The 112,193-nt window shown below is 40.8% G+C and carries 123 protein-coding genes, 7 pseudogenes and 1 other annotated feature (2 of these 131 running past the window's edge); of the genes and pseudogenes, 78 read left to right on the top strand and 52 right to left on the bottom strand.

Going from position 1 to position 112,193, the window contains the following annotated elements:
• Positions 1–681 carry the 5' portion of a zinc dependent phospholipase C family protein gene (locus MUN89_RS16685; RefSeq protein ID WP_244713886.1) on the bottom strand. Its footprint begins 243 nt before the window's first position, so 681 of the gene's 924 nt are visible here — the first part of the coding sequence; the start codon lies at positions 679–681; the stop codon falls past the left edge of the window.
• A gap of 346 nt (positions 682–1,027) precedes the next feature.
• Here MUN89_RS16685 and fumC point away from each other — a divergent pair, with 346 nt between their 5' ends.
• The 3 genes from fumC (at position 1,028) to MUN89_RS16670 (ending at position 3,056) form a co-directional block, all read left to right on the top strand.
• Positions 1,028–2,419 carry a class II fumarate hydratase gene (gene fumC, locus MUN89_RS16680; RefSeq protein ID WP_244708893.1) on the top strand — a complete coding sequence of 464 codons (1,392 nt, stop codon included), beginning with the start codon at positions 1,028–1,030 and terminating at the stop codon, positions 2,417–2,419.
• A 130-nt stretch (positions 2,420–2,549) separates the two neighbouring features.
• Complete coding sequence (locus MUN89_RS16675) at positions 2,550–2,753, top strand: alpha/beta-type small acid-soluble spore protein (RefSeq protein ID WP_244708892.1); 204 nt, start codon at positions 2,550–2,552, stop codon at positions 2,751–2,753.
• A gap of 102 nt (positions 2,754–2,855) precedes the next feature.
• The gene (locus MUN89_RS16670; protein ID WP_244708891.1) at positions 2,856–3,056 is read left to right on the top strand and encodes a hypothetical protein; all 201 of its coding nucleotides are present in this window, start codon (positions 2,856–2,858) and stop codon (positions 3,054–3,056) included.
• 54 nt (positions 3,057–3,110) lie between these two features.
• On the opposite strand, the gene MUN89_RS16665 is transcribed toward MUN89_RS16670, so the two are convergent.
• Positions 3,111–4,208, bottom strand: coding sequence for an ABC transporter ATP-binding protein (locus tag MUN89_RS16665; protein WP_244708890.1), 1,098 nt, complete (start codon positions 4,206–4,208; stop codon positions 3,111–3,113).
• 123 nt (positions 4,209–4,331) lie between these two features.
• Positions 4,332–5,228: a PucR family transcriptional regulator gene (locus MUN89_RS16660; protein WP_244708889.1), complete on the bottom strand. Its 897-nt coding sequence runs from the start codon at positions 5,226–5,228 to the stop codon at positions 4,332–4,334.
• Positions 5,229–5,350: 122 nt separating this feature from the next.
• On the opposite strand from MUN89_RS16660, the gene MUN89_RS16655 reads away from it, so the two are divergent.
• Entirely contained in the window at positions 5,351–5,632 is a 282-nt protein-coding gene (locus MUN89_RS16655; RefSeq protein WP_244708888.1) for a metal-sensitive transcriptional regulator, read from the top strand.
• 35 nt (positions 5,633–5,667) lie between these two features.
• On the opposite strand, the gene MUN89_RS16650 is transcribed toward MUN89_RS16655, so the two are convergent.
• The 3 genes from MUN89_RS16650 to MUN89_RS16640 all read right to left on the bottom strand — a co-directional run bounded on the left by MUN89_RS16650 (position 5,668) and on the right by MUN89_RS16640 (position 8,116).
• Positions 5,668–7,146, bottom strand: coding sequence for an MDR family MFS transporter (locus tag MUN89_RS16650; protein WP_305852425.1), 1,479 nt, complete (start codon positions 7,144–7,146; stop codon positions 5,668–5,670).
• 18 nt (positions 7,147–7,164) lie between these two features.
• Positions 7,165–7,788: a TetR/AcrR family transcriptional regulator gene (locus tag MUN89_RS16645; RefSeq protein WP_244708887.1), complete on the bottom strand. Its 624-nt coding sequence runs from the start codon at positions 7,786–7,788 to the stop codon at positions 7,165–7,167.
• 160 nt (positions 7,789–7,948) lie between these two features.
• Complete coding sequence (locus MUN89_RS16640) at positions 7,949–8,116, bottom strand: hypothetical protein (protein WP_244708886.1); 168 nt, start codon at positions 8,114–8,116, stop codon at positions 7,949–7,951.
• Between the two features lie 278 nt (positions 8,117–8,394).
• Here MUN89_RS16640 and MUN89_RS16635 point away from each other — a divergent pair, with 278 nt between their 5' ends.
• The 4 genes and pseudogenes from MUN89_RS16635 (at position 8,395) to MUN89_RS16620 (ending at position 11,341) form a co-directional block, all read left to right on the top strand.
• Positions 8,395–8,643: a hypothetical protein gene (locus tag MUN89_RS16635; protein ID WP_244708885.1), complete on the top strand. Its 249-nt coding sequence runs from the start codon at positions 8,395–8,397 to the stop codon at positions 8,641–8,643.
• 146 nt (positions 8,644–8,789) lie between these two features.
• A pseudogene (locus MUN89_RS16630) lies at positions 8,790–9,922 on the top strand (DUF445 domain-containing protein).
• Between the two features lie 89 nt (positions 9,923–10,011).
• Positions 10,012–10,368 carry a YlbF/YmcA family competence regulator gene (locus MUN89_RS16625; protein ID WP_244708884.1) on the top strand — a complete coding sequence of 119 codons (357 nt, stop codon included), beginning with the start codon at positions 10,012–10,014 and terminating at the stop codon, positions 10,366–10,368.
• A 202-nt stretch (positions 10,369–10,570) separates the two neighbouring features.
• A complete protein-coding gene (locus MUN89_RS16620) occupies positions 10,571–11,341 on the top strand; it encodes an enoyl-CoA hydratase (protein WP_244708883.1) in 771 nt (256 codons plus the stop codon).
• A 31-nt stretch (positions 11,342–11,372) separates the two neighbouring features.
• On the opposite strand, the gene MUN89_RS16615 is transcribed toward MUN89_RS16620, so the two are convergent.
• Complete coding sequence (locus MUN89_RS16615; protein WP_244708882.1) at positions 11,373–11,558, bottom strand: YhzD family protein; 186 nt, start codon at positions 11,556–11,558, stop codon at positions 11,373–11,375.
• Positions 11,559–11,700: 142 nt separating this feature from the next.
• On the opposite strand from MUN89_RS16615, the gene MUN89_RS16610 reads away from it, so the two are divergent.
• From MUN89_RS16610 to MUN89_RS16570, 9 genes are all read left to right on the top strand, one after another.
• Positions 11,701–12,600: an ABC transporter ATP-binding protein gene (locus MUN89_RS16610; RefSeq protein WP_244708881.1), complete on the top strand. Its 900-nt coding sequence runs from the start codon at positions 11,701–11,703 to the stop codon at positions 12,598–12,600.
• Complete coding sequence (locus MUN89_RS16605; protein WP_244708880.1) at positions 12,593–13,843, top strand: ABC transporter permease; 1,251 nt, start codon at positions 12,593–12,595, stop codon at positions 13,841–13,843. Before MUN89_RS16610 ends, MUN89_RS16605 begins: the two co-directional genes overlap by 8 nt.
• A 79-nt stretch (positions 13,844–13,922) precedes the next feature.
• Positions 13,923–15,182 carry a metallophosphoesterase family protein gene (locus tag MUN89_RS16600; RefSeq protein WP_244708879.1) on the top strand — a complete coding sequence of 420 codons (1,260 nt, stop codon included), beginning with the start codon at positions 13,923–13,925 and terminating at the stop codon, positions 15,180–15,182.
• Positions 15,172–15,624, top strand: a complete 453-nt coding sequence (locus MUN89_RS16595; protein WP_244708878.1) for an ATP-binding protein — start codon at positions 15,172–15,174, stop codon at positions 15,622–15,624. The genes MUN89_RS16600 and MUN89_RS16595 overlap by 11 nt, the downstream gene beginning before the upstream one ends.
• Positions 15,606–18,104 carry an ATP-binding protein gene (locus MUN89_RS16590; protein WP_244708877.1) on the top strand — a complete coding sequence of 833 codons (2,499 nt, stop codon included), beginning with the start codon at positions 15,606–15,608 and terminating at the stop codon, positions 18,102–18,104. The genes MUN89_RS16595 and MUN89_RS16590 overlap by 19 nt, the downstream gene beginning before the upstream one ends.
• Positions 18,105–18,175: 71 nt before the next feature.
• Positions 18,176–18,754 carry a GbsR/MarR family transcriptional regulator gene (locus tag MUN89_RS16585; protein WP_396266039.1) on the top strand — a complete coding sequence of 193 codons (579 nt, stop codon included), beginning with the start codon at positions 18,176–18,178 and terminating at the stop codon, positions 18,752–18,754.
• Positions 18,755–18,858: 104 nt separating this feature from the next.
• On the top strand, positions 18,859–19,803 hold the full coding sequence (yhaM, locus tag MUN89_RS16580) for a 3'-5' exoribonuclease YhaM (RefSeq protein WP_244708875.1): 945 nt from the start codon (positions 18,859–18,861) through the stop codon (positions 19,801–19,803).
• 27 nt (positions 19,804–19,830) lie between these two features.
• Positions 19,831–21,105: an MDR family MFS transporter gene (locus MUN89_RS16575; RefSeq protein ID WP_244708874.1), complete on the top strand. Its 1,275-nt coding sequence runs from the start codon at positions 19,831–19,833 to the stop codon at positions 21,103–21,105.
• Between the two features lie 52 nt (positions 21,106–21,157).
• Positions 21,158–21,355 carry a sporulation YhaL family protein gene (locus MUN89_RS16570; RefSeq protein WP_244708873.1) on the top strand — a complete coding sequence of 66 codons (198 nt, stop codon included), beginning with the start codon at positions 21,158–21,160 and terminating at the stop codon, positions 21,353–21,355.
• A gap of 43 nt (positions 21,356–21,398) precedes the next feature.
• Here the strand turns inward: MUN89_RS16570 and MUN89_RS16565 are convergent, their stop codons facing one another.
• Positions 21,399–22,361 (bottom strand): peptidylprolyl isomerase, encoded by a 963-nt coding sequence (locus tag MUN89_RS16565; RefSeq protein ID WP_244708872.1) that lies wholly within the window; start codon positions 22,359–22,361, stop codon positions 21,399–21,401.
• Positions 22,362–22,553: 192 nt separating this feature from the next.
• On the opposite strand from MUN89_RS16565, the gene MUN89_RS16560 reads away from it, so the two are divergent.
• The gene (locus tag MUN89_RS16560; RefSeq protein WP_244713881.1) at positions 22,554–22,637 is read left to right on the top strand and encodes a YjcZ family sporulation protein; all 84 of its coding nucleotides are present in this window, start codon (positions 22,554–22,556) and stop codon (positions 22,635–22,637) included.
• Positions 22,638–22,681: 44 nt separating this feature from the next.
• On the opposite strand, the gene MUN89_RS16555 is transcribed toward MUN89_RS16560, so the two are convergent.
• A complete protein-coding gene (locus MUN89_RS16555; RefSeq protein ID WP_244708871.1) occupies positions 22,682–22,864 on the bottom strand; it encodes a hypothetical protein in 183 nt (60 codons plus the stop codon).
• A gap of 284 nt (positions 22,865–23,148) precedes the next feature.
• Positions 23,149–23,697, bottom strand: a complete 549-nt coding sequence (locus MUN89_RS16550) for a DUF3267 domain-containing protein (protein WP_244708870.1) — start codon at positions 23,695–23,697, stop codon at positions 23,149–23,151.
• A 220-nt stretch (positions 23,698–23,917) separates the two neighbouring features.
• Between MUN89_RS16550 and MUN89_RS16545 the strand changes: the two genes are divergently transcribed.
• On the top strand, positions 23,918–24,250 hold the full coding sequence (locus MUN89_RS16545) for a DUF1878 family protein (RefSeq protein WP_244708869.1): 333 nt from the start codon (positions 23,918–23,920) through the stop codon (positions 24,248–24,250).
• 43 nt (positions 24,251–24,293) lie between these two features.
• On the opposite strand, the gene MUN89_RS16540 is transcribed toward MUN89_RS16545, so the two are convergent.
• Complete coding sequence (locus MUN89_RS16540) at positions 24,294–24,866, bottom strand: HTH-type transcriptional regulator Hpr (RefSeq protein ID WP_244708868.1); 573 nt, start codon at positions 24,864–24,866, stop codon at positions 24,294–24,296.
• Positions 24,867–25,079: 213 nt separating this feature from the next.
• Entirely contained in the window at positions 25,080–25,583 is a 504-nt protein-coding gene (locus MUN89_RS16535) for a GbsR/MarR family transcriptional regulator (protein WP_244708867.1), read from the bottom strand.
• Positions 25,584–25,870: 287 nt separating this feature from the next.
• Between MUN89_RS16535 and MUN89_RS16530 the strand changes: the two are divergent.
• A pseudogene (locus tag MUN89_RS16530) lies at positions 25,871–27,072 on the top strand (quaternary amine ABC transporter ATP-binding protein).
• Positions 27,056–27,907, top strand: coding sequence for an ABC transporter permease (locus tag MUN89_RS16525; RefSeq protein WP_244708866.1), 852 nt, complete (start codon positions 27,056–27,058; stop codon positions 27,905–27,907). Before MUN89_RS16530 ends, MUN89_RS16525 begins: the two are co-directional and overlap by 17 nt.
• Before the next feature lie 225 nt (positions 27,908–28,132).
• On the opposite strand, the gene MUN89_RS16520 is transcribed toward MUN89_RS16525, so the two are convergent.
• The 3 genes from MUN89_RS16520 to MUN89_RS16510 form a co-directional block, all read right to left on the bottom strand.
• Entirely contained in the window at positions 28,133–28,546 is a 414-nt protein-coding gene (locus MUN89_RS16520) for a YtxH domain-containing protein (protein WP_244708865.1), read from the bottom strand.
• A 152-nt stretch (positions 28,547–28,698) separates the two neighbouring features.
• Positions 28,699–29,235 carry a tryptophan transporter gene (locus MUN89_RS16515; protein WP_244708864.1) on the bottom strand — a complete coding sequence of 179 codons (537 nt, stop codon included), beginning with the start codon at positions 29,233–29,235 and terminating at the stop codon, positions 28,699–28,701.
• 113 nt (positions 29,236–29,348) lie between these two features.
• The gene (locus MUN89_RS16510; protein WP_244708863.1) at positions 29,349–29,786 is read right to left on the bottom strand and encodes an HIT family protein; all 438 of its coding nucleotides are present in this window, start codon (positions 29,784–29,786) and stop codon (positions 29,349–29,351) included.
• 150 nt (positions 29,787–29,936) lie between these two features.
• On the opposite strand from MUN89_RS16510, the gene MUN89_RS16505 reads away from it, so the two are divergent.
• The 3 genes from MUN89_RS16505 to MUN89_RS16495 are packed head-to-tail and all read left to right on the top strand — an operon-like array spanning position 29,937 to position 32,642.
• Entirely contained in the window at positions 29,937–30,677 is a 741-nt protein-coding gene (locus MUN89_RS16505; RefSeq protein ID WP_244708862.1) for an ABC transporter ATP-binding protein, read from the top strand.
• The gene (locus MUN89_RS16500) at positions 30,674–31,885 is read left to right on the top strand and encodes an ABC transporter permease (RefSeq protein ID WP_244708861.1); all 1,212 of its coding nucleotides are present in this window, start codon (positions 30,674–30,676) and stop codon (positions 31,883–31,885) included. The genes MUN89_RS16505 and MUN89_RS16500 overlap by 4 nt, the downstream gene beginning before the upstream one ends.
• A gap of 34 nt (positions 31,886–31,919) precedes the next feature.
• Positions 31,920–32,642, top strand: coding sequence for an EcsC family protein (locus MUN89_RS16495; protein ID WP_244708860.1), 723 nt, complete (start codon positions 31,920–31,922; stop codon positions 32,640–32,642).
• Here MUN89_RS16495 and MUN89_RS16490 read toward each other — a convergent pair.
• Positions 32,627–33,799, bottom strand: a complete 1,173-nt coding sequence (locus MUN89_RS16490; RefSeq protein WP_244708859.1) for a M20 metallopeptidase family protein — start codon at positions 33,797–33,799, stop codon at positions 32,627–32,629. The two genes, MUN89_RS16495 and MUN89_RS16490, sit on opposite strands and share 16 nt — an antisense overlap.
• 126 nt (positions 33,800–33,925) lie before the next feature.
• Entirely contained in the window at positions 33,926–34,363 is a 438-nt protein-coding gene (locus tag MUN89_RS16485) for a ferritin-like domain-containing protein (protein WP_244708858.1), read from the bottom strand.
• Between the two features lie 259 nt (positions 34,364–34,622).
• Between MUN89_RS16485 and MUN89_RS16480 the strand changes: the two genes are divergently transcribed.
• Positions 34,623–35,051, top strand: coding sequence for a disulfide oxidoreductase (locus tag MUN89_RS16480; RefSeq protein ID WP_244708857.1), 429 nt, complete (start codon positions 34,623–34,625; stop codon positions 35,049–35,051).
• A 174-nt stretch (positions 35,052–35,225) separates the two neighbouring features.
• On the opposite strand, the gene MUN89_RS16475 is transcribed toward MUN89_RS16480, so the two are convergent.
• On the bottom strand, positions 35,226–35,732 hold the full coding sequence (locus MUN89_RS16475) for an antibiotic biosynthesis monooxygenase family protein (RefSeq protein ID WP_244708856.1): 507 nt from the start codon (positions 35,730–35,732) through the stop codon (positions 35,226–35,228).
• A 75-nt stretch (positions 35,733–35,807) separates the two neighbouring features.
• On the opposite strand from MUN89_RS16475, the gene MUN89_RS16470 reads away from it, so the two are divergent.
• From MUN89_RS16470 to MUN89_RS16450, 5 genes are all read left to right on the top strand, one after another.
• Positions 35,808–38,015, top strand: coding sequence for a transglycosylase domain-containing protein (locus MUN89_RS16470; protein WP_244708855.1), 2,208 nt, complete (start codon positions 35,808–35,810; stop codon positions 38,013–38,015).
• Positions 38,016–38,124: 109 nt separating this feature from the next.
• Positions 38,125–39,162: a uroporphyrinogen decarboxylase gene (hemE, locus tag MUN89_RS16465; protein ID WP_244708854.1), complete on the top strand. Its 1,038-nt coding sequence runs from the start codon at positions 38,125–38,127 to the stop codon at positions 39,160–39,162.
• A gap of 10 nt (positions 39,163–39,172) precedes the next feature.
• Positions 39,173–40,105, top strand: a complete 933-nt coding sequence (gene hemH, locus MUN89_RS16460; protein WP_244708853.1) for a ferrochelatase — start codon at positions 39,173–39,175, stop codon at positions 40,103–40,105.
• Positions 40,106–41,509 (top strand): protoporphyrinogen oxidase, encoded by a 1,404-nt coding sequence (hemY, locus tag MUN89_RS16455; RefSeq protein WP_244708852.1) that lies wholly within the window; start codon positions 40,106–40,108, stop codon positions 41,507–41,509.
• A gap of 227 nt (positions 41,510–41,736) precedes the next feature.
• Positions 41,737–42,750, top strand: a complete 1,014-nt coding sequence (locus MUN89_RS16450; protein WP_244708851.1) for a LacI family DNA-binding transcriptional regulator — start codon at positions 41,737–41,739, stop codon at positions 42,748–42,750.
• 146 nt (positions 42,751–42,896) lie between these two features.
• Here MUN89_RS16450 and yhfH read toward each other — a convergent pair whose 3' ends face one another.
• Complete coding sequence (gene yhfH / locus MUN89_RS16445) at positions 42,897–43,025, bottom strand: protein YhfH (protein ID WP_244708850.1); 129 nt, start codon at positions 43,023–43,025, stop codon at positions 42,897–42,899.
• 118 nt (positions 43,026–43,143) lie between these two features.
• Here yhfH and MUN89_RS16440 point away from each other — a divergent pair, with 118 nt between their 5' ends.
• The 3 genes from MUN89_RS16440 (at position 43,144) to MUN89_RS16430 (ending at position 46,644) form a co-directional block, all read left to right on the top strand.
• Positions 43,144–43,884, top strand: a complete 741-nt coding sequence (locus MUN89_RS16440; RefSeq protein ID WP_244708849.1) for an MBL fold metallo-hydrolase — start codon at positions 43,144–43,146, stop codon at positions 43,882–43,884.
• 65 nt (positions 43,885–43,949) lie between these two features.
• Entirely contained in the window at positions 43,950–44,948 is a 999-nt protein-coding gene (locus MUN89_RS16435) for a lipoate--protein ligase (RefSeq protein ID WP_244708848.1), read from the top strand.
• 154 nt (positions 44,949–45,102) lie between these two features.
• Positions 45,103–46,644: a fatty acid--CoA ligase family protein gene (locus tag MUN89_RS16430; RefSeq protein WP_244708847.1), complete on the top strand. Its 1,542-nt coding sequence runs from the start codon at positions 45,103–45,105 to the stop codon at positions 46,642–46,644.
• A gap of 371 nt (positions 46,645–47,015) precedes the next feature.
• On the opposite strand, the gene MUN89_RS16425 is transcribed toward MUN89_RS16430, so the two are convergent.
• Positions 47,016–47,477, bottom strand: a complete 462-nt coding sequence (locus tag MUN89_RS16425; protein ID WP_244708846.1) for a DUF3939 domain-containing protein — start codon at positions 47,475–47,477, stop codon at positions 47,016–47,018.
• A 44-nt stretch (positions 47,478–47,521) separates the two neighbouring features.
• On the opposite strand from MUN89_RS16425, the gene MUN89_RS21845 reads away from it, so the two are divergent.
• Positions 47,522–47,650, top strand: coding sequence for a hypothetical protein (locus MUN89_RS21845; protein WP_256463996.1), 129 nt, complete (start codon positions 47,522–47,524; stop codon positions 47,648–47,650).
• 133 nt (positions 47,651–47,783) lie between these two features.
• Positions 47,784–48,314 carry a competence protein ComK gene (locus MUN89_RS16420; protein WP_244708845.1) on the top strand — a complete coding sequence of 177 codons (531 nt, stop codon included), beginning with the start codon at positions 47,784–47,786 and terminating at the stop codon, positions 48,312–48,314.
• On the opposite strand, the gene MUN89_RS16415 is transcribed toward MUN89_RS16420, so the two are convergent.
• A complete protein-coding gene (locus MUN89_RS16415) occupies positions 48,244–48,651 on the bottom strand; it encodes a YhjD family protein (protein ID WP_244708844.1) in 408 nt (135 codons plus the stop codon). The two genes, MUN89_RS16420 and MUN89_RS16415, sit on opposite strands and share 71 nt — an antisense overlap.
• Positions 48,652–48,862: 211 nt before the next feature.
• Between MUN89_RS16415 and MUN89_RS16410 the strand changes: the two genes are divergently transcribed.
• From MUN89_RS16410 to MUN89_RS16390, 5 genes are all read left to right on the top strand, one after another.
• Complete coding sequence (locus MUN89_RS16410; RefSeq protein WP_244708843.1) at positions 48,863–49,510, top strand: TVP38/TMEM64 family protein; 648 nt, start codon at positions 48,863–48,865, stop codon at positions 49,508–49,510.
• A 54-nt stretch (positions 49,511–49,564) separates the two neighbouring features.
• Positions 49,565–50,110 carry a signal peptidase I gene (lepB, locus tag MUN89_RS16405; RefSeq protein WP_244708842.1) on the top strand — a complete coding sequence of 182 codons (546 nt, stop codon included), beginning with the start codon at positions 49,565–49,567 and terminating at the stop codon, positions 50,108–50,110.
• A 91-nt stretch (positions 50,111–50,201) separates the two neighbouring features.
• Positions 50,202–53,702: a helicase-exonuclease AddAB subunit AddB gene (gene addB, locus MUN89_RS16400; RefSeq protein ID WP_244708841.1), complete on the top strand. Its 3,501-nt coding sequence runs from the start codon at positions 50,202–50,204 to the stop codon at positions 53,700–53,702.
• Positions 53,702–57,424, top strand: a complete 3,723-nt coding sequence (addA, locus tag MUN89_RS16395) for a helicase-exonuclease AddAB subunit AddA (RefSeq protein ID WP_244708840.1) — start codon at positions 53,702–53,704, stop codon at positions 57,422–57,424. The genes addB and addA overlap by 1 nt, the downstream gene beginning before the upstream one ends.
• Positions 57,408–57,689, top strand: a complete 282-nt coding sequence (locus tag MUN89_RS16390; protein WP_244708839.1) for an HNH endonuclease — start codon at positions 57,408–57,410, stop codon at positions 57,687–57,689. Before addA ends, MUN89_RS16390 begins: the two co-directional genes overlap by 17 nt.
• A 41-nt stretch (positions 57,690–57,730) precedes the next feature.
• Here the strand turns inward: MUN89_RS16390 and MUN89_RS16385 are convergent, their stop codons facing one another.
• The 6 genes and pseudogenes from MUN89_RS16385 to MUN89_RS16360 all read right to left on the bottom strand — a co-directional run bounded on the left by MUN89_RS16385 (position 57,731) and on the right by MUN89_RS16360 (position 59,617).
• Complete coding sequence (locus MUN89_RS16385; RefSeq protein ID WP_244708838.1) at positions 57,731–57,949, bottom strand: spore germination protein; 219 nt, start codon at positions 57,947–57,949, stop codon at positions 57,731–57,733.
• Positions 57,950–57,993: 44 nt separating this feature from the next.
• Positions 57,994–58,370, bottom strand: a pseudogene (locus tag MUN89_RS16380) (spore germination protein GerPE).
• Positions 58,363–58,569, bottom strand: a complete 207-nt coding sequence (locus MUN89_RS16375; protein WP_244708837.1) for a spore gernimation protein GerPD — start codon at positions 58,567–58,569, stop codon at positions 58,363–58,365. Before MUN89_RS16375 ends, MUN89_RS16380 begins: the two are co-directional and overlap by 8 nt.
• Positions 58,569–59,105: a spore germination protein GerPC gene (gene gerPC, locus MUN89_RS16370; protein WP_244708836.1), complete on the bottom strand. Its 537-nt coding sequence runs from the start codon at positions 59,103–59,105 to the stop codon at positions 58,569–58,571. The genes MUN89_RS16375 and gerPC overlap by 1 nt, the downstream gene beginning before the upstream one ends.
• Before the next feature lie 52 nt (positions 59,106–59,157).
• The gene (locus MUN89_RS16365) at positions 59,158–59,385 is read right to left on the bottom strand and encodes a spore germination protein GerPB (RefSeq protein ID WP_244708835.1); all 228 of its coding nucleotides are present in this window, start codon (positions 59,383–59,385) and stop codon (positions 59,158–59,160) included.
• Between the two features lie 13 nt (positions 59,386–59,398).
• Positions 59,399–59,617, bottom strand: a complete 219-nt coding sequence (locus MUN89_RS16360) for a spore germination protein (protein ID WP_244708834.1) — start codon at positions 59,615–59,617, stop codon at positions 59,399–59,401.
• Between the two features lie 85 nt (positions 59,618–59,702).
• Between MUN89_RS16360 and MUN89_RS16355 the strand changes: the two genes are divergently transcribed.
• Genes MUN89_RS16355 through MUN89_RS16345 form a run of 3 tightly spaced genes read left to right on the top strand, consistent with a single transcriptional unit; the run spans position 59,703 to position 62,619 of the window.
• Positions 59,703–60,893 carry a DUF418 domain-containing protein gene (locus MUN89_RS16355; RefSeq protein WP_244708833.1) on the top strand — a complete coding sequence of 397 codons (1,191 nt, stop codon included), beginning with the start codon at positions 59,703–59,705 and terminating at the stop codon, positions 60,891–60,893.
• A 17-nt stretch (positions 60,894–60,910) separates the two neighbouring features.
• A complete protein-coding gene (locus MUN89_RS16350) occupies positions 60,911–62,110 on the top strand; it encodes a DUF2157 domain-containing protein (protein WP_244708832.1) in 1,200 nt (399 codons plus the stop codon).
• Positions 62,107–62,619, top strand: coding sequence for a GDYXXLXY domain-containing protein (locus MUN89_RS16345; protein WP_244708831.1), 513 nt, complete (start codon positions 62,107–62,109; stop codon positions 62,617–62,619). Before MUN89_RS16350 ends, MUN89_RS16345 begins: the two co-directional genes overlap by 4 nt.
• A 26-nt stretch (positions 62,620–62,645) precedes the next feature.
• Here the strand turns inward: MUN89_RS16345 and MUN89_RS16340 are convergent.
• Positions 62,646–63,837, bottom strand: a pseudogene (locus tag MUN89_RS16340) (ornithine--oxo-acid transaminase).
• Positions 63,838–63,994: 157 nt separating this feature from the next.
• On the opposite strand from MUN89_RS16340, the gene MUN89_RS16330 reads away from it, so the two are divergent.
• Positions 63,995–64,354 (top strand): YisL family protein, encoded by a 360-nt coding sequence (locus tag MUN89_RS16330; protein ID WP_244708829.1) that lies wholly within the window; start codon positions 63,995–63,997, stop codon positions 64,352–64,354.
• Here the strand turns inward: MUN89_RS16330 and MUN89_RS21840 are convergent.
• Entirely contained in the window at positions 64,351–64,476 is a 126-nt protein-coding gene (locus MUN89_RS21840; RefSeq protein WP_256463995.1) for a hypothetical protein, read from the bottom strand. The two genes, MUN89_RS16330 and MUN89_RS21840, sit on opposite strands and share 4 nt — an antisense overlap.
• A gap of 198 nt (positions 64,477–64,674) precedes the next feature.
• On the opposite strand from MUN89_RS21840, the gene asnB reads away from it, so the two are divergent.
• On the top strand, positions 64,675–66,519 hold the full coding sequence (gene asnB, locus MUN89_RS16325; RefSeq protein ID WP_244708828.1) for an asparagine synthase (glutamine-hydrolyzing): 1,845 nt from the start codon (positions 64,675–64,677) through the stop codon (positions 66,517–66,519).
• Between the two features lie 128 nt (positions 66,520–66,647).
• The gene (locus tag MUN89_RS16320; RefSeq protein WP_244708827.1) at positions 66,648–68,138 is read left to right on the top strand and encodes an alpha-amylase family glycosyl hydrolase; all 1,491 of its coding nucleotides are present in this window, start codon (positions 66,648–66,650) and stop codon (positions 68,136–68,138) included.
• Between the two features lie 26 nt (positions 68,139–68,164).
• On the opposite strand, the gene MUN89_RS16315 is transcribed toward MUN89_RS16320, so the two are convergent.
• The 3 genes from MUN89_RS16315 to MUN89_RS16305 all read right to left on the bottom strand — a co-directional run bounded on the left by MUN89_RS16315 (position 68,165) and on the right by MUN89_RS16305 (position 70,918).
• Positions 68,165–69,025, bottom strand: coding sequence for an SDR family oxidoreductase (locus tag MUN89_RS16315; protein WP_244708826.1), 861 nt, complete (start codon positions 69,023–69,025; stop codon positions 68,165–68,167).
• A 62-nt stretch (positions 69,026–69,087) separates the two neighbouring features.
• The gene (locus tag MUN89_RS16310; RefSeq protein WP_244708825.1) at positions 69,088–69,972 is read right to left on the bottom strand and encodes a DUF4349 domain-containing protein; all 885 of its coding nucleotides are present in this window, start codon (positions 69,970–69,972) and stop codon (positions 69,088–69,090) included.
• Positions 69,973–70,057: 85 nt separating this feature from the next.
• Positions 70,058–70,918, bottom strand: a complete 861-nt coding sequence (locus MUN89_RS16305) for a DegV family protein (RefSeq protein ID WP_244708824.1) — start codon at positions 70,916–70,918, stop codon at positions 70,058–70,060.
• Positions 70,919–71,102: 184 nt separating this feature from the next.
• Between MUN89_RS16305 and MUN89_RS16300 the strand changes: the two are divergent.
• The 3 genes and pseudogenes from MUN89_RS16300 (at position 71,103) to MUN89_RS16290 (ending at position 72,855) form a co-directional block, all read left to right on the top strand.
• Positions 71,103–71,950 (top strand): annotated as a pseudogene (locus MUN89_RS16300) (YitT family protein).
• Positions 71,951–72,067: 117 nt separating this feature from the next.
• Positions 72,068–72,721, top strand: a complete 654-nt coding sequence (locus MUN89_RS16295) for a BsuPI-related putative proteinase inhibitor (protein WP_244708823.1) — start codon at positions 72,068–72,070, stop codon at positions 72,719–72,721.
• Positions 72,703–72,855, top strand: coding sequence for a hypothetical protein (locus MUN89_RS16290; RefSeq protein ID WP_244708822.1), 153 nt, complete (start codon positions 72,703–72,705; stop codon positions 72,853–72,855). Before MUN89_RS16295 ends, MUN89_RS16290 begins: the two co-directional genes overlap by 19 nt.
• 39 nt (positions 72,856–72,894) lie before the next feature.
• Here MUN89_RS16290 and MUN89_RS16285 read toward each other — a convergent pair whose 3' ends face one another.
• The gene (locus tag MUN89_RS16285) at positions 72,895–73,158 is read right to left on the bottom strand and encodes a NifU N-terminal domain-containing protein (RefSeq protein WP_244708821.1); all 264 of its coding nucleotides are present in this window, start codon (positions 73,156–73,158) and stop codon (positions 72,895–72,897) included.
• Between the two features lie 129 nt (positions 73,159–73,287).
• Between MUN89_RS16285 and MUN89_RS16280 the strand changes: the two genes are divergently transcribed.
• The 3 genes from MUN89_RS16280 (at position 73,288) to MUN89_RS16270 (ending at position 74,764) form a co-directional block, all read left to right on the top strand.
• On the top strand, positions 73,288–74,115 hold the full coding sequence (locus MUN89_RS16280) for a DUF2785 domain-containing protein (RefSeq protein WP_244708820.1): 828 nt from the start codon (positions 73,288–73,290) through the stop codon (positions 74,113–74,115).
• A gap of 14 nt (positions 74,116–74,129) precedes the next feature.
• Complete coding sequence (locus MUN89_RS16275) at positions 74,130–74,552, top strand: hypothetical protein (RefSeq protein ID WP_244708819.1); 423 nt, start codon at positions 74,130–74,132, stop codon at positions 74,550–74,552.
• A 62-nt stretch (positions 74,553–74,614) separates the two neighbouring features.
• Positions 74,615–74,764, top strand: coding sequence for a hypothetical protein (locus tag MUN89_RS16270; RefSeq protein ID WP_244708818.1), 150 nt, complete (start codon positions 74,615–74,617; stop codon positions 74,762–74,764).
• A gap of 165 nt (positions 74,765–74,929) precedes the next feature.
• Here MUN89_RS16270 and phnE (MUN89_RS16265) read toward each other — a convergent pair whose 3' ends face one another.
• The 4 genes from phnE (MUN89_RS16265) to MUN89_RS16250 all read right to left on the bottom strand — a co-directional run bounded on the left by phnE (MUN89_RS16265) (position 74,930) and on the right by MUN89_RS16250 (position 78,377).
• Positions 74,930–75,757, bottom strand: a complete 828-nt coding sequence (phnE, locus tag MUN89_RS16265) for a phosphonate ABC transporter, permease protein PhnE (RefSeq protein ID WP_244708817.1) — start codon at positions 75,755–75,757, stop codon at positions 74,930–74,932.
• On the bottom strand, positions 75,754–76,581 hold the full coding sequence (phnE, locus tag MUN89_RS16260; protein ID WP_244708816.1) for a phosphonate ABC transporter, permease protein PhnE: 828 nt from the start codon (positions 76,579–76,581) through the stop codon (positions 75,754–75,756). Before phnE (MUN89_RS16260) ends, phnE (MUN89_RS16265) begins: the two co-directional genes overlap by 4 nt.
• Positions 76,553–77,353 (bottom strand): phosphonate ABC transporter ATP-binding protein, encoded by an 801-nt coding sequence (gene phnC / locus MUN89_RS16255; RefSeq protein ID WP_244708815.1) that lies wholly within the window; start codon positions 77,351–77,353, stop codon positions 76,553–76,555. Before phnC ends, phnE (MUN89_RS16260) begins: the two co-directional genes overlap by 29 nt.
• A gap of 100 nt (positions 77,354–77,453) precedes the next feature.
• Positions 77,454–78,377: a phosphate/phosphite/phosphonate ABC transporter substrate-binding protein gene (locus MUN89_RS16250; RefSeq protein WP_244708814.1), complete on the bottom strand. Its 924-nt coding sequence runs from the start codon at positions 78,375–78,377 to the stop codon at positions 77,454–77,456.
• 170 nt (positions 78,378–78,547) lie between these two features.
• Between MUN89_RS16250 and MUN89_RS16245 the strand changes: the two genes are divergently transcribed.
• A complete protein-coding gene (locus tag MUN89_RS16245; RefSeq protein WP_244708813.1) occupies positions 78,548–79,381 on the top strand; it encodes an HAD family hydrolase in 834 nt (277 codons plus the stop codon).
• A gap of 170 nt (positions 79,382–79,551) precedes the next feature.
• On the opposite strand, the gene MUN89_RS16240 is transcribed toward MUN89_RS16245, so the two are convergent.
• From MUN89_RS16240 to MUN89_RS16230, 3 genes and pseudogenes are all read right to left on the bottom strand, one after another.
• A complete protein-coding gene (locus tag MUN89_RS16240; RefSeq protein WP_244708812.1) occupies positions 79,552–79,758 on the bottom strand; it encodes a DUF3813 domain-containing protein in 207 nt (68 codons plus the stop codon).
• 2 nt (positions 79,759–79,760) lie between these two features.
• Positions 79,761–79,907 carry a hypothetical protein gene (locus MUN89_RS16235; protein ID WP_244708811.1) on the bottom strand — a complete coding sequence of 49 codons (147 nt, stop codon included), beginning with the start codon at positions 79,905–79,907 and terminating at the stop codon, positions 79,761–79,763.
• Between the two features lie 97 nt (positions 79,908–80,004).
• Positions 80,005–80,828 (bottom strand): annotated as a pseudogene (locus tag MUN89_RS16230) (Cof-type HAD-IIB family hydrolase).
• Positions 80,829–81,009: 181 nt separating this feature from the next.
• On the opposite strand from MUN89_RS16230, the gene MUN89_RS16225 reads away from it, so the two are divergent.
• The 5 genes from MUN89_RS16225 (at position 81,010) to moaD (ending at position 83,446) form a co-directional block, all read left to right on the top strand.
• A complete protein-coding gene (locus MUN89_RS16225; RefSeq protein ID WP_244713878.1) occupies positions 81,010–81,774 on the top strand; it encodes an alpha/beta fold hydrolase in 765 nt (254 codons plus the stop codon).
• 73 nt (positions 81,775–81,847) lie between these two features.
• Positions 81,848–82,159 (top strand): metal-sulfur cluster assembly factor, encoded by a 312-nt coding sequence (locus tag MUN89_RS16220; RefSeq protein WP_244708810.1) that lies wholly within the window; start codon positions 81,848–81,850, stop codon positions 82,157–82,159.
• 62 nt (positions 82,160–82,221) lie between these two features.
• Entirely contained in the window at positions 82,222–82,752 is a 531-nt protein-coding gene (gene mobB / locus MUN89_RS16215; RefSeq protein ID WP_244708809.1) for a molybdopterin-guanine dinucleotide biosynthesis protein B, read from the top strand.
• 26 nt (positions 82,753–82,778) lie between these two features.
• A complete protein-coding gene (locus MUN89_RS16210) occupies positions 82,779–83,216 on the top strand; it encodes a molybdenum cofactor biosynthesis protein MoaE (protein ID WP_244713875.1) in 438 nt (145 codons plus the stop codon).
• Positions 83,213–83,446: a molybdopterin converting factor subunit 1 gene (moaD, locus tag MUN89_RS16205; protein WP_244708808.1), complete on the top strand. Its 234-nt coding sequence runs from the start codon at positions 83,213–83,215 to the stop codon at positions 83,444–83,446. Before MUN89_RS16210 ends, moaD begins: the two co-directional genes overlap by 4 nt.
• A gap of 68 nt (positions 83,447–83,514) precedes the next feature.
• Here the strand turns inward: moaD and MUN89_RS16200 are convergent, their stop codons facing one another.
• Both MUN89_RS16200 and MUN89_RS16195 read right to left on the bottom strand, forming a co-directional pair.
• The gene (locus MUN89_RS16200) at positions 83,515–84,321 is read right to left on the bottom strand and encodes an undecaprenyl-diphosphate phosphatase (RefSeq protein WP_244708807.1); all 807 of its coding nucleotides are present in this window, start codon (positions 84,319–84,321) and stop codon (positions 83,515–83,517) included.
• Positions 84,322–84,544: 223 nt separating this feature from the next.
• The gene (locus MUN89_RS16195; protein WP_244708806.1) at positions 84,545–84,718 is read right to left on the bottom strand and encodes a YjzD family protein; all 174 of its coding nucleotides are present in this window, start codon (positions 84,716–84,718) and stop codon (positions 84,545–84,547) included.
• A gap of 138 nt (positions 84,719–84,856) precedes the next feature.
• Here MUN89_RS16195 and MUN89_RS16190 point away from each other — a divergent pair, with 138 nt between their 5' ends.
• Complete coding sequence (locus MUN89_RS16190) at positions 84,857–85,402, top strand: hypothetical protein (protein ID WP_244708805.1); 546 nt, start codon at positions 84,857–84,859, stop codon at positions 85,400–85,402.
• Positions 85,403–85,465: 63 nt separating this feature from the next.
• A complete protein-coding gene (locus tag MUN89_RS16185; protein ID WP_244708804.1) occupies positions 85,466–86,425 on the top strand; it encodes a BMP family ABC transporter substrate-binding protein in 960 nt (319 codons plus the stop codon).
• Positions 86,426–86,463: 38 nt separating this feature from the next.
• Here MUN89_RS16185 and MUN89_RS16180 read toward each other — a convergent pair whose 3' ends face one another.
• On the bottom strand, positions 86,464–86,649 hold the full coding sequence (locus MUN89_RS16180) for a hypothetical protein (protein ID WP_244708803.1): 186 nt from the start codon (positions 86,647–86,649) through the stop codon (positions 86,464–86,466).
• A gap of 174 nt (positions 86,650–86,823) precedes the next feature.
• On the opposite strand from MUN89_RS16180, the gene MUN89_RS16175 reads away from it, so the two are divergent.
• The gene (locus MUN89_RS16175; protein WP_244708802.1) at positions 86,824–87,792 is read left to right on the top strand and encodes a beta-ketoacyl-ACP synthase III; all 969 of its coding nucleotides are present in this window, start codon (positions 86,824–86,826) and stop codon (positions 87,790–87,792) included.
• Entirely contained in the window at positions 87,774–89,015 is a 1,242-nt protein-coding gene (gene fabF / locus MUN89_RS16170; protein WP_244708801.1) for a beta-ketoacyl-ACP synthase II, read from the top strand. The genes MUN89_RS16175 and fabF overlap by 19 nt, the downstream gene beginning before the upstream one ends.
• A 38-nt stretch (positions 89,016–89,053) precedes the next feature.
• Here the strand turns inward: fabF and MUN89_RS16165 are convergent, their stop codons facing one another.
• The gene (locus tag MUN89_RS16165; protein ID WP_244708800.1) at positions 89,054–90,073 is read right to left on the bottom strand and encodes an LCP family protein; all 1,020 of its coding nucleotides are present in this window, start codon (positions 90,071–90,073) and stop codon (positions 89,054–89,056) included.
• Between the two features lie 161 nt (positions 90,074–90,234).
• Between MUN89_RS16165 and MUN89_RS16160 the strand changes: the two genes are divergently transcribed.
• Entirely contained in the window at positions 90,235–90,435 is a 201-nt protein-coding gene (locus MUN89_RS16160) for a YuzI family membrane protein (protein WP_244708799.1), read from the top strand.
• Positions 90,436–90,527: 92 nt separating this feature from the next.
• On the top strand, positions 90,528–91,292 hold the full coding sequence (locus tag MUN89_RS16155; protein WP_244708798.1) for a YjbA family protein: 765 nt from the start codon (positions 90,528–90,530) through the stop codon (positions 91,290–91,292).
• A gap of 25 nt (positions 91,293–91,317) precedes the next feature.
• Here MUN89_RS16155 and trpS read toward each other — a convergent pair whose 3' ends face one another.
• Both trpS and MUN89_RS16145 read right to left on the bottom strand, forming a co-directional pair.
• Entirely contained in the window at positions 91,318–92,310 is a 993-nt protein-coding gene (trpS, locus tag MUN89_RS16150; protein WP_244708797.1) for a tryptophan--tRNA ligase, read from the bottom strand.
• A gap of 50 nt (positions 92,311–92,360) precedes the next feature.
• Positions 92,361–92,558, bottom strand: a binding site (T-box leader).
• Positions 92,559–92,610: 52 nt separating this feature from the next.
• Positions 92,611–92,982 (bottom strand): DUF3899 domain-containing protein, encoded by a 372-nt coding sequence (locus tag MUN89_RS16145; RefSeq protein ID WP_244708796.1) that lies wholly within the window; start codon positions 92,980–92,982, stop codon positions 92,611–92,613.
• 405 nt (positions 92,983–93,387) lie between these two features.
• On the opposite strand from MUN89_RS16145, the gene MUN89_RS16140 reads away from it, so the two are divergent.
• From MUN89_RS16140 to spxA, 8 genes and pseudogenes are all read left to right on the top strand, one after another.
• Positions 93,388–95,067 carry a peptide ABC transporter substrate-binding protein gene (locus tag MUN89_RS16140; protein ID WP_244708795.1) on the top strand — a complete coding sequence of 560 codons (1,680 nt, stop codon included), beginning with the start codon at positions 93,388–93,390 and terminating at the stop codon, positions 95,065–95,067.
• A 175-nt stretch (positions 95,068–95,242) separates the two neighbouring features.
• A complete protein-coding gene (gene opp3b / locus MUN89_RS16135) occupies positions 95,243–96,169 on the top strand; it encodes an oligopeptide ABC transporter permease (protein WP_244708794.1) in 927 nt (308 codons plus the stop codon).
• A 6-nt stretch (positions 96,170–96,175) separates the two neighbouring features.
• Positions 96,176–97,305: pseudogene (opp3C, locus tag MUN89_RS22115) on the top strand (oligopeptide ABC transporter permease).
• 16 nt (positions 97,306–97,321) lie between these two features.
• On the top strand, positions 97,322–98,380 hold the full coding sequence (locus tag MUN89_RS16120) for an ABC transporter ATP-binding protein (RefSeq protein WP_244708792.1): 1,059 nt from the start codon (positions 97,322–97,324) through the stop codon (positions 98,378–98,380).
• A complete protein-coding gene (locus tag MUN89_RS16115) occupies positions 98,377–99,315 on the top strand; it encodes an ABC transporter ATP-binding protein (RefSeq protein WP_244708791.1) in 939 nt (312 codons plus the stop codon). The genes MUN89_RS16120 and MUN89_RS16115 overlap by 4 nt, the downstream gene beginning before the upstream one ends.
• A gap of 164 nt (positions 99,316–99,479) precedes the next feature.
• Positions 99,480–100,691: a putative glycoside hydrolase gene (locus MUN89_RS16110; RefSeq protein WP_244708790.1), complete on the top strand. Its 1,212-nt coding sequence runs from the start codon at positions 99,480–99,482 to the stop codon at positions 100,689–100,691.
• Positions 100,692–100,850: 159 nt separating this feature from the next.
• Complete coding sequence (locus tag MUN89_RS16105; RefSeq protein WP_244708789.1) at positions 100,851–101,438, top strand: GNAT family N-acetyltransferase; 588 nt, start codon at positions 100,851–100,853, stop codon at positions 101,436–101,438.
• Positions 101,439–101,737: 299 nt separating this feature from the next.
• Positions 101,738–102,133: a transcriptional regulator SpxA gene (gene spxA, locus MUN89_RS16100; RefSeq protein ID WP_244708788.1), complete on the top strand. Its 396-nt coding sequence runs from the start codon at positions 101,738–101,740 to the stop codon at positions 102,131–102,133.
• A gap of 45 nt (positions 102,134–102,178) precedes the next feature.
• Here spxA and MUN89_RS16095 read toward each other — a convergent pair whose 3' ends face one another.
• Positions 102,179–102,850, bottom strand: a complete 672-nt coding sequence (locus MUN89_RS16095; RefSeq protein WP_244708787.1) for a TerC family protein — start codon at positions 102,848–102,850, stop codon at positions 102,179–102,181.
• Between the two features lie 295 nt (positions 102,851–103,145).
• Between MUN89_RS16095 and mecA the strand changes: the two genes are divergently transcribed.
• From mecA to pepF, 3 genes are all read left to right on the top strand, one after another.
• On the top strand, positions 103,146–103,853 hold the full coding sequence (gene mecA / locus MUN89_RS16090) for an adaptor protein MecA (protein ID WP_244708786.1): 708 nt from the start codon (positions 103,146–103,148) through the stop codon (positions 103,851–103,853).
• 90 nt (positions 103,854–103,943) lie between these two features.
• Entirely contained in the window at positions 103,944–105,086 is a 1,143-nt protein-coding gene (locus MUN89_RS16085; RefSeq protein ID WP_244708785.1) for a competence protein CoiA, read from the top strand.
• A gap of 70 nt (positions 105,087–105,156) precedes the next feature.
• Complete coding sequence (gene pepF, locus MUN89_RS16080) at positions 105,157–106,965, top strand: oligoendopeptidase F (protein ID WP_244708784.1); 1,809 nt, start codon at positions 105,157–105,159, stop codon at positions 106,963–106,965.
• A gap of 68 nt (positions 106,966–107,033) precedes the next feature.
• Here pepF and MUN89_RS16075 read toward each other — a convergent pair whose 3' ends face one another.
• From MUN89_RS16075 to MUN89_RS16060, 4 genes are all read right to left on the bottom strand, one after another.
• A complete protein-coding gene (locus tag MUN89_RS16075; RefSeq protein ID WP_244708783.1) occupies positions 107,034–107,213 on the bottom strand; it encodes a hypothetical protein in 180 nt (59 codons plus the stop codon).
• A gap of 88 nt (positions 107,214–107,301) precedes the next feature.
• Positions 107,302–108,189 carry a ClpXP adapter SpxH family protein gene (locus MUN89_RS16070; RefSeq protein ID WP_305852424.1) on the bottom strand — a complete coding sequence of 296 codons (888 nt, stop codon included), beginning with the start codon at positions 108,187–108,189 and terminating at the stop codon, positions 107,302–107,304.
• Positions 108,186–108,587 (bottom strand): globin domain-containing protein, encoded by a 402-nt coding sequence (locus MUN89_RS16065; protein WP_244708782.1) that lies wholly within the window; start codon positions 108,585–108,587, stop codon positions 108,186–108,188. Before MUN89_RS16065 ends, MUN89_RS16070 begins: the two co-directional genes overlap by 4 nt.
• Before the next feature lie 54 nt (positions 108,588–108,641).
• The gene (locus MUN89_RS16060) at positions 108,642–109,223 is read right to left on the bottom strand and encodes a CYTH domain-containing protein (protein WP_244708781.1); all 582 of its coding nucleotides are present in this window, start codon (positions 109,221–109,223) and stop codon (positions 108,642–108,644) included.
• A gap of 155 nt (positions 109,224–109,378) precedes the next feature.
• On the opposite strand from MUN89_RS16060, the gene MUN89_RS16055 reads away from it, so the two are divergent.
• Genes MUN89_RS16055 through MUN89_RS16045 form a run of 3 tightly spaced genes read left to right on the top strand, consistent with a single transcriptional unit; the run spans position 109,379 to position 111,726 of the window.
• The gene (locus MUN89_RS16055; protein ID WP_244708780.1) at positions 109,379–110,017 is read left to right on the top strand and encodes a GTP diphosphokinase; all 639 of its coding nucleotides are present in this window, start codon (positions 109,379–109,381) and stop codon (positions 110,015–110,017) included.
• An 18-nt stretch (positions 110,018–110,035) separates the two neighbouring features.
• Entirely contained in the window at positions 110,036–110,842 is an 807-nt protein-coding gene (locus MUN89_RS16050; RefSeq protein ID WP_244708779.1) for an NAD kinase, read from the top strand.
• Positions 110,839–111,726 (top strand): RluA family pseudouridine synthase, encoded by an 888-nt coding sequence (locus MUN89_RS16045; RefSeq protein ID WP_244708778.1) that lies wholly within the window; start codon positions 110,839–110,841, stop codon positions 111,724–111,726. The genes MUN89_RS16050 and MUN89_RS16045 overlap by 4 nt, the downstream gene beginning before the upstream one ends.
• Positions 111,727–111,737: 11 nt before the next feature.
• Here MUN89_RS16045 and prpE read toward each other — a convergent pair whose 3' ends face one another.
• A protein-coding gene (gene prpE, locus MUN89_RS16040) for a bis(5'-nucleosyl)-tetraphosphatase PrpE (protein WP_244708777.1) crosses the window boundary here: on the bottom strand, positions 111,738–112,193 show its 3' portion. Its footprint extends 279 nt past the window's final position; only the last 456 of its 735 coding nucleotides appear in the window; its start codon lies beyond the right edge, outside the window; the stop codon is at positions 111,738–111,740.

The following is a 112,193-nucleotide window of genomic DNA, read 5'->3' as shown; positions in this document are numbered from 1 at the left end:
ATTTAAATAATCTTTCCTATCCTTTAAAGGCTGATGAGAATAAGAAGAGACAAAGGATCCTAGAAGCCGGTTCTTCCAGCCAACAGGGTCAAATAATATACGTTGGGCAAGCCTCATGTCCTGATAGGATTTTTTTATGTAATCACCATTCAACCGGCTGTCTAATCCTGGAAAATGGGATAGAATTAAGCTTCGAAGCATGGATAAAATAGAATGACTGCTATCCTGAAGGGAAAGTTTTTGATACACAGGGTTTTTCCATGACTTCAATCCGCGCAGTCGTTCTAACATACAAGTATCGATGATGACTTCTAATTCCTGGTGCTTGTTCCCTTCATAGCCGGAATGGTAATGAATATAAGGGTGCGTATTTCGGTCAAGCATATGATGGCTGATATAACCTAAAATAAAGGCCTGCTGCTGGTTTTTAGCGTTTTTCCCGTTTTCAATCATATCCAGAAGAAAAGGACCGCACTTTTCCGTATGCAGCTTCATCCCGATTTCACTTACCCCTTGATCAGCTTTAAAAGGCCAGAAATTATGATAAAAAAACGGATCAGGTCCTTGAGCTCCGAAGTTTAAAGCTCCGCTGCTCGTTTCTACTAAATGATTCTCCTTTAGTTCTCTGCATAAATCTTCTGCAAATAAACAATGAGTCCATACATTAGGCAAGTTAAACACCTCGATTTTCTGTGGTATGTTGTCCATTTTCCCTTTAAGCTTACCTCAATAAAAAAGAGCCCTCAACAGGCTCTTTTATTCCACACATATACCCAACTGGAAAGTTTAAGCAAGAAACCCTACAAATTCGTACATCTATCCCTCCTTGAATGATGACGTATGTAGTATTGTTTCTGCCTCCTTTCTTAATGTTATCTATTAGTATACACCATTATCCGAATAGTGTAAATAATCTGATAATAATTTATCGAAATTTGCCTAAAATAAGAGAAGGGGTTAATGCTAGTTGCAGAAAAACTTGGTACAATGAAACAGTAATGAATGATTTTAAAGGGAGGATCTTTTCATGGAGTACCGTATCGAAAAAGACACACTCGGGGAAATAAAAGTACCTAAAGACAAATATTGGGCTGCACAAACACAACGAAGTAAAGAAAACTTCCCAATTGGAAATGAAAAAATGCCGGCAGAGATCGTTGAAGGCTTTGCCATATTGAAAAAAAGTGCCGCACAGGCTAATTACGAATTAGGACTGCTTGAAAAAGAAAAAGCAGATGCGATTGGATATGCTGCAGATCAAATTTTATCCGGCGAATTAGAAGAGCACTTCCCGTTAGTGGTTTGGCAGACAGGTAGCGGAACTCAGTCAAACATGAATGTAAATGAAGTGATTGCTTATGTCGGAAATGAGTGGCTGAAGCAGCAAAACAGCGAGCTGAGCCTGCATCCGAATGACGATGTCAATAAATCACAAAGTTCAAATGATACTTATCCTACAGCACTTCACGTTGCTTCTGTCCGGAAGCTTGAAGATGTGCTCATGCCTTCTTTAACTCAGTTGAAAGATACGCTTAAAGAAAAAATGGAAGCGTTTCAGGATATTGTTAAAATTGGACGGACGCATTTGCAGGATGCCACTCCATTGACACTAGGACAGGAAATCAGCGGCTGGCACCGCATGCTTGAAAAAACCGAAAGCATGCTGCTCGACAGTTTACGCTATGTTAAGGAGCTTGCCATCGGAGGAACAGCTGTTGGGACCGGACTTAATGCTCATATTGACTTTTCAGAACAAGTGGTGGCTAACATCAATAAAGAGACCGGGAAGAATTTTATTTCCGCACCGAATAAATTCCATGCCTTGACTTCTCATGACGAGCTCGTTCATGCTCATGGTGCACTGAAAGCTCTTGCTGCAGACGTGATGAAGATTGCTAACGATGTGCGCTGGCTTGCAAGTGGACCGCGCTGCGGAATTGGTGAAATTACTATTCCTGCAAATGAACCTGGTAGTTCAATTATGCCGGGTAAAGTAAATCCCACTCAAAGTGAAGCTGTAACCATGGTTTCAGCCCAAGTGATGGGAAATGATGCTACGATTGGTTTTGCCGCCAGCCAGGGAAACTTTGAACTCAACGTATTCAAGCCTGTGATTGCTTACAACTTTTTACAGTCAGCCCAGCTGCTTGCGGACAGCATGGTTTCTTTTGATGAACGCTGTGTCAGAGGATTGGAACCAAATCATGAACAAATCGAAAAATATTTACGAGATTCCTTAATGCTGGTGACAGCCTTAAATCCTCATATCGGTTATGAAAATGCAGCAAAAATTGCCAAAACGGCTTTCGAAAAAGATCAAACTCTTAAAGAAACTGCCGTAGAACTTGGAATTTTAACGGAAGCACAGTTTGAAGAATTTGTAGATCCTAAACAAATGACAAAGCCTACATCCAAATAAACAGAGGATTCATAAAAGTTTTCCAGCCATGTTGTTGACCCTGAAAATTACCGTTAATTACCAAGAAAAATGTGTGATAAAAATAGTAGACACGGATCATACTACTATTACACACAGGAGGTGAGACAACATGGCAAACCAAAGATCAAACGAGTTAGTTGTACCTGGTGTTCAACAAGCTCTAGACCAAATGAAATACGAAATCGCTCAAGAATTCGGAGTACAACTTGGTGCTGACACTACTTCCCGTGCTAACGGTTCTGTAGGTGGAGAAATCACTAAACGTCTTGTACAAATGGCTGAACAACAGTTCGGTGGTCAACAACAAAAATAAATATGAGTGACAAAGGAGAAAGGGTGCGCCCTTTCTCCTTCTTTTTATGAGAGTAGGGTTCCAGACATGAGGGAATGCAGCTTATGTAATGGCTGGGGAGAATTGAATAGAGAATGTCCAGGTTGTGAAGGAGAGATGGGAGATCAAGGGAGAGTGGTTGATTTGCTTGATGAATATAGTCCTTATCTTGACCAGAACTGGACAGATCTAGTGGATGGAGATCCTGACTCTTCCCTAAATGGAAAATGCTTGCACCTTTTCGTTTGTCAGGACTGCAAATTAGCTATGATTATTAAAGAGTAGTATTTAAGAACACAATAAAGGCCGCTTTCACCGGGAAGCGGCCTTAAACAATAATTAGCGGATACGGTGTTCCTCGTCTTTATCAAAAAAGTGGACTTTATTCATGTCAATCGCGAGGTCTATTTCTTCGCCGCCCTGTACGTCAGAACGGGAGTCAACGCGAGCGATAAATTCCTGTTCTCCGATTCTTGAATACAGATAGGATTCAGATCCCATTAGCTCCGCTACTTCGATATGAGCACGGATTTTTTTATCTTGGTTAGCATCGATAAATACAGGCTCATCATGCATGTCTTCCGGGCGTACGCCAAGAATGATTTCCTTACCGACATATCCTTGGTCACGCAGGGGTTTCATTTTTCCTTCTGGGACAGCAATCTCAACGCCGTCAACATTGATCGTCTCTTCTCCAAGCGTTCCGTGAAGGAAGTTCATAGCAGGAGAACCAATGAAGCCGCCTACAAAGATATTCTCAGGCTTATCATAGACCTCTTTAGGAGCACCGACCTGCTGGATAATGCCATCTTTCATGACGACAAGTCGTGTTGCCATTGTCATCGCTTCCGTCTGGTCGTGGGTTACATAGATCGTTGTAGTTTGCAGACGCTGGTGCAGCTTTTGGATTTCTGCACGCATTTGGACACGAAGCTTCGCATCAAGGTTTGAAAGCGGCTCATCCATTAAGAATACTTTTGCGTCACGTACAATTGCCCGGCCGAGTGCCACACGCTGCCTTTGACCGCCTGATAACGCTTTTGGCTTACGATCTAACAGAGCTTCAAGTCCAAGAATTTTGGCTGCATTTTGGACACGGCTTTCAATTTCCTGCTTATTCATTTTTCTCAATTTAAGTCCAAATGCCATATTGTCATATACATTCATATGCGGATATAAAGCATAGTTTTGGAATACCATGGCAATATCACGATCTTTAGGAGCTACATCATTCATTCGGCGTTCATCGATAATAAAGTCGCCATTCGTAATTTCCTCTAAGCCTGCGATCATTCTAAGCGTAGTAGATTTTCCACAGCCCGATGGACCGACAAATACGACAAACTCCTTATCATCGATATGTAGATTAAAATCATCTACGGCTTTAACCTTCTTGTCATACACTTTTTCAATATTATTTAATTGCAGCTGTGCCATCTGAAATTCCTCCCTGGATTTTTGAAATCGCTTTCTTTAACTTGTGTTTAAGTGTACTGGAGTTATCATTCAAGGTAAATGGACAAAGTGCACAAAGATCGAGATTGATCTTTGTGCACCGTGTTATTCTTCAAGTCTCATCAGTGCTAAATAAGTAGTAAGCGCTCCTTTGAATTGTTTTACGTCGACTCCTGTTTTCTCAATAAATTTGTCTACACGATACTGCAGACTGTTTCGATGCATAAAGAGCTGTTTTGCAGCCAAAGTAGTGTTTGAGCCTGATTCAAGATATACTTTAATGGTATGCAAAAGTTCCTTATCTCCCTTAACATGTTTAAACAAGGCACGAATTACATTCGAGCAGTCCTCTTCTGGCAAATAGTTAATAAATAAGTATGGAATGATCTCCTGAAAAGTAACCACGGTACCTAAATGGTATTTTCGTGCTCTTTCAAAACAGTTCTGAGACCACTTGTAAATAGCAGGAGCTTCTTCAATATTTTCAGAAATTTCACTGATATAAAAAGAAATTTTGGTATAAAAGTCACTCATAATAACATCGACGATATCGTGAACAGCTATGAGTTCACTTTCTTCTTCAAACTCTTCAATGATACATCCACTCTGCTCAGCAGTCCATAAAATAGGCATAGAGTATGGGAAAAAAGATTGCAATGCTTCTCGTATCGTTTCCCGCTGGATCGTGGCATCCTCAAGATTAAAAAATATAAATCGGTACTGAGAGGGAGGAGAAAAAGACACTGAAATCTCATTTCCGGATAGTATATCATTCCAGGCTTCTTCCCTGGGATTCTTTTCAGTCGCTGCCGGGTAAAAAGGGGTGAGAAAGGATTGCAGCAAGCTGGCTTCCCGTTTTGTGACGTCTGATTTTAAGATACCGACAATCTCAGTTTCATCTGGTGTGAAGTACCAGTGGTAATCAGGATTATAATCTTCAGACCCCGGTAAAGAGGTAATTAGAGAAGGGTAGAGCTCTTTTAATTGGTTAATGATGGACAAGGTACATCTTCCTTTTTATAAGGATTTCTACTATTATAGTATTACATACTATAGTTATAAAAAACATGCAATGAGTGTACTATAGAGCAGCGTATTATTTGTATAAGTAAGGAGGAATAGGGATGGACGATCTAAAACACAAGCACTACTACGGCCAGGAAACAAAAAATCGGTTAAAAAGAATCGAAGGACAGGTTCGTGGAGTTTTAAAAATGATGGAAGAAGATAAAGACTGTAAAGATGTGATCACCCAGTTAACTGCGGCCAGGACAGCTATGGACCGGGCGGTGGGTTATATTGTAGCCAAAAATCTGGAAACCTGTATCAAAGAGGCTCAAGAAGATGGTGGTTCTGCTGAGGAGCTTATTAATGAAGCCGTACAAATGATCGTGAAAAGTCGTTGATTGAAAAAGCCGGGATTTTATCCCCGGCTTTATTGTTAATCATCAAGGTTTGGTGCGGTTTTTTTAAGGAAAAAGGATAACAGAATTCCTGCCATGGCAATTCCGGTGGCAACCATAAAGGAAACGTTGATCCCGTGAATCATAGCGTCCGACATTATGTGCTGTTTCATTTGTGCAGATGATTCTCCCGCATATTCGGCCATATCAGGATCAAAGTTCTGGGAAGAGTTCGTCATGACAGTGACAAGTAGCGCAGTCCCAATTGACCCGGCGACAGTCCGCATTGTGTTATTCATTGCAGTACCATGAGGGATTAAGCTTTTCGGCAGCTGGTTAAGCCCAGCTGTAGACACAGGCATCATTACCATAGAAATCCCCATCATCCGGATGGCATAGACGATCAGAATAAACGTGAAGCTTGTAGTCGCTGTTAAATTGGTGAACTGATAAGTCGTAACAGCAACGATCGTTAATCCAATCATGGCCAGCCAGCGAGCACCAAACTTGTCAAAGATCCGCCCGGTAATCGGCGACATTACTCCCATAACGATAGCTCCGGGAAGGAGTAAAAGTCCAGATTCTAAAGCAGTAAATCCTCTCATGTTTTGCATGTAGATAGGAATTAAGAGTTCTGCACCCAGCATCGCCATCATCACAATCATGCTCGTAGTAGAAGCGATGGCAAATATGCCATGCTTGAATACCCTGAACTCCAGAATCGGTTTTTCAATGGTAAATTGTCTCCAAATGAAGGAAAATAAAGCAATCCCTCCAACAATTAAGGAAAGATAGACATGCATGCTGTCCCATCCATCATTTCCTGCACTGCTCAAACCATAGAGCAGACCTCCAAAACCTAAAGTAGACAGAATAATGGATAGAATATCGATCGTTGGATTCGTCTGCTTTGTCACATTTTTTAAAGCGAACATTCCAAACACTATAGAGATGACCGCGATAGGCAGAATAACCATAAATGGTGATCTCCAAGAATAATGCTCAACAAGGTAACCGGATAGAGTCGGGCCGATCGCAGGTCCAAAGGCAATAACCAGCCCTGCAATTCCCATGACAGTTCCGCGCTTTTCAACAGGGAAAATCATCAAAAACACGGTCTGCATCAACGGCATCATGATTCCCGCACCACTAGCCTGGACGAGACGTCCAATTAGCAGAACAGAGAAACTCGGTGCAATGACTGCAATGACTGTTCCGGCAGTAAAAAGTCCCATAGCAATGAAGAAGAGTTTTCTTGTCGTGAATTTACCTATTAAGAAGGCTGTGACTGGAATCATAACTCCATTGATTAACATAAACCCTGTCATTAACCATTGGGCTGTGTTGGCTGTGACATTCAGTTCCTGCATGATACTAGGTAAAGCTGTATTTAAAAGCGTTTGATTGAGTACAGCTACAAATGCACTGACAAGCAGTACGGATACAATTAATTTTTTATTGATTTCCTGTGGTTCATCTTTTGCACCAGCATTCACTGGCGGATTTGCGGTTTGCATATGAGTCTCACTCCAATTCTAAAGGGTGGGTTCTTTGTATAGTCCTCTTTTTACTAATTCAAGTTCGGTAGTGAAATTGTTAATCGTTTGTTCTTGATTTAAATTTTTAACAAACTGCTGAATAATATTACGAATCATTATGGCAGTGAGGATCTGCCAAATATGATAAATCTCACTTTCGTCTTGAATATTCAATAAATCTCGATCAATCAATGAGCTGATTTCTTTAAAATAACGGTTAAATTCCTCATTGTTCTCATTGTGTGTTAAAGCATTTTCGATTTTGTGATTCATATATAGAAAAGCATTTCGGAAAAATTTTCGGTTTCCTTCTTTGTTCAGATTTTCTAAAGCTAAACGAAACATAGCCATAAACGTATCAAAAATATTGCCATTCGTTTCTTTCAGTTTTTCCTTAAATTTTTCTCTTGTTTCGTTTGAATTTTCATCTAATAAATAAAAAAAGATGTCTTCTTTATCATTGAAATATTGATAAAAGCTGCCTCTTGGGATATTCGCATCTTTTATAATATTTGAAATGGAAGCTTCATAAAGAGAAACACGCGAAAATTCTTTTTTGGCCGCTTTAATAAGCGTTTGCTGCTTTTCTTTTGGTAAATTAAAAAAGGTATTGTTTGGCATTTGCACTCCTCCTTAACAAGAAAATGACACGATGTCATTTATAGCTGCCTTACAAATAGTAAATGACACAATGTCATTTGTCAAGCGACACTGTGTCATTTTTTATGTAAAATTATTCCCAGACACCAGCCCAAAATAACAGCTGAATGTCTGGAGGAGGTTAAGAACGGTCTTCTTGTTCTGGAATGGGGTGGGTTTCCCCTATTTGCTCCCGTCCATAAACGGAGCGGGTCATTCCAGCGGCCATCCCTTCATTGATCATCCGGTCGACGTCTAATTCATATTTATCTTTACCTTCATCGGCACGTCGTTTTTTATTTTTATCCACGGTAGATTCACCTCCTTGTTTTATTTTCTCCTGAGAGGAAGAGATCACAATCGTTAATAATTGGTGCAGTTAGCATAGTTGTCCTCCAACGGACATACTTTACAGTTAGGGGGGTTGAAAATGAAAGGAAATAAAAATTTTGTTGAATTGTTACAGCAGGCAATAGAGGATGAGTGGAATGCCCATGAGTTTTATAAAAGGCTTGGGGCGATACGAGTAATTTGTTCTTTAGAGATTATATTAAACACGCTGAAGAGAATGATGCTAAGCACTACCAAATGTTTCAACAGCTTCTTTATCAGCTCACCGGTCAGTTCTATCATTTTGAACCTGCCACAGTTAACTATTCAACTTTTGAAAATGGAGTAAAAAAAGCACAGAAAGATGAGTTTGAAGCCTTTGAAATGTACAGAGATATGCTTTTTATGATTCCAAATTACATGGCTTATCAGCCCTTATTTATTGCAATGACGGATGAAATAGAGCATGCTTCCAGGTTTGGAACAATCCTGGGGATGCTTAAATAAATCGACTATGCTTTTTCATAGAAAAACGAGATCGAGCTTCATTACTAAGGAGCTGGGTCTTTTCTTATGTACCTTGATAATTGGCACGTATAATAAATTCCATTATACTGGGGGAAGCATAAAGTAAGAAGAGAGGTAGCAAGCTTATGAGCCCAGTATTTTTAATTATTCTTATGGTACTAATTGGCGCGCTTATTGGAGGCGTCACAAACTCGTTAGCAATAAAAATGCTCTTTAGACCTTATAAAACGATCTATATAGGAAAATATCGGCTGCCTTTTACTCCAGGGCTGATCCCTAAACGGCAGAAAGAATTAGCAAAGCAGCTAGGGAGAATGGTCGTGGAACACTTGCTGACTGCGGAAGGTTTGAGAAGGAAGCTTGAACATCCTGAATTTCAAAAGAATTTAACAGAATGGGCTCAGTCTGAAGTGGAAGTACTGTTGAAAAACTCCTCTTCTGTGGAGAAGTGCTTCGAACCTTACATGTAGAGATATCCATTCCAAAAGCAGAAAAAGAAATCAGTCATTGGATCGAACTTCGTTACGAGGAGTTAATGGGAACTTATCGTAATAAGTCATTGAATGAAATCCTGCCTGAGCGATGGATTAATAAAACAGAAAAAGGGACAGACCAGCTTGCAGATTATATTCAATTAAGAATTAAGGAATTTTTACAAAGCTATGAAGGCAGAAAGAAAGTAACCGAATTAGTCGAAAATTATCTGATGAATCAGGGGCTGTTAGGAAATATGATTTCTTCCTTCATGGGATCAGATAGTCTGACTGAACGAATGTACCCAGCTATTCTTAGATATGTTTCTGCTAATGAAACGAAGGAATGGCTTCGGTCTATGCTTCACAAAGAACGTCAACAATTAATGGATCAACCTATTGAGACGTTTGAAGCTAAGATTGGCAAATCGACTATTGCCCATACTTTAGGACGCACAGTATCCAAAGTACTGCCGCTTGAAGAGTGGTTGTCCCGTTCAGTGGAGGAATGGACAAAGCCAATAAGGTCCAAACTGTTGTTTGAGCTGATTCCTTTAGTGATTGACTATCTTACTAAGGTGTTAGCAGAAAGAATGGAAAGATTAATGAATTCAATGCACCTTGCTGAGATTGTTCAGGAAGAAGTAGAGTCCTTTCAAGTTGAACGATTAGAAGATATGGTGCTGGGCATTTCCAGACGCGAGTTTAAAATGATTACGTATTTAGGCGCTTTGTTAGGCGGGGTTATCGGATTCCTGCAAGGAATTATTGTTTTGTTCGTTTAATCATAAGCTATTCCTATACAGGAATGGATACGTTTGTTATAGTGAAGTAGGAGTTTGAGTTCGAACAAATTTAGGAGGTTTCTTAATTTATGGCAAATATTTATGATAATGCATACGATCTGGAAAAAGCGATTCGCGACAGCGATGAATTCCAAAATCTTAAGCAGGCTTACGAAGCTGTAATGAGTGACGAAGCTGCCAAAAAAATGTTTGATGACTTCCGTCAGACACAGATGACCCTTCAGCAAAAGCAAATGCAAGGGGAAGAAATTTCTGAAGATGAAGTAGAACAAGCGCGTAAAGTTGTTGAACTTGTTCAGCAGCATCCGCAGATTTCCAAATTAATGGAAGAAGAACAGCGCCTTAACACGGTGATCAATGATGTAAGCCGGATTATTACTAAGCCTCTTGAAGAGCTTTACGGTAACCCTGAAGAACAACAATAATTTAAATAATAGGGCTGACAGGACTATGTTCGCCTATTTAAAAGCTTGCAGAGTGAGAACCATTTAGCTCTGTAAGCTTTTTTTATTTGGCTTCCACTTTTCGCTGAAGAATTACTTGAAATTGTCGAATATTGCAGGAATTTACCATTTCGATCAAGAAATGAATGATATGTGATTCTTCAATGAGAAGGGGTAAATGACAATGAAGCATTTTAATGTTGAAGAAAAAGAAAACGTTGTATATTTGCAGTTAGCCCGTGGGGAAAAAATGAATGCCTTACATGTTGAAATGCTCGAAGAATTTGCAGCGGCCATCAAAGAAATAAAAGAGATGGAAGCCCAGGTTCTTGTATTATCGGGAAAAGGGGAGGGCTTCTGTGCTGGCGGAGATGTAGCCATGATGGAACAGGCAGCTGATCCAGAAACCTATGACAAAGTAATGGATGCCATTGAAACGATTGTAACGAATATATATACGATGCCAAAAATCGTCATTTCCGCTGTGCACGGTCCAGTCGTTGGCTTAGGTTTAAGTATTGCCCTCTCAGCCGATTACATCATGGCTGATCCTGATTCAATGATATCAATGAACTTTATAGGTGTAGGACTTATTCCTGATGGTGGCGGCCATTTCTGGCTGCAGCAGCGTCTGGGTTCCCACCGTGCTAAACAGTTTGCCTGGGATGGTCAGGAGTTAAGAGCAAAGCAAGCATATGATCACCAGCTGGTAGATATAGTAGTGAATGGAGATCTTCATGAGGAAGCAGAGGCTCTTGCTTTGAATTGGAGCCGTCGCCCGTTGAAGGCAATGATTGCGACAAAACAAATTTATCACCAGCATGGACTTGACCAGCTTCTGCAATATTTGTCTAACGAGCGGCAAGCCCAATGGAAGCTGAGAGGAACCGAGGATCATCAGGAGGGAGTAAAGGCATTTCTTGAAAAAAGGAAACCGAATTTCAAAGGAAATTAGAAAGTCGCGCCAGCCGCGCGACTTTTCTTTTTTATCGGTGGAATAAGACCAAATGGCCTTCCGGAGCTGCACAGCGGTGAGTGTGCTCTTCGAAACCATGTTCCTGGAGTTTTACCTGGCCGATTTTTTTTGCTTCTTCATCATTGGCAGCTTCAAATGTTTCGTCAAGCACATTTGTGCCGTTTTTTTCAAATACAGTTAGAAAGTATTTCTTCATTATTAGAGCCTCCCTGAACAATCGTTCATTTATCATATTTTGTCGTTTGCCGAGAAAAATCCTGCTTCTACTATAAATTCTTTTAAAAAATTGAAACATAGGAATAGATGAAGCCGTAATAAAAATGAAGGGAGATGAAAGCATGACACTTAGACTTGAGAGTGTAACAAAACGTTTTGGTTCATTTACTGCAGTGGATCAATTGTCTTTAGAAATTCCTGAAAAACAGATTTTTGGCTTTCTTGGTGCAAATGGAGCCGGAAAGACTACCACCTTTAGAATGATTCTCGGCTTGCTCGATCAAACCGAAGGGTCTATTTCTTGGAATGGAGACAGCATCGGGTACGATCAAAGCCATTTAGTGGGTTATCTTCCTGAAGAACGAGGGCTGTACCCTAAAATGAAAGTTAGAGACCAACTCGTTTATTTAGCTAAATTGCGAGGGATGGATAAAGCCGGAGCTTTAAAAGAATTAGACAGCTGGCTGGATCGGTTCAAAGTACCTGATTATAAACTTAAAAAGGTAGAAGAGCTTTCCAAAGGTAACCAACAGAAAATCCAATTTATTTCAGCAGTTCTACATAAACCTAAGCTGTTGATTCTGGATGAACCTTTCTCAGGGCTTGATCCAGTAAATGTAGAAATGTTAAAAAGAGCGGTTGTTGAGTTGAAAGAAGCTGGAACTTCTATTGTTTTTTCTTCCCACCGTATGGAACATGTAGAGGAGCTTTGCGAAAACTTGTGTATTCTTCACCATGGGAAACCTGTCGTACATGGAGATTTAAAAGAGATTAAGCGTTCTTTTGGGCGCAAGAATATCCGTGTGAAGGCGGATTTTAAGGTAAGATACCTGGAGCAGCTCCCTGGTGTCATTCATTACAAACAACTTACCGAAGGATGCGAAATTCAGGTTGAAAGTGAAGCTGCTTCCCAAAAGGTATTTGACGAGTTACAAGGGAAAGGTTTTGTAAGAACCTTTGATTTAGAGGAACCTTCGTTGAATGACATTTTTATTGAGAAAGTGGGGGCTTCTTATGAATAAATTCTGGATTATGCTGACGCAAACTTACATGAACAGAATAAAATCCAAGTCCTTCGTTATTACGACACTCGTTTCAATCGTACTTATTTTTGGATTATCCAATATTCAATCGATCATTGAATCGTTCAATAATGACAAAACTAAAGAAGTAGCTGTGCTGTCAGACAATGAGGAGTGGACTGCAGCCCTGCAGCAGAGTTTGAAAAACAATGGCAAGATTACATCAACGGCTTACAGTGGGACGTTAGATGAAGCGAAAAAGGAAGTTGAAGATGAGAATTTCGCAGCGGCTGTAGAGATAAGCGAATCGGACCAGGGACTTCCACAAGCGTCCTTCTACTCCAATCAAATCGCTTCTACCGAAGTAAGTGAACCCGTAAAACAGGCGCTTCAGCAGGTAAAGGTAAATATGGTAACGAAGCAGGCAGATATTGATCCAGCTGTTTTACAGCAGATTTCTGCTCCGGTTACCTTTGATTTAGTCGCCCTGGAAAAAAGCGCGAAAACAGCTGAGGAGCTGACCCAAACGCGCGGCCTGGTGTATATTATGCTGTTTGTGATGTATTTTTCGGTACTTATGTATGGAAATATGATCTCAACGGAAGTGGCTACAGAAAAATCAAGCCGTGTCATGGAAATATTAATTTCCAGTGTATCTCCCGTTTCACAAATGTTTGCAAAGATTTTCGGAATCGCGCTATTGGGACTTACTCAATTTTGTATTTTCATTTTAGCTGGTTTTCTTGGAATCAAACAGGGAGTAAACAGCGGAAACCAATCTTTTTTAGATACAGTTGGAGTTACGAATGCTGATCCAGTAACGATCGTATATGCTGTTTTATTCTTTGTTCTCGGTTACTTACTGTATGCCACGCTTGCGGCTATGTTGGGTTCTTTAGTCAGCAGGCTGGAAGATGCCCAGCAGATTGTAGCACCGATGATGATGCTGGTCGTTGCTTCATTTATTTTAGCGGTATTCGGCTTAAACATGCCTGATGCTGCTTTTATCACGGCGACCTCCTATTTTCCTTTCTTTACCCCATTAATTATGTTTTTAAGGGTAGGGATGCTGGATATTCCTTTATGGGAAGTTCTGTTATCCATTTCGATCATGGTCGCCTCCATTATTCTCCTTGGAATCATTGGGGCACGCGTGTATCGAGGGGGAGTCCTGCTTTATGGAAAGTCCTCGTCGTTAAAAGACTTTAAACGAGCCATGCAATTATCGAAAAAAGAAAATTAAATCCTATTTATTTGAAGAGAGCGAACGTGCATTCGCTCTCTTTTTTTGGTAAAATTACCTTTAAGAAAGGAGCATGCGTATGGGGCGTGATCTACGGTTTATTCACAGTGCAGATTTGCATTTGGATAGTCCTTTTATTCATACAAGTCATCTGCCTGAGCAGATTGTCGAACAGTTGAGAAAGAGTACCTTTGAGGCATTTGACCGCCTGATTGAGGCAGCCATTTACGAGAAAGTTGATTTCATTCTTATCGTAGGAGACCTGTTTAATGAAGCATCACGCAGTTTAAAAGCACAAATTCATCTTCGCAACGGTTTTCGAAAGTTAGAAAAAGAAAGCATTCAAGTTTTTGTTTCACATGGTAACCACGACTTTATGAATGGAACGAAGTACCCCATAGATTATCCGGAGAATGTTGTTGTTTTTAAAGATGAATCAGTACAAAGCGTTCCTTTTTACAAAAACGGCAGACACGCTGCAAATATTCTTGGTTTCAGTTATGTCCAGCAAAGAGTTACCGATAATAAAGTTCATGAGTTTAAGAGAACTGCAGACGAAGTCATACATATAGCGATGCTGCATGGGAGTTTATTTTCTCATGCTGGAGAACATGAAGTTTACGCGCCTTTTCTAATGGAAGAGTTGTTCCGGCAATTCATGGATTATTGGGCGCTTGGTCATATCCATGCCCGCCATTTTCTTTCCTCAGATCCTCCAGTCCTATACCCTGGAAATATTCAAGGACGCTCAAGAAAAGAAGAAGGGGTGAAAGGAGCTTACCTTGTCGACTTCAGCCATAATGGATGGGAATTTACATTCCTCCCTCTGCAGTCGATCCTGTTTGAAGAAACGATTATCGACTGCAGAGGTCTGGAAAAGCCCCAGGACCTTGAAACTCTATTTCTTCATACGAAAGAAGAATTGCAATCTTTGCATTCTAAAGTACTGGCAACATTGTATTTAAAAGGAGATTCGGGAAATTTAGAGCGCTGGAAAACAGAAGGGCTTATCGATTCCTGGGTAGAAGAAGCTAATCGAGAGGAAGAATTGGAAAATTCCTGGGTTTATTTTATGAATGTAAAAGTGATCGATCTGCCAAGCTATGATGAAGAGAAGCTTCGGAAGAGCCGTCATATCAGCGGTGAGTTTTTAAGAGGGATTGAAGAGTTGACGGATACTGAATGGGAAGAATGGCTCGCTTCTTTGTATAAGCATAAGCAATTCTATCCTTATCTCTATCCACTTACGGAGGAAGATAAAGCAGAATTAATTGAAGAGGTAAAACAGTCTACGTTAAGCCGGTTGCTTAAGACTGGAGGGTCTGACGATGAGAGTTAAGGAAGCAACGGTATATGGTTTTGGAAAATGGCGTGATTTTTCCATTTCATTCGATCCCCAGTTCAACGTCATTTCGGGCAGGAATGAAGCTGGTAAATCTACACTCCAACAATTTTTCTTATTTATTCTATTTGGTCTTCCTCCTAAAAAGAGAGAGTTCTATCAGCCAAAAACGGGAGGACCGATGGGAGGCAGGCTCATCGTCTCAGCTGTTGTAGATGAACGAGTGATTATTGAACGAGTTCACGATAAGCGAAATGGAGAAGCGCTTTGCATACTCTCCAATGGTGAAGAACGGGGAGAGGAATTTTTAAGCAGACTCCTGAGTGGTTTGACACGAAGTGCATTTGAATCGATCTATACATTTAATTCTGAGGATTTACTCAAGCTGCGCAGCATGACTGGAGAGCAATTGGGGATGTATTGCTTGATATCGGTTTGACAGGATCACAGCAGATTTACGAAACGGAGACATGGCTTGCAAAAGAGCGTGATGAGTTTTTTAAGCCGAAAGGACGAAATCCTCAAATCAATCGACAGCTTCAAAAAGTAAAAGAAGCTGAAAAACAATGGAAGCAGGCGGAGGCAGAACAAGCCGGCTATCAAACCCTCTTGGAAAAGCAGGAAAATGTAAAAGCGCAGATTGAATCTGTTACTAAAGAAGTGAATGATCTGACTTTTGCCCGTCACCGTACTTCTCAACTATTGAAGGTCCTGCCAATTATATATGAATACTATGAGTTACGTAGACAGAGAAATGATACCGAAATACCTTCCTTTCCTGAACAAGGAAAAGAAAGATACGCACAGTTAAAGCAGCTGCTCCTTCCCTTAGAAAGTGAAGAGCAGCTGCTTAAGAAACAAATCAAGGAAAAGACCACTGCCATAGCCCAGGTCAAAGAAAAACTTCAAACCTATACTCATTTGGCTGAAGCGAAACAAATAAGCAATGATCTTTCTTCCTATGAGGAGGCAGTTGAGAAAGTTGAGCAACTGACCCTGTCGAATGGGAAATTGCAGGAAGAGATGCGTGAGAAATTACAAGGGATTGAACATGGTTTAACTCTGAATGAGCTGAAAGACTATCATTTTCCTTTTTATTTAGAGGAGACGTGGAGAGAAATTAAACATTCAGAAGCGGCCATTGGACTGGAAGAGGAAAGGTTGACAGAGGAGGAAAAAGATCAAAAGAACCATCAGCAGGAACTGCAAACCAGGTTAAATGAAATTGAAACAAACCTGCTTGATCAACAACAAATCTCAGAATATAACGCAGCTTTACAGAACGCTTATGAGGTTCAGAGGAGCAGCGCAGCTGACGCTGATTTGGCACGCTGGAAACAACTGATCAGTACACGGAGGCAATACGTATATTTATGGTGGACTGCAGCTGTACTCTTTTTAATAGGTGGAAGCTCAGCTAGTGTGGTTTATGGCAGCCTGCTATTTTTTATTATCGGTGTATCCTTATCTTTTATTTGCATGTATGCAGGGATTGTGATGAGGCGTTCTGTTTATGAGCTGAATAATTGGGTGGAAGAAAGAAAACCATCCTCCGTCAATTCGGGCGGGAAAGAATCATTGGCTGCCATGAAGGAAAAGTTAAAGGAGCATGAAAGACTGGAACCTGAATGGCTTTTTTTGCAGGACCGCTGGAATGAAGAACGTCAAAAGGGAATGCGCTTAAAAGAACGAAGAGAGCAGCTTCTGCAAAGGAAAAGAAAGCAGCTTGCTCGAATACATGAACAGGAGGAACGCTATCCTTTTCTAGTCGGAATGGATATTAATTATTGGGAAAAGCTTTATCACATCTTAGTAAAGTTAAAGGCAGAAGAGAAGGACTGTGAAGAAATTTCCAAAGAGATCAATGCGCTGCAAAATTTTATTAATAAAATTGAAGAGGACGCGTTAACGTTTCAATCCCTTAACAAGTGGGAAAGAAATGGCCAAAGCGTTTTCCAGTTGTTAACAGATATTTCAGAATGGGTTCAGTCCTGCGAAAGGCTTGAAGAGCAATTCCACACACTTGTTCAGGAAGAATTGCAGGATAAGGAAGCTTTGAAAAAGGTAAAAGAAAAAAGTATTCCTTTAGTAAAGAAACGTCAGGAATTATTTGCCCGGGCTATGGCAGACAATGAAGAAGCGTTTTATCAACAATCCCGTCTTTATGAGCAGGAGAGGTCGAATGCAGAAAGAGAAAACGATTTAAAAGGCCGCCTTGATCAATTGTTAACCATGGAGGAGCAGCGGGAGATTGACTGGGAGAACCTCCCTAAAGAATCCACTCTCAAGTTTCAGGTGGAAGAGCGGGAAGATAAGTTAAACCAATTGGAACAGAAAAGAATGGAATTACATGAGTCTCTTGCTGAAGTTAAACATTCCTTATCTTATTTGGAAAACTCTGATAAGCATTCAGAGTATAGACACGCCTTTCAAGTAGAAAAAAACTATTTAAATCAATTATCTAAGCAATGGGCAGTTTATGAAACGGCATTAAACATGTTAGTTAAATCTAAAAAAGTATACCAAAATAAATATCTGCCCCAGGTCATTACCATTGCTTCCTCTTATTTTCAAACGCTGACCTCAGGGAAATACATGAATATTCATCTAAATAAGAACGAGAAGCATTTAGTGGCAGAAGATACTAACGGCCGTTTTTTTATCGTATCTGAGCTGTCGAGAGGAACAAATGATCAGCTTTATATATCACTTAGACTGGCTGTTGGCGAAGTTTTAGCTGACACCACAGGACTTCCTTTTATTATGGACGATGCATTTGTTCATTTTGATGAAACGAGATTAACGAACATGCTTCAGGTGCTTAACCGCTTTCAGGAAAAACACCAGGTCATTTTATTTTCTTTTAGAGAGGACCTTTCTAACTATGTCCGTGGATCGGCTCTGCAAACGTTGAAATAATGTTTGTTAAGAAGGTCGCATCTTCGTTATTTTAATGATAAAATATCTTAAGATTCTACATGATATAGCAAATGGAGGGTTATCCATTGCCTAAAGAGCTCAATCCAGATTGGACTAGGTACGAAGATACAATTGAACAGTTTATTCAAGTTATAGCTAAGAATATGAATCTTTACGGAGTAACCCCTTCAATTGGGCGCCTTTACGGTGTGCTCTATTTTTCAGATGAGCCCATGACACTGGATGATATGCGGGAAGCGTTGGAAATGAGCAAGACAAGCATGTCGACAGGTGTACGTGCATTATCTGAAATGAAGATGGTTGAGCCTTCCTTCAAAAAAGGAGTGCGTAAAGATTTATATAAATCAGAAGAAGATTGGTATAAATCATTTACTTCATTATTTGGAAGCAAATGGAGGCACCATACCGAGACGAATATTGAGGAAGCCGATGAAGCTATTCAGGAACTTGTTCAAATTCAGGAAAGAACATCGGACCAGACTTTGAAGGATAGAATAGATCAGGATGTAGAGCGGCTTCGTTACGCTCAAAATTATTACCGCTGGCTGATGAAATTTATTCATGTCGTCGAATCTGGTGAAATTTTCAGGTATGTACCGAAAATTGATCAAAATGAAGAAGAGAAATGAAAGAGCATGAGAATGGCTGTTCCTGGCCCTTTACGATAGGCATCTGTGTGTTTATTATAAAGAATTCCAGGGGCAGCTTTTTTTTGAACAAGGAGGGAGCATTAATGAAAGCAGGAATTGGACATTATCAAGTAGGGGAAGCTTTCGATCACTATTTACTCATAAAAAATGCTAACAAAGGAGTTGCGAGTAACGGACGGCCGTTTTTATCGTTAATGCTGAAAGATAGAACAGGAGAAATTGACGCAAAATTGTGGGAAGCAAGTGCTGAAGATGAAGAATTGTTTCATCAAGGAGAGATCGTAAAAGTCTCAGGGGAAGTCGGCCAGTTCCGCGGTAAACCTCAATTGAAAATCCACAGCATTCGTCCCGCCCAATCCACGGATGGTATAAAAGCAGCGGATTTTATTGAGAAGGCTCCGCTTGATAAAGAAAGTATGATGGACCGGATCACGGAAGCTGTATTTGAAATGAAAAATCCGAATCTACAAAGAATTACACGGCATTTAGTTAAGAAGCATCAGGAGGAATTAATCCATTATCCTGCTGCAGTTCGCAATCACCATAACTATATTTCGGGACTTTTACATCACATCGTTTCTATGTTGAATTTAGCTAAAAGCGTAGCTGAATTGTATCCAGAAGTGGATAAAGATTTGCTGTATGCAGGCATTATTCTGCATGACTTGGGAAAGACTAGAGAACTTTCCAATCATACATCCCCATCCTATACCGTGGAAGGGAAACTGCTTGGTCATATATCCATAATGAGTGAAGAAATTAAAGCGGCTGCAGAAGAGCTTCAAATAGAGGGGGAAGAAGTAACGATTCTTCAGCACATGATATTGAGTCATCATGGCCGACAGGAATGGGGCAGTCCCAAACCTCCACTTGTTCGGGAAGCGGAACTTCTTCACTATATAGACATGATGGACGCAAGGATGAATATGTTAAATCGGGCACTTGCGAAAACAAATCCAGGAGAATTCACTGAAAAAATGTATTCATTGGAACAAAGGGCGTTTTATAAGCCTGCTTTTAGTAAATAAGATGCTGACTGATCAGGAGAAATAGAGATGAAATGGAAAGAATGGAACCGAAATTTAAAGATACGATTATACGGAGAGGGGATAATGAACCTGTTATTCTGGTCGTTTTTCCCTTTTATGACCATTTACTTTGAGAAATCCTTCGGTAAAGATTCTGCAGGCGGCTTGTTATTCCTCTCGCAGTTTTTTTCAGTAGTAGCCAGTTTGTTTGGCGGGTTTTGTGCCGATCGTTTCGGAAGAAAAAAAATGATGGTCTATGCTGCCTTAGGGGAAAGCTTATCCTTTGGTCTGTTTGCTATTGTTAATTCTCCTTGGCTCAGCTCCCCAATGTTAACGTTTGCTGCCTTTAGTCTGCTGGGAGTGTTCGGGGCGTTGTATTGGCCGGCTTCTCATGCGATGGTAGCGGATGTAGTAGAGGAAAAACACCGCTCTAATGTATTCGCTGTGTTTTATACAGCTTTAAACATCGCGGTTGTTGTTGGGCCGATCATAGGGAGTTATATTTTTTATACCTATCGATTTGAAATGCTTGTAACGGGGATGTTTTTGACTCTCATGCTTTCCTGGGTTCTTTCTTCCCAATTAAATGAAACTTTAACAAGGAGGGAAAAAGAATTCAAAAAAGGAAGCTGGAAACAAATGATTTGGAAAGAGATCAGTGATTATCATCTGATCGTTAAAGACCGCAATTTTATGTTGTTTATCATTGCGGGGGTTCTGGTCGCCCAGACATTTATGCAGCTCGATATATTGATCGCCGTCTATACGAGTGAAGTGATACATGAACAAACCGTACTAAGTATAGGAGAATGGAGCTGGAAGGTTTCTGGAGAGAAAGCTTTTGGAATCATTCTAGCAGAAAATGGGCTGCTTGTTGCCCTGTTTACGGTCAGTATTACGAAGTGGATGAATCGTTTTAGGGAAAAGAAAGTTTTTATTCTTTCCTGCTGTGCTTATACGGTATCCATTGTGTTGTATGGGTGGTCGGAAAATCTTTGGTTATTCATAGTGGCAATGGGCGGTTTTACTTTAGCGGAATTAATGGTAGCAGGGATACAGGAAAGTTTTATTTCAAAACTAGCTCCTGCCGATATGCGCGGGCGCTACTTTTCTGCCGCTTCTCTACGCTTTACGTTAGGAAGACTGCTTGCTCCGTTAAGTCTCATCATTTCTAATTATACGAGCTATCAATTAACCTTCCTGATTCTCGGGTTCTTAGCACTTGTAAGTGCTTTCGTTTATGGAAGAATGACGGTTGAAGAGGGGCAAATAAAAGAAGCTGAAGTGGAAGAATATTCATAAATTCTCTTCTATTCTCATACGATAGAGCAAATGGGACAGGGAGGCGCAAACCATGATGTTCGGTATTCCAATTTGGGTATTCTTTTGTATCATCTTCATTTTTATTAGCGGGTATATGGCCTTTCGAGCATTTAGAGCTGAGCATAAAATGGAACAGCATTACATTGAAAGAGAAGGACAAGTGTATTTGAAAAGAATGGAAGAGGAAAAGGAAAAACGTGAAAAGCAGCGAGCCACATTAAACTCATAAAAAATCCAAGTGAATCAGTTCACCTGGATTTTTTTAATGCTGATTATTTATCTGAGTCGCTGGAAGAATCAGAACCGCTGTCCGAATCTGAACTGGAACCACTATCAGACTCAGAATCGCTTCCTGTAGAAGCAGATGTAGATTCAGGTTCTTTAAAAAGATCCTTAAACTGATCATCTTTTACTTTAATATCAGCGTCTTTCATTAATTTGTCTATTTTAGACTGCAGCTGCTGCTGGTTAACTTTTTGGCTGATCAACGTCCGCTTGATTTCTGACTTTGCCTCATCATAAGGTTTTACATCTTCATTTTTACGCTTGTCCGTAACTTTAATAATATGGTATCCAAACTGAGTTTTAACAGGCTCGCTGACCTCACCTTTGTCGAGTTTATAGGCGGCATTTTCAAATTCTGGAGCCATCTTGCCAGGTCCGAAATATCCTAACTGTCCGCCTTTTTTGGCAGAGCCGGTATCTGTGGAGTATTCTTTAGCTAATTTAGTAAAGTCTCCTCCATTTTTAAGCTTTTTCTCTACTTCTTTCGCTGTTTTTTCATCGGATACCAGGATATGGCTGGCTTGAATCTCAGTTTTCATTTTTTCGTAATAATCTTTCATTTCTTTTTCACTTATGTCCACGTCTTCCCCTGCTGCTTTTTCTTGAAGCAGGCTCAGGCGAATAGTCTTTTTAAATTCATCTTCACTTGAGAAACCGCTCTGCTGTAAAACCATTTGGAACTGATCCCCATATTGCTTTTTCAAGGATTCCAGTTCTTTATTCACCGCTTTATCGGAAACATCATATTTATCAGAAAGGACTTCCATCATGACCATTTTCTGAAGGATTTCCTCGCCATACTTGTCTTTTAATTCTTCATAAAATTCATCTTTTGTAACATTTCCATCTTTCGTTTCAACCACTACTTTTGAATCATCGCCGCTGGAAGAACAGGCGGATAAACTAAATACACTTGCTGCCAGTGCAGCACTAATCAACACTTTCTTCATTTGATGTACACTCCTAAACAATTCATTTATTGACGTAGAGGTTTTAAATACAGCCCATGAGTTAATATAACATATTTTACCTCGACTATTCCACACAGATTAATAAAAATAATTCAAGGAAGGGCACCTGCCTATCCGACTTTGAGTTTCGTGCATAAGATACTTTATGAATGCAGCGAGGGGGGTGAGAAAGTGAGTTACGGATACGGTGGCGGTTTTGCTTTGATCGTTGTTCTCTTTATTTTGCTCATCATTGTGGGAGCTGCATGGTTGTAAAATAAGTTAAAAACAGGCCAGGGCTAAGTTCCCCAGGCCTGTTTTTATAATGAATTCAGCACTTCCACATAGGACGAAATGAGGAGTATGGTGATTAGGACATTAATCGTCCTAAATACGCGAGTTTGTTTTTCTGTGGACATCTTCGTTTTCAAACATAAGGAATGAGTGAGAGAGTTAAACACAAACAATACAAATAGCGCGTATATGATAAATCCATAAGCCACATGAAGAACCTCCTTTATTCCCTATGGAACTACTCTATCAAAATTTATGAAGATTGAACAGAATAAACTACAAAGAACGAAAGAAAACCAGACGGCACAAAAAGGAAAGGAAGACAAGCCCTAAAGTTTTTCATGCACCGATTCAGGGTCAGTAAAAGACCTAAGCCCAATTGCATACAACTTTGGATTACTAAATAAACCATGATAAATAAAAAGACCGTCGAAATTTCGACGGTCTTCTATATTTATGGCTGTGACCTCATGAATTTATTAATTGCAGAAAGTTATGCTTTACGCTGCTGGATCAGAATATCATACCCGTCATTGGCATTTTCAATGACACAGCGGCGAGGAGCTCTAATAAATTGGTTCAAATAAAGGAAGTCAGTAAAGGAAAATCCGATGTTCACTGCTGCAAATAACACAAAATAAGCATAATGATTTGGAAATACACAGCTCATGAATAATGCTGGGACGGTCAGCAGAAAAGTAGGTGCCATCGCCATGACAATCGAGGTGTGTTTTGACATCTTTGATTTGCATTGATAAGTGAAAGTCGGAACCATTTGACCTCTAACTCTAAACCTGACCTTCAGCCGTTTATAAAAGAGAACTAATGGTAAAATATGCATTAACCGATGCATAGTTGGCAAAAAAAGCAGGATGATTAATATTGGCAATACTCCATGATCTTTCATCGTATGCGTTCCATGAATCATGGAAAATGGAATATATAGCAAGAGAAAGGACAATAGTCCAGTTAGAAAAGACATTAGATATACACGGTTCAGACCGAATTCTTTATTGATGTTAATTGTCTTCCAGCAGTTCATCGAAGAATCCCCCTTTACGCCAAAAAATACTGTGATTTATGCATGATTATCGTTATGATATTAGTACTGAGTTATCGATAGTAATTGTCTTGCACAAGAGGAATAATAGTATGTTTTTGTAGAAAAAGCAATAGGTTTTCCATAAAAATTTTTTTGGAGATTAAAAGCAAGTTTTATTAGGGGGACAAGACCTGTCACATCAGCAATTGGAGAGGATAGAGTGGAGAGAAAAATATCTTGTGAAACATGTCAGTTTCACGTTCAATTATTATTGAAAACAGGAGAATTGAAAGGGTATTCGTTTACAAAGATGATTATTGAACAAAATCTAGACAGACAGGAATATGAGGATACGCTCCTTTTATTGGACGAGCTTAATGCTATCTATGAAGAAGACAAGGAACTCGGCCTTGTAGACCATAGCGGCCTCCTTCTTCATTTTGCGGGGATGTTAAATTATAAGCTGTCTGTTACCCCTGCACTTATTGCCTTGTATGAGGAAAGGATTTATCCTGAATTAGCGGCAAAGCTTCTCCAGCTTTCGAGACCATAAAAAAACCTACCCTCAATAAATCAATGGGGTAGGAAAATATTAATTATGAAGACTTTGATTTTTTCTTATAGGTTTCGAGATCAGTAGGCTTTTCTTCCACGTTCTGTTCTTCAATATTTTCAAGAGAGCGTTCCAGAATTTCCATATATTCGTCTCCATAAATTTCTTTAATTAAAGCAGATAGATCCAAAAATTCAGGAAGTTTTCCATACATTTCAGTCATAGGCATTGATCCTCGGAGCACTGAATTGTCATCTGGGTTGTATTCTATAAGTGTTGCTTCCAGCAGCTCGTTCCCTTCCACGGTCAGTTCGATATAAGTGTTACGCTTATCATTTTCCCGTTTAGAAAATTGAAGCAAGCCCCGTTCTTCTAATTTTTTGGAGAAATTAAATGCTGTAGATACATGCATAACTCCATACTTGGAAATTTCCGAAATGCTTGCCCCTTTCAAATGATAAGCGATCCATAAAATATGGTGCTCGTTAATATTGAGCTTAAAAGGTTTAATCCATTCCTGCCAGTCCTTTTCAATTGCTTTCCACAAGGCTTTAGAAAGCTGGGCCATCTTATGACTATAAAAAATGGCTTCTTGCTTTGAAATTTTATCTTTCATGAACCACACCTTCTCTCGGGTTTGGAGTTTGATCATTCAATCGTTCAGTAATACTACCCAAATTAGTAAACACCGAGTTAACTAAAATATATTGGCTATAGTTATATATTATTATTGTTTTGAAAATTTTCAAGGAATAATGTGTGTATATACTATTTTAAAATAAAAAACCAGTTCGTGTAAAATCCTTACACGGCACTGGTTCAAGGAGGTTTATTTGTTTGGTTCCAGGTCTTCAAAAGCTTTAAAAATTAATTGGTGGAAATGCTTCATGTGCTCAATCTTTTCAAATAGTTTGTCAGCTTTCTCCGAGGTTTTTCGTGTGCTTTGATCTTCTTTCTCCAATTGTTTTTCAAGAAGGTCTAAAGCTGTTTGCTGCTGATTTGTGGCATCCAGCCACTTTTGGATATAAGCAGTCATAAACGATTTATATAAATTATCCTCTGCTTTGAAATAATCTTTGCGGAATCCTTTCTTCCAAACTCTTTCCACCAGTCCTTGATCTAATAAGCTTCTGATTCCCGTACTCATTGAGGTTTTGCTTTTTTCCATGGCTTCACTCATTTCATCCAGCGTCATAGGCTCGCGATGGATGTAAAGGGTCACAAAAAGACGGGCTTCGGAAGGGGTGAGTCCAAACATTTCCAACGTTTTTGAAAATTGATGAACGACCTGGGTATTTATTTCTTCTAACGTTCGGTGATCTTTCAATCCCATAAGATCCTCCTTCGTCCTGTAGGCTAGTGTAAACATTACTATATTTAGGAAAAATACAAAAATACTACAAAGGCTAGTATTTTAAAGTATATGTGAGGAAATGAAAGTATCCTCCACTTGAAACTTTGTACAGTTTAAACTGTACATAATTTTTGTACTTATTTTACTGAATTTATGATTTGAACTTTTTATTACAAATCAGTTACAGTATAAAAGGTGATTGCTTGCGTTAGGAGTATTTCCGCACGAAACGTACCATAATAAAACCAAAACAAGAGGTGAGAAATTTGCCGATCATACAAGTTGAAAACTTGTCCAAAATCTTTGGTAAGAACGCCAAAAAAGCTACCAAGTATTTGGACCAAGGTTTATCTAAAGAAGAGATCTTAAAGAAAACAGGCAATACTGTCGGAGTAAACCGGGCATCTTTTAATGTAGAAGAAGGAGAAATCTTTGTCATTATGGGGCTGTCGGGATCAGGGAAATCCACTCTCGTTCGCTTAATTAACAGATTAATCGAGCCGACAGAAGGAAGTGTAATGATTGATGGGCAGGATTTAGCAAAAATGGATAAGAAAAGTCTCAGAGAAGTCCGCCGTCAAAAATTGAGTATGGTTTTTCAGCGCTTCGCATTGTTTCCTCACCGAACCATTTTAGAAAACGCAGAATTCGGTTTAGAAGTGCAAGGGGTCAATAAAGAGGAACGCCACAAAAAAGCCAAATCTTCCTTAGAGATGGTAGGATTGGGAGAATACATTCATCAATTCCCTGCTCAGCTTTCAGGGGGATGCAGCAGCGTGTAGGGCTTGCTCGTGCGCTTGCTAACGATCCTGAAGTTTTGCTGATGGATGAAGCATTTTCAGCGTTAGACCCATTAATAAGAAAAGAAATGCAGGATGAACTGCTGGAACTTCAAGAGTCTATGCAAAAGACCATTCTATTTATTACCCATGACCTTGATGAGGCTTTAAGAATTGGTGACCGAATTGCTCTCATGAAGGATGGAAGAATCGTACAGATTGGTACTCCTGAAGAGATCCTTGTTAATCCAGCCAACGATTATGTTGAGAAATTTGTTGAGGATGTCGACCGGTCCAAGGTGCTTACTGCAGAGCACGTTATGAAAAGACCTGAGACAGTGGATATGGAAAAGCACGGGCCGCGGACTACCCTTGAGCGAATGGCAAAAGAAGGACTTTCAAGCATTTATGTAACGGATGTCAAACGGAATTTATTAGGCTATGTAACTGCTGATGATGTGTCTGAAGCCGTAAAACAAGAGAAGAAAGATCTTAAATCCATTCTTAGAACCGATGTTCCTAAAGTTGAGAAGGATACACCAATGCAGGAAATCTTTAATGTGATTCATGATTCTCCGGTACCAGTAGCGGTAGTGGAGGATGGTAAGTTACGAGGAATTATCGTTCGGGGAGCTGTTATAGCAGCATTAGCTGGAAGTGAGGTGAATATTAATGGGATTGATGCCTAGAATTCCAGTAGCGGAGTGGATATCTAACGCTACTGATTGGACTACAGATACTTTTGAGTTTTTATTTGATTTTATCAAGCAGGATTTTGGGGATTTTATTGATACTTTCGCGGAAGACTGGATGATGAACATTCCTATTTGGCTGTTTATCATCATTGTTGGAGTAACTGCCTTCTTTATTACAGGCAAAAAATTTGGCTTGCTCGCTTTTTCAGTCATTGGATTGTGGTTTATTGCCAATCAGGGTCTTTGGGAAGAATTAATGTACACGTTTACGCTTGTCGTTTTTTCCAGTTTAATTTCAGTTATTATCGGGGTTCCATTTGGAATATGGATGGCCAAGAGTAAAGCTGTTCAGAATATCGTTACCCCTATTCTTGATTTTATGCAGACGATGCCTGCGTTTGTCTATTTAATCCCGGCAGTAGCCTTCTTTAGTATTGGAATGGTTCCAGGAGTATTTGCATCCGTAATTTTTGCGACTCCTCCAACGGTCAGGTTCACGAATTTAGGGATTCGTCAAGTTTCTCATGAATTAATCGAAGCTTCCGATTCCTTTGGTACCACTGGTACACAAAAGCTCTTTAAAGTTCAGCTTCCGATGGCTAAAAAGACGATTATGGCAGGAATTAACCAAACCGTAATGCTGGCATTATCTATGGTCGTTATTGCCTCTATGATCGGAGCTAAAGGATTAGGTCAGACAGTAATTACAGGTCTTCAGCGTGCTGAAGTTGGAACAGGCTTTGTTGCGGGACTTGGAATAGTAATCCTGGCAATCATCATCGACCGTTTCACTCAAAACTTAAATTCTCAGCGAGGAGACAATGCATAAGTAATCATTCTTTATTTAGCTTAACTGGGTAAGTTCTACTTGCCTCCGCTTGCAGAGAACCTCTTTGGTTTTCTGCAAGCTTTTTTCTGTCCGAAATTCCCGATCCCGGGACTGTACTTTTTTGCGGCAGTCGTTACCCGTCAAAGGCCCTTTAGACATTAAAAAAAGCTTGTAGGAAACATCGTTCCGCTACAAGCTGTATGTTCATTTAAGTAATTAAGCTGTTTATTCCGGGTGTTTTTCGGCCCCGCCACCAGGCTGGGTATCGTCATCATTACTTTGCTCTGATTTGGCTTTTTCTTCCAATTCTTTTAAGCTGGTTTCAATCTGTTCCAAATATTTTTGAATGTTTTTTTGGTGCGGCTCCACAGTTTTTTTCCAGCTCTCGATTGATGACTTTACATCTTCAGAAAGCTCTTTAATCAACTCTGCCCCTTCTTTGGAAGTTTGGGCTATTTGATCTTTGAGCTGGAGGCCGTCTTCTTTAAGACTTAATACTGTACTTTTCAAGTTTTCGCTTTTAAGTCTTGCGCTTTCCCTGAAATCGCGTCCGGAAGAGGGCGTATTGAACAGCGTATAAGCTGCTCCTGCCAGTCCTCCTACAATGAATCCGAGTGCCAATGATTTTCCGCTTGCCATAAAAAAACCCCTTTCGTAACCATCTGGTACTATTATTTTCTCTTATTATGTATGGATAAAACCTAAATTAAAGAAAAAAACAGAAGTAGTGCAGTGGTGATATGAGGAGGATAAGGCCACTAAGGATGATGGCCTTATCCGGTTTAAAATATTTAAGAAGCCTTAGGGGTATGCAGACCAGTCATTTGTGATCTTCTGATAAATGCCTTAGCCAAGGGATAGATCACGAGCATGATCCCTCCATTTAAAACAGCTGTTGGTAAAACAACTGCCAGGAATAGGGCGGTGAAACTTGTCTGCATAACGCCTAATAAAAATATTACAATACATAAAAATATCGATCCGCTGACCATTGTTCCAACAGCTGTCAGCAAAGGGGGCAGAGCTTTGTATTCCATCCCTTTCCTGAACGATAGCAGCAACAGCATAAATACAGCTGCGGACAGCGGTTTATCAATCAAGTTTGCCACTTGACCACCAGGAACCGTGGTCGTTATAGCAGCAATTAGTCCCGTCGCCAGGGAAAGCAAAAGTACGTAACGCGGCTTTGGAAAAAGCATGATTCCTAAAAACATCATGGCTAACATCATGTCAGGACGCATCCCGAAGAAAAATGGCGGCATCACATAATGAAGCACAGTTCCAATCCCGACAAATAAGGACAATATCGTTAATATACGTGTATTCAATTGCATTCTCTCCTCTTCTCATCTCTACTCGAAAATGATGCCTCAGAACGTACTCTTTAGTCGTCTGCAGACATATATAGACATTATAGCAAACTCAGGCTCAAATACAAAATTTAATTCCCAGAGACCTTGGAGCGGATATTTTCAGCTATCTCCTGCAAGTCATCAGTCGTGTACTCATCCGTGTTTACATTCCATTTTGCTTTAAACCCGTCGCCTTCTCCATACCTTGGAAGCAGATGAATATGTAAATGGAAAACGGATTGTCCGGCAGGCTCTTCATTGTTGTTTAATATATTCATCCCAATGGGCTGGTAGGTTTGCTTAATCGCTTGTGCAATACGGGGAACTCGTGAAAACAGCTTCTCTGCTATTTGAGGACTGGTGTTATAAATATCCTTCGTATGTTCCTTAGGAACAATTAAAGTGTGTCCTTTGGTTACTTGACTGATATCGAGAAAAGCATATACGTCTTCATCTTCATAAACTTTGGATGAAGGAATTTCACCATTAATGATCTTGCAAAAGATACAATCTTGTTCTTGTGCCAATTTTCTCACTCCTTATAATGGTTTGTAATATTGTATCATAATCAGCTCGTTTTTCTCGATTCTTACCTGTTTCTGCAGTTAATTACATGCACGTTTAAAAATATGATAAAATTTGTGAAAGAATGTACCTAGACGAAGAGAGGGATTGACGTGCAGCCGTTATTACATATTGACCGTCTTCACGGTGGTTATACTCATAAAAATGTACTACATGGAATTTCATTTGACGTGTTTCCAAAAGAAATTGTAGGTTTAATTGGGCTCAATGGAGCGGGGAAAAGCACGACTATCAAGCATGTGATAGGAATGATGCAGGCAAAGCAAGGTGAAGTACGTATTAATGGAACTTCCTTTGATCAGGATCCAAAAGAATACCGTCAACAGCTTGCTTACATTCCCGAAATGCCGATACTTTATGATGAATTAACGCTATATGAACATTTGGAATTAACGGCAATGGCTTATAATGTAGCGCAGGATACTTTTAAGAAACGGCTCGAACCTTTATTAAAAGAGTTCCGCATGGAAAAAAAGCTGAAGTGGTTCCCTGTCCATTTTTCTAAAGGCATGAGACAGAAGGTAATGATCATGTGTGCGTTTCTCATCGAACCTGAGTTATATATTGTAGATGAACCGTTTGTCGGTTTGGATCCGCTAGGCATCCAATCTTATTTGGACTTAATGGAAGATATGAAGCAAAAAGGTGCCGGTATTTTAATGTCCACCCATATTCTGGCGACGGCAGAAAAATATTGCGACCGATTTGTTATTTTACATGAAGGAGAGATCAGGGCTGTGGGTACGCTCTCTGAATTACAGCATACTTTTAGAGCCCCCGGTGCATCGCTTGACGATATTTATATCCGTTTAACAAAGGAAGAGAACCAATGATCGATGCAAAATCATTTTGGAAGAGACGCTTCTCTGAACATTTGAAAGAAACAAGCCGCTATTTACGATACATTTTTAACGGACATATTGCGGTAGCAATGCTGTTCTTTATTTCAGCTCTCTCTTATTATTACCAGCAGTGGCTGGTCAGTCTCCCTGACTCTTTTCCTACCGCATGGATAACAGGAGCTGCCTTTGGGTTTGCTGCCAGCTACAGCCCTGTCCGCACACTGCTGAAAGAACCGGATCTTGTATTTTTATTCCCGGCTGAATATCAATTGGACGACTATTTTAGAAGATGCCTTTACTATAGCTTTGTCGTCCAGCTTTATCTCGTATTTCTCATTGCAGCTGCTCTTGGGCCGCTTTATTTTGCATCCTTTCCAGACGATTCCTCCCACTATTATGTAATGATTGGTATGGTATTTATCATTAAATTGTGGAATATGCTTTCAAACTGGTGGATGCTTAAGGAGAGAAACCCCAGCGTCAGAAGGATAGATGGAATAGTAAAGTTTCTTCTGAACATTTCCATTTTTTATTTTCTTGCGGCTTCTGAATGGATATTTGCGATTATTGTCATGGCTTTGCTTGCTGGCGTTATTTTATACAACTATTTCACTGCAAGCAAAAAAGCTGGACTTGCCTGGGATCTACTCGTCAGCAAGGATCAGGCGAGAATGAGAACCTTTTATAGAATAGCGAATATGTTTACGGATGTCCCGCATTTGAAAAACACGGTTAAAAAGAGAAATCCAATCGTTAAACTGCTTCTTTCGTCGATTTCTTACAGACAGGAACAGTCATTTGCTTACTTATTTCGAATTACCTTCGTCAGGAGCAGTGATTATTTAGGGATGTATTTTAGACTCATTGTCATAGGAGGGCTCGCCATCTGGTTTGTTCCCAACATCTGGATGAAAATAGTGTTTGCCCTATTATTTCTCTATTTAACGGCTTTCCAGCTCATGACGTTATGGAATCATCACCGGACGATTGTCTGGCTTGATTTATATCCGTTAAAAGGAGAGTGGAGAGAAACAGCATTACTCAAGCTGCTCCGCCAGCTTTTATTCTTTCAAACCTTCCTGTTCGGGTTGATATTTGTCTTTCAGTGGAACCTATTAGGATTGCTGTTCGTATGGGGAGGTGGCGTATTATTCAGCGCTGCCTTTGTCCAAGGTTATGTGAAGCAGAAACTCACCTGAACAATTTTAATTATCAGTGGAAAGAGGGACGGTTATGGATTATCAGTCACAAGTATACAAAGAAGCTTTACGCTGGAGCAGAGCATTAGAAAAAAGACCACCGCTGCTAAAGCGGACATCTAAACGTGTGCAAACCTCTATAAACGAACGGATCCCTGATAAAATTCATGATTTGGTGACCGAAAGTGTACGGAAAATGGTAGAAGTATCGTTAACTTCTTCTGAATATATTCATCGTTTGGAGATAGACCCGTCCTGGAATTTTCAAGAGCGGGAATCGCTAATCAAGGAACGGCTGAAGCAATACAAAAAGCTTGCCTCATTGGAAGGGGCAGGAACTGGCCTTGGAGGTTTTTGGCTTGGGGCAGCAGATTTTCCCCTGCTGCTAAGCTTTAAGATGAAGTTTTTGTTTGACATGGGGCAGCTGTATGGACTTGATGTGAGAAACTATGAAGAAAAAGTGTATCTCTTACACTTGTTTATGCTTGCTTTTTCAAGTGAACAGGAAAAAGACCGGATAAGAAAGCTGGTATTAAACTGGGAAGATGTGCCTGAGGATAGAAAAAAGATTGAGTGGAGAACGCTGCAAACGGAATACAGAGATTCAATCGATTTTGTTAAACTGTTGCAGCTCGTGCCGGGGTTAGGGGCTTTTGTTGGTTATGTCGCCAACGGGAAATTGCTTGCACAATTGGGAGAGACGGCTATGAATGGCTGCCGTCTCCGGTTATTAAGGGATTTTTATTCTTCCTCCTGAGTCGTTAAGTAAGCTTGAAGTAAGGTTTTGGCGGCATGGGGCATAGCTCTTTCATCAAAATCAAATTTCGGATGGTGATGGGGGTAGTCATGCCCGGGGATGTTCGCGCCGGTGAAAAAGAAAGCCCCTGGTTTTTCCATTAAGTAATAAGCAAAATCTTCCCCAGCCATTACAGGTTCCACCTCCCGGGTAGTAAGGGCGGAATCAGCTTTCTGTGTGTGCTCTAAAATAAATCCTGCTTCCTTTTCGTGGTTAATCACAGGAGGATATCCTTTCTCATATCGATAATCGTAGTCTGCTCCGCTTGCTGTACAAACCCCTTTGGTGATGTTTTCAATTTCTTTAATGATCGCTTCCTGCACCTGAGCATCAAACGTACGAACGGTGCCGACAAGTTTTGCTGTGTCCGCGATAATATTAAAGGAGTGTCCGGCTTCAATGGTTCCAACCGTTAATACGGCAGTGTCAAGCGGATTAATCCGTCTGCTTACGATTTGCTGCAGGGAAGTTATCAATTGAGCAGCAATAACAATAGCATCCTTCGTTTCATGTGGCTGCGCTCCGTGCCCGCCTTTACCTTTTACAATGATTTCAAATCTGTCTGCCCCAGCCATAAACGGCCCTTTTGACGTTTCAATTGTTCCGAAAGGGGTGGTCGCCCACAAATGGCTGCCAAAGACAGCGTCAACTTTTTCTAAAGCTCCGGCCTCGATCATAGGTTTTGCGCCACCTGGAGCGTACTCTTCCGCATGTTGGTGGAGAAAGATAATCGTTCCTGGCAGATCTTCTTTGAAAGGAAGAATGGCTTCTGCTAAACCTAGTAACGCAGCGGTATGGCCATCATGACCGCAAGCATGCATTGCCCCATCACGCTTGGATTTATAACTGACTTCATTTTCTTCTTGAATAGGAAGGGCATCAAAGTCTGCTCTCAACGCCACGGTTTTACCGGGACGACCTCCTTTTAAGGTTGCAACAACCCCGTTTCCTCCTACTTTACTTTCATAAGGAATCCCCAATTTATCGTATGTATTGGCAATAAATTCAGCAGTTTCTGTTTCCTGAAAGGATACTTCTGGATGTTGATGCAAATAACGTCTTGTTTTAACCATATTTTCATATTGATCATCGATGGCCTGAAACAAATTGTCCCACATGATGAGAACCTCCTTGTAGTTATCAATTCTCTTATCCATAACAATATATCAGAGGATTCAGATAATTGAAAGCAATGAATAAGCCTGCCGCCATTATTCATGGCTGCAGGCTACGATGTGTAATCATTAGGAGTGCAGGCGAGGGTCTTGAAGAAGACGGTCAATTTCTTCCATGTGTCCAGTCTCATCAGAGATTAAGTCGTCGAGCTTAACTGAAAGCTCAGTAAAACCTAATTCTTCTGCCTGCTGTTTCCGTTCTTCATATCGTTTGATCGTATCATATTCTGCATTTCGAGCCTCTTGAAGCAAATCTTTTACCTCAGTAAGCTGTTTTACCTCTGCAGGTTTTGTCGTTGGTGTTCCACCTAGAATGCTGATTTTCTCTGCTAAATAAAGAGCGTGGCTTTGCTCATCAGCAATTTCACTTTCGAAAAATGGCTTGAGAGCGGAACGGTAAAGGCCGGAAACCACTGCTGCATTATACGTGTACATAATAGAAGCAGCATACTCATTAGCTAAGTCTTCATTTAATCCATCAATTAATGCTTTTAATTTTTCATCCATAAAAACAACATCCTTTCCTGATAATGAATTGTCCCTTTTTCAATATTCCCCGATCTCTGCAGATTAAACCTTAAATTGCCGCGGACAGAACTCCTCCTTATCGAGGTTTTTACACTTGAACGGCTATTTCCCTGGAAATGAATATCTTTTTGGTCGATTTTTCTAATTGTGAACTTTTAAAGGCACTTGCACTATTCATTTGTTTTCCGCTCTATACCTTGTATAATAGCACTGGGAGAGTGGAAAGGAACGTGAACGTATGAAGAAGGAAAACGAGAACCTGCTCTTTTTAATGTGGGCAGCTGCCTTAATCGCCACGCTTGGCAGTTTGTTTTTTTCAGAAGGATTGGGATACACTCCGTGCGAGTTATGCTGGTATCAAAGAATATTAATGTATCCCCTTGTTATTATCTATGGTGCTTCGCTATTAAAAAAACAAATAAGTCTCGCATTTCCGGGGATAGTCATGAGCGGAATGGGGATGCTGCTATCCATTTATCACTACCTCGTCCAAAAGGTACCGGCTTTGGAAGCAGCAGGTGGCTCTTGTGGTATTGTGCCTTGTAATGGTGAATATATGAATGTCTTTGGTTTTATTACGATTCCCTTTTTAGCTGGTATTGGATTTATTATCATCTTTATTACCCATGCGCGTTTACTCTTGAAACAAAGGAACAGGCAGTCTTAATTCAGCAGGAATGCAGGCTGTAAAACTAAGGATCTAGTATTTATGAATTTGGGTAGAAGAAAGCTGCAGTCACCCGGATGTAACTGATGTACCATTATTCTGCCTGTGCCAATTATATAGAACGATAAAGGCAGAAAAGTGAGCAGCTGTAACAGCTTGCTCACTTTTCTAGTGTTAGTCTTCGAATTGAACCATATTGTATTGAGTGATATAGGCAGGTCCATCAATAAAGGATGGCTTTTGTTTTTGTTCGGGACCGGAATTTTTATGGGCTTCCTTGAAAGACTGGGAGTTTTTCCAATCTTCAAAGTCCTGCTTGTTTCTCCATTGGGTAAGGACTACATAAGTATTGCCTTTGAGCGGACGAAGGATTTTTATCGCTTGGAATCCTTCTCTGTTTTCGACATTTCCTGCTCTATGTTTGAAGCGGTCCTCGAATACTGGACGGCCTTCCTGGGAGACAGGGATATTATTCATGACTACGTAACCTGTAGCTTGAAGTTCACCAGAGGAGTCAACAATTTCATAGTCTCTTCCTTCTTCAAAAATGGAAGCTTCTGATCCTTCATGATAAGCAAGGGTCTTGTCTTGGTCCTGCATGAACAAAAGATGGGCTTCAGGATGTTCTTGAGCCAGTTTTTCCAAATAGTTCGAGGTACCGCTGGTCATCGAAACTTTCATATGGAGGTCTCCTTTCTGAATTAATTTTAGTTTAGCAAGCAGAGGGGAAAACTAGCAAGCTGGAAACCGAATCTTATGGAATTATTTAGAAAGGATGCACTTGTTTTGAAATTGAAAGAAATCACAGAGAAGTTCCCGCCTTGGGTAAGTCGTTTAAAGTGGCCCGGCGGAATTTTACTCGCCACCTTAGTGTTAGCAGTTATTGGATATCTCATCATTATTTTCGGGGGCAGTTTTGTCGTCGATGAAAAGAAGCTTATTCTTGATTCGAAGACTACAGTGGAAACGAAAGATGGACAAGTCATTGAAGAGATTTATGCAAAGAATCGTAAAGCAGTTCCTGCTTCTAAGATTCCAAAGCATGTAAAACAGTCATTTGTAGCTATAGAAGACAGCCGCTACTATGATCACGCTGGGATTGACATCCAAGCGATCGGGAGAGCTGTTTATCGTGATATCGCTGCTATGAAAAAAGTAGAAGGCGGCAGTACTATTACCCAGCAGCTTGCGAAAAACCTGTTCTTAACTAACGATAAGACATGGATGAGAAAGACGAAAGAAATGATGGCGGCCATTTATTTGGAGCGGCATTATTCGAAAGATGAGTTGTTAGGGAAGTACTTAAATCAAATCTATTTTGGTGATGGAGTGTATGGCATTGAGGCAGCTTCCCGCTACTATTTTAATCAAGATGTCTCAGATCTCTCTGTCGCTCAAGGTGCTCTGCTCGCAGGACTGCCAAAAGCGCCAAACAGCTATTCTCCATTTGATCATCCGGGGAAGGCAAAAGAGCGCCGTGATCTCGTTCTTCAACGAATGGAGGATCTGGGTATGATTGATATCAATGAGATGCTGAAAATGCAGGGTTCTACATTGGCTGTGCGAAAAAAACAAACGCAATCGGATGAAACCTGGTCAAACAGTTATGTAGACGCAGTGATTAAGGAAGCTGCCGACAAGTATCAAATCACCCGGGATGAGCTGAAAAGAGGAGGCTACAGAATTATTGTAGAAATGGATCCTGCCATTCAAAAAGTCGCCTACAATAAAATGAAAAACGGGGAGTATGTGCCTGGTTCAAAAGGGGATGTAGAAGGAGCTTTTGCTCTCGTAGACACGTCTAACGGTGCTTTAGTGGCAGCTGTTGGCGGCAGAGACTTTAAGCACGGGGAGATCAATCGAACGTTGAGAAAACATCAGCCAGGCTCGACGATAAAGCCGCTTGCTGTTTACGGACCTGCACTGATGGAAAATGCTTTTGTTCCTTATTCGCTTCTTGTTGATGAGCCTAAGACTTATGGCAGCTATCAGCCCGAAAATTACGATCATCAATATGACGGAACCGTATCGTTATATGAAGCGCTTGTGGAATCGAAAAACGCTCCTGCAGTCTGGCTGTTAAATGAAATTGGCATTGACACTTCGAAAAAATACCTAAAGGAATTAGATCTTCCCACAGAGGATAAAGGCTTGTCCATTGCCCTGGGAGGCTTGTCTAATGGATACTCACCGGTACAAATGGCACAGGCCTACAGCAGTATAGCTAATCAAGGGAAAATGCAGGAAAGCTACACGATTCAAAGAATTATGGATCGTAACGGAAAGATTATCCATCGTCATACGAGCAGCGAGAAGCAGGTGTTCAGCACAGAAGTCGCATGGGATTTGACCGAGATGCTGAAAACCACTGTAGAAGACGGTACGGCCGTTTCTGGGGCATATGCAAAAGCTTTAGCAGGAAAAACAGGTACTCAGCAGCACCCGACCGTAAAGGGAAAAAATAAAGACGTGTGGTTCACAGGTTACACACCGGAGTATGCTTGTGCTTTGTGGATGGGGTACGATCAATCTGGGAAGGAGTACTATTTAAATGGAGGAAGTGAGTACCCTACCCGTTTAATGAAAGACATTCTTACTGATGTGGATCGGGTGGCAGGTTTGAGTGATGCTTTTAGCGTTCCTAAAGGACTAAAGCCGCTTCCTAAGCCTGTTCAGCTGCCTTCTAACATCAGCGTTACAAGTGAAGTCAACTTCGGTGGCCTCTCATTAATTAAAGGTACTCTCAAATGGACACCTGCGAGTGACAAACGCATTATTTACAGGGTTTATCGTGTGGAAAATGGACAGGATGTTAAGATAGGAGAAGTAACTGGCGAAGGAGAATTTGCCCTCAATGTGTTTAGTGTATTTCAAAATAGAACGTACTATGTCGTACCGGTAGATCCTCTGACTGGAAAAGAAGGGGAACCTTCTAATCAAACGACACTTCAATTTAAACTGTGAAAAAAAGCACAATCTAGTGACAGTCGATTCATTTCTCTATACAGATAATAGAGAAATCGTTATAGTGAAAACGGATGACATATGAGCGGCAGCAAAGGAGATTTTTATCATGACGAACACATTCAATGATACAATACTTAAAGCTTTTCGAGGGGAGAAAACAGCTTACACTCCAGTGTGGTATATGCGCCAGGCTGGCAGATCTCAGCCTGAATATCGAAAATTAAAGGAAAAATACTCTTTATTTGAAATTACTCATCAGCCGGAGCTTTGTGCCTATGTGACAAGGCTGCCGGTGGAGAATTATGGAGTGGATGCAGCCATTTTGTACAAGGATATCATGTCACCATTGCCAGCAATCGGAGTGGACGTGGAGATCCAAAAAGGCATCGGCCCTGTCATTCATAATCCCATTCGAAATCGCAGCGATGTAGAAAAGCTTGGAACCATCGATCCGGAATCCGATGTTCCTTATGTGCTTGAAACCATTCGACTGTTGACGAAAGAACAGCTTAATGTACCTTTGATTGGTTTTAGCGGTGCTCCTTTTACGTTGGCCAGCTATATGATCGAAGGCGGTCCTTCAAAGAATTATCATAAAACGAAATCAATGATGTACAGCAGTCCTGATGCTTGGTTTTTATTAATGGAGAAATTAGCAGACATGGTCATTTCTTATGTAAATGCACAGGTAGCAGCAGGGGCACAAGCGATTCAAATCTTTGATTCTTGGGTCGGTAATTTGAACGCAGAAGATTATCGAGTGTTTATAAAGCCGGTCATGACCAGAATTTTTTCAGAACTTAAAGAACTGAATGTACCTCTGATCCAATTCGGTGTAGGAGCGAGGCACCTCACAGCTGAATGGGCAGATTTGCCTTGTGATGTGATTGGTCTGGATTGGCGCCTCTCCATACCTGAAGCAAGAGAGCTTGGAATTACAAAACCACTTCAAGGGAATCTTGATCCAGCTCTATTACTCTCCGATTGGAACGTTATCGAGGAGCGAACAAAAAGGATCATAGATGAAGGCAGAAACCACCCGCCTCATATATTTAATTTGGGACATGGAGTAACGCCGGACATTTCTCCGGATACATTAAAACGGCTGACAAACCTAATTCACAACTATTCAAAATCGAACTAAGAGGTGAACGATGATGAAAAAACAAATGGGTTTACTAGTTATGGCTTATGGCACCCCTTATAAAGAAGAAGATTTAGAAAGATATTACACACACATCCGAAGGGGAAGGAAGCCTACGGAAGAAATGCTTCAGGATTTGCGAGAACGGTACGAGGCAATTGGCGGAATCTCTCCGCTTGCAAAAATCACGGAAGACCAGGGCAAAGCACTGCAGGATACTTTAAATGACATGCAGGATGAAGTGAATTTCACCTTATATCTGGGGCTGAAACATATCGAACCTTTTGTAGAAGATGCTGTTGATAGAATGGCAGAAGATGGAATAACAGAGGCAATTTCCATTGTGCTTGCACCTCATTATTCCACGTTTAGTGTAAAGTCCTATAACGGAAGAGCCCAGGAAGAAGCGGAGAAGCATGGAATTAAGATTCAATCTGTAGAAAGCTGGTATGACGAACCTGGGTTTATCGATTATTGGAAAGAAAAAATTCAGGAAGAGTATCAGAAGATGGAGGATCAGGAAAAGGAAAAAGCGTGTTTAGTTGTTTCTGCACACAGCCTTCCGGAAAAAATTCTTGAAGGTGGAGACCCGTATCCCGAGCAATTAAAAGAGACAGCAAGATTAATCTCTGAGGCTGCCGGGATCAGTCAATATGAGATTGGCTGGCAAAGTGAAGGAAATACTCCAGATCCTTGGCTGGGTCCAGATGTACAGGACTTGACAAGAGAGCTGTATGAAGAGAAAGGCTATACCTCATTCGTTTATGCACCGGTAGGTTTTGTATCGGATCATTTGGAAGTTCTGTATGACAATGATTACGAATGCAGAGTGGTATGTGAGGAGTTAGGAGCTGGCTATTATAGACCGGAAATGCCTAATACCCATCCTAAATTCATTCGAACCCTAGCCAAAGTGGTACTGCAAAAAGCTGAGGTGCAGTAAATGGAACACAAACGTGTCGTTATCGTTGGAGGAGGAATCACCGGCCTTACTGCAGCCTATTATTTACAGAAGGAAGCAAGAGAAAAGCAGCTGCCTTTGGATGTGGAGCTGATTGAAGCTGGTGATCGTCTCGGGGGCAAAATAAAAACCGTGAAAAAAGAAGGGTTCATTATTGAGCGAGGCCCGGATTCTTTTCTTGAACGAAAAAAAAGTGCTGTAAGATTAGCGGAAGAGGTAGGGCTAAGTGATCAGCTCGTACCGAATGGAACGGGACAGTCTTATATTCTGGTCAAAGGTAAGCTCCATAAAATGCCGAGTGGTTCTTTTATGGGAATCCCAACTAAAGTGGGCCCGTTTGTCTTTTCACGTTTATTCACACCTGCAGGGAAACTGCGGGCTGCCATGGATATTATCAAGCCTGCTAAAAAAGTAGAAGAGGATCAATCTCTTGGTCTTTTTTTCCGCAGAAGATTAGGAAATCAAGTCGTTGAAAATTTAATTGAGCCTTTGCTCTCCGGCATTTATGCAGGAGATATAGATGAATTAAGCCTTTCGTCCACTTTTCCTAATTTTTATGATCTGGAACAGGAGTACGGAAGCTTAATCAAAGGTTTAAGAAAGACACGTCCACAGCAAAAAAAATCAGCAAAATCCAAGAAGACCAGTATGTTCCGTACCTTCCGGAATGGGCTTCAGTCATTAGTTGACGGACTGGAAGCGGGGTTAAGTGCGGAAAGTGTTAGAAAAAATACGAAGGTGGACCATATTGAAAAAAAAACAGAAGGCTACCATTTGCTTTTAAGTGATGGCACGGTTGAAAAAGCAGATGCAGTTATTCTTTCTGTTCCTCAAACCGCCTGTGAACGGATGCTTTCTCAATACGAATTTTTCAAACCTTTTCGTAAATCAGAAGCTACATCGGTGGCTAACGTAGCCATGGCCTTCGATGCCTCAGCTATTAACAAAGATATTGATGGGACAGGTTTTGTTGTTTCAAGAAATAGTGATTTCCGGATTACAGCCTGTACATGGACCCATAAAAAATGGCCGCATTCAACACCGGAAGGAAAGGTTTTACTCCGTTGTTATGTAGGCAAACCCAATGATCAAGAAGTGGTTAACCTCTCCGATGATGAATTGAAGGACATCGTTCTTAAAGATTTAAACAAGACTATGAACATTACCAAAGCTCCGGAATTTTCAGTAGTGAGCCGGTGGCGAAATGCTATGCCGCAGTATACGATCGGGCATAAAGATCAATTAGATAAGATTGAAGCAAAAATGCGAACAGAGCTGCCGGGTGTATATTTAGCCGGGGGAGGATTCAGAGGCATTGGTCTTCCTGATTGCATTGATCAGGGAGAAGCTGCTGTTAATCATGTGCTTAATTATTTGTTCGAATAAAATAAAGCCGAAAGAAGCGTGTTTTCCAGCTTGTAGAAAATCTCTACAAGCTTTTTTTCGTGAGATTTATTACCCGTAAAAAATAAAATAAGCGCCTAATGCGGATAAAAGTCTTCTCCCTGACTGCTGCCGGTTAGGAAGAAATTGCTTGCAAGTCATGAAAATGATTAGTATCCTTGAATATGAAAGCGATTTCATTAAGAAGTTGACAGCAGGGGGAATTGGATATGGCTACTATTGAAGATGTAGCAAAGCTGGCAGGGCTTTCACGGACCACAGTCTCAAGAGTCATAAACGATCAGCCATATGTGACAGAGGAGAAGAAGCAGCGGATTATTCAGGCGATGAAGCAGCTGGGATATGTCCCTAATTCTTCAGCAAGAAGACTAAGAAGCCAAAAAACAGAAACCATAGCTGTTTTACTACCAAGGGTTACAAACCCTTTTTATGGAAATTTGATCGAAGCGATGGAGGAACGGGCATCTGAACTGGGCTACCAAGTCATTGTCTGCCAAACTCATGACTCTAAACAGAAAGAGCTGGATTATTTACAGCTGTTACATACAAAGCAAGTCGATGGAGTTGTGATGACCTCTGTTATAAACGAATGGGAAGAGATCGAACCTTTTTTACAGTCAGGTCCTATCGTTTTATGTAATGAATATCGAGCAGAGTCTCAAGTGTCGATGGTTCATATGGATCATCGTTTAGCGGCGTACGAATCCACAATGCATTTAATTGAGCAAGGTTGTCGTCGAATTGCTTATGTTTCAGGTGGACGCGAAAGCCATGTTTCTTTTGAAAGAAAACTTGGATTTACCGAAGCGCTTCAGGAAAAAGCCATCACCTTTCATACAGAAATGGTGATTGACTGGGCAGAAAACGTACAGGATGGCCAAAGAGCTTTTTATGACCTTACCGAAAATTTCCCGGAGGTTGACGGAATTTTTACGGGATCAGATGAAGTTGCCGCCGGAATCATTTATGAAGCCGGTCAGTCTGCGTGGAAGATCCCAGGAGATATCGCAGTCACTGGATTTGATAATCAAATGCTTTCATTGCTTATGGTTCCTTCGATTACTACCATTAGTCAGCCTGTTCGTGAGATGGCTGAAAAGACAATTGAAGTATTATACAGTCAAATTGTTCATAAGAAAGTGTACCAGCCCAGCCGTTACGTGTATGACCACCATCTATTAGTGAGAAACTCATCCAAACGAAAAACTTTATCATTTCAGTAAACCCGCGGAGACTCGCGGGTTTTTTGTTGTATAACAGGGCGTTCAAGGATCAAATAAATGCAGTAAAAAAACAAAAAAAAGCAGCTGAAGTCAGCTGCCCAATAAATTTTACGTTCCATATTGAATGTTTTGTGGAATATAAACCATTAGCGGGCAGGATGGTCGCATTCTTCGCAAAGGTTACTGTAACAATCGGCTTGTTCCTGAATCGTTTTTCCGCAATTTGAACACTGCTTTTTAGGAAGGTTTCTAAAAAATTCAAGGATACTCATCATTGCTCATCGCCTCCATTTAAATTTTGTTAAAGTCATTGTATTATAACAATATGCAGAAATCAACAACCTGTTATAAAACAATTTAAAATTAGTAAAATAGTTACAAGGAGTGAGTCAAATGAAACTGACTGTTATTGGATTCTGGGGAGCGTATCCTTCAGCCGGAGGCGCTACCTCAGGGTACTTAGTAGAGCATGACGGATTTAAGCTATTAGTCGATTGCGGCAGCGGTGTGCTTTCCAGACTACAGCAATTTATAGGAGTAACGGATATTGACGCTGTTATTTTGTCTCATTACCATCATGACCATATTGCAGACATCGGGGTGCTTCAATATTCTTGGAAAGTACAAAATACGCTAAATGAAACAAATCATGTACTTCCCATCTATGGACATCAGGAAGATCAGACAGCCTTTGAGCAATTAACCCATGAATACACGAAGGGAGTGGCCTATGATCCAGAGCAGACCTTACAGCTGGGGCCTTTTACGATCGACTTTCAAAGGACGCAGCATCCTGTCTCTTGTTTTGGAATGAGGTTGACTGACGGAATGGATACAGTGGTTTATACAGCAGACAGTAGTTACTTTGAAGAATGGAAGAGCTTCGCCAAAGGAGCGGATCTTCTTATTACGGATACGAACTTTTATAAAGGGATGGACGGCAGTAAGCCCGGCCATATGACGAGTGAGGAAGTTGCCTCCATTGCAAGGGAAGCTCAAGTGGAGACACTGTATTTGAGTCACTTGCCTCATTTTGGAAATCTCACTAAGCTGAAGCAGGAGGCTGAGGACTCCTTTAAAGGACATATAGTAGTAGCGGATGAAGGATTGACCTGGCGTAAAAGGGAGCAATAATTGTTTCTTTAGGACAATTTTATTACAATAAGAGGAGGTAATCTATTACGAAAGGATGAGGAGCGATGCTATTTATAGACAACCAGGGAATAAACAATCCTAGCATCAACCTGGCTATAGAAGAATACGCTTTAAAAAACTTGGATATTAATGAAACTTATCTCCTCTTTTATATTAATGAACCCTCCATTATTATAGGGAAGAATCAAAATACGGTGGAAGAAATTAATACAAGCTACGTGGAGGATCATGGCATTCACGTGGTCCGCAGACTTTCTGGAGGCGGGGCGGTTTACCACGACTTACAGAATTTGTGCTTCAGCTTCATTACGAAGGATGATGGTGACAGCTTCCATGACTTTGCTAAATTCACGGAACCAGTTACGCAGGCATTACGGCGTTTAGGTGTTCAAGCAGAGCTCTCAGGCAGAAATGATATCGTGGTCGACGGCAGAAAAATTTCCGGAAACGCTCAGTTTACGACTAGAGGCCGTATGTTCAGCCACGGGACCTTAATGCTTGATTCTGAAATCGAAAATGTAGTGTCGGCTCTAAATGTAAAAACTGAGAAAATTAGATCTAAAGGAATTAAATCGATCCGGAGCCGTGTAGCAAACATTTCTGAATTTTTGGATGATAATATTTCAATGAAAGAATTTAAAGAGCTTCTGTTACGCTACATTTTTAATGTAGAAGATGTTAAAGACGTTCCTGAATATCGATTGACTGAGGATGATTGGAAAGAAATTCACAAAATCTCTGAGGATCGATATCAGAACTGGGATTGGAATTATGGAAAATCACCTAAATTCAATATCCAGCATACGAAACGCATTGAAGGAGCAGGGAGTTATGATGTACGGCTTGATGTAACAAAAGGATATATAAGGAATGTGAAAATATATGGGGACTTTTTTGGCGTCGGTGATATTGGCGATATCGAACAAAGCCTGATTGGGATCAAATATGAACGCCAGGCTATTGCGAACGCCCTTGAAGGAAAAGACATTCCCCATTATTTAGGTAAAATCACGAAAGAAGATTTCGTTGAAATGGTTTATTAATCCAGCCGAATGGTGTTTTTCTCTAAGTGAGAAAGACACCATTTTTAACTATTTATTTGTCAAATAATTTCGGGTAATTTATAATTAAATTGAATATTTTTAAAATTCTAATGAATGAGTATTCATTCATTACATGCTTGGGGGAAGCATAAGGATGAATTTAAGTGAACAGTTGGACAACGTTGCTCAAATGAACCCTTCCAAAGATGCTTACATATTTCAAGGTCAAAAAGTAAGCTATGGAGAGTTTAATGCTTCTGTGAATCATTTTGCCTCTTATTTAAAATCGCTCAGCTATGAGAAAGGAGATCACATTGCGTTAGTCTGTGGAAACAGTCCTGTCTTTATGATCGGTTTTTATGGTGCTTTAAGGGCGGGGTTAACCGTCATTCCTATTAATCCTACGTACACGATCGCGGAAATGAATTATATTTTGAAAAATGGAGATGTCCGCGCTGTAATTACTTTGGATGCATTGATGGAAAAATTTGAACATATGGATCACATGCTTGAGGTTCAGCGTTATTTTGTTGCGGATTCAAGCACCGGGGTAGATCTGACTTCTTCTTCGCTGCGAGATAAAATGAAATCGTTTACAGAGGTGTTGGAAGTGGGAGGGAAACAGGCATTTTCTCCTCCCGTTTTAAAAGAGGAGGAAGTGGCTGTTATTCTTTACACATCTGGAACGACCGGTAAGCCTAAGGGAGCGATGCTTACTCATAAGAATCTTTATTCCAATGCTTCAGATGTAGGAGATTATTTACAATTCAGCAGCAGTGATCAAGTGGTGGCTGCCTTACCTATGTTCCACGTATTCTGTTTAACCGTTGCACTTAATGCCCCATTGATGAGAGGGGGAACGGTGCTTGTTATCCCGAAGTTCTCTCCACAAGCTGTCTTTTCCGCAGTTGAAAAATTTCATGCAACCGTATTTGCCGGTGTGCCAACGATGTATAACTATCTCCTGCAAGCAGGGAAGGATAGGGCGGGAAGTTTCAACACAATCCGGCTCTGTATTTCAGGGGGCTCTTCGATGCCGGTAGCTTTGCTTCATCATTTTGAAAAGCAATTCAACGTTAGAGTTTCTGAGGGGTATGGACTTTCAGAAGCTTCGCCGGTTACGGCGTTTAATCCCTTGGATAAACCGCGCAAGCCTGGTTCAATCGGAACAAATATTCTTAATGTAGAGAATAAAGTAGTCGATGAACTAGGCGAGGAAGTTCCGGCCGGTGAAGTCGGGGAATTGATTGTTCGTGGACCGAACGTGATGAAGGGATATTATAAAATGCCGGAGGAGACTGCTGTCTCTATTCGGGACAATTGGCTTTACACAGGAGATATGGCGAGAATGGATGATGAAGGATATTTTTACATTGTCGACCGTAAGAAAGATATGATTCTCGTTGGCGGCTATAATGTTTATCCGCGTGAGGTAGAGGAGGTTCTTTATGAGCATCCCGACATTTCGGAAGCAGCGGTTGTTGGCTCTCCCGATCCTGAAAAAGGAGAGGTTGCAGTTGGCTTTGTCGTGACATCGAATTCAGCGCTTAGCGAGGAAGTGTTGATCGATTTCTGTAAAGAACACTTAGTAAAGTATAAGGTACCGGCAAAAATCGAATTTATGGAAGAACTTCCGAAAAATACGACTGGCAAAATTTTGCGGAAAAGCTTGCGGGATAAGCTGCCGCATTCCTGAAACATTTGTAAAGAATGCTATACTATAATATTTTTGCGCCGCTGTTTTTCCTTCACAACTGAGAATCGGAAGAGATTCGTATGTCATAAACTAACAATGACGCAAATGCTTGCGGTCTTCCGCAAAATCTTTTCGGTGAAGGAAGACCTAGCATATATTACAATAAGAATTAGATAAGCATTCATGCTTATTTCAAATTACCTTTTATGGTGTGGTGATCATAAAAGGGTCAGTAATTTTATTACTGATGAGTGCATTTGTATGAAGGAGCTTTTCCGAAAAGCTTTTTCATATCATTAATTCCCTCACTCAAAAGTTAACCAGTCGTCTCTTTGGCCAATGCTCGATTAGGAGCATTGGCATTTTTTTGTTTAATTTTCCGGTTTTTTATACGTAATCATAAATTCTTCATTTGTCATGTAAAATTCTCTGTTCGGGCGATATGGTAACAAATTCAGCTTTTCAAGCTTATAATAATTAATACGTTTATAAGGGTCACTTTCGATGATTGGAATTTCCTGTGTTTGTTTCATGTATTCATCCACTGCTTCTTGAACAACGTCCATATCCTTAGCGAGCTGGTAATCTTCCTCCTCAAAAATTTGGTACGTTTCCCTAGACATGTAATATATTTTTGTAGGAATAGCATGGAGATAAGGGGATAACAGTTCATAGTCCAAAGTTAAGTCTTCATGAATCAGTACACTGAGCGGTACGGATTGCGGCTTGTCATCAGCATATGCATGTACTGCCTGCCGTACGTCGTGAATGGAAAGGTCCTTCTTCTCTAAAGCCTGGTTGGCCTGCTTTTTTTTCTTGCGATTCCACATCATCAAGACCTCCTTATATCTTAGTTTTTTAGGTGAGGGGATAAATAATGAAAGAGCCAGTAAAGGTAAAGCCTGAACTCGAATTTTGTACATTGCTTAATCCTGATTTTGGAGAATATCTTCCTGATATCAAGGAAGAATCAGTGCTTCCGGAGAAGCCTGTTGAACAACACTAAGTGAAGTATAGCAGACAGGTAAATATTCCTGCCATTTTTTTAAAAATATTTAGACTTTTTTCTTAGGATTTGGTAGATTTAAGTAGATGAGCGGCGGCTTCCCTGGGGAACTGCCGCAATTGAATAGGAGAGGATGTTGAGAAGAATGGATGTTGCTTTAAAAACTGAATACGAAGTGAACCCTCAAACGATGGCACTGATTGCAGAGTACAATGAGGTAGGACAAGTAATCACGAAAGTCATGGAAAAGAAAGAGTGCTTTTACTTGTCGAAGTATCCTGGTCTTGTGATTGATGAATCGTGTCATTATTTTGGCAGCAGTTTAGAGGGGCAGATTTCCGGTACCAAACAAGTAGCCGGTTTTACACACAAACCCCCCATCGTGATTTCCTCTGCTATGGGAATGTATTTCTTCCCTATAATCTCCCCGAAACGAAAAGAGTGTTCCTGGATTGCCCATAATTTTATCCGGTCCTATAAAGCTGAGGAAGACCAGACTACCACCCTTTACTTCTTCAATGGCACTACTGTTCATGTCCCTGTATCTGAAGGAATGATTGCAAATCAAGTGCAGCGTACAGCTCAGTTTCGATTCATCCTGGAGGACCGCTTAAGGCATTCTGCGGTTTTTCAAAGTGAGCGTGTTGCTGAGCCTTATGCATAAGCTCAAACAAAATGGACTCTACTTTTTTTCGAATCGCAGGATTAAAATAGTTGCGTTTTTCCTCATATCCCTGGGCTAGGAATAAGAAAGAGGTAAAAGAATCGTTTCTCCCTGATTCCACCACCTGAATTTTCTGCTGGTCCATTTGGTATCTTAGCTTCTTACGCTCCTCACGTGCTTCTAACTCCATTTTACCAAGTAACTCCAAGTAAGGTTCTTTTATTTTAAAGCTTCCATGCTCAAAATGTTTTCGATCTTGTCTTATTACCACGACAGCCATTGATAAAAACAAATATCGAGAAGCAAGGTCGAGTTCATTTTGTTTTAAGCGGCGCATGTGGTGATCCCCTCCTGATAAGAACGTGTGTTCCTGTTTTTATTATACCACGCATCAGCTGGAAATATGCAAGAAGGTTTACGATTAGGTTAAAATTGGCAGGGGCAAAGGTGGAAGAATGGAAATGACAGTATGCAGCAGGACAAGTTTGGATTAAAATAAAGGAAAAGCAATACACTGGTTTCCGGTGTCATTTAAGGAGCACCGCATCATGTACTTAATGGATATTACGTTAGAACAACTAAAGCAAATGGCTGAAAACGATCGATTGTTTGACTATATCATCCAGCAATTTGAACAATTCGAGAGCTTAGGACCGCTTCCTGGAATCCTTCTGCCCATGCTGGAAGCATTTTTACCGATCCTTCCTTTAGTTGGATTTGTGCTGGCTAATTCCGTTGTTTATGGACTGTATAAAGGTTTTTTGTATTCATGGATTGGAGCTGTAGTGGGAGCGATCCTTGTGTTTCTCATAGTCAGACGGCTGGGGCAAAAGCGCTTTTTTAAGTTTGTCAGCCGTCACAAGCAGGTCCGAAGAGTAATGAGCTGGCTGGAAGACCATGGCTTCGGGCCGCTTTTTCTGCTCATGTGCTTTCCCTTTTCTCCATCTTCGATCATCAATGTGGTTTCAGGGCTTTCAAAGGTGAATAGACAACAATTTATATTAGCGACGATACTTGGAAAGTCTGTGATGATCTTCACCATTTCCTATGTGGGGAGCAGTATAAAAGAGTTTGCTCAAAATCCAGTAAAAACGATTGTTGTAGGAGCGTGTATTTTTTTATTTTGGATGATAGGAAAGTACATTGAACGAAGAATCCATCGAAAGTCGGAACGAAGAAAGCAGCAGGGCGATTAAGTTTATACTCCAAAGGGTAAAATGTTGGTAGTAATCAATCCTGGAGGAGAAGACATGAGAAAATATCGCAAAATGATCCGGACTATCCTATTTGCCTTAGCGCTTGCATTTGTATTCAGGTATTTTATTTTTGCGAGTTATATCGTAGATGGAGAATCGATGGAACCAACGCTGAATGACGGAAACCTGTTGATGGTAAATAAAGTCGTGTATGATTGGCACAGTGTCGGCAGGCAGGATGTCATTGTATTTCATGCCAATAAGAAAGAGGATTATGTTAAACGAGTGATTGGGGTCGCCGGTGATAAGATTAGATTTAAGGATGACAAGCTCTATGTAAATAGCAAAATTGTGCCTGAACATTATTTAGATCCGCTCCGTCCGCATGATGGAGAGCTTTTTACTGAGGATTTCACCCTTGAACAAGTAACGCAGCACGAGCGCGTCCCTGAAGGGAAGATATTTGTTATGGGAGACAACCGTCGTGATAGTCTAGACAGCCGCTATTTTGGTTTCGTTTCTATTGATCAGGTTGTTGGAAAAGTAGACGTTCGCTATTGGCCGGTGTCTCAGCTTGCCTTGCAGTTTAAAGCGGAATGAGAGCCGTCCATTTGCGGACGGCTTTTTTCATTTACAGGAAAGAAAATGATAAAATAAAGAGAAAGATAGAACGTTTTTGAGGAGGACAATCATGGGGATACGTTTTTTATTAGGGCGTTCAGGAGCAGGAAAGAGCAGCCGCTGCCTTGAGGAAATTGAAACTAAATTACAAAAGGATCCTAAAGGTCCTTCTATTATTTATATAGTGCCCGACCAAATGACTTTTCAACAAGAATACGCGCTGTTGAAAAGAGATGGCATCGAAGGAGCTATTCGAGCTCAAGTATTCAGTTTTTCCCGATTAGCCTGGAGAGTACTTCAGGAAACAGGGGGAGACACAAAAAAGTTTATCAGTTCTACGGGAGTCCAAATGATGCTGAGAAAAATTGTGGAAGAGAGGACCTCGGATTGGCGCGTCTTTCAGAAAGCCATTGAAAAGCAGGGCTTTATTGAACAGCTCGAAGGCATGATTACTGAGTTTAAGCGATATAGAATCTCCCCGGAAACTCTACGGGCTCAAATGAATGCTCTCGATCAATTCGTTCATACGACTTCTCATGAATCTGCCTTGCGGGAAAAGCTGGATGATCTCTATTACATTTACGAGCGCCTTACGGATGCTTTAAGAGAGCAGTACATAGACAGTGAAGACCAGCTCCAATTATTAGCCGATAAAATTTCGCAAGCCCAGTTTCTTGAAAATGCTGAAGTGTACGTGGATGGATTTCACAGCTTTACCCCACAGGAGTACGTGGTGATTGAAGAATTAATGAAAAAGGTGAGTTCTGTTCATGTAACGTTAACGACCGAAGCGCCGCAGGCTGAGGAAAACGCTGAATTAGACTTATTCCATGAAACGAAAGAAACCTTTTTTAGTTTGCAGAACCTTGCTCATGAAGCCGGGGTGTCTGTAGAAGAAGTCCTGCCCCTTGATCATAAAGAAGGGAGGTTTAAAAACAGGCCGTTCTTCAGACATATGGAAGAGTACTTTGATACACGTCCTGCCCCTCCTTTTCATGGAGAGTCTCCGATACAAATTGCTGAAGCTGTCCATCCCCGTGCTGAAGTTGAAGGCGTAGCTCAGGAAATTCTCCGGCTTGTCAGGGAAGAAGGGTACCGCTATAAAGATATTGCTTTATTGATGAGGGAACCCGAAGTTTATCATAGCTTAGTGGATACGTTGTTTGAAGACTACCATATTCCTGTCTTTATCGATGAAAAAAGAACGATGCTCAATCATCCGCTCATTGAATTGATTCGTTCGGGACTGGATGTTGTGGAAGGGGATTTTAGATACGATGCGCTTTTTCGACTGTTAAAAACAGGTTTTATTTCAGGGATGGACCGGCAGCACCCCCTGGATGCCGATGCGGTTGATGAACTGGAAAATTATGTGCTTGAGTATGGGATACGCTCAAGGAACCGCTGGTTTGAAGATAAGCCTTGGCTCTATCAGAGATTCAGAGGCTTTGAGCAGGCAGCTCAAACCGATGAGGAAAAAGAGAAGCAAGTTCGTATTAATGCCTATAGAACTCAAGTAAAATCCGCCCTGCAATCGTTTGACAGGCAGCTGAGGGAAGCTCGTACTGTCAGTGAGAGAGCAGAGGTTCTATATTTATGGCTAGAGCAGATTCAAGCGCCAGAGAAACTCGAACAATGGCGGGATTATTACGATGCTCAAGGAGAAATTGAAAGTGCGAGAGAGCAGGAACAAGTGTGGGATGCTATCGTACAGCTTCTTGATGAGATGGTAGAAATGGCCGGCGACGAACCTGTGTCTTTGTCTTTGTTTAGAAACACCATGGACAGTGGGCTGGAGGCTCTTTCTTTTGCTCACGTGCCGCCGAGCATGGACCATGTCATCGTAGGTAGTGTAGATCGTTCAAGGGTTACAGGGATAAAAGTGTCGTTCCTTCTTGGAGTTACAGAAGGGATGTGGCCGATGAAGCCGCCAGCTGACGGGCTTATCTCAGAAAGAGAAAGAAATCTGCTGGCTGAACATGGGATGCGCCTGGCTGCAGGAAGCCAGCGACAGCTGCTGGATGATCGCTTCTATGTTTATTTATCGTTAACCATGCCGAAAGATAAGCTTTACGTGAGCTATCCTTTGAGTAATGAAGAAGGAAAATCAAAGCTCCCGGCTTCTCTAGTCCAACGTTTAGAAGAACTGTTCCCAGTGTGTCAGAATCATGTTCTCTGGCAGGATCCTGATGACCTCACTGATGCAGAGCGGTTTATTACAACACCTGAAAAAACACGTGGCGCACTGACTGCTCAGCTTGCCCGTTATTTAAAGGGCTATTTGCTCCAGCCCGTCTGGTGGGAGGTGCTTAACTGGTATATTTTTCATGAGAGCAAAGGAGGGCTTACCCAGCGGGTCCTGCAAAGTTTGTTTTATCGAAATCAGCCTGTTAATTTATCGAAAGAAACAAAAGACCAATTATTTCCTAAAACACTCAGTACAAGTGTGTCAAGGTTGGAAACCTATAATCGGTGTTCCTACCAATACTTTGCCCAGCACAGCTTGAATTTGGAAGCGAGGCGGACTTACAAGCTGGATGCTCCGGATATTGGACAGTTGTTTCATGAAGCGCTTAAGCAAATCACTGAATGGGTGCGGGCAGAAGGGAAAAACTTCGCTGAGCTTAATAGGGGAGATGCGGATCACTATGCCAGGCAGGCAACTGCTCATCTGGCTCCGGTTTTGCAAAACCAGATTTTGCACAGCTCGAACCGGTACCAATACATTCAGCGGAAGTTGGAGGGGGTTATTGCAAGAGCTGCTTATGTATTAAGTGAACAAGCCCGTAAGACTCAATTTTCTCCCGTCGGGCTGGAGCTTGGTTTTGGAAGCGGCAAAGACAGCCCGCTGCCACCACTGTTTCTTGACTTGCCAAATGGTTACGAACTCATGCTCCGTGGACGGATTGACCGTGTTGATCGTGCACTTTCTGAAGATGAGTTGTATTTAAGAATTATTGATTATAAGTCGAGTGCCAGAGGTTTGAGCCTAATGGAGGTATATTATGGTCTCTCCTTACAAATGCTCGCTTATTTAGATGTAGTGCTGACAAATGCTGAATATTGGCTTGGAGCTAAAGCTTCTCCTGCCGGGGTGCTTTATTTCCATGTCCATAATCCGATGATTACTGGGACTCAGATGCTTGCGGATGAAAAAATAGAAGCAGAAATTTTTAAAAAGTTTAAAATGCAAGGACTACTGCTTGAAAATGAGCGAATCGTTCAATTGATGGATACTGGGCTTCAAAAAGGGCAGAGTCAAATTATCCCTGCAGGCTTAAAGGCGAATGGAGGCTTTTATAAAAATTCTAAAACGGCTGATTCGGATCGTTTTAAAGCTTTAACCCACTATATTAGAGACGTAATGAAAGAATCAGGGACAAGCATCACTGAAGGGGAAATTAAGCTTAATCCATTTCAGCAGCAACAACAGACGGCATGCAGCTTCTGCCCATACCGGTCCGTCTGTCAGTTTGATCCAACGCTGGAAGAAAACCAATTCCGCAGGATGCAGAATTTAAAAGAAGAAGAAGCTTTGGAAGCAATAGTAAAGAGAGAGGAAGGAAGCTGATGGTCAGTTGGACAAAAGAGCAAGAACGGGCGATTTATTCCCACGGTTCAGATATATTAGTCGCTGCCGCTGCCGGGTCCGGAAAAACAGCCGTTCTTGTAGAACGAATTATTCAAAAACTGCTGCACGAGACAGATCCAGCTGATATTGATTCTTTACTGGTGGTAACCTTCACGAATGCAGCAGCACAGGAAATGCGAAATCGAGTTGGACAAGCGTTGAGCGAAGCTTTGGAGCAAAATCCTCATTCCCGGCATTTAAAAAAACAATTATCCTTACTGCAAAACGCTTCGATCTCTACCCTGCATTCCTTTTGTATGGATGTAGTCAGGAAAAATGCCTATTTGCTTGATCTTGATCCCGGATTCAGGATTGCTGACGATATTGAAGCTGATCTTATTCAGCAAGAGGTCATGGAAGAACTCTTTGAAGATTGGTATGGAAAAGACGGCGAAGCAAGAGAGCGGTTTTTTGATGTTGTGGACCGCTTCTCAAGTGATCGAAGTGATCTGGATGTTGAGAAATTAGTGCTGGAGCTTTACACGTTCGCCAGTCAAAATCCATGGCCGGAAGCCTGGCTTGATCGGACCGTAAAAATGTATGATGCATCAGATTTTAATAGAGAGGAAGAATTACCATGGCTGCATCTGTTAAAAAGGGAAGTGCACAGTCAGTTTAAAGCAATCGAAGCTGAAATGACAGAGTTTCGGGAAATGACACGTATGCCGGACGGTCCCTCTGCCTATGGAATCAATGCTGAGGAGGATTTTGAACTGCTCCAGCAGGCAAAAGGTGCGCTCGAAATTTCCTGGGACGAGTTACAACGGTTTATAAAAGACAGTAAGTTTAGTGCACTATCAAGGAAGAAGATGGATTGTGATGAAGGTAAGAAAGAAGCAGCTAAAAAAACACGTGATCGTTATAAAAAACGTTGGACAGATATAAAGGAAGCCTGGTTTACGAGACCGCTGGCCCAATATTTGGAAGATATGCAGCGGCTGCATCCCGTAATGGAACAAGTATCCTTCATTGTAAAAGATTTCAAAGAAAGATATCAGCAGCTCAAGAAGGAAAAGGCGATCGTTGACTTTTCGGACTTGGAACATTACTGTCTGCATTTATTACTTGATGAAACGTCTACACCCGATACTCCTATCCCATCAGAGATTGCACGGAGTTATCATGCTCAGTATTCCGAAGTTCTGATCGACGAATACCAGGATACAAACCTCGTTCAGGAAACATTGCTGCGGTTGCTTACTTATGGAGAACAGTCCGGTAAGTTATTTATGGTGGGAGATGTAAAACAAAGCATTTATCGTTTTCGCCATGCCGAGCCTTCCTTATTTCTTAATAAGTATAAACAGTTTGCTGAAAATCCTGACATTGGAGAACGTATTGATCTAGCGAGAAATTTTAGAAGCCGAAAACAGGTGCTTGATGCCGCCAATTATATTTTTAGACAAGTACTTGATGAGGAAGTAGGAGAGATGGAATACGAACCAGAAGCAGAACTTATTTACAGCAACCGTGTTTATGATGAACTAACTTCTGCTGATGCTGAGGCGGAACTGCTTATTATCGACAGGGAAGCGGTAGACAATGAGGAGCCAAACACGCAGGATGAAGATTATCGCGATCTTGAAAAGGCCCAATTGGAGGCACGGGCTTATGGAGATTTAATCCGTCAATGGCTTGGACATAAAGATGAAGCTCCGCTGGAAGTGGTGGATAAAGAATCAAACCATAAAAGAACCATCCAGTATCGAGACATCGTGATCTTGATGAGGTCGATGACGTGGGCGCCTATGATTGTGGATGAGTTAAAACAGCAAGGCATTCCAGTTTATGCAGAACTATCGACAGGGTATTTTGAAGCGATTGAAGTGAAAGTCATGCTCAATCTACTGAAAATTATCGACAACCCTAAACAGGACATCCCTTTAGCATCTGTTCTACGCTCTCCGATTGTAGGGCTAGACGAGGAAGAACTCACGCAGCTTCGTCTTACGGATAAGAGAGCAAGCTTCTATGAGGCAGTAACTCATTATACTGGAACAGAAGAGCTTGAAAACAAAGTGAGAAATTTCATAAACCTTCTCAATGGTTTTCGTGAAAAAGCGCGTCAAGGAGCCTTATCTGAACTCATCTGGCAGATTTACCGGGCTACAGGGTATTACGATTTTGTCGGAGGTATGCCAGGGGGGAGACAGCGGCAAGCGAACCTTAGAGCGTTATACGACCGGGCCCGTTCATATGAAACTACATCATTCAGAGGCTTGTTCCGGTTTCTAAGATTCATCGAAAGAATGGAAGAACGAGGGGACGATTTGGGAGCAGCACGCGCCCTGGGAGAACAGGAGGATGTGGTCAGGATTATGACAATCCATAAAAGTAAAGGCCTGGAGTTTCCTGTGGTCATCCTGGGTGCCATCGATAAGCAGTTCAATATGATGGATTTAAAAGAACGTTATCTCCTTCATAAAGATTACGGGATTGGAACACGCTACATTGATCCGGAAAAACGCATCATGTTTCCTACCCTGGCTTATCAGGCTATTAAACAAGTGAAGAAAAGAGAACTATTAGCTGAAGAAATGCGTGTCTTATATGTGGCCTTAACGAGGGCTAAGGAGAAACTCGTTATGGTAGGCAATGTGCCTTCATTTGAAAAGAAGCAGGAGAAATGGCGAGGTTTCGCGGACTGGCCGAATTGGGTTCTTCCTCCGCATGACCGCTTAGAAGCAACTTCCTATTTGGATTGGGTCGGTCCTGCGTTAGTCAGGCATTCTCACGCCGGCAGCTTACGAGGCGATGTAGAGGTCCGGACGAAAGAGGAGGTTATCACTGATGCATCGGAATGGAAGATAAGAATCGCTCATGGTCAAGAGTATGCTGCCCTTACTGAAATGGAAAAGGTGCGGGATGAAGAACTGAAAGAGGCAGTAAATCATTGGGAAAAGGTAACAACTCAGGAGAATCATTCAGAAATTATCCAGCGTTTGAATTATCAATACCCTTATCGACAAGCGGCTTTTTCTCGTGCCAAGCAAACGGTGACGGAAATTAAAAGGCAGCGTGAGGCGAAAGATGAGTATTCAAGTGATCAGCTGCTAGTTCCCTATCAGGCCCCTATTATCAAAAGGCCAAGGTTTATGCAGGAGCAGATGCAACTGACCGCTGCTGAAAAGGGGAGCGCTCTGCATGCAGTCATGCAGCACATTCCTTTTACTCATGCCTATTCTAATCAGGAAGTAGAAGAATTTGTAGAACACCTGGTATTAAAGGAGATACTAAGAAGGGAAGAAGCGGATGTAATTAATACGGAAGCGGTTGCTGCTTTCTTTCAATCTTCCGTAGGTAAACTGGCAATTGAAGCTGCCTTCGTAGAAAGGGAGGTGCCTTTCAGCCTTGTCCTGCCTGCTCAAGACGTGTATTCGGAATGGGAGGAGGAAGCCAGCAAAGAACAAGTATTTATTCAAGGAGTTATCGATGCGCTGATTCCTTACCAGGACGGATGGCTGCTGCTTGACTACAAAACAGATAAACTCGCGGGTACCTCAGTAGATGCTGATGAGTTAAGTGCGCGTTACCGTACCCAAGTAGGTCTATACGCTACAGCTCTGGAAAAGATTTGGAAAGAACCTGTTCAGCGGGCTTGTTTATACTTCTTTGACGGACCGTTTATTGTGGAGGTGGAACATAATGGAGGGGGAATGTGAGTTATGCCATCGGTTTTCCCGCAAAGTAACCGAGCACCACTTAGTTCCGAAACAATACGGCGGTGTGAACGAGCCAACAGTCATGCTTTGCAGTGATTGTCACAGACAGATTCATTTAATATTTACCAATATTGAATTAGCTGGTTTTTATCATACCACTGCAAGGCTTGCGGACCATCCTGATGTGAAAAAGTTTCTTCACTGGATAAAAAAGCAGGATCCAGGAAAAAGTGTTCCTACGAAAAAATCCAAACGAAGATCATAAAAAAGAGAAGGGGCAGGACGTTATGAGTTCTACCCCTTCTTTTATGCGTTTGCAGTAACATTTTGATCGTTAACATCCGGGTCAATCGGATTCGTTGAACTAAGCCCGTTATTTGTACATATAAAGTTCCCGGTATTAAGCGCACCTGAACCGGCACTTGTCTTCGAAGTACTCTTGGGTGACAAATAAAATCCATCCCCGAAGTTGACAACGCCTCCTCCTACACTGTTTATACTGACCGCACCTACAAGAGATGGCATGAAAACAGCCTCCTTTTATTCGTATGGTTTAAACTATGCGAAGATTAGTCCTCCTGTTCATCTTCTTGAAGAATACGGAAATGTTTAACTCTTGCCTCAGCATCGATATGCTCAGTTCCGCCTACCTGAAGCAGAGAAGCAGTGGAAACGGCGGTCACACACACTTCATCTACAATTATAGGAGCATTATGGTAATGAAAACTTTCAACATCCAGCGGGGGCAGAGGAGGGGGGCCTCCCGAGTAAAAAGAGAATAGTCTTCAAATCTCACTCGTTCCTTAGTAAACCTTGGTCCTTCTTTTTGCACGGCAATAACTCGGGATAAAGGAGCAAAACGATATAAATCTCCTATCAATACCCCAGAACTAATGAGTGTGGAAATAACGTCAATACAATTGGAGTAGACGACTCGTTCACTCATATTCGTCTACAGCTTCGAAGGCTGCTTCCTCCTCAAGAGGAACAAAGCTTCCAACGATTAAAGACTCAGGAGGCGTATCAAAAAAAGAATTGGTACGTATCGTTTTGTTATCGCCTATTAGAAAGACAGAGGATGTAGTTACACCTCTCACTTGAATTCTTCCTACATGAAGTCCGTAATTATAAACAACGTGGTTCATCACTTTCCATCTCCTTCATAAGAATTCAAATATTGCCCGAGGGAATGCCTGACCTCTTCTTGGATACGGTGAAGCATGGTGGTTTCATCTAAATCAGGATATTCCTGTTGATAATGCTGGACTCTTTGAGGAAGCTGCTTCCTCACATCATTTATTATTTGTTCCTTATGTGTGTCACTGATTGAAACATCATGGTCCTTTACGTAACGGTCCATCCATTGAGGAATGTCAGTCGTCATATAATCCTGCAGGGTATGCTGTATCGGTGCTTGAGCAGTGTGGTTGTTAGAATACAATTCACCAAGCTCGGAATAATCCGAACCATTAGGGGTTAAGCCAATTTGCAAGGTACCTTCCAACGTTTCAATTTTAAGCTGATCAAAATGATATTCAATTTTTTCAATGACGGTCTGCGGCTTTTCGTTTGATTGAAGCTGTTCAACCTTATCGGTGAGCTGATCAATCATTTCCTGTTGTTTCTGCATATATTGCATCATCTGCTGAAACCACGCCTGCCATGGCTGATAGTAGCTCAATTACGTTCACCCCCCCTATCCATAGCCTATGCTAAAGATGTGGGAGATTTGACTAGGACAAAGAAAGTGGGACAAGCGGAAGAGCTTCCTGCTCTGGAATACTCACTTCACCTGCAACAGGCTCTGCTTCTTCCCCCGGCTTGGTGTATTCCCCTGTATTATAAAGGTCGGCTTTCCCTTGTATTACACCGGAGCTTCCTATTTGGACTATAGATGAATTGGCAATGGTTCCTATTCTTAACACATGAATGCAAATCGATTGATGGACGGTCAGACTCATGAAACTCCACCTCCTAAGAATTAATAAAGGACTGGTCAATTGCTTCATTGTCATTGACATACGTAGTGGAATTATTCAGATTTATCCTTATGCCGTTCCCTGTATTAAAGGAGCCGCCACCAGCAAATGTCTTAACCATTGCAGAAGGGGACATGTTATATACATCCCCTATGTTAAAAATGCTGGAAGAGGAGATGGCTACAACTTTTACTGCTCCTACTTTTGCTGGCATTATTCATACTCCTTTCTTTATCTTATGTGATAAGATTGTCTAAATATCTTATTAAAAGTAAAATAAGAGCAGAGGAGGAATCCAGATGAATATGGAAGTATCCCCGTTAACGGAAACGGACCGGTTAAGCTGGGTTGATGCCGCCAGAGGATTGGCCATCCTTGGCATCTTTATGGTGAACGTTCCAGCCTTCAATGCTCCTTATTTTATGTACGGTGGAGAGGCGGTGTTTTGGTCTTCAAACGTAAGCCATACCGTACAAGCTGTTATTGATATTTTTTTTCAGGCAAGTTTCTACACCCTATTTTCATTTATGTTTGGTTTTGGATTGCAGATGATGAAAGACCGCGTTGCTGAGAAAGGAGCAAAGGTCATAGCAGTCATTTTGCGCAGGTTAGGTGTCCTTACCTGTTTTGGTATTATCCATGCGTTCTTTATATGGCATGGTGATATATTATTAACATACGGAATATTAGGATTTGTGTTATTGGCTTTTTTCTACGCCAGCAATCGGGTGTTATTAAGCTGGGCTTTTGGAATGCTGATCGTATATATTGTTCCTTTGACCCTGCTTTATTACAATGCCCGCAGCCGGCTTGGAACGATAAATCAATTTGCAATTTCTCAGGCAAAACAAAATTATGGACAGGGAACGATAACTGACATTTGGGAACAGAACTTGAACGACTGGCTTTATTCCAACGCTCCATCGGTCATTCCTTTTTTGGCCTGCAGCCTTATCCCCATGTTTTTGTTTGGCATGGTGATTGCGAGAAAAAGATGGCTCCATGAACCTCTTAACTATATGGCCTCCATAAAAAAATGGTGGGGAATCACTGGTGTTCTCTTTATTCTTTTCAAAGCTGGCCCCTACTTGATCGGCAGTCCCGAATGGACGCAGCTTTTGCAGGACGGCATAGGGGGATCTGCATCAGCAGTTTTTTACGTGTTATCTATTACTTTATTATTCCAAACCCGTGTTGGTGCAAAGGTGATTTTTCCTTTGACATGGGTTGGGAGAATGTCCTTATCTAATTACATTTTTCAATCTCTTTTATGTTTTTTCCTATTTTACTCTGTGGGTTTGGGCTGGTATGCTCAAGTGTCTCCGCTGGAAAGTTTTCTTTTAGTAACTGCTGTTTATGCTCTTCAAATCTTCTTGAGCAAGCAATGGCTAAGAAAGTATAAGTACGGTCCGCTTGAATGGCTGTGGAGATCATTAACATATAATAAGAAGCAGCCGATGAAGCGCAAACAAACAGAAACATCCTATTAATTAAAGGGGGGATCCGCTTGTATAGAGACCAAATAGATAAAGAAAGCAGACGGTGGGTTGAAGATTCCATTATCACAGAGGAACAAAGGCAAAAAATAATTGACAGATATGAAAAAAAGCCCGCTCGATCATTTCTGCTGACTTTTGCTGCCATTTTTATTGGACTTGGCTTTTTAACATTTATTGCTTCCAACTGGTCGGCTATTCCTCAACTCGGACGAATGGGGATTATCGTTCTTTCCATGACTTTATTTTATATCATGGGCCATATCCTTTTTGAAAAAGGGTCAAAGAACCTTGGCCGGAGTTTTTTATTGATTGCGATGCTCATTTTTGGTGCAGGCATTTTTCTGACAGGGCAAATGTATCATTACCAAGCATTTAGCGCTTTTCCTTTTTTTATTTGGTCGTCAGCATCTTTCTGTCTTTATTTGGTGTATCAAGAAAAACTGTTTTTTATTTCCACAGTCAGTATCATGACCATCGGCCAAATCTATAGCGGAATTGTATTTCAAAGCTTCGACATCTGGATTGGGATATTGTTTCTTTTTGGAATAGGTATGATTGCGTATCGATGTAAAGACGATTGGCTGTCTTTAGGGTTTGCCTTAAGTTTTTCTATACAAGCACTTGTCCTCGTCTTTAGTGAAGAGTTTCCTTATTATTGGCTGATCGTTTATTTTCTTGTTCTTTATTTAACTGATGATTTGGTAAAGGGAAAAGGCAGATATCGCATCTTTAACATGGTCAGTGTCATTGCCTTAATTGTGTTGAATGCCTTACAGGTCTTCTTTTTATCCAGTGATTATATATTTGACAGCATTGAATATTCCTTTTTCTTTTTTATCGTTTGGGCAGTGTTATTTGTTTTTGCTGTCATTAGATCGGCGATGAGCCCCGTGAATGTGTATTGGATTGACTTGATTTTATTTGTCCCTGTCTTTCGGTTTGAATTTGGCGATATGCTGTCTTTAGTGCTCTTGTTTCTTTATTCTCTAGGGTGGCTTGTGGCAGGATACAAACAAGAAATCAGCCGCTGGGTAAATAAAGGAACAGCTGCTTTTCTTGTAACCACGCTAATGGCTTATTTTCAGCTGGCCTGGGATTTCATGAGCCGGTCGCTGTTCTTTTTTATCGGAGGCGTCCTGTTATTCCTGCTGAGTTTTCTTCTTGAAAGGAAAAGAAGGAATTTAATTAAAGGAGGCACCGTGGAATGAAAAAAATAGTCTTTTATGTATTTGTAGGGTTACAAGTGCTGTTTTTAGTTCTTATGTGTGTTTCTTATTATGCGATGGATTCTTTTGGGACAACGATTAAGCTGAAGACGACTCCTATTGATCCAAGAGATCCTTTTTATGGAGACTTTGTTTCATTAGGCTATCAAGTGGAACAAATTCCTGAAAAATATTGGGAAGGAAATAAAGAAGCAAACCGCGGCGAGCAGGTGGATTTGCTTTTAAAAAAGGATAAATCAGGTGTGTATCGGCTCAAGAAAGCTTCTAATCGGAAGCTCGAAGCTTCCACGAAGGACCAAATAGTAATCAAAGCTAAATATGAAGGACATAATTCCTTTGCCGGGGAATACCGTGTTTCTCTAGGACTGGATCGTTACTATGTAGAAGAAGGCATGGCCACGCAAATTCAGCCTAACGAGGAAAGGGTAGTGGAAATTGTCATAGCACCGTGGGGACAGAAAAAAATAGCTTCCCTTTCAGAAGAAAAATAAAAGGAGACCGGGGGGTCTCCTTTTGCTTAGCTTAAAACTTCTTTAATTTGCTGAATGGCCCATTGCAAATCCTCTTTTTCAATAATTAGAGGAGGAGCAAAACGAATAACGTTATCGTGGGTTTCTTTACATAATAGACCTTTTTCCTTCAGCTGCTCACAGTAGGGACGGGCGCTCTCCGTCATTTCCACACCAATAAACAGCCCTTTTCCGCGAACTTCTTTAATCTTAGGATTGGTTATGCTTTTCAGCTCATTCATCATATATTCCCCAAGTTCTAAAGAGCGCTGGCTGAGATTCTCTTCCTCAATAACATCAATAGAAGCCATAGACACGGCGCAAGCTAATGGATTGCCTCCAAAAGTTGAGCCGTGGGAGCCGGGGTTAAATACACCAAGAATCTCTTTATCCGCGACTACACAGGAAATCGGAAATACACCGCCTCCAAGAGCCTTGCCAAGAATCGTCATATCAGGAGTAACATCTTCCCATTCACAGGCAAACATTTTTCCACTACGGCCGAGCCCGGCTTGAATTTCATCTGCTACAAACAACACATTTTCCTGGCGGCAAACCTCATAGGCTTCCTTAAGATATCCCTCTGGAGGAATAACGATGCCAGCTTCACCTTGGATCGGCTCTAATAAAAATCCGGCTGTGTTTTCGTTAATTGCATCCTTCAAAGCATCGATATCGCCGTAAGGGATCGTTTTAATACCTGGAAGCATTGGGCCAAATCCCCGTTTGTACTCCTCTTCAGAGGACAGGGATACAGCTGTCATCGTTCTTCCGTGAAAATTCCCTTCACAGGCAATGATTTCAGCTTTCCCTTCTTCAATCCCTTTTACATCATAACCCAGCGACGAGTAGCTTTAACGGCCGTTTCTACTGCTTCTGCTCCCGTATTCATAGGGAGAGCCATTTCTTTATTTGTAAGTTTACATACTTTTTCATACCATGGTCCGAGCTGGTCATTGTGAAAAGCTCTTGAGGTCAACGTTACACGATCAGCTTGTTCTTTAAGAGCTCGAATGATCTGTGGGTGGCGGTGCCCTTGGTTGACGGCGGAATATGCGCTTAACATATCCATATAACGGTTTCCTTCAGGATCTTCCACCCAGACCCCTCTGCCTTCGTGACGACTATTGGCAGTGGATGATAATTTTTTGCTCCATATTCTTGTGTTTGGTCGATGATTTGCTGACTAATACCTGACATGATATCCCTCCAATTTCATTTGAAACATCTTTCCTCATTATAACAGGTTTAGAGCGAATTTTCTTACAAGTGAAATATTTGTGAAGCTTTCATTATAATAGGATTACAGGTCGAAATCATGATATTATTAGGGAAAATGGAAAGGGAGGAATACATCTTGGCACATTTACATATTACCTCATGGGTACTTGCTTTTATTTTGCTTGCCATTGTCGTTTCTTTAGCGAAAAAAGGAAATGAAAAAGGAGCAAAAATCACCCAGATGATTTTACGACTGGATTATCTATTGATTCTTTATTCTGGGGGATCGTTATTTGCTTCTTATGCAAGTTACGGACCCCTCGTTATTATTAAATTACTCGCAGGACTGTGGGCTATCGCATCAATGGAGATGGCAGCAGTAAAAACATACAAACACAAGCCTGCAGGAATCTGGTGGACACAGTTTATTATTGCTGTCGCCATTGCTTTAATTCTAGGGTTTGGGTTTCTACCTATGGGAATTCTTCCTCGCTAATTAAATGAAAGTTCGATGACAAGCTCATACAAAAAACGGCATGCCAGTTTCGCATGCCGTTTTTTGTTGTAGTGGGGGTAGAGCTTAAAACGCTCGTTTGGTTTTGTAATTGAATCCGCCATTTGGGGAATAGCGGTTAATAATAATGATAATCATTCTCATGTATAAAGTCAACCGTCAATGCATCATTTTTTCATACTTTATATGTTTCTTTCATATACTCAGCTATGATGGTTCATTACTGCCCATGCGAAGTTCTCTTCCTGGTGTTGAACATCACAGTATCAGCTCACATAAAGTGACAGGGGATGGTGAGGCTTATGTGTGGAATTGTAGGTTGGATAGATCGAAACGATAAACATACAGTCAAGGATCAAATTCTTAATGATATGGCAGCTACGCTCCGTCATCGAGGGCCGGATGATTTCCAAAAATGGCTGAAGGGGCCTGCCTGTTTCGGGCATCAGAGGCTCATTGTTGTGGACCCAAAAGGCGGTAAGCAGCCAATGATTAGAGAAGCAAGAAATGAAAGCTTTGTGCTTTGCTATAATGGAGAACTTTACAATACAGATGAGGTTCGCGATGCTCTAAAAGCAAAAGGGTGGACGTTCAAATCTCATTCCGACACGGAAGTTGTGTTAGTAAGCTACATGCAGTGGGGGAAACACTGCGTCGATTATTTAAATGGAATCTTTGCCTTCAGTATATGGGAGGAAAAACGCCAAAGACTCTTTTTAGCTCGTGATCGTCTTGGGGTGAAGCCGTTGTTTTACAGCGAACATAACGGTGGCTTTATGTTTGCTTCAGAAATGAAAGCTATTTTGGCCCACCCTGACGTCGCACCAAAAGTTAATAAAGAGGGGATAGAGGAGCTTCTTGCTCTAGGTCCTTCACGAACTGCTGGATATGGCATTTTTAATAATCTCTCGGAATTAAGACCTGGGCACAGAATTTTATGGGAAAGAGGTACGCTGAAGGTAGAACGATACTGGAATGTTAAGAGTGAACCTCATGAAGATACTTGGGAGGAGACGGTGGCTGCCGTTCGCCAGCTTTTTTTGGATGCTGTCAAACGGCAGCTCGTTTCTGATGTGAAGCTTGGCACTTTTCTATCCGGAGGAGTGGATTCAAGTGCCATTACGGCTATTGCTGCCAACAAATATCAGCAAGATCAGATGGCACCATTGGAAACCTTCTCCATTGACTATAAAGATCAGGAAAAGTTTTTTAAAACAAATGCTTTCCAGCCTGACAGAGATGAATCATATATCCAGTTAGTCAGCAAAGAAAATAAGACCCAGCACCACGTAATGACAGCAGGCCCTGAAGTCCTGGTAACCCTGTTAAAAAAATCGGTCGAACTTCGTGATCTTCCAGGGATGGCTGATGTCGACTCTTCATTATTGTGGTTCTGTGACAAAATCAAGCAGCATGTAACAGTAGCTTTATCTGGCGAGTGCGCCGATGAAATTTTTGGTGGTTATCCATGGTTTTACCGCAAGGAAGATAAAGAAAGACAGGGTTTTCCATGGATACGCTCGCTTAAAGAGAGAACAGGACTGATCAGGGATGACGTAGAAGCTCAACTTGATATTGAAGCTCACATGCTGAGAAGGTACCAGGAAACCATAGATGAAACACCGCTGCTTCCAGGAGACAGTGAGGATGTCAAACAGCACCGGTATATGAGCTACTTAAATATGAATTGGTTTATGCAGACACTCCTGGAAAGGAAAGACCGAATGAGTATGGGAGCAAGTCTTGAAGTAAGGGTGCCTTTTTCTGATCATCGAATTGTAGAATATGCTTGGAATATTCCTTGGGAGATGAAATTCCATAACAATCAAGAGAAGGGGCTGCTTAGGGAAGCATTAAGGGGAATACTTCCTGATAAAGTCTTGTTCCGTAAAAAGAATCCATATCCGAAGACTTTTCACCCTGACTATACAAAAGGGGTGTGCCAGTGGATGGAAGAAATTCTTACCGATTCCAATGCCCCGTTATTTGAACTTTTTGATCGTAAAAAAGTAAAACTTCTTACTGAAACAAAAGGGAATTCGATTGATACTCCATGGTTTGGGCAGCTTATGACAGGTCCACAGCTCATCGCCTATTTATGCCAAGTGAACTACTGGCTCAAAACCTATAACATTCAATTAGTATAACAAAAGCCCCGGTATGGATGAGCCAATACCGGGGTTATCATTATGTATAAGTAAGATTCTGTTTGACGGCTGGAGGGGGAAAAGGATAATCTTAGAAGCGTAGAATTAAATAGTAAGGAGGAGCGGTGATGAGAAAGATTAGAACTATACTTCTCAGTATCCCGTTGCTTCTTTTTTTCGCCAATCCGGCAGGAGCAGCAGAAAAAGAAGACCAAGCTTGGCAGGACGAAAGCATTTATTATATTATGGTGGATCGTTTTATGAATGGAGTTGCACATAACGACCAAGGGATTAATATAAAAGACGGCGAAGCTTTTCATGGTGGAGATCTCCAAGGGGTTATTGAGCAGCTGGATTACATAAAGGACATGGGGTTTACCTCAATCTGTTTGTCTCCTATTATGGATAATCAGAAAAGAGGGTATCACGGTTTCTGGGTAGAAGATTTTATGAAGACAGAAGAGCATTTCGGAACGATGAAAGATGCCGAACGCTTGGTTCAAGAAGCCCATAAAAGAAACATGAAGGTTATATTTGAATTCCCGGTTAATTTTACGGGGAACGAGCACCCTTGGCTGAACGATTCTAACAAGGAAAATTGGTATAAAGAATCCTCTACAGCGGGAGAAGATGACCATCTACATAACAGCTGGTTAAAAGGGCTGCCTGAACTGAATTTGGATAATAAGGAAGTTCAAAACTACTTGTTTAAAGCTGCGGACTATTGGATTAAGAATACCAATGTTGATGGTTTTAAACTTGAACGAAAAGGGGAAATACCCGCAGAATTTATCCAGGTATTTGCAAGTCATGTGAATTCTACTAAAAATGGCTTTTTTCTATTAAGCCATTCGGAAAATATGATAGGTGCAAGACTGCATGATGGATACTACCGGACTGCATCTGAAGCTTTTTCTGACGCAGGAAACTCTCTCCAAGACGTGAATGAAGTATGGAACATGGAGCTAAACATTAAAGGCAGCGTGTGGGCCAATTATATTGATAATCTTCAAACACTTAGATTTGCCCATAGGGCTGTTACCAATCAAAAAAATCCTGCAACAAGGCTGAATCTTGCTCTTACTTATACATTTACTGCTCCAGGCCTCCCAATAGTTACATATGGCACAGAGGTTCCGCTTGATCCAGGGGCAGATCAAGCACCCAAAATGATGGACTTTAAAGCAGCTAATGAAGATCTGTCTAAGTTATTGGAAAAATTAAATGCGATGCGTCAGGAATTTCCCGCACTCACTAAAGGAGATTTTAAACAACTTTACCATGACTCAGGGTTTGCTGTATTTAAAAGAACCTACCAGAATAATACGATGATTATAGCTATAAATAATGATACGAAGACGAGAGCAATAACAATACAGGATCTACCTGAACAGCAGCAGCTAAGAGGTTTACTGCTCGATGGAGTTGTCCGTCAAAGCCAGGATGGCGGTTATAAACTAGGCATGGATCGAGAAACGGCAGATGTGTTTGTCGTGGAAAATGATCAAGGCTACAACTGGCTGTTTATTGGCTTTGTAGGTGGTGTACTTGGATTATTTGTCGTTGCCGTCGCGTGGTTAAGCAGAAAAAGTAAATCCTCTAAAGAGGATAGAGAATAGAAAGCACCGTTATCAATGGTGCTTTCTTATCCATTTACAATAACTCCGCCATTCACATGAAGAACCTGACCGGTCATGTATGCAGAATCCTCGCTGGCAAGAAATACATAGGCAGGGGCAAGCTCGTTTGGTTGACCCGGCCGCTGCATCGGTACATTGGAGCCGAATTCTGCAACCTTTTGTTTATCAAAGGTAGACGGGATTAAAGGAGTCCAGACGGGCCCAGGAGCAACAGCGTTAACTCTGATTCCTTGTCCCGCTAAAGATTGGGAAAGGGAACGGGTAAAGCTGGTAATGGCTCCTTTCGTTGCGGAATAGTCGATGAGATCCTTGCTTCCTGCGTAAGCCGTAATGGAAGTGGTATTAATGATTGATCCTCCAGTCTTTATATGTGGAAGCAAAGCTTTGGTCATATAAAAGAAGCTGAAGATATTGGTACGAAAAGTTCTTTCCAGCTGTTCATTAGATATATTCAGGATGCTCGTTTGAGGATGTTGTTCTGCAGCATTATTGACCAGAATGTCAATCGCACCATACTGCCCGATGATTTGCTGAGCACTGGAAGTGCAGAATTTGTTGTCCCCTATATCCCCTGGTAAGAGGAGGCATGACTTTCCTTCTTCTTCTACCATTTGTTTCGTTTTATTCGCATCTTCGTGCTCGTTCAAGTAAATAATCGCTAAATTAGCCCCTTCACGGGCAAAGTGGATTGCAGCAGATCTTCCAATTCCACTATCTCCCCCTGTAATAACTGCGACCTTTTGATGTAATTTTCCACTCCCTTTGTAGGACGAAGAAATGACTTCTGGTAAAGGGGTCATTTCTGATTCAATTCCGGGCATCTGGTTCTGATGCTGAGGCGGGTTGATGGGGCGCTTCTGCGGCATAAGTCTCCTCCTTTATTTAGATGTGTTAAAAGCTTGCCCCACTTCACGTGAATTACTCACGATTATGAAGGATGCTGCCGTTTTCTGCGAACGATGAACCAGATGACAACTGCTAAGGCAGCTATGATTAACAGGATCGGGGAGTAACCTAAAAGAAAAACAGTAACCGCTGAAAATAAACTCGTTAAACCATTTATGGAACTGTTAAAAGCCTGTTTCGTCTTTTCCCACGTATTCAAATCTCGGTTGTTTACGGCAGGTACCACAACCTTCGTCTCGATAAAGGAAAGGTTAACCGTAGAATACTCACTTTGATCATTCAAATAATTCATTTTCCCTTGCAAGCTTTCCATTTCTTCCTGGACTCTTTCAAGGTCTTTAGAAATAGCAACTAAATCGTCAGTTTTCTTTGCACCATCTAAAAAAGACAGCAGCCTTTGCTCGACTTTCTTCTTCGCTTCAAGGCGTGATTTATAATCCACATATTGCTCTGTAACGTCTTGAGCAGAAGTCTGCTTGGAAATGATTTCAGAGCTGTATGATCCTATCCCATCCATAAAATTCTGGAAATGCTCTTGCGGGACCCTGATGGTTAAATTCCCTTTCCGGTTCCCCTCGTTTCCTTTGTGCAAGTTAATGTTAACGATCCGTGCCTTGTATTTTTTAATTTCTTTTTGCAGATCTTCATAAAATTGATCATAATTTTTGGTTTCTAAATCCACTTGGGATTGGTAGATGAGTTTAGCCTGGTTTGGAGAAGCAGCTTCTTTTGATTCCCCTTCCATCTTATGGTCTTGTGCACGTTCAGGAGCTGCTGACTCCCTGCTGAAAGTGGCTGAATCGCCAGCTTCCGAACTGCCGGAATCTCCGTTTGTTTCATTATTGCTGCACGCAGTAAGCAGGAATAGTAAAGAGAGAAATACGAGTAATCTTTTTCTTGTGGTCATAAAATAACCCCCTTTTTACTTTATAGTCGTAAAAGGGGGGATTTCGTTACATGAAAAATGACTTATCCGGCGGCAATTAGTATTCCTATTTGAAAGGTTTATTTAAAAAGAAAAGAGCAATCGTCCCCGGACCTGAATGAGAACCAATGGCCGATCCTACCATTTCAATATGGATTTCTTCAATTGCAAACTTTTCACGAATCAGGTCTGCTAAGTATTCAGCACTGTGCAGCGCATCTCCATGACTGATTCCTATCCGCTGACCTTTAAGATCTTCGCCTCGTTCTTCCATTAGTTCAATCATGCGTTTAAAAACTTTCTTCGAGCCGCGTATTTTTTCCAACGGAATAAGCCTGCCTTCTTCCATATGGAGAAGCGGTTTGATTTTGAGAAGGGTGCCGACAAAGGCTGCCGTTTTGCTTACACGACCCCCTCTGTATAAATACTCTAAATCGTCGACGGTAAAAATATGTTCCATATGATCAGCGTGGTAGCTCCCCGTTTCTATAATTTCTTCATAGGAGGCTCCATCGGCGGCAAGCTCTGCTATACGCATAATAATTAATCCGTACCCTAAAGAGGCAGCTTTTGTATCAAGAACTTCGAAATTTGCTTCTGGATGCTCTTCTTTCACTTCTTGTTCGACCATTTTAGCTGTTTGATATGTTCCTGACAGCTCTGAAGAAAAAGCAAAATACACGAAAGGCTGGTTTTGACTGGCAAGTCGGGAGAAGGCTTCTCGAAAGGATTCAGGGGCAACTTGTGACGTCTTGGGCGCTTTTCCTTCTCTCATGAAGTTATAAACTTCCAAAGGGGAGATGGTTCTGCCATCTTCAAATTCTTTTTGGTCAATCGTTACGCGTAAAGGCAGCATTTCAACATCATATTTTTGTATAGTTTCCTTCGATAAATCAGACGCAGAATCGCATAATATTTTTACAGCCATAGGCTCCACCACCTAAAATAGATTATATCTACGATAAGTTTAGGCTGAAGTATCCAGTTAGTCAAAACATATTGATTTTTTTTCGCTGATTATCTAAAGTTAGTTTTGGGAACTGATAAAAAGAAGTTTTACTCTTAAATGGAACAAAAGGATAAAAAGTGAAAATAGTAAGAAGGAGGTTCCTATGTTTTCCGTCGAATTAAGAAGGATAGTTATCGTAGTCTTTGGAGCGATATTAAATGCCATCGCTCTAAATCTATTTTTAATTGAAGCCAATGTATACGCAAGCGGATTTACTGGGGTAGCCCAGCTTCTGACAAGTATTTTTAAAGATTTTCTGCATATACCTGGACTAAGTACAGGACTCATTTTATTTATACTAAATATCCCTGTGGCCATTTTAGGATGGTATAAAGTTGGTAAAGGCTTTACTGTGTACAGTGCCCTTTCAGTTGCTTTTACTACTTTTTTCCTTACAGTTATCCCTGTTCAGCAGCTTTCAGAAGATATTATTCTAAACGCTGTATTCGGTGGAGTAATCGGGGAATAGGGGTCGGTATTACGTTAAAATGGGGTGCTTCCACAGGCGGTCTGGATATCGTAGCCATGGTCTTGTCACGCATGAAGGACCGGCCGATCGGTATTTATTTTTTGGTGATCAACAGTGTGATTATAGCAGTTGCAGGATTATTATATGAACCTGAGAATGCTCTATATACTTTGCTTACCCTTTATGTAACAACGAGGGTTATTGACGCTATCCACACTCGCCACGAGAAGCTTACGGCCATGATCATTACTACAAAGGCAGCAGAGCTGGAAAAGGCGATTCATGCACAAATGGTTCGTGGAATCACTACCCTTCCAGCACGTGGTGCGTTTACACAACAGGACAAAAATATGCTGATTATGGTCATTACCAGGTATGAACTCTACGATCTTCAGCATATCATCAACGAAGTTGATCCGACGGCCTTTACAAATATTGTCCAAACGACAGGAATATTCGGATTCTTTAGGAAAGATGATTAAATAAGTAACGTTTTACTTAGCAGAAACGTCTATTTAGATAAAAAACAAAGGAAGTGAGATGATGAGGGGGTTATTGTTGCAGCAACGGCCAGTCTGATGTTTCTTTTGAGTGGTTGTATGAACTTAGAGGAACACGAAAAAGCTAGTACAGATACTGGCAATCAAAGTGAGGAATCTGTAGAAAACATGGAGGCACTTATCAATCAGTTGACGTTGGACGCTACCGTGGATACTTCTTCCGATCGGGCAGCATTTCATTTTTCACTTACAAATCAGGGAGACAAGCCTGTCATTCTTGGCTTTAACTCCAGTCAGCAGTATGAAATAAAAGTGGAGAACAGCAATGGCGAATCGGTGTACACGTATTCGGCCGATAAAATGTTCACTCAGCAGCTCACGACTGAGGAACTTGCGAGCCAAGAATCATTAAAGAATTCAGAAACGTGGGAAGCCATTAAAACCCCAGGGAATTATACGGTTACCATCACTTATTTAGTCTCGTCCATTAACGATCAGCCTTTGGATGCCGAACCTTTTCAAGCAACTCAAAGATTTATTATTGAAGATCAAAAACCTGAAGACCCAGAAGCGAATCAGGCATTTAAAGATATTAAAGTATCTGGAAACAACGGAAACTATACGGTGACAGGAAAGGCGAAGGTATTTGAGGGAAGCTTCATGTACACCGTTGAAGACGGGCATCATGTACAGATTGAACCAACAGCGGTCCAAGCTGAAGCAGGGGCACCTCAATGGGGGCATTCCGGATAAATATAACCATTCCTAAAGAAAAGCTCCCTGAGTATGGAGAGCTTACATTGACTCTCTATGAAGCAAGTGCAAAAGATGGCAGTCCATCACATGTGAAATATATTCAACTAGACAATCTAAATACTCAACAATGAAGCGGCTGCATTTCGCAGCCGCTTTTGTTTTGTTTGCTTTTAATATCCGTATTCAGTTAATAGTCCTTCGACTTTAGGAGTCAGTGTTTCCCAGTCTGCATTCGGCTGTTTATTAATAGTGATGAAGTTCTGAAAGCCAAATACATTGTCCACTTCATCAAACTCCATAAGATCATTCATAATTTTATGTTCGCTCGTCTGCCCGGGCATCACAGAAACACTGCCATCTCCTTGAAATATTAAAGAATCTGCGGTGAATTTGCGCGCATTAGGGTTCGGCGTTTCTTCAACTTTTATTGCCATAATAAATCCTCCTCTTGTCCATCTATTCTTATTTTATCAGAAAATGATGGAACTCTAAACGGGAGGCTTTATCTTTACATCAAATTTATTAAGGTATGATACAATGTACAATATTTTAGGAGGGATGTTATGGAGTCGAAATTAAAAGAGGTGCTGCAATCCATCAAGACCAATGATTATCAGCTTCCAGATCAATTCAACCTACAAGAACTCACAACGATGATGCTGCAGCGTATTGGAGCCGTAGATCCTGTGATTCGTGATGAGCTTATTCATTCGATCTTCACTGCCTTGATTGACAATGGTGCTTATAACAGTGATCAACTTAAAAACATACTTCAATCGATCTTGAATAAAAATTACTTGTTTTACAAAATTGGTTCTTCAAAAAAAGAAGAAGACGCTGTTTTTAAAAGAAGCTTCTCGGTCTTGTTAATCCCTCCCATTCTAAAACAGCATCGAACCGCGCCTTTCTTAAAAGAAGAAGAAGTGCACCGCGTTTGGGAAAATTTAAAAAAGTATATGCAGCAGGAATCGGATCATAGAGGATACGTGGATGGAAAAGGCTGGGCCCATGCCATGGCTCATGCTGCAGATGCTTTAAATAGCACTGCTTCTTGCAGAGAGATTACGACCCAGGAAGTCGAAGGGATGCTGCCTGTCATTCGAGAGCAATTTCTCATTGACCAGCCCTATCTGTTCGATGAAGAGGAAAGAATGGTGACTGCTGTACTTACGATGTTTAAAAAAATGGAGCCTGATGACCGGGTGAAATGGTTGGAGACTTTGATATACCAGCGAAAAAGCTGGGATGACCCTAAAGAAGACATCATTATTAACAACAGCAAGCATTTTCTCAGAGCGTTGTATTTTCGGATGCTTGAAGGAGATTACAGAGAGCTTAGACAGGTTTTGGAAAATCTGCTGCGGGAACTTAGAAAGCAGGAAGCTTACTAATAATTTTGGAGGAAATGATGGTTCTTAAAGGGATATGGGCAGGTACAGCTTCTGGGATTACACTTGGTCTATTTTTGTTGGCCGTAGAGAGCGTGACTAAGATCAAAGTCTATACTCTTCTGATGAATGTAGACTTTGTTCCATGGTTAGGAAGCATTAACTGGCCATGGTTTATGGAATGGTTTTTCCATTTGCTGATTTCCTGGGGGATAGGTTTTTTATTTGTCTATGTAATAACAACCCGACACATCGATGTCCGGAGCAGCAAGTGGCTGACTGCCAGTATTTTAGCAGGTCTTGCTGCTTTTTCCTACGTGCCTTTAACTCTGCTGGCTTCAAAAGAGACTCCTTCGCTGTCAAACTTATCTGCTGTTTTTTACTGGCTTGCCGGTCATGTGCTGTATGCCCTTGTATTAAATATATCGTTTAAAAAATAGGTGCTGGAACATAATTAGCAATGTTTCCTCTAAGGAGGAACTCTGAAGGATAGGGAAATTCCGTGGCCATCGATGGTTCTGGGAGACTGCTTCGGAGATACCCTCCGCTTTTCGCGGGGCAGCGTCCTGAAGACATGTGCAAAGAGCAGGCTTCTGTCGGAGCGGCCAGACTCCCGCTTTATCAAATAGATGTCAGTAATTACGGGAAATAGATTCTAAAGTTCGTCTGCCAAAAAATCCGAATGATGGTGAAATCGTATCATAAAAGTTCAGCTTCATTCGGATTTTATCATTGTTAAAACATTTTTGTCACAAGCCGTTAAATTTACAAAGTGAGCTTAACAAAGAACGAAGCTGAATTGATTTTTCAAAAGGAATTAAAGTAATTTTTTCCTCGTGTAAGCACTAAAATAGTCGATAATAGTGACGACGATAATGATCGATAGAATAATGAGACCGACCTCACCCCAATTTCGGTTGGCAGCAGAAATAACGATCAGTGTACCGATTCCGCCGGCCCCGATTACTCCAAGTATGGTTGAGGCTCGTACATCAATTTCAAACCGGTAGATGGCGTAGCTGATGAATTGAGGAAGCACCTGCGGCAGAATTGCATAAAAGAGAACTTGAATGCGATTTGCCCCGCTTGCTTCCATGGCTTCCACTACTTTCATATCAACGGTTTCAATCGTTTCCCCATACAGTTTGCCCAGCATTCCAGTTGATCCTATTGCGATTGCCAGCACTCCAGCAAATGGATTAGGTCCAATAGAAGCTACAAAAATAAGAGCTAACAGGATTTCAGGAAAAGTGCGGGTTGCATTTAACCATAGTTTGAAGAAGCCGAAGATTGTTTTGCCGTACCACGTAGTTCCCATCATGTTTTTAGCTGTTAAAAACCCTAGAGGCACAGCTAGCACGGCAGCCATTAATGAACCGGTAAATGCAATGCATAACGTCTCAATGATTAGGTGGATAATACGTCCGAATTGCTCGCCATTAAGCTGTATCAACTGTGGGATAACGGTTTGAGCCCGCTCAATGGTCCTCTCACTAAAAACTCTAGACAGATTTAATCTGTCATGAATTCCATAGATAGACCACCCTACGATCACGGCAAAAAGAAGACCAGCAAACGTTTTGTTCAAAATTGTTTTCATTGGGATCGGTTTTTTTGGCGGAAGGCCGAGTATTGTCCTGTTCATAACAAGCTCTCCCTTAGACGATTACTGATAAAATCAATCATTAATACTACAAGGAACACGATTAATACAACCGCCATTGCAGCGGGGTAGTTCAAAAAATTAATTTGCTGTTGAATAAGCAGGCCGATCCCACCTGCTCCAACAAAGCCAAGCACTACGGACGCCCGGACATTAATTTCAAATACGTAAAGAGAAAAGGAAGCGAACTGCGGCAATACTTGAGGGACTATAGCATACCAAATCACCTGCCAAGAATTAGCACCAGTTGCCTGTATCGCCTCCATTTGAGCAGTGTCAATTGCCTCAACCGTTTCAGCCATCAGTTTTGCTAAAATCCCCAGGGAAAAAATGAAAAGAGCTAATATGCCTGAAAATACACCAATCCCAAACAGCCCCACAAATAAGACGGCAAGAATCAACTCTGGTATGGTTCGCAGGACGTTTAAAAATGTTTTTGACAAATTGTAGATCCATTTATTCGTCATCACATTTTGAGCTGCGACCAGGGAAAGCGGGATAGAAACAATAGTGGCTAGCAGAGTAGAAATAACTGCCATATGAATGGTTTCGGCAAGCTTTGGCCAAACAGAAGGCGCATAAGCCATATCAGGCGGCCACATTTGATTTAACATACGAAGTACATTATCAAAGAAGCTTCTATCAAATCGGAGCAGGGAGGCGTTTGTCTCGATAGAACTAATAAAATAGAGAATGATGATGGTCATTACAATGGAGAGATTCATCCACATTTTACGTCTGGACATCACACCAGGTGCTTGCGGTGTCTTTTCATAATTAGGAAAGAATAGCTTTGTTGCGTTCATTTATATCATGTCCTCCCCTTAGATCATCATCTTTGATTTTACGACCATAAATGTCTTCAAACGTACTTTCCGTTACTTCGCCGGCCGGACCGTCATAAACGATCTCTCCGGCACGCATACCAATAATTCGATCTGCATACTCCATGGCCATATCGATAAAGTGAAGGTTTACCACGGTTGTAATCCCATCTTCTTTATTTATTTTCTTCAAATAATTCATGACTTGATGGGAGGTAGGGGGATCAAGACTGGCCACGGGTTCATCAGCCAGAATAACTTTAGGCTGCTGAGTAAGTACACGAGCGATGGATACCCTTTGCTGCTGTCCGCCACTCAGCTGATCAGCACGCGTATATAATTTATCCTCGATCGAAACCCTTTTTAAATTTTCATAAGCAAGAGCCCTGTCTTCATTAGGGAATAAATTCAATAGGGAAGGCAAAGTACCAGTATAGCCCAGTCTTCCAGCAAGTACATTTTTCATAACTGTATGACGCGGAACCAGGTTGTGGTGCTGAAAAATCATGCCCACTTTCTTACGGAGTTTTCGTAATGATATTCTTTTGTTTACAAGCACATTTTCTCCGTCAATATAGAGCCCTCCTGAAGTAGGAGTAACTAGTCTGTTCAAACTTCTTATTAATGTGGACTTTCCTGCGCCGGAAAGACCTACGATAACAATGAATTCAGCTTCATTTATTGTGATATTTACGTTTTTGAGTCCCTCTGTACCGTCTGGGTAGACAAGAGACAAGTCTCTGCATTCAATCATGAGGTGGGTCACTCCCTGTTTTTTGTATAAAAAAAGGGAGAATTTCATTCTCCCTTGTCCATAAGCTATTTATGATTACTTAGGGGATAATCATTTATTTTTACATGTCATCGATATTAATGGTGTCTTTAAACTTTTTGTAAGTATCGCGGACGATTTGATAATCTTCGTCCTTCGCTTCAACAATAGCATCCCAGCTGTATACATCATTCATTACTTTGATCATTTCATCATCATCGTTAAAGCTGAGGAATGCTTTAGTAATTTTTTCTTTCATGTCATCGCTCAGGTCAGGAATCAATGAAATCGTGTCGTTAGGAATCCATTTTGTGTAGCCGAGGATTTTGGTATCTTCCATAACATTTGGATATTCTTTTACGAGATCTTCACGAGCATCTTCAAAGGTAGTCGCTACATCGGCATTGCCATCCAGCAGTGCTACAACAGCATTGTCATGCCCGCCGGCCGAAATGGTCTGGGAGAAAAAGTCCTGTTGAACATCCTTTACGTCAAATTTCTCCATCAGCTCATTTGCCGGAAATAGAAATCCAGATGTAGATGTCACATCAGGAATGGCCCATATTTTTCCTTCTAAATCTTCGAGGGAGTTTATACCGGAGTCTTTACGCACCACGTATTGAGCTCGGTATTTATCACTACCGTAACGCTCTGATTTTAGTGCTACTTTTACGCCGTATTTTTCTTCGGCAAGTACATAAGCGAAGGCAGGGAGAAATCCAATTTGGATCTGGCCGCTTCCCATTCCTTCAACAACGGCAGAATAGCTGTTCATAACTTTTCCTTCAACGGGAACGCCTAATTCCTCAGATAATTTGTCAGCTAGTGGCTTAACCGTATCCGCGATCTTATCGGAATCTTGGGAAGGTACAAACCCCATTACAATTTTTTCTGGAGAAGCTTCTTTATCGTTCTTCGTTTCTGCTGCTTCTCCTTCCTCCGACCCACAAGCAGCGAGCATAAATATAAAACAAAGCAGTAAGACTAAAGATAAAACCTTTTTCACGTACTTTCCTCCTAATCCAACTTCTATGTATTTTGTAACACAAAATCTATTATTGAAGATGGATCAGTCAAAAACAAGCTGATTAACCAATCATTAACAAATGTTTACATAGTTCACCAACAAGATTTACAGGCTTTTACAATAATAAGAGGTAAGTGAGGAGGGATACCATGATTGAAGAAGCTGTATGTCTAATTTTTGATCTTGATGGTACGTTATATGAAGACACGAATCATTTTGAATATTACGCAAATCAATTAAAGGATCGTGTTTCGAAAGAAAATCAATCTAAATTTGAAGAGGATTATCAAGCTGCATTAGCAAATGAACATCCAGTAACTATAGGGAAAGTCTTTGATATAAAATACGATTCGATACTTACAGTCGATCCTTTCACCAATTGTGTGATCCAAGCTGAAGAATGGAGTGGAAGGGAGGTTACTGAGTTTGAGCGGAAGAAGCGGTATAGCGATGAAATAAAGTATGACTTTGAATCCATGATTGCGATTGGAGACGGCTGGTGGATTCCTTTTTCGATAGCCATTCATTACGGGGTGAGTCTCGTTAGTGCGTATCAGTGCTATGTACTAACAAAAGAATATATGGTATCTGAACATTTTCGAATGTCTAAAACCCCGCGGCTCAAAGACTGTCTTAAGGGGTGGAAAGAGGATAAAGTATTGATTCTGATGACTAACAGCGAAGAATACGATGTACAAAATATTCTGCAGCGGCTGGGCCTCCGGAATATTTTTCATGAAATTATTTCATCAGCTGAAAAGCCGGGGAGAACGCTTGAGCATTTTCAAAATATTATGGGAAAATACAGGCTCCGGCCTGATCAAGTCATATCAATTGGCGATAATTTTATGAATGAGATCGCTCCCGCTTTAAAGCTTGGAATGAAGGGTATTTGCATCCAGCCGGTTCACGGGTTAGATCAGTATTCCGGATTAAAAGTGGTAGGTTCATTAAAGGAAATTACGATGATATTATCCAACTAAAAAGCCCCGGGCGGTGCACTAAACCGCCGGGGCTTTAAAGATCTTAGGGGAGATATTACTATTAATAATACCCCAGTCAGAAAAAAGATAACTCCTACATAAGGCTGATCTTTTTTCCGACCTTTGGATAATAGCAGGCCGGACCATACAAAGGTCCGGCCAGCAGCTAATTAGCGCATGCTTTGGCTATCATTTTCAAGCTGTTGCTCCAATTGCTGTAGCTGTTGTTTCTCATCCTGAGAACATTGGCTATATGCAGATTGGATGGCTTGCTTGGCAGCTTGCATGTCTTCTTGACTTGCAGCTTGAGAACCATCGCGATTTTGTCTAAAACGATTTACCGCTTCACGGGCATTTTCAAAAAGGGAATTGGCCATGTTTAAAACCCTCCTACTGTGTGCTGCTGAGATTCGACTTCTTTTCGGTTAGCTTCAGAAAGCCGTTTTGGCTCCATTTCGCTTTCCTCGAATTGACGAACTTCAGTCCAGCGATCGTCTTTAGTTTCTTGCTTTTTTTTATGGTCCATGACAAGTCCTCCTGTCACAAAAAAAGCCTGAACGCCTTTTGGCGTCCAAGCTTAGTATAGACGGTCACTCCTACAATTACTCAAGGAAAAAAATACATTACATAGCTTGCTTCTTCAGCTTTAAGTACTCCTCAAGGAATAAGCCGATTCCATCTTCTTCATTAGTTAAAGCTACGTGATTTGCTAAAGACTTTAATTCGTCAATTGCATTCCCCATAGCAACACCGACCCCTGCGAAATCAATCATTTCAAGGTCGTTGTCCTCGTCTCCAAATGCGATAATTCTTTCTTGTGGGATATTATAATAGTTAGCAATTTTATCAAGTCCAACAGCTTTATTTAATCCTGCCCGGACAATTTCAATGACATGCCATGGCGCACCCCATTTTCGATGTTCAATCAGGGAAGCATGTACGTCCAGTTCCTCACGTAAAATCTTAATTTTTTCTTCTTCTGGGTGGATGAGGATAGAAGTTGGATCTTCTTGTAAATTTTGCTGTAAGCGGCCAACTGTGACAGGATTGTCATCAGTCGTATGAAAAATGTCCATTAATTCTTCATCGTGCTGATCCAGGTAAATAGAATCCTTTACTTCAGCCATAATATTTTTTACTCCAAGCTCCTGGCAGCGATGAATGATTTTATGAGCTGTCCGTATGGACAACGGGGAATGCAGAGCATCCCATTTATGATTTTTGGGGTGGTGAATAAGTGCGCCATTAAAATTGACCATTGGAGTATTAAGTCCAAGCTCATGGTAGTAATCAATGCTGGCACGATGGGGCGGCCGGTAGCTATACACACAATATGGCCTTGATCCATAGCTTCTAATACCGTATTTTTAGTACGTTCACTGATTAATTTTTCATCAGTTAGTAAAGTTCCATCGAGATCTAAAGCAATTAAATGTCGTTTTTTCATCATCTTCACCTCATTTGTATATTTAGTTTAGCGGGAAGTTAGGTGAATTGTAAAGAATTTCCCTCTTTTAACTATGTATTGCTTTCCAATGAATTTAGGCAGTGTTACGATTACATTATATAAGAGAATTATTAGAATTATTTTAATTACAAGTAAAGATTTTCAGAAAGGGACAGGACTTATGATTGGTATTTTTCGTGAATCAATTAAGAACATTCCACTATTGGCCGTGGTGGATTCCAGTAAAAGAGACGAGCCTCTCCCAGTATTGATCTACTTCCATGGATTCACTTCCGCCAAAGAACATAATCTTCCCCAAGCGTACCTATTAGCTCAACGGGGTTTTCGCGTTTTGCTCCCTGACAGTATGTATCATGGAGAGAGGAATGAAGATCTTTCCTCTCAGGACCTGAATTTCAAATTTTGGGATATCGTGTACCAAAATTTAAAAGAACTGCAGGATATTAAAGATTACTTAGATCAACGCGACCTTATTCATCAGCGCAGATTAGCAGTCGGAGGTACTTCTATGGGGGGTGTCACTACATCTGCTGCTATGACCATGTATCCATGGATTCAAGCGGCAGCCGTAATGATGGGTTCACCTAAGCCTGTAGAGTTTGCCCAAAAGCTGATCGCCGATGTTCAACAGACAGGAATAGAGCTGCCTATTTCAGAGGAACAGCTTCAAACGCTTATGGATGGATTAAAAGAAATTGATTTATCAACTCAGCCTGAAAAACTGTATGGACGCCCCATTTTTTTCTGGCACGGAGATGCAGACCCAGTTGTTCCTTTTGAACACTCGTATGATTTTTACAACGAAGCCATTAAATTATATAAGAACCCTGAGAACATACGCTTCTTAAGAGAAGTCGGCAGGGATCATAAAGTCAGTCGGTTTGCTGTGCTTGAGATGGTTAATTGGCTTGATTTAGTTCTTTGACAAATAACTTTGGTTTATTCTTCACTCATTTTTGTTTATAATAAGTGTGAACCAATGCAAAGGGGGAAGTAATTTGGATACAGCACTTGAAGAAAATGTTATGGGTGCCCTTGAAAATGTTATTGACCCAGAACTAGGTATTGACATCGTCAATTTAGGCCTTGTTTATGGTGCAGATATGGATGAAGAAGGAAATACTACTGTTACAATGACGTTAACTGCTATGGGTTGTCCATTAGCGGGACATATCGAACAAGACGTTAAGCGCGTTCTGGCCGATATTCCAGAAGTAAATGAGGTAACAGTCAATATTGTATGGAATCCGCCATGGACGAAGGATCGCATGAGCAGGTATGCAAAAATTGCCCTTGGAATTCCAGATTGATGAGTTAACCCCTTCCGTTTAGTAGCGGCAGGGGTTTTTAATTAACAGTTAAGGAAGGGAGAATGGCAATGGGAAGTAAGGTTCCGGTTTTCCAAATCGTAGGATATAAGAACAGTGGGAAAACTTCACTTCTATCAGAACTGATTGCCTATGGTACGGATGAAGGAGACCGGATTGCAGCCATTAAACACCACGGACATAATGAACCTTTAAAAGTAATGCATCGTGATACAGACAGCTTTCGACTGCATGAATCAGGGGCTTTTATGACGGGGGTGGATTGCAGTGGAAGATTTCAGCTGGAGCTTAATCATAAGCCGGATTTTCCGCTTTCCCGCTTCATTGACCTTTATGGCTATTTTGAGCCCGATTTAATTGTAATAGAAGGATTTAAACAAGAACCCTATCCAAAAGCTATTGTGATCAAAAGGGAAGAGGACTTGTCCCTGCTTAATCTTTCTAATATTCAATTTGTTATTACGTGGAATGAAAAGTGGACAGAGGATCTTACGTTGCCGGTTTATCGATTAAGTGATTGGCGGCAGTCCCTGCCGATAGTATATCCCTTGACGAAAAGAGGGGAAGAAGATTGAGCAATCGTTTCGTTGTGACTGATTCAATGATTTCCATAGAAGAAGTAACAGCTCTAGTGAGCCGCCCGGCCGCTGGTGCGATCAATACATTCATAGGCACTGTCCGTGAATTTACGAACGGGAAAAGAACATTATATTTAGAATATCAAGCATACAAAGCGATGGCCGAAAAAAAACTTGCCCAGATCGGCATGGAGATTAAAGAGCACTGGCCGGAAGCAGAAAGTGCAATTGTGCATCGAACAGGGACTCTTGCGATACAGGATATCGCGGTAGTTATTGCTGTATCCACTCCTCATCGGAAGGATGCTTTCGAAGCAAGTGCCTATGCCATTGAACGGATAAAAGAAATGGTGCCTATTTGGAAAAAAGAATATTGGGAAGATGGGGAAGAATGGATAGGTAATCAAAAAGGCACGAGCGAATACCCAGGCGGAGAACCAGGAAAGGATGTAGAAAAGTGAGCCGAATTTTACTTTTTGCCGGTTTAAGAGAAACAGCCGGGGTGGAGGAGGTAAACCTGGAAGCAGCAGGGAAGACGATTGCTGAATTAAGACAACACATGCTGGTGCGATTTGAACTGCCGGCTTTTAAAGAGGCGATGGTTGCCATTAATGAAGAGTTTATGACGGAGGACACCATTATTAAAGAACAAGATGTAATAGCGTTTATTCCTCCCGTCAGTGGGGGCTGAATGTGACTAACAACTTTACCTTTATTAAATAGAAAACAGCCTGGAGGTCCTGCTCCAGGCTGTTGTTTTTATAGGAAAATTAACACGAGTGCTCCCACGATAAAGCAATAGAAAGCAAAATACTTTAAATTCCCTCGAGCCATAATATTCATAAACCATTTCAGCGATAAATAGGAAGCGATGACAGAGGCTATAAAAGCAATTGTGTACCCGAGCCAAAGTTCAGATAAGTTCTGGTTCAATAAATCGTCTACTGACAAAAGCATCGTTCCGAGGCTGACCGGAATGTATAATAGGAAAGAAAATCTCAGGGCAGTTTGCTGTTTCATTCCGAGCAGCATAGCTGCTACTATAGTAGCTCCCGAACGGCTGATTCCAGGTATCAAAGCTATTGCTTGGGCAATCCCTACTATAATTGCATCCTTCCAGCTTAGCTGTCCCTCGCTTTTTCGGCCGCGCAAATTTCTAATAATCCAAAGAGCAAAACCGGTAATAATTAATGTAATTCCAACCGTTTGAACCGTTTTTAACCCTTCTATAGCATCCCCGAGCAGGATTCCGAGAACACCTGCAGGAATGGTACCGACAATCAGGTAGATAATAAAATCAAATTCATCTTTTTGTCGGGAATCTTTCGTAATGATATAGCCGATTCCGTTACGGACTAAGCGGACAATATCAGCTCGATAAATAATTAAGACGGCAATCAGTGAAGCGAAATTTACTAAGACCTCAAATTCCAGCCCTTCAAGCCTCAAGTCAATAAGATCTTGTAAAATAACTAAATGTCCACTAGAAGAAATAGGAATAGGTTCAGTAAAACCTTGGAATATCCCCAAAAATAAATACTTTATTAACATCCATAAATCTTGCATAACATATGTTCCTCCTCAAAGATCCACTGCAAAATATGTAGAAATGTGGCAAGCATGATCTTACTATACAGCTAGTTCGATTTTATGTGCAATAGGGAAAGTTATTCTTTTTTCATAAGAAAGACGGGGATTGACTGTTGCCGCTGATTCAAAGGTATTAGTCTTCTACTGCACAAAAAAGAACGTTACCTTTTCGGGTAACGTTCTTTACCTTCATGGTCATTTACGATTCTTCCTTAATAAGTCCCTCTCCAAGAGCAATCACTGTTCCGCTGAAAATAACTGTCATGATAATAGCCTGGAGAAAAGAAAATTCGTTTCCAGTCATATTGCTTACTACGTATGCCATCATAAGACTTAATAAAAACGCCCAAAATACAGTCCAAAAAATACGCATTGAAAATCACCTCAACTTTGACATTCTTCATTTATATTAACAAATCCCATCAAAAAAAGAAATATGAAATCGGTTCATAAAGCATGATTTCCAACTTCCTTGAATAAAATTGGAATGATCACGAGGGAGGGGAAAAACATGAGAACAACGGTCTACCAATGTTTTCACTGGGTAGGTTACCACTTAACTACCTGCCTTTTACAGGAAGGATATGAAGTGATCGGAATTGATCCTATGTACACACCTTTAAGTGAACATTTGTATTTGTTTGTAGGCAGAAACAGCAATTTTCAGCACTTTTATTATATGGAAGATAAAGAAAAGCATGTGCAGCCCGGAGATAAGGAACGTTTAGTAAATATTCAAGGAAATCTCCTCGTCATTGAGATATTGTCGGAAGAAGCTTCTGTAGATCATATTGAATTACCTGCTTTATTTGGGGAGTGGATGGACTTAGAAGAGCATTCAATCACAAGTAAGAATGAGCTTAGAACATGGATAGAGGAACATAACGCTTTGTACATTGGTGATTTTTTAGAAGAAATCATACCTGTAGTTTTAAACCATCAAGAAAAGAATTATCTTAATGAAACTGGGAATGCTTCGCTGTTGGAAAAGAAAATTGAAAATACTTGGAAATCCTTTCTAGAATTAAAAGCTCTGACATCGAATCAGCTCTATTAAAGGCTGCATTTACTTTTTATAGAAACAAAGTGTAAAATAGGGAGGGGAGTAAAGAAACTAGGAGTGCTTTTATTGAGAGCTATTTCGATTTTATTTGCAATTATACTATTATTACTAACAGCCTGCAGTTATGATTCTAATGCTGGACAAGTTGATAACGTGGGCATGCTTGTCGAAACGACTATCCATGACCAGGCATGGGGACAGGAAGGCTATAAAGGGCTGATGTCCATACAAGAAGAATATGGAGTAGATGTCTACTTTAAAGAAGGAATCAAAAGCTATAATCAAACGGCTCAGGCAGTGGATGAACTCGTAAAAGAAGGAGCTCAAGTTATTTTTGGTCACAGCAGCATTTATGGTAAATATTTTCAAAAGCTTCATGAATCCTACCCTGACGTGCATTTTATCTACTTTAACGGAGACTTTGCTGCAAAAAATGTTACGAGTTTAAATTTTAGTGCTAACGCTATGGGCTTTTTTGGCGGTATGGTAGCAGGGAAAATGACGAAATCTAATCACGTTGCAGTCATTGCCGCATATGAATGGCAGCCTGAAGTTGAAGGCTTCTACGAAGGAGTAAAGTACGAAAATCCAGAAGCGGAAGTGGACATATCTTATGTAAACAGCTGGGACAATTCTGAGAAAGCTTTAGTACTCTATAACCAAATGAAAGAACATGGGGCAGATGTCTATTATCCTGCCGGAGATCAATTTAATTTGGCCGTGATCCATGCCATTCAAAATGACCAGCAGTATGCAATCGGTTATGTCTCAGATCAGTCTTCTTTAGGTAAAAATACAGTCCTTACCAGTACGGTTCAAAAAGTGGATGCCGTGTACAATGTAGCAATGGACCGTCTAATGCAGGGGAAATTACCGGGGAAGGTTGTCCATTTTGACTTTAAGGATGGGGCGATAGCACTCGGAAATTTCAGTCCGCAAGTGTCTGAGAGCTATCAGCAAAAAATAAAAACATCAGTGGAACGATATGTTAAAACCGGAAAACTGCCTAACCAATAATAAAAGCTCAGAAGTTCTTGCAAACTTCTGAGCTTTTATTATTTCTTAAACTTATCCAATAAAGGTTTGACCATAGGGGAAATGGAATCCCATGTCTTATTTACTTCATGGAGTAAAGCGGGCCAGTCAGTTTTTGGAGTTTCTGAAGACTCTGCTTTCTGGGGAGAAGAAGGACGGTTTCCAAAAAGAAACGAGTCAAATGGCGGTCGGTTTTCTTTTGCCAACACTAGCACCTCCTTATATGATAAAATATGTGGATTTTCTCATCATTTGTGGGCAAATAGGAGACGGATTTAGACAGTCCGGAAATACTTGCAGAAACAGAAGGGATGAATTAAAATTAGTACCAAGTCATAAGAATTGATAGTAGACTTGATTACCTTTAAGGGGATGAATATATGAATGCTGGAATAATCGGAGTTGGACACTATGCTCCGGAAAAGGTTTTGACCAACCATGATTTGGAGAAAATGGTCGACACGAGCGATGAATGGATCCGAACACGGACTGGGATTGAGGAACGTAGAATAGCTTCAGACGATATGGATACCTCGGACATGGCGTTTTATGCGGCGCAAAATGCGCTGAAAGACGCCGGGTTACAACCGGAAGATTTGGATATGATTTTAGTCGCTACCGTAACGCCGGATCATCCATTTCCTTCTGTGTCGACGATGCTGCAGCATCGTTTAGGTGCGAGAAACGTGGCTGCCATGGATGTAAGTGCAGCTTGTGCAGGGTTCATGTACGGTGTTATTACAGCAAAACAGTTTATAGAAAACAGTGACTATAAAAACGTCCTGGTAGTCGGAGTAGAGAAGCTTTCAAAAATTACAGACTGGTCGGACAGAAATACTTGTGTGCTGTTTGGTGATGCAGCTGGTGCAGCAATCATTTCTCCAGTAAGTGATGGGAAAGGAATCCTTTCTTTTGAATTAGGAGCAGACGGAAGTGGAGGTCCTCACCTTTATCAGGATGACTTCCTGCATATGAACGGACGCGAAGTATTTAAATTTGCTGTACGTCAAATGCCTGAATCATCTGTAAACGTGGTGAAGAAAATTGGTCTCAGCGAGCAGGATGTAGATTACCTGATTCCTCATCAGGCGAATATCCGGATTATGGAAGCCGCAAGACAACGGTTAGGAATCCCGGAAGATAAAATGGCGACATCAGTGAAAAGATATGGAAATACTTCATCAGCTTCTATACCTGTGGCTTTGTCAGAAGACGTAAAGGCAGGTAAAATAAAAGATAACGATCTTGTTGTACTAGTCGGATTCGGCGGAGGACTCACTTGGGGTGCGGTCGCACTCCGATGGGTAAGTAATCAAGGAGGAATGGAGTTATGGATAAGCGTAGAGTAGTAATTACGGGAATGGGGGCTGTGTCCCCAGTCGGTAATACCGTAGAGGAAATGTGGAACAGTATTAAGAATGGAAAATCAGGAGTAGGCGAAATTACAAAAGTTAATAAAGAAGATTACCCTGTCAGTGTTGCTGCTGAGGTAAAAGATTTTGATCCTACTGAGTTCATGGATAAAAAAGATGCTAGAAAGATGGATCCTTTTGTGCAGTATGCAATGGCTGCTTCTCATATGGCTGTAGAAGATGCTGGACTTGAAATCACTAATGAGATTGCCCCGAGAACAGGTGTCTGGATCGGTTCTGGTATCGGTGGTATGTCCACATACGAATCACAGTTTGAGACCTTTCAAAAGAAAGGGTATCGCCGTGTAAGTCCGTTTTTTATTCCAATGATGATTCCAGATATGGCAGCTGGACAAGTTTCTATTTCTCTCGGAGCAAAAGGGATTAACTCATGTACCGTAACGGCTTGTTCATCTGGAGCCAATTCAATTGGTGATGCTTTTAATACAATTCAGCGTGGAGATGCGGATTATATGATCGCTGGGGGAACTGAAGCTCCAATGAACAAAATGTCCTTTGCAGGATTCGCAGCTGCGCGGGCTCTTTCTTTAAATGAAGATCCGAATACGGCCAGCCGTCCATTTGATAAAAATCGTGATGGTTTCGTAATGGGAGAAGGAGCAGGGATTCTAGTATTGGAAACTCTTGAATCTGCAAAAAAACGCGGGGCGAAAATTTACGGAGAATTGACGGGCTATGGAGCAACCGGAGATGCCCATCACATTACTGCTCCGGCTCCTGAAGGAGAAGGGGCAGCTCGAGCAATGGAACAAGCTCTTGTCAGAGCTGGGTTACAAGCAAATGAAATTGATTACTTGAATGCCCACGGGACTTCCACGGAATTGAATGACCATTATGAAACGCTGGCAGCAAAATCCGTCTTTGGAGAACATGCATATAAGCTTGCCATTTCTTCTACGAAGTCTATGACTGGACATTTATTAGGGGCTGCAGGAGCCATTGAATCGATTATTTCCCTAAAGGCGATTAATGAAGGACTGCTGCCACCAACAATCAATTATGAAACACCTGACCCTGAATGTGATTTGGATTATGTTCCTAATGAAGCAAGGAAGCAGGAACTCAATACTGTTATGAGTAACTCCTTAGGCTTTGGCGGACATAACGCAGCATTAATCTTTCAAAAATATCAGGATTAACGAAAAATCCCGGCACCTCATAAGGTGTCGGGATTTTTTTATTGCTCTTCGTCTGTGTTTGAGTTGCCATTTAAAAATTGATGGATATCTTCTCTCGTCTGGTCTTCGTTATGTGCAAGCACTAAACCAATAGGATAAGGTTTTCGTTCATTCCAAAGATTGTCTTTTTCCGGAATACTCGTTGTTTTTATATCGTCTACCGGGTTTAATAGGAAGTCTTTGGCTAATGAAACAATTTTTCCGGTTCCCATATTGGTGTCAACGTAAGGCTGAATATTTCCGATTAATCGCGGAGCTTTTAAGATACCATTAACTGATACTAATTTATCCTTGAGCAGTTTTATTACCTTCTGCTGCCGCTCAACTCTGCCGAAGTCTCCTTTGGAGTCATGCCTGAAGCGGGCATATCCTAACAGATCTTCTCCATTCAGTTTTTGAGTTCCTTCTTCAAGATCGAGATCAATCGTCCCGGAACCATCCTTGTATTTCATATCTTCTTCTACATTAACGGTTAATCCATCAGGTGCCAAAGTATTAGCGATCTGAACAAAACCGTTAAAATCTACGATGGAGTAATATTCTAAGTCAACTCCAAAGTTCTCAGAAATGGTTTTCCTTAATAATTCCGGTCCACCGAAAGCAAAAGCGGCATTAATTTTATTATACCCGTGCCCGGGAATATTGACATAAGTGTCTCTCATAATTGACGCCATTTTAGCCGTATTATTTTTGGGATCATACTGAGCAATAATGATGGTATCTGACCGAGGTATTTCGTTCTTGCGTTGATCAACACCAAGTAATAGTACATTTGTCTTCCCATCATTGCTTTTTACTCCGTTAAATTCATCTTTATATTTGCTGGTGGTTTCCTGCAGACCACCTTGGCCGCCTTGTGTTTCTCCGGAGACTTTACTATTTGCCTCATTTTTACCTGCTATATATTGATATCCTGTATATCCTATTACTAATAGAAATAAAAGAGAGATAAAGGCAAGGATTATTTTTCTTTTCCTTTTCTTTTTACGGCTTTTCCGCATTTTGCGAGAATTCGCCATGTAAATCATCCTTTCTTTCAAAAAACCTCTGCTATTTAATTTACCTGTATTTTGCTAACAAGTAAAGGGTAATTATGTCGTAATAGATCGAATGGATGAAAGAATGAATGACCATTTGCAATCATACGCTGTATATAGGAGGACAAGCCGGAGGGGTGTACATGTGGAAATGGCTCTTGTTTTTAACCGGGTTCGGATTCTCAGTGGTGGGCGGTACGGTCACAATCACTTATCTTAACCTCGTGCCAGCCGGATTAGGCTGGTGGGAGTTTCTTATTCTTATACAGTCTCGTGTGGAATGCTACTTATTACCAGCAGGATTAATGATGATTACTCTCGCAATTATGCTGATGAAGAATTGATTTTTGTAAAATATGGTTTTAAAGAATAAAAAAGCCAACATTGGTCATAATGTAACCTAAAGAGAAGCTCTGAGTGAAAGTGAGGGTCTTAAATGTTATATATGCATGACTTATGGGTGAATTGGTTTGAAGGTGAGGAAAACGGATACAACATCTGCCGCTTCCACGAATGGCGTAAAGAAGATGGAATTGAACTCATTGACCAGATTCCGCTTGTCCATGTAGAAGACGAACTATTCGATTTTATTGAAAATGATCTTCAAGATTTGCCGCTCTCATTGCTCCAGGACATCCATCGAAGAACGTATATGAAAAAGAATCAAGAGAGAGTTACAGTAGAGTACGCCGCGGTTGTAACGAATGGAAAAGACGTAATTGTCTTTGATACCTTAGGCTATACTCTTCCAGTAAAGAAGAGCAGACTCATTCCTCGGCAGGAACGACTAGTGTTTGAAATGGTGGAAGGAAAGAGACCGGAACATTATAATATAGAAGCTACTGCGGTCAAAGAACATCATATTCTTTCGCTTGGTCCAGATAAGATGTCAGGATTAACGAGAAGGGAACGTCAGCTCAAACAGCTGTTGATGATGGCTCTCGATCAATTGAAGCATTCTGACCATCCCGAGGAAATAAGGTATTGGCTGACAGAGTGGGATCCAGCTCAATATCCTCTAATAAAAGAAATGACAAATGAAGAAGCATGGGATCATTTATATGGAGGAACGATCCAGGGCTGGAGTTCTTATCACGAAGAGTTATGCAAGAAATTAATCAAAGGACAGCCGTTCTTTGAAACCATTTGGCAAGGCGAGCATCATGATGTCTCTACTCAGCATTTAAAAAGCCAGAATTGAGGAAATGCTCAATTCTGGCTTTTTTTTATTTTTTAACGCGTCCTAACCCCATAGCTTTTTTCGCTTTTTTTAACATTTTCTCCGCAGTTATAGAGGCTTTTTCAGCTCCCTTATCCAGAATGGTATCCAATTCATCGGAATGTATGAGAGCTTCATATTTTTCCTGAATAGGTTTGAGAGTCTGTATAATGGCATCTGCCACTCCCTGTTTAAACTCACCATAACCTCTTCCCTCATATCGTTTCTCTAATTCTGCGATGGATTCCCCGCTGCATAACGAATGTATCGTTAATAAATTGGACACTCCAGGTTTGTTTTCTTTATCAAACTTTACTACGCCCTCGGAATCTGTTACTGCACTTTTTATCTTTTTCGTTATCTTTTTCTCATCGTCAAGCATAGAAATATATGATTTCTGGTTTTCATCTGATTTACTCATTTTCTTATCAGGACTTTGAAGAGACATGATTCTTGCTCCAACCTTGGGAATGCTCACTTCCGGAATCGTGAAAATATCATTATATTTATTATTAAACCGTTGAGCAAGGTTTCTAGTGAGCTCTAAATGCTGTTTCTGGTCTTCACCTACAGGAACGATATCTGTTTTGTAGAGAAGAATATCTGATGCCATAAGAGGGGGATAGGTGAGGAGCCCCGCAGAGACACCTTCTTTACCACCTAACGATTTATCTTTAAACTGCGTCATTCGCTCTAATTCCCCTATATAGCTTACACATTGCAGCATCCACCCAAGCTGGGTGTGTGCTGAAACTTCAGATTGGATAAATAAAGTAGACTTTTGCGGATCAATTCCTGAAGCTAAATAAAGAGCAGCGAGGGAACGGATATTTTCTCTTAATTTTAATCGATCCTGCGGTACGGTTATCGCATGCTCATCTACGATACAGAAATAACAGTTTTGATCCTCCTGAAGGTCTACAAAATTTTTCATAGCGCCGAGATAATTCCCTAGTGTCAATGTACCGCTTGGCTGAATTCCTGAAAAAATAGTTTTCAATGCTATCACTCCTAAAAAAGTATAAAAAAATTCATTCATCCCTCTGATAAACAAGGGACGAATGAACCGCGGTGCCACCCTAATTACTTATATAGTAAAAAGTCAACTCATTCGTTAACGCCGAAATACGCCAAAGGAAGCTCGGAAGTTCCATTTCCCGCTTATTATCCTAAGCTGTTTGCACCGGACACAGCCTCTCTGTGATAGGGAGTTAATAAGAGTACTTCACACTTCTTCAATGCTTTATTATTATTTACTTAGCTTATTTATTATAGAAGATTCAAAATCTAAACGCAATGTTCAAGCATGGTAGTAAATGGCGAGTAAACCAAGTAAGCCGAGAGTTAAAGTAACTCCATGGAAGATAAAAAAATTAAGCCAAGAGCGGTTTATCGACTGCGACGGGAGAGGCTTTGTTTTCCAATCATCCATATAATCTCTTCGCTTTGAAGTCATTCCGTGAAACCTGCGGAAGCTGTAGGTAATAGCATCAAAGAAGCCTCCTCTGATTACGAGCATCAGCAGTCCTACAAACAAATAGAAATAAGAAATATAAAACAACTGATTAATATAATGAAAGAGATCATAAGCTGGTGCCAGCAAAAAGAATAATATGGTTGTTAAGGCGAGATTGATCACGATCATCAACCACTTATTTAATAGGATATTCATCTTTCCACCCTCTTTTAAAAGCTATCAAATATTATAGCACGTTTATGATAATTAATGAATCGTAAATCCTATTAACAAACAGAAAATTCTGTAATTACCAAAAAATGCATGACATATTCAAATCCTTTAATAGACAAACGCGTTAAAAAGCTGATTTACTGGGGTTTATACAAATATTTTTATACAAATTCGCTCATATTTAATAGATTTTCGACTCAAAAACTTGTAAAATAAACTAGGTAAAAAGTCTCATTTTGTGTCATTGAAACGTAATAATGATAGGCTTCAATCCGATATTAAGAAAAAATCTTAATGCAAAATAGTTAGAAAACTTGTATAATTCGATATGTGGACAATTTGTCTACTATAAAATTTGGAAATTTTTTAGGGGAGGTCATTTTCTACATGAAAAAGACAAATTGGTTATTGCTGGTACTCGCACTAGTACTGAGCATGTTCCTTGCTGCTTGTTCTGGCGGCGGAGATGAAGGTTCAAGCTCCAGCGGAGACAGCGGCAGTGATAGTTCCGGTGATGCTTCCGGAGACAGTAAGCAAGTACTTAACATTATGGATTCAGCTGAAATTCCTACAATGGATGCATCACTAGCTACAGATGCTGTTGCATTTCAATTTTTAGGTTCTACTATGGATGGTCTTTACCGTCTTGGAGAAAACGCTCAGCCTGAACCAGGTATTGCGGAAGAAAGTGAAGTAAGCGACGATGGTATGACTTGGACATTCCATCTGCGTGACGCCAAATGGTCAAATGGTGATCCAGTCACAGCCAACGATTTCGTTTACGCTTGGCAGCGTGCCGTAAATCCTGACACTGGTTCAGAGTACGGTCCTTATATGATGGGTGGAGTAATTAAAAACGCTACAGCTATCTCTAATGGAGAAAAACCAGTCGATCAGTTAGGTGTAGAAGCTGTTGATGAGCACACTTTCAAGGTAACTTTAGAAAAACCAATTCCATACTTTAAATCTTTAACAACTTTCGGTACGTTCCTACCTTTAAACAAAAAGTTTGTTGAAGAAAAAGGTGACAAATACGCACTAGAAGCGGACACTTTACTTTCCAACGGACCATTCAAAATCACTGAATGGAACCACGGTGAAGGCTGGACGCTTAAAAAGAATGAAGATTATTGGGATGCTGACAACGTAAAACTTAACCAGATTAATGTAAAAGTAGTAAAAGATACAGCCACTGGTGTTAACCTTTACGAAACAGGCGAAGTTGACCGTGTTAACTTGTCTGCTGAATTCGTAGACCAATACCGTTCATCTGATGATTTTAAAGTTGAAGAAGAACCGACATTGTTCTACTTAAAACTTAACCAAAAAGCTAATGATGTACTTGGTAACGTAAAAGCTCGTAAAGCAATGCAAATGGTTATTGATCGTCAGAGCATGGTTGACGTTATTCTGAATAATGGTTCCATTCCTGCTGACGGCGATATTCCTAAAAACTTCGTAAAAGACCCTGAGTCTGGCAAAGACTTCCGTGAAGTTAACGGAGAACTTGTCTCTTATGATGTTGATAAAGCTAAACAGCTTTGGAATGAAGCGAAAGAAGAATTAGGAAAAGATAAAATTACGCTTGAGTATCTTGGCGGAGACACTGAAACTGCTAAGAACCTTGACGCTTATATTAAAGACCAGCTGGAGCAGCTTGATGGTTTAACTGTTAAAGTAACTTCAGTACCATTTAAAGAGCGTCTGCAGCGTGACACAAACATGAACTATCAGATCCAAAATGCTGGATGGGGTCCTGACTACATTGACCCGAACACATTCTTGAATATGTGGGTAACTGATGGTGCGAACAATAAAACTGGATACTCTAGTAAAGAGTATGATCAGTTGATTGAACAAGCAGGTAATGAGTACGCTCTAGAACCTGAAAAACGCTTTGAGAACTTCTACAAAGCTGAAAAAATGCTTATTCAAGATGACGCTGTACTTGTTCCGCTTTACCAGCGTGCAAGAGCCCAGCTTTGGAAGCCTTACGTCAAAGACGTTCAAGTTAACCCAATGGGACCAGATTACAGCTACAAACACGCTTATATTGAAGGTAAATAATTTAACAATTATGTGATATAAACCAAATATAGGCTGATTATAGGGAGAGAGTATATGTTGACCAAATTGGCATATGCTCTCTTTTTCCCTGTACAGAAAGTTTTCTAATAATAGACAAATTTCTGTCATTTTCATAAACTATAGATAGAGGGTTAATTTAACAGGAGGTGTTGGGATGACTCGTTATATTATACAGCGTTTAATCTACATGCTTATAACGATGTTTCTAATTGCTACTTTTACGTTCTTCTTAATGAAGTTCCTTCCAGGAACTCCCCTCACGGCAGCTGATAAGCTTTCAGAAGAACAGCAGGCAGTTGTTTTAGAAAAGTATGGATTGAATGATCCAGTACCAGTACAATATTTTGATTATATGGTAAATCTAGTTCAAGGTGACCTAGGTATCTCTTTCCAGTTTGATAACAGAGAAGTGACGACGATTCTAATGGAACGTGTTGGTCCATCTATTCAGCTTGGTATACAGGCGATGATAATAGGGACAATTCTTGGTATGCTGCTCGGATTAATATCTGCTATTTACCATAACGGTTTTCTTGATTACGGTTCTGTATTCGTAGCCGTTATCGGAAAATCAATTCCATCCTTTGTATTTGCAGGAATCCTGCAGTATTTCATAGGTGTAAAGTTAGGCTGGTTCCCAGTTGCCTTGTGGGAAGGCTGGCAGTACACAGTATTACCAACCGTAGCGTTGGCCATCTTCCCAATTGCAGTTGCAGCCCGCTTTATGAGAACTGAAATGCTTGAGGTTATGGGATCAGATTATATTACAACTGCACGTGCGAAAGGTGTAAATAAATTTGGAGTGGTGTTTAAACACGGAGTAAGGAATGCGCTTATTCCCCTCATTACAGTACTTGGTCCTTTAGCTGTCAGCTTAATGACAGGTACTCTAGTTATTGAAAACATCTTCGCTGTACCAGGAATCGGTGAGCAGTTTGTTAAAGCAGTTAATACTAATGATTTCCCTATCATTATGGGTACCACGTTATTACTTGCTTTCCTTTTTATATTCATCATCCTGGTCATTGACCTGCTTTATGGAGTCATTGATCCTAGAATTCGACTTGCAGAAGGAGAGTAACTATTTATGGAAAACCACAAACCATCAAAAGATTTATTTGTTCCTGTAGAAACTAAAGAAACGGATATTGAAAAAATTACCCGTCCCAGTCTTTCTTTCTGGCAGGACTCGTTTCAACGCTTACGTAAAAACGTTGGCGCAATGATCGGTCTTGCAGTGCTTATCATATTAACACTGATGGCGATATTTGGTCCTTACATGAATCAATATGGTCAGTTTGAACAAGATTTATCCCGGGCTAAGATGCCCCAAAGGTTGAAGGTTTAGGTTGGCTAGGTTTAGGCGGTAAATTGACTACTACACAAACCGCAGATACAGTAGAAGAAGCTGAAAAGAAAGCGATGATGCGCTTTAACAATCAGGAAGAGTATATTACTACGAATGTCGTCAATGATGGAAGTAATGGCGAGCCAGCTGAAGTAAAAGCAAAATATGATGTTTATGCAGCAAAAGATTTAAAGGAAAATTTCTGGTTTGGTACGGATGGCCTTGGTCGTGATCTGTGGACAAGGACTTGGCACGGTACCAGGATTTCTCTATACATTGCGTTTCTGGCAGCTGCCATTGATATGGTCATTGGTGTGGCATACGGTGGGATCTCCGGCTATTACGGAGGACGAGTCGATAACTACATGCAGCGGGTTATCGAAATTTTGCTCGGGATTCCAAACTTAGTTGTCGTAATTTTAATGATCTTGATTTTGGAACCAGGTATTCTCTCCATAACGATCGCAATTACGGTAACCGGATGGATATCGATGGCCAGGATCGTCCGGGGACAAATTCTCAAATTAAAAAACCAGGAATTTGTTCTTGCCTCGAGAACTCTCGGAGCGCCGGATAATCGGATATTGAGGAAACATTTAATTCCAAACGTAACCGGCTTAATCGTCATCAATACCATGTTTACCATTCCAAGTGCGATCTTTTTTGAGGCATTTTTAAGCTTTATCGGTCTTGGTCTTCCAACACCGCTTGCGTCACTTGGTACACTGATTGATGATGGATTTAAGTCGCTGCAGACATATCCACATATTTTAGTGTTCCCGGCAATTGTAATCTCATTAGTAATGATCGGATTCAACGTTTTGGCTGACGGTCTTCGTGATGCCTTTGATCCGAAGATGCGTGAATAGGAGGTAGGTGTACGTTATGGAAAAACTTTTAGAAGTTAAAAATATGCATGTATCCTTTGACACCTACGGCGGTGAAGTAAAAGCTGTACGTGGGGTTAATTTCGATTTGAATAGAGGAGAGACCCTTGCCATAGTAGGTGAGTCCGGTTCGGGGAAATCGGTTACGACTAAAGCTCTTATGCGTCTTATTCCCCATCCTCCCGGTCGTATAAAAGAAGGAGAGATCCTTTTTGAAGGCAGGGATTTAGTAAAGGCAAGCGAAAAACAAATGCAGAAAATACGCGGTAAAGAAATCTCAATGATCTTTCAGGATCCAATGACATCCCTTAACCCGACCATGAAAGTAGGAAACCAAATCATGGAAGGTTTAATCAAGCACCAGCGAATGAACCGGGGACAAGCGAAAAAGAGATGCATCGAGCTGCTTGAGCTTGTAGGGATCCCAGACCCTGAAAACCGTATCAAACAGTACCCGCACCAATTTTCTGGAGGAATGCGTCAGCGTGTAGTGGTAGCAATAGCGTTAGCATGTAATCCTAAGTTATTGATTGCAGATGAGCCTACTACAGCCTTGGACGTTACGATTCAAGCGCAAATTCTGGAGCTCATGAAGGATATTCAGAAGAAAACGGATTCTGCAACCATTTTTATTACGCACGATCTTGGTGTAGTGGCAAATGTTGCTGACCGCGTAGCGGTTATGTATGCAGGTAAAATCGTTGAAATAGGTACTGTAGATGACATCTTTTACAATCCAAAACACCCTTATACATGGGGGCTGTTAGGTTCTATGCCTTCATTGGATAGCGCCGATGAAGAGCTGTATGCCATTCCCGGCTCGCCTCCCGATTTATTGGACCCTCCAAAAGGCGACGCTTTTGCAGCAAGAAACGAGTTTGCTATGAAGATTGATTTTGAACAGGAACCGCCTATGTTTAAAATCTCAGATACTCATTATGCCGCCACTTGGCTGCTGCATGAGGACGCGCCGGATCTTGATCCACCTGAAGTGATTAAAAAGCGTATGCAGGGCATGGCCAAGTCATCAAGCAGTGTGAAGGGTGAGCATTTATGAGTAAAGAAAAGCTATTAGAAATAAAAAACTTAAAACAGCATTTCAAAACAGGTCGCCACAGCGTTGTTAAGGCTGTAGATGGTTTGACCTTCGATATTTATAAAGGGGAAACCTTCGGACTTGTTGGTGAATCCGGTTGTGGAAAATCGACTACCGGTCGTACCATCATTCGGTTATATAATGCTACTGATGGAGAAGTGACATTTGCCGGCGAGAATGTTCACGGTGAAAAAACAAGAGATGAACTTAAGAAGTTTAACAGGGAAATGCAAATGATTTTCCAGGATCCATATGCTTCTCTTAACCCTCGTATGAAGGTTCTTGATATTATAGCAGAAGGCATGGACATCCACGGGCTTGCCAAGAATGATAAAGAGCGAAAAGCAAAAGTAGAAGAATTATTGGAAACGGTAGGTTTAAATAAAGAACATGCCAACCGGTATCCGCACGAATTCAGCGGCGGCCAGCGTCAGAGAATTGGAATTGCGAGAGCATTAGCAGTAGATCCAAGCTTTATTATTGCAGATGAGCCTATTTCGGCGTTGGATGTATCCATTCAGGCTCAGGTTGTTAATCTGCTGAAAAAACTTCAGCGCGAAAAAAGTTTAACTTATTTGTTTATTGCGCACGACTTATCGATGGTTAAGTATATCAGCGATCGTATTGGTGTTATGTACTTTGGGAGAATGGTTGAATTAGCTGATGCAGAGGATTTATATAAACATCCTATTCATCCGTATACTCAATCATTACTGTCAGCCATTCCTTTACCGGACCCGGATTATGAGCGAACGAGAGAAAGGTTTACTTATGATCCTAATAATCATGATACGAGTGAAGAACCTGAATTTCGTGAAGTTCGTCCAGGACACTGGGTATTATGTACAACAAAAGAATTTAAACACTACCAGGAAGAGCATGGCGTGAAAGTTTAAACTATTTTTGAAAGGTCTTGCCTAAAAGCAAGGCCTTTTATTTTTCTAGGTAATTGGTAACATTATACAAAAATATTTCAGGAAATTTACAAAGATGACTGTTCAGTTTCAATGGATGTCTTATATAATAATAAAAAGTACATAAATAGGAGCAGGATGCAAATATGGGGAATAAGAAATTTATGAGAAAGTTTATCAGCGGTGTTCTCCTCTTTTCTTTGGTATTACCTTTACATAATGTTCATGCCGAACAGAACAGCGCTAAAAAGATGTCTTTATTGACTGGAAAGGAAATAGCTCTTACAAAGTTAGAACTACCAAGCCCGGCTGCTAGGTATGTCTATGATTCAGGATTAGATTTTACTTACCCGGATGCGATTAGAGGAATATATGTAACGGGTCCTTCTGCTGGCGGTCAGAAAATGAATGAGCTTACTCGGTTAGTGGATGATACGGATCTAAATGCGATGGTTATCGATATTAAAGAGGACAACGGAGACATTACCATTAATGTTGATAAAGATTCTAAATATGCAGACATGGCTGAGAATTACATAGATAATCCTGAAAAGCTGTTAAAAACACTTGAAGAAAAAGGAATTTATCCGATCGCCCGGGTTGTTGTTTTTAAAGATTCGCGACTAGCAAAGAAGCGTCCAGATTTGTCTTATACTCAAAATGGAAAAGTATGGACAAATGGAAAAGGGGAAGCATTTGTCAACCCATTTATGAAAGAAGTATGGGAGTATAATGTTGATATTGCAAAATTAGCAGCTGAATTAGGCTTTAAAGAAATTCAATTTGACTACGTCAGGTTCCCGGAAGGTTTTGGAAATCGTGATCATGAGCTCACTTACAAACAAGGTGATTATCAAGACCTGGAGCTCAATGATGTTGAAAAACGTGTAACAGCTGTAACTGATTTTGTGAAATATGCACGTGAGCAGTTGAAATATTATGGGGTGGATGTATCGGTGGACATATTTGGCTACTCAGCAACAATTCCAGCGGCACCAAATATCGGCCAGAACTTTTCTAAAATCTCAAGCAATGTAGACGTCATTTCTTCCATGATTTATCCGAGCCACTGGGGTCCGTATTTTAATATTCCAAAGCCTGACACCGAACCATATAAGCTTGTCAGTGCTTATGCAAAAGTAGAAAATGAAGTGCTAAGCAAACTAGAAAATAAACCTACTTCACGTCCATGGATCCAAGACTTTGAAGCACCATGGCTTTATTCCGGCGCAACAAAGCAATACGGTAAGACAGAAGTAGAAGCTCAGATACGTGCGTTGAACGAAAACGGAATCAATGAATTCCTCATTTGGAATGCAGGGAACAATTATACTGAAAATGTTGACTACACTCCTTAATGGGAAAAATCGCCCGGTTTCTACCGGGCTTGATAATGTATGATTACATTGACAAGAATAAGGGTAAAGTATAGTTGGCAGTTGGTTTTTTGGACATTTAACATTGTCAGCAAACTTCGTTATAATATGAAATGAAAATATTAATAAGGGAGTAGATCAATGAATTGGTATGAAAAGCTAAATCAATACTTTCCGGTTGAGGAAATGAAATCACAGGAACATATGGAAGCACTGCTGAAGGAAAAAAGTGAAGTTTATTACAAAGATGAAGGCGAGCATCATGTGCTGATGTACGCTGAGTTTGATTCGTTTATTTTTATAGATTATGTATACGTTTCCACTGCTTCAAGAGGCCAGGGATTGGGTCATAAATTAATTGAAAAAATGAAAGCGAAGAATAAACCAATCATACTCGAAGTCGAACCTGTGGATTATGAGGATACAGACTCGGAAAAAAGACTTCGTTTTTACCAGCGTGAAGGATTTAGACACGCGCAGTCCATTGGTTACACCCGCAAATCTTTGGCCACTGATGAACCAAACCAAATGGAAATTCTCTTTTGGTCTCCTGAGGATGCCTCTGAGGAACAAATCTACAAGCAGATGAAAAAGATGTATGAAGAAATTCACACGTATAAAGATGATGAGTTTTACGGAAAGTCCTACCAACCTGTAGATGAAGTACTGACGTTGGATGAAGAACGAGAAACCACAGACATTTTAGGAAGTCTTGAAAACCCTAAATAAATGCCGAATACCCACCAATGAAGCTGGTGGGTATTTTCAATGCAAGACCTTAGTTGAAAATAAAAAAATAACGTGTTTTTTATTAAAAAAAAGTTTGATCTGTAAAAATTCGTGGAATATACCTATAAATTAAATGATACTTAGGAACATACAGAACGTTTGTACGGAAATAGCTGGCGGGATATAGATTTTAGTTGACAAGTGTGTTATAGTAATAACAGGTTAATTTATATTGATTTTAAATTAATTTTTCATTAAGAGTTTGTATATAAATATTTTTTGAGGAGTGAAGTTTCTGTATGGTAACACTTTATACCTCACCAAGTTGCACATCATGCCGTAAAGCAAAAGCTTGGCTGGAAGAACATAACATCGCTTATAAAGAAAGAAATATTTTTTCCGAACCATTAACGCTTGATGAAATTAAAGAAATTTTGAGAATGACGGAAGATGGAACGGAAGAAATTATTTCTACCCGATCTAAAGTATTTCAAAAGTTAAAAATCGACTTTGATCAACTTCCAATGCAAGAATTATTTGATTTAATTCAAGAAAACCCTGGGCTGCTTCGCCGGCCGATCATTATTGATGATAAGCGGCTGCAAGTAGGCTATAACGAAGACGAGATTCGTCGTTTCCTACCTCGCAGTGTCCGCACGTTCCAATTGAAAGAAGCCCAAAAATTAGTGAATTAAATTAAAAAGCTGTCTCCCTAAATCGGAAGACAGCTTTTTCTTCATTTACATGGGTAATTCAGGGGAATTGCGGCGATTTATTAAATAACCGGAAACGACAATGATGACAACCATGAGAATCGGCAGATAATCGTGAATAAATGGATATGAAGTAAGGATCTGGAGGACCTGTTGATCTTCTAATACCATATCTGCTGCAGTATAGGCAAGGATCCCTGCTCCAAAATAAATAAGCAGGGGAAAATGGTCCATCAGCATGAGGATAAAACGGCTCCCCCAGACAATAATAGGTACTGATACAAGCAAACCTAATATGACAAGGATTATGTTATCATGGGCTGCCCCAGCGATAGCAAGTACGTTATCAAAACCCATTACAATGTCAGCAAAGACAATTGTCCTTACAGCGGCAAACAAACTCTCACCTGCTTTTATTTGTTCGGACTCGTCGTTATCTGTTACTAAGCGAAATGCAATATAAAACAATAACAGACCGCCGATTAGGCGTAAAAAAGGAATTTGGAGCAAGTACAGTGCTAACGCTGTTAAAAAAATCCGGGCAGCTACTGCAAGTACTGTACCCATAATAATAGCTTTATTTCGTTGATGGGGAGGAAGCTTTCGACTGGCAAGTGCAATGACGACTGCATTGTCACCTCCAAGAATGATATCAATGCTGATAATAATCAATATAGGTTCAAGCATGTCCCAGCTCATTAAAAAATTCCTCCTCTATGTAGTGACAAACGTCATGAAATGCGCTAAAATAAAAAACCAGCTTGTATTATGAATTGTTTGATTAGTCAGAAAATAGCTCGGTTATGGTTATAAGCTGAATTCAATGCAATTCATTTTCCATTTGAGTGTGACTGTCATACAATAAAAGTACACCAATTCTTACAGTAAACTTCATGATGGTTGAACCCTTGACCAAAAGGGTAAGGTTTAATTAAGCAATGTTAAGGGTGAACATCCCTTCCCCCTAATCACATGTTAGAAGGGAGAGAAAAGTATGGAAATCGAACGCATTAATGAAAACACGGTAAAGTTCTATGTTTCTTATCAAGACGTTGAACAGCGAGGGTTCGATCGCGAAGAAATATGGTATAACCGCGAACGAAGCGAACAGCTTTTTTGGGAAATGATGGATGAAGTGAACGACCAAGAGAACTTTCAGGCGGATGGTCCACTCTGGATACAAGTCCAAGCTATGGATAAAGGCCTAGAAGTAATTGTTACTAAAGCTCAGGTTTCCCAAGATGGGCAGAAGTTAGAACTGCCTAATGAAGACGGTAAGACCATAGATGTACCAGTAGATGAAAAATTAGAATCTTTACTTGACCATAAATTCAGCCATACTGATCAAAACAGCGATAAAGATGAGGACGAAGAAGAGTGGGAGCACGATGATGATTCGTTCGAACCTCTGACGTTTACACTTAAATTTAATGAATTCGAAGACGTCATTCAACTCAGCCACTACTTGTCCTCTCACGATGCCGTAGACAATCGTCTATACCATTATGAGGATCACTACTATTTATATATTCAGTTCAATGATGAAAATATGAGTGATGACGATCAAGAAAATGTTTTAAGCCAAATTATGGAGTTTGGACTGGAGTCTTCCATCACTATTTACCGTTTACAAGAATATGGTACACCTATCTTTAAAGAAGAAGCACTGCAGCAGGTAAAGCAGTATTTCCCTGATCTTTAAGAAAAGCACACGATTTAAGGTGTGCTTTTTTTTTATTTTTAAAAAGGGTTTTTAAAAAGAGAAGCGAATGATAAAGAGGGAGGTGAATACGTGTTCCACGCACAAAACAAAAACGGAACAACTTATACTCTGTATAACAAATCCAAAGAAGAAATCAATAAGCTGAAGAAAACGGAGGTCTTCCATTGCCCGGATTGCTCAGAAGAGGTTTTTATTCGATCAGGCCCTTATACAGCCCCTCACTTCGCTCATTATCCAAATAGTCAATGTGCAGCTGTTGGCAGAGGAGAAAGTGAAGTGCACGAAAATGGGAAGTGGTTGTTATTCAAGTGGTTAAAGTTACAGCAGTTCGATGTCCAATTAGAAGCATATGTACCTGAAATTAATCAGAGGGCGGACCTTTTACTCAGGCTCCCATTCAAAACGATTGCGATTGAATATCAATGTTCAGTGATATCTACTTCTGAAATTGAAAAACGAACGACATCCTATTTGAAAGCTGGAATTTTCCCTTTATGGATTCTGGGAGCTGAGCACTATGTAACAAAGGCAAGACATACGATAAATTGGACTCGTTTTTTACAAACCTTGGTTTATCATTTTCATGGCAGCTATCACTTATACTTTTTAGATGTTTCCGCTGAAAAATTTATAGTTGCTTCGAATATTTATAAGCTTACCAATACAAAATGTCATCATCATTTAACCGTTTATCCTCTCTCCGATTTAACTTTTCCTCAACTATTAAAACCTCAAAGCTTTTCAATGCATTCTCTCTTTCAAAGTTGGGCAAAACTAATGTGTGAACACCGAACCAAATATAAGAAATTTGTAAGTAAACAAGAAGAGCGCTGGCGGGCCCATTTATATAAAAAGGGACTGCATTTCTCCTTAATTCCTTCTGTTTGCTACCTGCCTGTAAAAAGTCAATGGATGATAAGCGAACGTCCATACTTATGGCAGACTCAATTAGTGGTTGAACATTTTTTGGATCTCCCGATAGGAGAAAGCGGCCGTTTCCCTTATAAAGAAACGGTTTCCTGTATGAATCAGCACCGAGCAAACCCGGTCAGGGAATATGAGCTTCTTCTCAGTCAATTAGGTTATTTAGAACCAACCTTTGAGAATGGCTGGATTAAAAAGAAAGAAATACATTTTCATTTCCATATTGAACAGGCTATGGAAGAAGATAAAAATATTATTAAATTATTAAAAAAGTATCAAAAAAGCTAATATTAAGGAAGGGATTTAGCCGGAAATCGAGAAATGTTTAGGGTGATGAATTTTAGAAGGAGGATGTTGAATGGCATCTACGAAAGAATTACCAAAGAGAGAAGAGATCCCGGTTGAGAAGACGTGGGATCTTGAAAGTATTTTCACCTCGGATGAAGATTGGTATAAAGAATATGAAGCGATTAAAGAGCTTTTTCCTGATCTGAAGCAATTTCAAGGAAAACTTGGTGAATCAGCTGAACAGTTATATAACCTGCTTAAATTGCAAGATAAAATTTCTAACCGTATCGGCCGCTTGTTTGTATATGCTCATATGAGGTACGATCAGGACACTACGAATTCCCGTTATCAGGAAATGAATACGAAAGCGGAAACGCTTTACACTCAAATTGCTTCAGAAATGAGTTTTATCGTTCCCGAAATTTTATCTCTTCCTGAAGGAACTGTTGATCAATATCTTAAACAATCTGATTCTCTCAAAGAGTATCGGCACGCTTTGAACGAGATCACACGTCAGAGAGCCCATGTACTTAGCGAAAAGGAAGAAAGACTGCTTGCAGGATTTTCAGAAATTGGATCCAACCCTTCCCAAACTTATGGTGCGCTGAATAATGCCGACTTAACTTTTCCTTCCATCGAAAACGAAGAAGGTGAAGAAGTAGATTTAACTCACGGCCGTTATATTAGTTTTCTGAAATCGGAAAGTCGAAAAGTAAGGAAAGATGCATTTGATGCCATGTACGATACTTTTGGCTCATTTAAGAACACATTTGCTTCGACCTTGAGCGGACATATTAAGAAAAACAATTTTAATGCCAAGGTCCGTAAATATGATCGTGCCAGACAAGCTGCATTGGATAATAACAATATTCCTGAAACGGTTTATGACAATCTGGTCGATGCAGTGAATGAACGTCTTCCTCTGCTGCATCGTTATATTGACTTGAGAAAACAAGTGTTAGGTCTTGATGAACTTCATATGTATGATTTATATACACCCCTCGTAAAAGATGCCGAAATGGATATCTCTTACGATGACGCAAAAAAACTGGTCTTAAAAGGACTTGCTCCTATGGGGGAAGAATATCTATCCATCATAAAAAATGGATTCGAAAGCCGTTGGATTGACGTGGAAGAAAACAAAGGGAAAAGGAGCGGAGCCTATTCTTCCGGCCATTATGATACCCACCCATTCATCTTATTGAACTGGCAGAATAACGTGAATAATTTGTTTACCCTGGCTCACGAATTAGGACATTCGCTTCACAGTTATTATACACACGAAAATCAGCCATATCGTTACGGTAATTACTCTATTTTTGTTGCAGAAGTAGCTTCCACATGCAATGAAGCTTTATTGAATGATTATCTGCTTAAGAATACGAAAGAGAAAAAGGAAAAACTATACTTGTTGAATAATTTCCTTGAAGGGTTTAGAGGGACTGTCTTCCGTCAAACGATGTTTGCCGAGTTTGAGCACACTATTCATATGCAGGCTCAAAATGGTGAAGCTTTGACGGCTGATAAGTTAACTGAATTATATTATGAGCTTAATAAGAAATATTTTGGGGAAAATGTAGTGATTGATGACAAGATTGGATTAGAATGGGCAAGAATCCCTCATTTTTACATGGGGTATTATGTGTATCAGTATGCAACTGGCTACTCAGCTGCCACTGCCTTGGCGGATCAGATTCTAACCGAAGGGGACAAAGCTGTAGAACGTTACAAAAAGTTTTTAAAAGCAGGCAGCAGCGACTACCCAATTGAAGTGTTAAAAGCAGCAGGAGTCGATATGACATCCAAACAACCGATTATGGCTGCTTTAGATATCTTCGAAGATAAACTTCAGGAAATGGAAAACCTTCTAAACTCCTAGTACTTTTTATTACAAACAGAGCACTGGTCAAAAAGTAAAGCGGCCCATACAGAATCCTTCTGTATGGGCTATTTTGTAAAGCCTTTAAAGCTTTTCTTATGGAAGAGTAGTGAAATGATTAGATAAAGAGTAATAAAGAGCAATGGAGAAGTGACATAAAGCGGAAATAAGTGCATTAACGCAAATACATGAAACAGACCAATAAACAACAATAAAGGGACTCCTAAAAGGATTGTCCATCGTTTCATAGGCATCATCCTCCATTATTATTTTATGACATGGAGGGGGATTTAGAACGGTGAAGGCATAAAAAAAGCCCCGAAAAATGGGGCTTGTCTAAAAACCGATATATTCCCAAAAAGCACCGTGTTTTACCGGAACTTCTCTTACTTGCTGTCTTAAAACAAGCTTTTTCATCTCTTTTTTTGCTTCCTGTTCCGTCCAATCATAAACGACAGCGATTTCTTTATTTGCCACAAATCGGTAGTGGGAAAGAAAGTCAATCAGTTCCGGTTTAACAGCAGGTTTGGGGTCTTTTTGAAGCATTTCTTTTAACACTTTTACATAGACTTCATATGAATAAAGGCCGGTAATCTTTAAGCCGGCATCATCTTCGGATCCATTAAAAATGACCAGAGTAGGAGTAGTTTCTACCTCCATTTCATGGGTCAGCTTTAAATCACATTGAAGAGCACGTTTAGCAGCTTCTGATTGAAGGTCTTTCTTAAATTCATTCACATCAAGCCTGCTTTTATTTGCGCAATCGATCAATACATCCCTGTCAGAGACATTCTGTTTTTCCAAAAATACAAATTCCTGAACTTTCCTCAGAAAACGCATCCCTGCTTTTTTTCCCTGCAGTTCAGCTGCTTTTACTGCCAACGCAGTGAGCAAAGGAGAAGAGATAGGGTTCTCCAGCCATACATCCCCATCACAGCACATTCCTGTTCTTGAAGCAGTATGATCCCATACCTTTTTCAGTTTTTCCGGCTTCTCTACACGGTTTTGCTGTAAAGAAGCAAGCTTTCCGCTTATGATGGGCCGGAGAGTAAAGAAACGTCCGTATTCGATGATGAGCTTTTTTAGAAAGGGCTCAAGAGACCAGCATTCAGGACAGAGTGGATCGATAAATACATACATTTCTATCGGGCGTTTTACCAAGTCAAAGAATCCACTGGCTGTGCCTTGTTTTTCATTCTTGCTGTCCAGGCTTTTCCAACTCACATCGATTCTCCTTTCTCATCTTCTGGGGTATTCATCATATGGTTGGCAGTCATAGACAACCTCTCAAATATCGCTTCTTTGTAGGGCTGCTTAATATCGGCTTCATCGAGAGCAGCATCCATACAGGAAAGCCATGCGTCCCTTCTTGTCGGGGTTATTTTAAAAGGGAGGTGTCTCGCTCTCAGCATAGGGTGGCCATGCTCTTCTATATATAAGGGAGGTCCTCCGAAAAACTGGGTTAAAAATTGTTTTTGTTTTCTCGCTGTTTCTGTCAAGTCGTCAGGAAAAATAGGAATAAGATCCTTATGGTTACTGACGCGTTTATAAAACGCTTCTACAAGCTGGTCAATTTTCTCAGGTCCGATGGCTTCATAGATGGAATTTGGTTGGTGAGGCATAAAATCCCTTCCTGTCTGTAAAATCATTTTAGCAACGGCACCGAGCTGGGGCAACTATTCTGATTCGAGCTTTGCTTGATAGAATCGCTTAATTTTATTATCTGTCGGCCGTTTTGGAATGTTAAGCTCCTTTAGAAGGTGGCTGAATACGGCATCTCCCTCAACATAGGTGTCTGCTTCAACCTCAAGTTCAAAGTCTTCTTTTCCGTAATATAGACTGTGGTCAAGAACTACTGTAGTATCCTGATAATCAACTTCACACCTTCTTGTTGTCAGAGAACCAAGGTATATGAGCTCATCTTCCGCAACACCCAGCTGATTCAGCTGTTTTGCTACATCAGGTTTCTTGGTGGTTTTATTTTGTATCCACAGGTTAGCTTCATCGGGAGAAAGCTCATCGTGGGTTTCCAGAAGTCCTTCACTGTGGGGCTGTTTTAGTGTCAGGACCCACTTATTATTTTTGTGTCGGATACGTAAAGCTGCCCCTTGCTCTCTTAATTTTAAATCCTTTGTTTCAAAATAATAATTGGTTTGTTCAAACAGTTCAACAGATTTGAATGGTAAAAATTGATAAATGCGATTGTATTCATCGTAAGTCAGCAAGTTCTTAAATTCTATTTCAACTTCTTGGACCATAGAAACTCCTCCTCTTTATTATGGGTTATTTCCAGTGGGAAATGCAAAAGGAAGCCTTTCATATTCTGTTGGTTACTAACTTTATGATACAATGAATATGAGTCAAAACGCACATAATTACTATTAGGCTTGATACATAAAGGTGGTGCGCAAGCGTGAATTGGGATACATTTTTTGCACCCTATGCACAAGTAGTTGAAGAATTAAAGGTTAAACTAAAAGGAATGCGCCAGCAATTTGAATATGAACGTGAACAATCCCCGATTGAATTTGTTACGGGAAGGGTAAAACCGAAAACAAGTATTATTGAAAAAGCTCGAAGAAAAGGCATAAACCCTGAAAACATCGAAGAAGAATTGCAGGATATTGCGGGAGTAAGGGTTGTATGCCAGTTTGTCGACGATATTTATGCGGTTGTAAGTATGCTGCAAACCCGGAAGGATTTTCAGATTGTAGAAGAGAAAGACTATATTTCCAGGAAGAAGGATAGTGGGTACAGGTCTTATCACGTCATCATTAAATATCCTGTGGAAACCATTCATGGAGAAAAATTTGTACTTGCTGAAATCCAAATTCGAACACTGGCTATGAATTTTTGGGCAACAAACGAACATTCGCTCAATTATAAATATGCGGGGAAAATACCTGCGGAAGTTAAGTCGCGTCTAAAGAGAGCTGCCGAAGCTGCTTTTCAGCTTGATGAAGAGATGTCTAAAATTAAGCATGAGATTCATGAGGCACAAAAAGCCTTCCGCAGAAAAGAAGAACAAAAGAAACAGCCAAAGAAAACGTAGAGGAGTTGAAACAGCCTTATGAAGTTTTCGATCTTGTCCAAGGGAGATCAAAAATCGAATGAAATACGTTCAAAAATAAAAAATTATTTATCAGAATTCCAATTAGAGTACGATGAAGAAGAGCCGGATCTTGCGATTTCCGTTGGAGGAGATGGAACGCTGCTTGAAGCTTTTCACACTTATGTACATCGTTTGGACGAAACAGCTTTTATAGGGATTCATACCGGTCACTTAGGTTTCTATGCCGACTGGATGCCTGATGAATTGGAAAAGCTGATTATAGAAATCGCACGTACGCCTTTTCAAGTGGTGGAGTATCCTTTGCTTGAAGTAACCATCAGACCGCAGGAGGAAGGGGAAGAAGATCGGTTTCTCGCGTTAAATGAGTGTACGATTAAGACTTCTGAAGGATCTGTCGTTTTTGATATAGAAATCAAAGGAGACCATTTTGAGACATTTCGCGGAGATGGACTGTGTATTTCCACACCATCTGGAAGTACGGCTTACAATAAAGCTCTGGGAGGGGCAATCCTTCATCCTTCACTGGAAGCCATTCAAATTGCTGAGATGGCATCTATCAATAATCGTGTGTTCCGTACGATTGGTTCTCCGCTGATCCTGCCTAGTCACCATACGTGTCTATTAAAGCCGTTGAACGATCGCAGTTTTTTAATCACCATGGATCATATTACCCGAACATATAAAGATGTTAAGTCTATTCAGTGCCGAGTGGCCAAAGAAAAAGTCCGTTTTGCCAGATTCCGCCCATTTCCATTTTGGAAAAGGGTCCACGATTCCTTCGTATCCGACGATTATCCTAATTGAACAAACATCAAAAACATTGGACAATCGATTTTGGGGCAGACGGACATTCGATCAGAGAATATGTATTAAACAAGCAGCTGTTTTCAAGGCAGCTTTTACGAAAAGTGAAAGAATACGGCAGGTTTGAAATCAACGGCAGGAAAGCATTTGTATATGAAAAGTTAAAGAAAGGGGACAGGCTGCTCGTTCAGTTTCCTCTGGAAAAAAGATCAGAGAGGTTAATTCCTCAGCCTGTACCTTTGGACATGATTTATGAGGATGAAGATGTTCTCGTATTGAATAAGCCGCAAGGAATGGGGGTTTCTCCCAATCCCCAACAGCAAATGGGAACAGTAGCAAATGGGCTTGCCTATCATTATGAGGTGCAGAATATTCCTTCAACCGTCCATATCGTAACGCGGTTGGATAAGGATACAAGCGGTTTAATGCTCGTGGCTAAACACCAATACAGTCATGATTTACTAGCGAACCATACGGAAATACGCCGTTATTACCTGGCACTGGTCCACGGCTGCCTAAAAAAAGGAAAAGGGAGTATAGAGGTGCCTATTGCAAGAGCTGAAGGATCGATCATAAAAAGGTGCATCGATTCATCAGGCAAACCGGCTGCGACAGTTTATGAAGCGAAGAAGTGTTTTGATGACATTTCTCTAGTGGAGTTAAAACTTCTAACTGGACGCACCCACCAAATCAGAGTACATCTCTCACACATAGGGTATCCGCTTATTGGAGACACGCTCTATGGCGGGGAGCATAGAGAATGGACGAATGGACAGGCTCTTCATTGTCACAGGCTCATTTTTATTCACCCGTATACGAAAAAAAAGATGAACTTCTGCCTTCCATTCCCGGAAAGCTGGGAAAAATCATCCAGGCTCACTTAGAGCCTGGATGATTAATATCTAAATTTTTCTTTCACAAAGGGCATACTGGAAGGGACACTGACTAGTTCTTCTTCAGGCAGGCGGAAAGCGGTCAGCTCGTTTCCAAAAACACAGCCAGTATCAATATTAACAGTCTTATTTACAAATCGGGGCTTAAGGACAGGGGTGTGACCATAAACGATCCATTGGTTTCCTTTATAACCCTGGGCCCAATCTCTGCGTTCCGGCCGCCCATCGGGAAGCTTCTCACCGGTAATATCTCCATATAATACAAACGTTCTCACCCTCTTATTGTCTCTCCCTATATCTTCTTCGCGGATCCCTGCGTGCGCAACTACTGCATTTACTTCAGAGAGAACATGGTAAAGAGGAGAAGTTTCCATTAATTCCATGAATTCATTTTTGATTTCTACCTGATCTTTTGCGGATAATGCACGGAATTCTTCCGTAGTCGTTTCCAGTCCATG

The sequence above is a fragment of the Halobacillus salinarum genome, assembly GCF_022919095.1.
GTDB lineage: Bacteria > Bacillota > Bacilli > Bacillales > Halobacillaceae > Halobacillus_B > Halobacillus_B salinarum.
Note: the sequence above shows the minus strand (reverse complement) of the source record. Positions and strands in the feature narration are given on the sequence as shown.

What these genes read in the sequence shown, in the direction of transcription:
- fumC (WP_244708893.1), top strand. Translation starts at nt 1,028, where the DNA reads ATGGAGTACCGTATCGAAAAAGACACACTCGGGGAAATAAAAGTACCT.
- MUN89_RS16675 (WP_244708892.1), top strand. Translation starts at nt 2,550, where the DNA reads ATGGCAAACCAAAGATCAAACGAGTTAGTTGTACCTGGTGTTCAACAA.
- MUN89_RS16665 (WP_244708890.1), bottom strand. Translation starts at nt 4,208, where the DNA reads ATGGCACAGCTGCAATTAAATAATATTGAAAAAGTGTATGACAAGAAG.
- MUN89_RS16655 (WP_244708888.1), top strand. Translation starts at nt 5,351, where the DNA reads ATGGACGATCTAAAACACAAGCACTACTACGGCCAGGAAACAAAAAAT.
- MUN89_RS16650 (WP_305852425.1), bottom strand. Translation starts at nt 7,146, where the DNA reads ATGCAAACCGCAAATCCGCCAGTGAATGCTGGTGCAAAAGATGAACCA.
- MUN89_RS16645 (WP_244708887.1), bottom strand. Translation starts at nt 7,788, where the DNA reads ATGCCAAACAATACCTTTTTTAATTTACCAAAAGAAAAGCAGCAAACG.
- MUN89_RS16635 (WP_244708885.1), top strand. Translation starts at nt 8,395, where the DNA reads ATGTTTCAACAGCTTCTTTATCAGCTCACCGGTCAGTTCTATCATTTT.
- MUN89_RS16625 (WP_244708884.1), top strand. Translation starts at nt 10,012, where the DNA reads ATGGCAAATATTTATGATAATGCATACGATCTGGAAAAAGCGATTCGC.
- MUN89_RS16620 (WP_244708883.1), top strand. Translation starts at nt 10,571, where the DNA reads ATGAAGCATTTTAATGTTGAAGAAAAAGAAAACGTTGTATATTTGCAG.
- MUN89_RS16615 (WP_244708882.1), bottom strand. Translation starts at nt 11,558, where the DNA reads ATGAAGAAATACTTTCTAACTGTATTTGAAAAAAACGGCACAAATGTG.
- MUN89_RS16610 (WP_244708881.1), top strand. Translation starts at nt 11,701, where the DNA reads ATGACACTTAGACTTGAGAGTGTAACAAAACGTTTTGGTTCATTTACT.
- MUN89_RS16605 (WP_244708880.1), top strand. Translation starts at nt 12,593, where the DNA reads ATGAATAAATTCTGGATTATGCTGACGCAAACTTACATGAACAGAATA.
- MUN89_RS16600 (WP_244708879.1), top strand. Translation starts at nt 13,923, where the DNA reads ATGGGGCGTGATCTACGGTTTATTCACAGTGCAGATTTGCATTTGGAT.
- MUN89_RS16595 (WP_244708878.1), top strand. Translation starts at nt 15,172, where the DNA reads ATGAGAGTTAAGGAAGCAACGGTATATGGTTTTGGAAAATGGCGTGAT.
- MUN89_RS16585 (WP_396266039.1), top strand. Translation starts at nt 18,176, where the DNA reads ATGGAGGGTTATCCATTGCCTAAAGAGCTCAATCCAGATTGGACTAGG.
- yhaM (WP_244708875.1), top strand. Translation starts at nt 18,859, where the DNA reads ATGAAAGCAGGAATTGGACATTATCAAGTAGGGGAAGCTTTCGATCAC.
- MUN89_RS16575 (WP_244708874.1), top strand. Translation starts at nt 19,831, where the DNA reads ATGAAATGGAAAGAATGGAACCGAAATTTAAAGATACGATTATACGGA.
- MUN89_RS16570 (WP_244708873.1), top strand. Translation starts at nt 21,158, where the DNA reads ATGATGTTCGGTATTCCAATTTGGGTATTCTTTTGTATCATCTTCATT.
- MUN89_RS16565 (WP_244708872.1), bottom strand. Translation starts at nt 22,361, where the DNA reads ATGAAGAAAGTGTTGATTAGTGCTGCACTGGCAGCAAGTGTATTTAGT.
- MUN89_RS16550 (WP_244708870.1), bottom strand. Translation starts at nt 23,697, where the DNA reads ATGAACTGCTGGAAGACAATTAACATCAATAAAGAATTCGGTCTGAAC.
- MUN89_RS16540 (WP_244708868.1), bottom strand. Translation starts at nt 24,866, where the DNA reads ATGAAAGATAAAATTTCAAAGCAAGAAGCCATTTTTTATAGTCATAAG.
- MUN89_RS16535 (WP_244708867.1), bottom strand. Translation starts at nt 25,583, where the DNA reads ATGGGATTGAAAGATCACCGAACGTTAGAAGAAATAAATACCCAGGTC.
- MUN89_RS16525 (WP_244708866.1), top strand. Translation starts at nt 27,056, where the DNA reads ATGGGATTGATGCCTAGAATTCCAGTAGCGGAGTGGATATCTAACGCT.
- MUN89_RS16520 (WP_244708865.1), bottom strand. Translation starts at nt 28,546, where the DNA reads ATGGCAAGCGGAAAATCATTGGCACTCGGATTCATTGTAGGAGGACTG.
- MUN89_RS16500 (WP_244708861.1), top strand. Translation starts at nt 30,674, where the DNA reads ATGATCGATGCAAAATCATTTTGGAAGAGACGCTTCTCTGAACATTTG.
- MUN89_RS16495 (WP_244708860.1), top strand. Translation starts at nt 31,920, where the DNA reads ATGGATTATCAGTCACAAGTATACAAAGAAGCTTTACGCTGGAGCAGA.
- MUN89_RS16490 (WP_244708859.1), bottom strand. Translation starts at nt 33,799, where the DNA reads ATGTGGGACAATTTGTTTCAGGCCATCGATGATCAATATGAAAATATG.
- MUN89_RS16485 (WP_244708858.1), bottom strand. Translation starts at nt 34,363, where the DNA reads ATGGATGAAAAATTAAAAGCATTAATTGATGGATTAAATGAAGACTTA.
- MUN89_RS16480 (WP_244708857.1), top strand. Translation starts at nt 34,623, where the DNA reads ATGAAGAAGGAAAACGAGAACCTGCTCTTTTTAATGTGGGCAGCTGCC.
- MUN89_RS16475 (WP_244708856.1), bottom strand. Translation starts at nt 35,732, where the DNA reads ATGAAAGTTTCGATGACCAGCGGTACCTCGAACTATTTGGAAAAACTG.
- MUN89_RS16470 (WP_244708855.1), top strand. Translation starts at nt 35,808, where the DNA reads ATGGAATTATTTAGAAAGGATGCACTTGTTTTGAAATTGAAAGAAATC.
- hemE (WP_244708854.1), top strand. Translation starts at nt 38,125, where the DNA reads ATGACGAACACATTCAATGATACAATACTTAAAGCTTTTCGAGGGGAG.
- hemH (WP_244708853.1), top strand. Translation starts at nt 39,173, where the DNA reads ATGATGAAAAAACAAATGGGTTTACTAGTTATGGCTTATGGCACCCCT.
- hemY (WP_244708852.1), top strand. Translation starts at nt 40,106, where the DNA reads ATGGAACACAAACGTGTCGTTATCGTTGGAGGAGGAATCACCGGCCTT.
- MUN89_RS16450 (WP_244708851.1), top strand. Translation starts at nt 41,737, where the DNA reads ATGGCTACTATTGAAGATGTAGCAAAGCTGGCAGGGCTTTCACGGACC.
- yhfH (WP_244708850.1), bottom strand. Translation starts at nt 43,025, where the DNA reads ATGATGAGTATCCTTGAATTTTTTAGAAACCTTCCTAAAAAGCAGTGT.
- MUN89_RS16440 (WP_244708849.1), top strand. Translation starts at nt 43,144, where the DNA reads ATGAAACTGACTGTTATTGGATTCTGGGGAGCGTATCCTTCAGCCGGA.
- MUN89_RS16435 (WP_244708848.1), top strand. Translation starts at nt 43,950, where the DNA reads ATGCTATTTATAGACAACCAGGGAATAAACAATCCTAGCATCAACCTG.
- MUN89_RS16430 (WP_244708847.1), top strand. Translation starts at nt 45,103, where the DNA reads ATGAATTTAAGTGAACAGTTGGACAACGTTGCTCAAATGAACCCTTCC.
- MUN89_RS16425 (WP_244708846.1), bottom strand. Translation starts at nt 47,477, where the DNA reads ATGATGTGGAATCGCAAGAAAAAAAAGCAGGCCAACCAGGCTTTAGAG.
- MUN89_RS21845 (WP_256463996.1), top strand. Translation starts at nt 47,522, where the DNA reads ATGAAAGAGCCAGTAAAGGTAAAGCCTGAACTCGAATTTTGTACATTG.
- MUN89_RS16420 (WP_244708845.1), top strand. Translation starts at nt 47,784, where the DNA reads ATGTTGAGAAGAATGGATGTTGCTTTAAAAACTGAATACGAAGTGAAC.
- MUN89_RS16415 (WP_244708844.1), bottom strand. Translation starts at nt 48,651, where the DNA reads ATGCGCCGCTTAAAACAAAATGAACTCGACCTTGCTTCTCGATATTTG.
- MUN89_RS16410 (WP_244708843.1), top strand. Translation starts at nt 48,863, where the DNA reads ATGTACTTAATGGATATTACGTTAGAACAACTAAAGCAAATGGCTGAA.
- lepB (WP_244708842.1), top strand. Translation starts at nt 49,565, where the DNA reads ATGAGAAAATATCGCAAAATGATCCGGACTATCCTATTTGCCTTAGCG.
- addB (WP_244708841.1), top strand. Translation starts at nt 50,202, where the DNA reads ATGGGGATACGTTTTTTATTAGGGCGTTCAGGAGCAGGAAAGAGCAGC.
- addA (WP_244708840.1), top strand. Translation starts at nt 53,702, where the DNA reads ATGGTCAGTTGGACAAAAGAGCAAGAACGGGCGATTTATTCCCACGGT.
- MUN89_RS16390 (WP_244708839.1), top strand. Translation starts at nt 57,408, where the DNA reads ATGGAGGGGGAATGTGAGTTATGCCATCGGTTTTCCCGCAAAGTAACC.
- MUN89_RS16385 (WP_244708838.1), bottom strand. Translation starts at nt 57,949, where the DNA reads ATGCCATCTCTTGTAGGTGCGGTCAGTATAAACAGTGTAGGAGGAGGC.
- MUN89_RS16375 (WP_244708837.1), bottom strand. Translation starts at nt 58,569, where the DNA reads ATGAACCACGTTGTTTATAATTACGGACTTCATGTAGGAAGAATTCAA.
- MUN89_RS16365 (WP_244708835.1), bottom strand. Translation starts at nt 59,385, where the DNA reads ATGAGTCTGACCGTCCATCAATCGATTTGCATTCATGTGTTAAGAATA.
- MUN89_RS16360 (WP_244708834.1), bottom strand. Translation starts at nt 59,617, where the DNA reads ATGCCAGCAAAAGTAGGAGCAGTAAAAGTTGTAGCCATCTCCTCTTCC.
- MUN89_RS16355 (WP_244708833.1), top strand. Translation starts at nt 59,703, where the DNA reads ATGAATATGGAAGTATCCCCGTTAACGGAAACGGACCGGTTAAGCTGG.
- MUN89_RS16345 (WP_244708831.1), top strand. Translation starts at nt 62,107, where the DNA reads ATGAAAAAAATAGTCTTTTATGTATTTGTAGGGTTACAAGTGCTGTTT.
- MUN89_RS21840 (WP_256463995.1), bottom strand. Translation starts at nt 64,476, where the DNA reads ATGGCGGATTCAATTACAAAACCAAACGAGCGTTTTAAGCTCTACCCC.
- asnB (WP_244708828.1), top strand. Translation starts at nt 64,675, where the DNA reads ATGTGTGGAATTGTAGGTTGGATAGATCGAAACGATAAACATACAGTC.
- MUN89_RS16320 (WP_244708827.1), top strand. Translation starts at nt 66,648, where the DNA reads ATGAGAAAGATTAGAACTATACTTCTCAGTATCCCGTTGCTTCTTTTT.
- MUN89_RS16315 (WP_244708826.1), bottom strand. Translation starts at nt 69,025, where the DNA reads ATGCCGCAGAAGCGCCCCATCAACCCGCCTCAGCATCAGAACCAGATG.
- MUN89_RS16310 (WP_244708825.1), bottom strand. Translation starts at nt 69,972, where the DNA reads ATGACCACAAGAAAAAGATTACTCGTATTTCTCTCTTTACTATTCCTG.
- MUN89_RS16305 (WP_244708824.1), bottom strand. Translation starts at nt 70,918, where the DNA reads ATGGCTGTAAAAATATTATGCGATTCTGCGTCTGATTTATCGAAGGAA.
- MUN89_RS16295 (WP_244708823.1), top strand. Translation starts at nt 72,068, where the DNA reads ATGAACTTAGAGGAACACGAAAAAGCTAGTACAGATACTGGCAATCAA.
- MUN89_RS16290 (WP_244708822.1), top strand. Translation starts at nt 72,703, where the DNA reads ATGGGGGCATTCCGGATAAATATAACCATTCCTAAAGAAAAGCTCCCT.
- MUN89_RS16285 (WP_244708821.1), bottom strand. Translation starts at nt 73,158, where the DNA reads ATGGCAATAAAAGTTGAAGAAACGCCGAACCCTAATGCGCGCAAATTC.
- MUN89_RS16280 (WP_244708820.1), top strand. Translation starts at nt 73,288, where the DNA reads ATGGAGTCGAAATTAAAAGAGGTGCTGCAATCCATCAAGACCAATGAT.
- MUN89_RS16275 (WP_244708819.1), top strand. Translation starts at nt 74,130, where the DNA reads ATGATGGTTCTTAAAGGGATATGGGCAGGTACAGCTTCTGGGATTACA.
- phnE (WP_244708817.1), bottom strand. Translation starts at nt 75,757, where the DNA reads ATGAACAGGACAATACTCGGCCTTCCGCCAAAAAAACCGATCCCAATG.
- phnE (WP_244708816.1), bottom strand. Translation starts at nt 76,581, where the DNA reads ATGAACGCAACAAAGCTATTCTTTCCTAATTATGAAAAGACACCGCAA.
- phnC (WP_244708815.1), bottom strand. Translation starts at nt 77,353, where the DNA reads ATGATTGAATGCAGAGACTTGTCTCTTGTCTACCCAGACGGTACAGAG.
- MUN89_RS16245 (WP_244708813.1), top strand. Translation starts at nt 78,548, where the DNA reads ATGATTGAAGAAGCTGTATGTCTAATTTTTGATCTTGATGGTACGTTA.
- MUN89_RS16240 (WP_244708812.1), bottom strand. Translation starts at nt 79,758, where the DNA reads ATGGCCAATTCCCTTTTTGAAAATGCCCGTGAAGCGGTAAATCGTTTT.
- MUN89_RS16235 (WP_244708811.1), bottom strand. Translation starts at nt 79,907, where the DNA reads ATGGACCATAAAAAAAAGCAAGAAACTAAAGACGATCGCTGGACTGAA.
- MUN89_RS16225 (WP_244713878.1), top strand. Translation starts at nt 81,010, where the DNA reads ATGATTGGTATTTTTCGTGAATCAATTAAGAACATTCCACTATTGGCC.
- mobB (WP_244708809.1), top strand. Translation starts at nt 82,222, where the DNA reads ATGGCAATGGGAAGTAAGGTTCCGGTTTTCCAAATCGTAGGATATAAG.
- MUN89_RS16210 (WP_244713875.1), top strand. Translation starts at nt 82,779, where the DNA reads ATGATTTCCATAGAAGAAGTAACAGCTCTAGTGAGCCGCCCGGCCGCT.
- MUN89_RS16200 (WP_244708807.1), bottom strand. Translation starts at nt 84,321, where the DNA reads ATGCAAGATTTATGGATGTTAATAAAGTATTTATTTTTGGGGATATTC.
- MUN89_RS16195 (WP_244708806.1), bottom strand. Translation starts at nt 84,718, where the DNA reads ATGCGTATTTTTTGGACTGTATTTTGGGCGTTTTTATTAAGTCTTATG.
- MUN89_RS16190 (WP_244708805.1), top strand. Translation starts at nt 84,857, where the DNA reads ATGAGAACAACGGTCTACCAATGTTTTCACTGGGTAGGTTACCACTTA.
- MUN89_RS16175 (WP_244708802.1), top strand. Translation starts at nt 86,824, where the DNA reads ATGAATGCTGGAATAATCGGAGTTGGACACTATGCTCCGGAAAAGGTT.
- fabF (WP_244708801.1), top strand. Translation starts at nt 87,774, where the DNA reads ATGGATAAGCGTAGAGTAGTAATTACGGGAATGGGGGCTGTGTCCCCA.
- MUN89_RS16165 (WP_244708800.1), bottom strand. Translation starts at nt 90,073, where the DNA reads ATGGCGAATTCTCGCAAAATGCGGAAAAGCCGTAAAAAGAAAAGGAAA.
- MUN89_RS16160 (WP_244708799.1), top strand. Translation starts at nt 90,235, where the DNA reads ATGTGGAAATGGCTCTTGTTTTTAACCGGGTTCGGATTCTCAGTGGTG.
- MUN89_RS16155 (WP_244708798.1), top strand. Translation starts at nt 90,528, where the DNA reads ATGTTATATATGCATGACTTATGGGTGAATTGGTTTGAAGGTGAGGAA.
- MUN89_RS16145 (WP_244708796.1), bottom strand. Translation starts at nt 92,982, where the DNA reads ATGAATATCCTATTAAATAAGTGGTTGATGATCGTGATCAATCTCGCC.
- MUN89_RS16140 (WP_244708795.1), top strand. Translation starts at nt 93,388, where the DNA reads ATGAAAAAGACAAATTGGTTATTGCTGGTACTCGCACTAGTACTGAGC.
- opp3b (WP_244708794.1), top strand. Translation starts at nt 95,243, where the DNA reads ATGACTCGTTATATTATACAGCGTTTAATCTACATGCTTATAACGATG.
- MUN89_RS16120 (WP_244708792.1), top strand. Translation starts at nt 97,322, where the DNA reads ATGGAAAAACTTTTAGAAGTTAAAAATATGCATGTATCCTTTGACACC.
- MUN89_RS16115 (WP_244708791.1), top strand. Translation starts at nt 98,377, where the DNA reads ATGAGTAAAGAAAAGCTATTAGAAATAAAAAACTTAAAACAGCATTTC.
- MUN89_RS16110 (WP_244708790.1), top strand. Translation starts at nt 99,480, where the DNA reads ATGGGGAATAAGAAATTTATGAGAAAGTTTATCAGCGGTGTTCTCCTC.
- MUN89_RS16105 (WP_244708789.1), top strand. Translation starts at nt 100,851, where the DNA reads ATGAATTGGTATGAAAAGCTAAATCAATACTTTCCGGTTGAGGAAATG.
- spxA (WP_244708788.1), top strand. Translation starts at nt 101,738, where the DNA reads ATGGTAACACTTTATACCTCACCAAGTTGCACATCATGCCGTAAAGCA.
- MUN89_RS16095 (WP_244708787.1), bottom strand. Translation starts at nt 102,850, where the DNA reads ATGAGCTGGGACATGCTTGAACCTATATTGATTATTATCAGCATTGAT.
- mecA (WP_244708786.1), top strand. Translation starts at nt 103,146, where the DNA reads ATGGAAATCGAACGCATTAATGAAAACACGGTAAAGTTCTATGTTTCT.
- pepF (WP_244708784.1), top strand. Translation starts at nt 105,157, where the DNA reads ATGGCATCTACGAAAGAATTACCAAAGAGAGAAGAGATCCCGGTTGAG.
- MUN89_RS16075 (WP_244708783.1), bottom strand. Translation starts at nt 107,213, where the DNA reads ATGAAACGATGGACAATCCTTTTAGGAGTCCCTTTATTGTTGTTTATT.
- MUN89_RS16065 (WP_244708782.1), bottom strand. Translation starts at nt 108,587, where the DNA reads ATGCCTCACCAACCAAATTCCATCTATGAAGCCATCGGACCTGAGAAA.
- MUN89_RS16060 (WP_244708781.1), bottom strand. Translation starts at nt 109,223, where the DNA reads ATGGTCCAAGAAGTTGAAATAGAATTTAAGAACTTGCTGACTTACGAT.
- MUN89_RS16050 (WP_244708779.1), top strand. Translation starts at nt 110,036, where the DNA reads ATGAAGTTTTCGATCTTGTCCAAGGGAGATCAAAAATCGAATGAAATA.